This window comes from Methanoculleus receptaculi, assembly GCF_033472595.1.
Taxonomy (GTDB): Archaea; Halobacteriota; Methanomicrobia; order Methanomicrobiales; family Methanoculleaceae; genus Methanoculleus; species Methanoculleus receptaculi.
This window is the reverse complement of the sequence record NZ_CP137642.1, coordinates 390872-502715: the sequence shown is the minus strand read 5'-3', so window position 1 is coordinate 502715 and position 111844 is coordinate 390872. Positions and strand designations below refer to the sequence as shown.

Below are 111844 nucleotides of genomic sequence, written 5' to 3'. Positions count from 1 at the left end.
CGGAGGGCGGCATCGAACACGTCAGCGTTCTGCAGGGAGTCGTAGGCTCCAGCAACAAAGCCAAGATGACCGATGGAGTGGAGTGAACTACCCCGCGCCTCTCGGGCGGGGCTTCCCGGCTATCATGGCCAACACTTGCACCACAGAGATGTGATGTAGAGGTCTTGGCTCCACAGGCTCAAAGGGCTGTTCCATCCCCACGCGGTGGATATTTACCGCAGCATTGTAATCTCTATCGGCAACAAACCCACAGTATGGGCATTCGTGGACTCTCTCGGAGAGCGTCTTTTTCACGATGCTTCCACAGTTCGAACACATCTGTGTCGTGTCGCGGGGATCGACTTTGACGAGTTCCGTACCAGCACTTTCAGCCTTGTACGAGAGGTAAGAATAAAATCGTCCCCACGACGCACTGTGGATACTTCTCCGGATCCCGCGAGATTTGCCGTTCTCTTTCAAATACTTGATATTCAGGTCTTCAACACAGATCGTTGCATAGGTGTCAACGTACTGACGGGAGAGTTTGTGCAGGAAATCGTTCTTCTGGTTGGTGACATGATCATAGACCTTCTCCAGTTTCCCTTTTGCTTTCTTCCAGTTTTTCGAGAACCGTTGTTTCCGGGCAAGACTCCGCTGGATCTTCTTGATCCTGCCCAGAGAATGTTCATAGAACCGGGGGTTCTCTATCACCGCGCCATCGCTATCGACTGCAAACGAATCCAACCCGAGATCGATGCCGACTGAACGCCCTTCACGCTTTGACTTGTAGACCTCCTGCTCTGTCTGAATGATCACATACCATCTATCGCCGGAACGGGTGATCAGGACACCCTTCACCCTCCCGGTGTAGGGTCGGTGCATGTTGAACGGAATCGTTCCGATCTTCGAGAACGTAATCGAACTATGCTCGCGATCGATCTTGAAAACCGACGGATTATAATTGAGCGTCCGGTATCGGGCTGCACTCTTGAATCGGAGTTTGCCGATCTTCCGTCCTCTCTTCTTTGTCTGCGAGAGTGCAGCGATGTTGCTCCAGAGGGTATAGTTGACCATCTGGAGCACTTTAGAGTATACGTCCTTGAGTGCAGGATTCTCCTCTTTCAGCGTGACGATCCGCGCCTGCATTTCTCGCATCGTCGGAGAGATTCCATTCTCTCGTGCCGTGTTGCATTCTTCGAGAAGTTTGTTGTAGAGCCACCTACAGGTATCAAGTGCAGTGTTCAGCCGTGTTTCCACGGTTGCGTCTGGATACACCCGGTACTTGTAGGAAACGATCATTTACTTCTCCATCTGCGGGTCAACATACTCCTTCAGCGCATCGAGGCTTACCTGTCCTGATGTACCTGTACCGAATGTGCAGACCTATCAAGTTTATACCTCATGTTGGGTGAATGATAATAGAATACTCAAGAGGAATATATCTATCGCAGGAAGGAAGGGCGGCTCCGCTTTCATCCCCTCTCCTCTCGACCGGGGACTTCCCGCTCCGCCCCCTTCACCCACGCAAGTTAAAGTGTCCTCAAAATCATCAACAAGAGACATACTAAAGCGTATTCGCTGAAAATACAAATATCTTGGAGTTTTGGAATATTCTGAGAGGTGTAGAGGTTAATGCGGACGATCAGATCACGCCTTAGCCCACCCATTGCCCGGCTATTCCACCAGCTCATCCAAGAGGAGATCATATGAAGGGCTGTCGTGTTTCATACGTGCAAGCACCACACTCTCTGCCCGATGGACAGTACCGGCCACAGACTCAACCGCAGGAACTACCCTACCCAGAGAAAAAAAAGTGGATTTAGACTAGCTTAAAGAATGGATGGGTCTCAGCCTGGGGCTCGATCCCTAGGTCACGCGCTGCTTCCATGATGACAATGTCGGTGTAGGCCTGGGCGGTGATCATCGCCTCGACGTTCTCGATCGGGCCGTACATGATCAGATCCGCACCGAGTGTGCTTGCGATCATGTTGCAGCCTATATCGGGAGCAGACCAGGCCGCCTGGCGCACTCCATCCAGACCACCAAGATAGTGGTGCAGGAGCTGCTTGACCAGCGCATCCTTGCCCTCGAGCCCGGCCAGCTGCTGCGAGGGGACCTTCTTCGTACCCTTCCAACGCTTCAGCCACGTCCAGGAAACGGTCATGTTGTGGTAGGCACCACCGGTCGGAAGACCGTGGATCGCCTTGCAGGCAAGGATCTCACGGTATGCACCACCGGATCCCAGACCGAGTGGGGTTGCTGCGGTATCAAGGATCGGGCGGGTGATCCCGCACTTCTCTGCGATCTCGAGCATCCCGAGTTCCTGGCCGGCGACGCCGCCCTCGACCAGAACCTTCTCACGGCCGGCCACCGATGGATCGGCAGGGTTGAAGGCCAGGACAATGGCTGCGTTTACATCACTCTTTGCAAGCGCCTCCATGTTCTCCGGCAAGATCGAACCGTTGATGGAGTTGTAGATCGCGCGATCCGCAACGCCTGACTGTGTGACATATTCGCACGCGTGTGCAAGCGCCGCCGGGACGGACGAGTCCATCAGGAATGCGGTCTTGTCATCTACGCCACAGAACCAGTCGATATAGCTTTCAAACGCCTCACCGTACTCCGCGATGATCTGGATGAAGTGTGGAATCCCGGTGATGTCCGAGAGTTCCTGGCAGCGGTTCCAGAGAGCCTCTGCCGTCTCTTTATCGATCTTTCCGGTTTTGTCATCCAGAACAATCTCGTGCTTGTTGTAGAAGATGGATGCAGCGAGCACGGTGGGGTACTCTCCAGGCTGCCCGCCGAGCTTGGTACCGTTGAAGTCGTGTACCACCTGTTCTTTTTCGAACTTGAACATATTTGTCAATCCTCCTTACAGATACTCAACCAATTTGGGCAGTAATACCAGCAACATCATGAACACAATCAAACCTGCGACCAGTCCGTAAAGGATACCGATGTCGCGCCCGACCTTTCTTCCGACGCGCTGGGCAACCTCCGAATCCACGAACTCGATCTTCTCCTCGATGGCGTCGAGCCTCTCCTCGATCTCGAGGAACTGCGGGTTTACACCTGCAACAGCCACTTCCGCCGCAGCACCCGCCTCTTTGACCTCGACGATCATGGGCTCTGCGGGGAGGGCACCCGGATCTCTCGCCGTAAGTTCTTCGATCTTGGCCTTGATGGTTGCCAGGTCCTCCGTCTCCATGATGTTGACGATCTCAACCTGTTCCTGGAAACGCTTGATCGCCTCATCAGGAAGGTTCTCGATGAACGGAATGGCACCCTGAGCACCGACGATCTTTCCGCCGGAGACACCATTCGCATGCAGAGCAATGAAACTCTGCCCGGCAAGATGCCCCTTCACCTCCGTACCGCAGCAGAGGACAAACCTGATGTTGGGATTGGAGATGACGTTTGCAATGACCTTCTCAAGACCAAGGTTCTCGGTCTTGCAAGACCCGGCGATTGCCGCTCCGGCATCGCAGATACCCTGCTCGTCGAGATGCGAACCCATGGTGACGACGGCAACGCAACTCTGCGGGTCTCCCGCATGGAAGTCGCCCTTGACGATCGGCCATCCGCTGGCCGGTGATTTCTTCTCAACCATGTTAGATCCCTCCCAGCAGCAGTGCAGGAACCAGGATAAAGATCATGACAAGGGCAAGCCCGATCGCAAACCCGACTATCCCCGAGTCCATTATGCCTGAATCCAGCTTGTTTGTTCTGGCAAGGATCTGCGCCTTGTACCGGATGGATTCCATCATCCTGTTGATTGCAGTCATCCGGATGGGGCCAGTTGCCTTTGTAGTTTCTTCTGCCATTTATATCACCCCAGCAAGATGAACCCCAGGATCACAAACGAGACGATCAGACCTATCATGAGCCCCTCGATCTTACCTGCATAGACACCTGCCGCAAACTTGTTGCGATAGCCTATGTCGGTGACCATCCGCTCGATAACCTTCATCCGTGCGTGTATCAGTGCCAGTTCGCCAGAAAGCGGCTGGCTCTCGCCGGTCACTTCCTCTGCAGCAGCGCCCGCCTCTTTGACCTCGACGATCATGGGCTCTGCGGGGAAGGCACCCGGATCTCTCGCCTTAAGTTCTTCGATCTTGGCCTTGATGGTTGCCAGGTCCTCCGTCTCCATGATGTTGACGATCTCAACCTGTTCCTGGAAACGCTTGATCGCCTCATCAGGAAGGTTCTCGATGAACGGAATGGCACCCTGAGCACCGACGATCTTTCCGCCGGAGACACCATTCGCATGCAGAGCAATGAAACTCTGCCCGGCAAGATGCCCCTTCACCTCCGTACCGCAGCAGAGGACAAACCTGATGTTGGGATTGGAGATGACGTTTGCAATGACCTTCTCAAGACCAAGGTTCTCGGTCTTGCAAGACCCGGCGATTGCCGCTCCGGCATCGCAGATACCCTGCTCGTCGAGATGCGAACCCATGGTGACGACAGCGACACAACTCTGCGGGTCTCCCGCATGGAAGTCGCCCTTGACGATCGGCCATCCGCTGGCCGGTGATTTCTTCTCAACCATGTTCATTCACCTCACAGCAGTCCTAATACAACGACACCGGCAATCAGAAGACCAATTGCCATGCCATACCAGAATGCGGTCACGCCTCCAGCGATCTTGAGGACACCTTCCCGGTTCGGGAACGAAGACAGGAAACTGCCCTCTCCGGAGAGCATCCCAACAAGGTCCTCGGTTATCTTCTCGAGTTCAGCCACCTGCTCGAGCACGGGGGTGTATGAGACACCGACTGTGGTGACAACACCGATCATCGGGTCGACAACCAGTCCATACTCTGGCAGCACATGAACGTAAGCCATTCTCAGGCACCTCCCTTTGGTTCGATGATAGGCTTGGCGTCAAGCCAGGCGTATGCGTCACGTTTCGAGAGGGCGATGTATTGCTTGTAGGTGTAGAGCCACCCGATGACAGAGATCACAAGCGCCAGGAGAGCGGCGTAGGTCGCGATGAACGCAAACGAGATTATCGCGACGGTTATCATGCTCAGGAACCCGCATTCCGCGGCGAGCATGAGCGTCCTGTCCTGCTTCTCCCCTGGTCCGAGGCAGGCGTTGAACGCGTGCTGGATGGCGATGGCGCCAAGCATGAAGATCGCGGCGATGACGCCGCCGCCGATGACAGACATCTCGTAGGTCTGCATCGTGAACCCGAGGAACGTGATCGTGCCGGTGATCATACCGAGGAACTCAAACGTACCACAGGCCATCGTCACAAGACCGAGCACGGTGATCGCGCCGATAACCGCAAGTTCTGTCAGCGAAGATACCATTGCCGGGATATCCATCCTGACAACATGATTGGCCAGCAATCCGGCGATCGCTCCGATGATCGCGGCGACTATAAGCGTAACGATGGGCGTCAGTGGCCCGGTCGTCGCACCGAATAGCGCGGCGATTACACCTGAGCCGAGCGCGATCATACCCGCGGACGGGACACCGGTACCCAGACCATAACTGCAGAGATGCTTGATCGTGTCAGCACCCCAGACGAGCGCAGCGACAGCAGCAAGCCCGCCGAAAAACGCGAGGTACGGCGCTTGCAAGTAGGTGTTGAGGTACGTCAGGTAGAGACAGACGAGCGAACCCACAAGACCGTAGATCATGATCTTGTTGTGCGGGATGCCGCCTGCTCCTGCTTCAACCTTTACGGTCATTTAGAATACCCCCAGTAGTTGGAACAGCCCGAGTGCAACGATGCCTGCAACAGCGGATGCCACGGCGGATGCGATGATCGCCCTCGGGAACCGCTTGAACTTGGGGTCATGCGGCCCTTCAATGGTACCGGTGATGTTGTATGCCGCAAGCACAGCGTTGACCAGGAACATGCCGACAGCGAAGATGCCTGCAAGCGAGATCGCAACAGGCGCGATCTGCTCGACCGTTGCGCCCAGAAGTACCGGCAGCTGAGCCTGGTAAACCCCCAGAAGCTCAAGATAGATGAGGGTCCCACCAAAACCGCCAAGCGCACCGCCGATGACACCGCCAACCCAGGAGACAAACGGCAGGCCGTGCCCCTCCGTGCCCTGGCTCTTGTACTCGGGGAAGGTGTCGCCCGTGATTGGATCCTTTGCGACCTTACCCGAAGCCGCCGGGATACCCATGCCAAAGACGTAGATGATGTTGACCATCGTACAGGTGATCGCCATCAGAAGCCCGCCACCGATCGCACCGCTGGCAACAGCGATAGCAAGTCCAAGCGGGGCAGCCCATGCACCGGCAAAGAGTCCGGCCAGACCGGCACCGGCAGCAAGCATCGCGACACCTGTTGTGATGCCGGGTGATTGCCCCATTGCAGCAGGCGCGCCGCCGACCGGGACGAAGTGGACGCCGAACGCGACCAGGGCGCCGCCGATGACGATGCCGATAAGAGCTACCAGCCCGGCCATCTGCAGCAGGAGGTAGGCAAGTGCAAGCGCAATGACGATGAGAACTATACTGAGAACGATACCCATACCAGTCGGCGGCTGAACACCCGCCGTCTGTTTAGGTGCACCGAGAGCGGTCATGACGATGCCTCCTCAGGCGCCACGTATGGACCGAAGGTCTTTCTTGCCCAGACCTCGATGTAGCGGTCGATTATGGCAAAGATGAGAATCACAACAACGCCGACCAGTATCGCACCCCATCCGGCAGCGACTGGTTCAAATACCACAGTGCGCCAGAGTTCGAAGAAGACGATCAGCCCAAAACAGATGCCCGATGCCGGACCACCGAGTTTGGCGCTGAAGAAACCGTTGTCAATCGAGTTCCGCTGACCGGCCTCGGCGTAGCGGACAATGTTGCCGGACGCGGCAATCGGAACACCAGCACCGAAAGCCTGATTCTGGTACTGCCGCTCCTTTCCATAGAACGGGTTACCCGTCGCAGATCCGGCCGCGCCAAGCGCGATACCCCATACAAGACCCAGCAGCGGGAGCGGGAAGGGGTGACCGAGCGCGCTGTTCATCAGGTGACACACCGTGACTGTAGCAAAGATCGCTACAAACGCGTGCGCCATGGTCACGGTCGTCATCGATTTCAGGATATCGACGTAGACCGGCTGTTCAAACTTGGAGAGACTTGCAGTACGCCCCAGGTATGCGGTTGTCGCATAGACACCCTGCACGAAGACCGCGAGAGCGCTCCCGAGCACGATTGCAAGTATCGGGTTTATCTGCATCGCCATGAATGCCCAGGCAAGGCCTGCACCCAGAGCAACCCAGAGGCCGTACGCGGGAGGTTCACCGGCAATTGCCTTGTTAAATATGCGGTGAACGTATCCCATCTGCGGAGCCAGCTGAACCTGCGAGTTCGGGTCACCCTGTGATCCTATATCAGATTCAGTGTCTTCCGCAGCGCCGGCTATGGTTGCAAGAGCGCCTGCCAATGCGGTAATGCCGATGCCAAATACGATCTCTTCCATTTAGCATCCTCCTCCGGTGCCCATGCACCGAAGCATAAGTTCAAAACCTTTTTGGTTCATTTAACAGTTGTTTATGATTTAATTAAAGGTTTCGAAAAGTTTCGCCAATATCGCGACAAAACGCAAAAACTCGCCCGGATCGTTCTGATTACCCCAGAGCAATTACTCTAAAGAAAAAAAAGTTGATTTAGATTTACCGGGCCGGTATGATGAGCGAACGCTCGCCGGCAGGCATGAACTCGCGGATTGCACCCTTCGCGAACTCGCGGCGTGGTTCGGCAAAGTCGAACTTCAGCGCCGGGTCGGCGAAGCAGATCTTCACCCGCGGGTCGAAGCACCAGGCGTCGCCGCGGCCGTAGTGGGCACCGCCGACGATTGCAGCGTACTCACCCTGGTGGCCGACGTTCATCGCGTAGTTCGGGTAGTTCGGGCCGCGAACCTCGCCGATCGCGCCCTCGTCTCCACGGATGGAGAGTGAGTTCGCGGAACCGCACTGGTCCTGGAGGTCGTAGCCGAAGAACCCGAGACGTGACCAGCCGTCCTTGTGGAGGAGCATGGAGAGGTACCAGCCGTTCAGGCCGGCGTTGGAGTTCCCGGTCGCAATCGAGGTCGAGAGACCGCAGGCAGCGGCGATGACACCGGCACGCTGTGACCCGCCGAAGTGGTCCTCCATCATGGTCGGGTACTGCTCGTACTGCTCCATGGCGTTGAGGGCGACCTCGGTTGTGATGTCGTTGACGACCTCCTGGGTCGGCTTGACTCTGTCGTCCGGGCTCGGGTTCTTCCAGTCGACCTTGTACTTGTCCTTGATGTAGTCCATACCGTAGTATGTGAACTCATCCAGGATGTTGTCGGTGTATGCCGCGGTCGCGTACTGGGTGAACCCGACACCGCCGGACATGTATGATCCAAGCCAGATCTGGTCGTAGAGCATGGTTCCGGCGCCGACAACCTCGAGCGAGGCCTTCGCGGGGTCGTTGGGGTACTTCCGGTTCGCCTGGATGATGTCGCTGAAGAGACCGAATGCCAGACCACCGGGCTCGTTCGGGCCGCGGGCACGCCGGGCGGGCAGGTGGGACGCCATCTGGATGACACCCGCGTGCTTTGCAGCGAAAGCCAGGTCGGCAACAGCCGCTTCACCGGCGCACATCCGGTAAGCCCCGATGAAGGACATACCGAGCTGCATCGCAGACCAGCGAGAGGTCGTTCCGCCATCGCACGTCCGGACAACCGTCGTCGGGATGTGGATCGCCTGCCAGAGAGACTTCCCTACTGCGGCGGAGAGGGCCTCTGCCTGCTTGGCCGGGAAGAGTTTCTCGACGTCGATGACGAACTGGGGCTCCAGGTCGTCTACGAGCTCCTGGTCGCCGGAAAAGACCTTGACGTAACAGTCGTCGACAAGGCCGGGGTGGGTCTCGACCATGTGCTCCTGGACGACGGCCGCACCGGGCATCGCGTGGTTCAGCACGTGGAGATACTCGTTGATGGTCTCCGGGGTGACCTCCTTTCCGAGACGCTTCTGCAGCGTCTGGTGGGCGAGGTCCATGTTGACGATGACGGTTCTCCTGATATCGTCCCAGAACTGCTGCATCGCAGCGTTGTTGACGAAGTGAAGGTCGTCGCCCTCCACGAAGACGCCGGTGCCGGAGACCTCGTAGGTCATCAGCTGGCGCTGGCCGAGCGGGATACCGCCAAGGTGGCAGCGCACGGGGTCGTACATGGAGATACCGCGCTCCATCTCGACGGCACGGCTCGCCTTTACGAACTCCATCTTCCGTGCGGACTGTCTGATCCCGCCGAACTTGTAGTACTCCGTCGTGTTAGACTGGACATCCTGTCCCTGGAACTTCTCCTTGAGGGATTTCAGGAACAGCTTCTGGGTCCTCTCAATCTTTGCCATTGTAATCACGCCTCCTTCGGCATGAAGCCGTATTTCGTCCGCAGCGAGTGGATGCGCTGGACGTACTCGATGTACTCGGTGTCGTTACGGAACGGCGTGCCACCAAGCGAGTGGAAGATCGTCGTGTGCTCCTTGAGCCAGTTCTCGTCCATCGGCTTGCCGAGAACAACCGGCCGGTCGAGCGGCTCGCCGATCTGGTTCTTGACGTAGCGGACGATCCCGTCCTCGCCGAGCACGCTCCTCTGGAGCATATCAAACATCATGCCGTTCTCGGCAAGGCGGAGCGAGTGGCCGTGCACCGTCGCACCACGGATGCCTGTGCGGGCCGGGTCGAGCAGTTCGGTCTCGACAAGTTCTTTTGCGTACTTCTCCAGGTCACGCTCACGACACTCGACGATCTGGCGGCCGGAGAGTGTACCCGGGTCGATACCGCGGAAGCGGTAGCACTCGGTGTATGTCCTCTGGTAGGGGTGGCAGGGCGCGAAGAACATCGAGTCCGTGAACTGGATGTAGCGGACGCGGTCACCGGCCTTTGCACCGTCTGTCGGTGTTACAATCTTCCTGATGGGGCAGTCAGGCTCCTGCTGCTCGGCGAGCGGCGGGTGGGACGTCGGATAGGCGGCTCCCGGCGCCCTGTGGCCAAGAAGCAGCACAATGTCCTCATCAGTTACATCACGCATCTTTTCAAGTTTCTGGGTTGGGTCCATCTGCTTGCGCCGGTTTGCGGCGACCTTGGATGTACCCGGTCCATATTGGGGCTTGTATGCCATTGTTTCATTCACCTCATCTTTGGCTTTTTAGCACTTTCATAACTGCACGGATGACCTCTGCCAGCTTTTCCCTCTCAGGTGTCTGACCCCGTGTCACGCCGCTGACGATATCCATAACGATGCCTTTCGTCCTTACGCGGTCAGGCGGCGGCATAACCACCGCTGTCCTGACCCCCTCTTTTGCAAGATCCTCGAAGTCTATCGGGGCCTGGGAGACCACTATTGCCCGGATGTTCGCGTGCTCAAGGATAAACCGCACCTTCTGCACCACATGGGAGCGGACATTCCCGTGGTGCAGGATGGCGACCTTGTGCTGCTCTATCTGGGCGATCTCTTTCGGAGTAAGCCCGAAGTAAGCTCCGAGAACGTGACCCGCGACTGGCGAGTCCGGCGGAACCCCGCTTCCTGCATTCAGGACGAGCGTGGTCACGGAGAACTCTGCCCCCTCCCTCCGGAGACCGGAGGTTATGTCGCAGACCGGTTTTGTCACGTGTCTGCGGCCCGGGGACATGCCTACCACGATCACGTCAGGGGACCTGGTCTCGGAGATGGTGCCGCGCTGGGCAAGACCGCCTCCTTTTCCCATCCCCATGCTCTCGCGGCAATCGACAACCTGGGTCACTCTTCCGATCGGCATTCTCACTTGTTCCCCTGTATGATAACGGGGCCTTCTTTTTTCCTCGGATCGACCAGTCCAAGGACCGCTGTGTCAGCATCAGGTCCATACTTTGCGTAGTCAGACACCGTCGCCCGGGTCTTCATAAACCGCCCCTGCTGGACTGTGCAGGAGAAGTCCTTATCTTCGAAGACCTCGTCGACTGCTTCCCCGATAGCCGGGATGTACGACTCGTTCTCGAGCTCCAGGATGATTGTTCCAACCTGCACCTCAAGCTGCACATCCTGGTCGCCGACGCGGATAACCTTACGGTCAGGGTGGGGGTTGGGCTGCCCCCGTGCCGGGCCGTAGGGAACGGTGGCGGGAAGGCTGGGTCCATTTATGGACATCCTGCGGATCCCGCCGACCTGAACAAGCCTGTTCAGGAGTTTTTCCGCTGTTTCGGGTCTGAGGAATCGTGCAGACACGATTCGAACCTGAGGGTATATGGCTTCGGTCATCAGCATCCTTGAATTATTTACACACCCTGTGCGATCTGCTGGATCGGCTTGTTGAAGACGTCGACCTTACCGTAGGTGTCAGCGTAGATCTTCGAGGTGCTCTCCGGCGTGAACATCTGGGTTCCGGCATCGAGCGCCATCGCAGCGACCACGCACGGGATAGCCACACCTGCGGCATGGCGGGTCACGACGTGGTTGCCGTTGAAGACACCCGGGCCTCCGCCACCGTAGATCGAGTGGCTGAAGAACGAGAACCCGACGGCGGTACCCATCACACGACCGTAGTCACAGCCGGGAAGACCCGTCTCGTGCTCAACCAGATCGTTGAAGTACAGCAGCGTCGACGAGACCGCCTGTGCGAACCGTCCGGCACCACAGTTGACCATCGTGGCTGCCATGGTTCCTGCAGCGGTGTAGGCGTTCCAGAGCATCGGATCCTTCGTGTCGTAGAACTGGAAGTAGCCGCCCTTCTTGCCGGGGGTGATAACCTTATCCTCGATGGCGCGCTCGACCAGGCTCTGGACGACAGTTCCGATCGTCCCGGTTGCGCCGTTTGCCTTTACGAGGTCGTAGACCAGGTTGTTCGCGTTCAGGCCCTGGTAGGCGTAGGCGAGGAGCTGGGCACGCTCAAACGGACCGACGGCGTTCCCCATCTCAAACATTCCTGCCTGCTCGAAGGTGGACGAGAGGGCTGCACCCTGCATCGCGTTCTTGTTGGTCATCATGACGACATGGTTGACCGGGATGTTGCGGAGTGCGTAGCCAAGACCTTCGTTGTTCTGGGGGATCGACAGAATGGACGTGACGTTGGCACCGGAAAGGTCCATCGTGTGCGGGTAGGAACCCCAGACTGCCGCCTTGACCATAGCTGCGTCGAATGGGCCGACATTGAACTGGTCGACGATCGCAAAGGTCGTCGCGGCAGCGACCGTGGTAATCGCCACATCGTAGGTGGATGCAGCCTCCAGGCGAACTTTGGGCACCTCAACAAGGATGAGTTTGCCGCCGCTGAACTCGCGGATGTTGGTGTCGTCACCCTCCTCGACCTGGACCATCTCCTTGATCTTGGAGACCACAGCGTCCTTGTTGCCGACGATATCGAGGTCCAGCTCACGCCCGAGAACATGCCCTTTTGCTACCTTTCCGGCCTTCAGGCCATCCTGGATACCACCAAGGTTGACCGCAACCGTCCTCTTGGTGAGGTCGATAATCTTCCTGGTCGCCGGGTTGATCACAGGGCTGATCTTCTCCAGCGGCACACCGCTCTTCAACAGTTTGCCTGTATCATCGTACAGGTCAATCGTTTCTTTGTATTTTGCCATAATTTTCCTCCATTACCTTCTTTAAGTGTATACAATCCAGGAATGTACCTTGAACCCTAATTGCATCGCTGACTGTCGCTGCCGGTGACTACTGCACGTCCTCATGGGACAAATGATAATAACCTTCTCCGATGATATAAGTGTTGCTATTTTGTTCGCTATTGACCATATAAAATCAATCTTGATCTTAATGAACTGCTGGAAAAATCCGGATTGCCCGGTATGTCTTGCGGATCCAGCCTGCGCGCGAGTAATAACTATCTAATGATATAGTAACACACTGTAATATTTTTACAAACACATGCTGCAACGGGTTTCCTCCCATCGGCGGCATGGTGTACATACAACAAAAATAGACTCCTTCAGCGGCCAACAATTATGGGACATATCTCTAGCCCAAATTGGCAACAAGGTCTTTTCATAGGGGTTTCGGGGCTGCTCGTCCGGTAAAAAAAATTGAAAATTTTCAGGCCTCGATCCGCTGGTAGATCTTACCATAGATCATCTGACCCTTACGTTTTCGGTGACGCTCCCCGAGGTCACCCTCGTAAAGAGCGAACCGACCTTTGATACCGTCCATATCGATATCGACATCCTGCCGATAGGCAAATCCCGGCATCATGACGTCAATGGTGCCAAAGACGTAGATCTCGCCTTCCACCATCTGACCACCAAGACGGCTCTTTGCATTGCCCTTGATGACGATCCTGCCGCCCTCGGCATGGGTCGCCACGTGGACATCGACATCTCCACCGATGGTGATCTCACCGCCGGTCATGAAGGTGCCGATATCACTTCCAGCATTACCCGCAACAATGATCTTCCCGCCGGACATGCCGCGCCAGTCACCACGGTATGCGGCGCCAAGGTAGTTCCCGGCGTTGCCGTTGATTACGAGTTCTCCACCCTTCATGCCGGTTCCGGCAAAGGCATCAACGTTCCCGTTTACCGTGATCCTGCCGCCCTGCATCCAGGCCCCTACGTACATGTCGGCGTTGCCGTTGACGACGATCTCGCCTCCGGTCATCTTCATGCCGATGTACTTGACCCGTGAAAGATCACCGTTGACGACGATCTTTGTCGTCTCAGGCGTCGACCCCGCCTTGCCGGAGACTTCAAAGAAGTCCCCGAGCCGGTGCTGCTCGCGACCCACGTAGACGTGGAGATCAGCGATCTCCTCTGCCTTCTTCCCTGCAAACGCATCCGGGGTGATGTTGTCCGCCTCGAGGTAGAGATCGGGCTGTTTCTTCATGGTGAGTGTAACGGTTTCCATGCTTCTTCTCACCTCACTGTGTGGCGTCAACCTCGATCACGTAGGGATTCGGAATGTAGTGGTGTCCCGAAACCTCGTAATTGTTCAGCGTGACGGTGTAGTAGCGGAGGAACTTCTCCCTGACGTCCCGCATCACCTGCGGGTTCTCGTTCACCTTCGCGTTCACCCAGAGCGTCCGCTTGTTCCCGTTGCTCACGATCTCACGGTCACGGATGACCTGGACACCGGTCTTGAAGAGGTGCTCCGCACTGGAGAACGCTTTCTCGATATCATCCGGCGCATAGGGCTCGCTGGGGTTGAAGTCGTAGACCGCAACATCCGCATCGAGACCCGGGGCAAGCCCGCCGTAGATCTGCGACAGCCCGAGCGCCTTTGCAGGTCCGGCCCGGGTCATCTGCGCGATCTCATAGAGATCGAGTTCGCGATCGATCCCGGCGAGGTTGGTCGCCTCGATGACCTTGTCCCTGTGCTTGAAGGAGTCAATCTGCTGTCTGCGCGCCTCCTCACTCATGAGCCACTTCATGATCCGCGGGTAGCGGGTGAACGGCCCTGCGTTCGGGTGATCGGTGGAAAGGAAGACCCGCATGGGATCTTTGGCGAGCAGCGCAAGTTCAAGGCCTATACACCACTGGATGGCGCAGACCTTGATGTTCGGGCTGTAGACGTAGGGCACGACCCCCGAACCGGTCTCGAGTTCGACATCGGTGTTCGCCCATTTTAAGTGGTTCAGCTCGGTGAGGTGATGCTCGAACGGCCCATCTGCGGTCATGGTGGTGGTCTCATCGAGAGTCACAGCACCCAGGTCGATGGTGATGTTGTCGTGCGAGTTCACGTAATCGATGACCTCAGGTGCCTTGGACTCAAAGTTCCCCCAGGAGTCGCCGCCATAGGAGTGGAACTGAACGTGGGTGTGGTGCATCACCTGATCGCGACCGAACTTGCTCCTGGGCTTGATGCCCTCCGAGAGCCTGAACGTATCAAGCGTCGTCGTGTAGTTGCCTGGATTCCCAAGGTTGTTTGCGTGAATATGCATCGAGTGCGGGAGACCGAGATACTCGTTTGCTTCTATGAGCCCCTTCACGATCTGCGCCGGGGTGATGTCGAAGTAGGGAACCGGGTCATGAACGTTCTCACAGTTCAGACCCCAGCCCCAGGCCTCGGTGCCGCCCGGGTTGACTACCTTGACCGCGTAGCCCTTTGTGGCCCGCAGAAGCCAGGCAACGTAGGCGGCGGTGTTCTCGATCTCGTGGTTCTTGAGGTACTCGAGCACAAACCAGTTGTTCCCAAAGACCGGGTAGGCACCCTGGTCGAGGATCGGGGTGTCCCTGATCTCCTCATGGGTGTGCCGCGCATATAGAGGCGGCATGGCCGCCTCCATCACGGTCGTGTAACCCATGCGGGCGTAGTTGTAGCCTGTCCGGATGGTTGTCGGGACAGAGAATCCACCCTGCATCCGCTCGACTCCGCTCCTCGGTTTGTAGGTGAAGAGTTTGTCCTCGGGGCGAAAGTTCCGGCCGACATTAACCTTCGGTCCGGCAACGTGGGCATGAATATCAACACCCCCCGCCATGACGGTCTTGCCGGCCGCATCGATGACCTTCGGATCTTTGACCTCCGTTGTCTCGACGATCTTGCCGTCCTTGATGGCGATATCAACCACATCCCCCTTGATCCCGAGGACAGGATCGAAGACAAACCCGTTCTTGATTAAATACTCTGCCATCGCTTAAACCCCCTGTAGTTCCTTGATACGCGCAAGTACACGACCGAGGAACTCCTCATCGGTCATCATACCCTCCGGCGGCTCGACGACCTTCCTGGTCTCGATCGGCACGTTGTCCATCCTGTATGCACACCCGCCGACCTCGATGCCGACAAAGGCGACCGGAACATGAACCCTGCAGACCTCGGTGGTCGGGGTCTCGTGCGGGTCGATCGCGACCGATGGAAGGTCATAGATCTTTTTGACCGAACTGAACGGGAAGTGCGCGCCTGGGTCGCTGGCGATAACCAGGACAGCATCCACCTCGTCCCTCCGGAGCAGGTCGTTTGCCGTCGTATCACCGGGGTTGTAGCGGGCAAATCCACGGGAGAGGTCCACGGCGTAGGGGAAGCCGAACAGCCAGCCCCAGACCTGACCGGAACCGGTGACGTTGTAGTGCCCGCGCATCGGCATGATGGCAGCTTTCGTGTACTCGTTTAAGTCACGGGTGACCGCGATGGCCGCATCGATGTTATGGTTCTTTCCAAGCGACTGGGTCACGCCCATACCGAAGAAGATGATCGCAAACCGGCCGCTCTTGAGCGTCTCGGCGGCCTCGTAGATCTTCTCTTTCGGGATTCCAGCAACCACGTCCGGGAGGTGTTCACCCTTAAAAGCAACGCGGAACGCATCGAAGAGCTCGTAGTCGCGTCCCTGCTCGACCTGCAGGTGGATGTCTGCAATTTTCGCGGTGTCGGTACGCCGCGGGTCGACCACGATCACCTTCCTGCCGGTGTGACCTTTGCCTGTGAAGAATCCACGGGGGAAGATCGAGTAGCGGGACATGTGGCGTGGATGGGCGTGGGCCGGGTTGCATCCCCAGAAGAGGATCCGGTCAGCACGATTCTTGACCTCGCCGAGAGTGCAGCTCGGGATACCGATATCCTGGACCGCAATAAGTGACGTTCCGTGACAGACGGTTGCCGTGTTGTCCACGACCGCCCCGACCAGCTCACCGATCTCTGATCCGATAGCCTGAGCTTCACAGTTTGTGGAACTCCAGCCATACATCAGCGGCTTTTTTGCGTTGACAAGCATCCTGGCGGTGTAGTCGATAGCCTCATCGTATGTGATCTCTTTCCAGGATCCGTCCTCCTGCCGCATTCGCGGCCGGGTGATACGGTCCTTTGCCTGGGAGTGGAGGAACTTCTCGGCGCCGATGGCGCAGGCGTTGTAAACCTCATGGAGTTCCTTCCCATCGTCGCTGACGACGACCTCGATGTCGTCGCAGAGCGTCCCGCAGAACGGGCATATCACATCAGTTACGGTCCTGCTCATGCCAGTTCACCCCTGCACCCCTTGCGAACCAGTTCAAGCGAGTTCAGGACGGGTTCATTCTTGGCAGCCTCCACTGTAACGGGGGTGCCTTTGAATGTCGGCATCCCGGTGGAGTAGGTGTTCGGGTTGACCACCATGTTTGCCCATGGACCCATCGGGATAAATGCTATGCCGGGGTGAGGACCCTGGGTTGCCTCGACCGCCTTCACGACCACACTGCCGTAGTCGCTCGTGACGCGTACGTTTGTGCCACGGAAAGCTCCAAGTTTTCTGAAATCTGTCGGGTCGAGCTCGATGATCCCGCAGGCGGCGGTGTAGGCGGATTTTTCCTTACCCGCCTCCATCGACACCCCCTGCTGGATGGTGCGACCCGTGATCAAATTTACTCTGATTGCCATTGTATTCATCCCCTGTCTGTTATTGGTATATTATTATCTGGCAATTAGGTTATCCGGCAATCTCCTTGTTGAGCGGACTGGGACCAAGGTCTTTGATGGTCTTGACGACATCTTCGATAACCGTGGCCCACTTTGCACCCTCGGATGCAGAGACAAAGGTCATCCTGAGACGTTTGTCGTCAAAACCAATGTTTTTGAGGACTGCCTTGAGGAGGAACATCCTCTTTGCCGCCTTGTAGTTGCCCTCAAGGTAGTGGCAGTCACCAAAGTGACACCCGGAGACCAGCACCCCATCCGCTCCATCCTGGAATGCCTTCAGGATGAAGAGAGGATCGATCCGGCCGGTGCACATAACACGGATGGCGCGGACATCTGGCGGGTACTGAATACGGGAGCCGCCTGCAAGGTCCGCACCGGCGTAGGAGCACCAGTTGCAGATGATGGCGAGGATCTTTGGCTTCCAGTTCTCGTCTGCCATTTACTCTTCACCCCCAAGGAGGAACGCGTCGATCTGTGCAATGATCTGGGGTGTAGCAAAGTGCTGCATCCAGATTGCACCGCCGGGGCAGAACCCGCCGCATGTCCCGCAGCCCTTGCACTTGGCCTCGGTGACCTGCATGACCCTGCGCCCATCCTTCTCGACAAGTGCGAGGGCACTGTAGGGGCAGAGGTTAACGCACAGCCCGCATCCGGCGCACTTCTCCTCGATACACTGGGCAAAGTAGGGCTCAAGCTCCACCTCTCCAAGGTGAATCGGGATGGATGCCGCGGATGCCGCGCCCTCGGCCTGGGCAACCGTGTCCGGTATATCCTTCGGCCCCTGGCAGACACCGGCGAGGTAGACACCGGCGGTTGTGGTGCCGCAGGGGTTGAGCTTCGGGTGAGCCTCAAGGAGCCAGCCGTCCTGCGAACAGGATACGCCGAAGAGCCTCCTGGTCTTCTCGGTCTCTGCGCTGGGCTGGATTGCGGCCGCAAGCACAACCAGATCGACTTCAACGTCCACCGGCCGGCCAAGGAGTGTGTCTTCAGCATTGACGTGGAGGTTCTTTGTGACCGGGTCTTCGAGGATGTTTGCAACCCTGCCGCGGATGAACTTTGCGCCCTCATTCTGGATGCGGTAGTAAAACTCCTCGTACATCTTGCCGAATGAACGGATATCCATGTAGAAGATGTAGGGCACCGCGCCCGGGATCTTCTCGATGATCTGGTGGGCGTGCTTGAGGGAGTACATGCAGCAGAACCGCGAGCAGTAAGGCTTACCAACGCCGGTGTTGTCACGAGATCCTGCACAGAGCACGAACCCGATCCTCTTTGGAGTCTCGCCGTCGCTTGGGCGGACGAGGTGGCCGCCGGTAGGGCCAGAAGCACAGATCAACCGCTCAAACTCAAGGCTTGTGATGACGTTGTCATACCTCTTGTAGCCCCACTCGGTCTTCTCCTCGATCGGGAAGATGTCGTAGCCTGTTGCAAGGATGACGGTACCGACCTTGACGTTCATGAACTCGTCCGTTGCATTAAGGTCAATCGCCTTCTTATCCCCGCAGATATCGACACAGAGACCGCACTTGACACAGGCATCGAAGTCGACGGTGTAAAGCAGCGGGGAGACCTGCGGGTGGTAGATGTAGATCGCTTTACGCGGGGCCATGCCAACCTCGAAGGGATTTGGCTTGATGACAGGGCAGACACCTTCGCAGTCGCCGCAGCCGTTGCAGCCGCCGCCAACGTAACCGCGGGCTTCCGCCTCTTCCGTTGTAAGGACACCGCGCGCCTTCTTCCGGAGGGTCACATCGAAGTTGCCGATGTAACCCTCGACAGACTCAACCTCGGTATAGGTCAGGAGTTCTATGTTCTCGTTACGGTAGACGTCCACCATCTTTGGGGTCAGGATGCACTGCGAACAGTCCAGCGTCGGGAAGGTCTTGTCGAGCTGCGACATCCTGCCACCAATGGTGGGGTTCTTCTCCACAAGATAGGTCTTGATGCCTGCGTTTGCAAGGTCAAGCGCCGCCTGCATGCCGCCGACACCGCCGCCGACGACCATCGCGGCCTTCTCAACCGGGACGCTCTTTGGAACGAGGTCCTCGAGAAGGGCCGCTTTTGCCACGGCGATCCGGACTGCATCCTTTGCCTTCGCGGTGGCCTCTTCGGGTTGGTGCATGTGCACCCACGAATTCTGCTCGCGGATGTTTGCCATCTCAAACCGGAAGGGGTTCAAGCCACCCATCTTGGTTGATCCACGGAACGTGGGCTCGTGCAGACGGGGTGAACATGCCGCCACGACTACCCCGGTAAGATTATGCTCTTTTATGGCATCTACGATCTTGTTCTGGCCGGGAGTCGAGCACATGTACTGGTAATCGTCTGCTACGGCAACGTTCGGGAGTGTCCTGGCGTATTCCACAACCGACTTTATGTCGACGGAACCCGCGATATTGGTACCACAGTGGCACACAAAAACACCAATTCTTGGCTCTTCTTTCGTTTTGACTTCTGCCATGTATTTGCACCTCACAGGATCTTCTTCAGGAACGGCTCAACGTCGACTGCATGCAGGTCGAGTGCCAGATCATCCGGGCTCATACCCTGCGCCAGTCCAAGGAGCTCGTTGTAGTGCAGGACCGGGAGCCCCCAGTCGATGCCAAACTTGTCCTGGATCTCGAGCTGACCCCTGTCAAACTGTAACTGGCAGAACGGACAGACCTCGGTCAACGCATCCGCGCCCACTTCCTGCAGGTTGATCATCTTCTCGTTCGTGATGTCGAGTGCGTGTGTCAGGTCATAGCCACGGACACCGCCACCGGCACCACAGCACTGCATCTTGTTGCGGTACTGGACCGGCTCGGCACCTAGCGCAGCGACCAATTCATCCAGCCACATCGGGTTCTCGGTGTCGCCGAAGTGCCGATCTTTCTGGGGCTTCATCAGGTGGCACCCGTAGTGGACGCCGACTTTTACACCCGTCAGAGGGCGGGTTACGCTCTCGGCGATCTTATCGATGCCCACGATCTCGGGGTCGTAATACAACTCTGCAAGGTGCCAGACGTCGATCGAGCCTTTGAACTCCATATCGATCTCTGCAAGCACCTCGTTGACACCGTCACGGAGTTCGTCGTTGTGCTTCAGTTTGTGGTTGACTTCCCAGATCGACTTGTAGCAGCCGTTGCAGATCAGGGCGATGTCCATGCCCATCTGCTCGGCGAGCACGACGTTTCTGGCTGCCATCGCGTACCAGATGTTTAGATCGATCGAACCGAACGCACCCGGTGCCGGGCAGCAGCTTGCGCCCTTCAGGGGCAGGAGTTCGATGCCGACCTTCTCACTGGTCTTTATGGCCGCCGCCTCGATGCCGGGGTAGCGGTTCGGGGCGACACACCCGAGGAAGAATGCATACTGACGCTTGTTCTCGCTCATGGTTTCACTCACCCTCCGCCAGTATCCGGTCGGCACGTTCCTTCAGCCCGTAGTGGTCCAGGATCTTCCTGACGCCCGGGAGATACTCAGGGTATTTGTGCGTTGTCTCCGGCTCCGCGTCGAGACCGAGCTTCTTTCTGGCAGCGCGGTTTGCGTCGTTGTTCGGGACGCCGTGACCCGTCTTGTAGATGAGCTGTACGGTCTGGAGGAAGTTGCGCGGTATTATGTCACGACGGGCGGCAATGTTCCTCATCGCCATGATAGCATCGGTCGGTGCGAGATCACGCGGACACCGGTCGGTGCAGGTGTAACAGGTGGTGCAGAGCCAGAGGTCCGGGTCGGTCAGAGCCTCCTCCTCGAGACCGAGGACTGCCCTGCGCATGAACAGCCTGATACGGTAGGAACTCCGCGGTGCTGAGGGGCACGATCCTGTGCAGGTGCCGCACTGGAAGCACATGTGGGCGGCCGTCTGCCCGATCTTCTCAACCTCATTGAGAAACTCGGGATTGGTGTCGGAAACGTAGTACTTCCGGTCACGGAGCTTCTCAGCGAGTTTCTGGTCTTTATAGTCTTTCTTTACTGCCATTGACTATCCCTCACGCCTCTTCTGCTTCTTTCAGAACCTTGATCTCAACCGCTCCAGGGGTGGTCTCTTTGACCTTTGATGTCCTGGTGGTGAGCAGTTTCTCCTTGATCTGCTTGAAGAGATCCGTATCCTTCTCCTGCATCCGGATACCCGTCCGCTTAAGGACAATTGCACCCTCGCTCGGGCAGGCATTGACACATGCGCCGCAGAAGATACAGAAATCCTTGTTGATGGCTATATTGGACTCAATCTGCCCCTTCATCAGCTTTGCCGGGAGAGGGGTTGGCAGGTAAAGCGCATTGCAGGGGCAGACCTCAACACAGGTCGAACAGCCACCTGGGCACTTCTCTGGGTAGATCTCGATATCCCCTTCAAAGATCTTCTCGACGGTGATCGCCTCTTCGGGACAGGTGTGTACGCACCAGGTGCAGGTGCAGCAGTTGTCCTGCTCGATCTCGACCTTGCCGGGCAGCGTGTCGCTGACGAACTCACGTTCCAGGGTGATCGCCTCCTTGGGGCAGGCCTCGACACAGATCATGCAGCCGTCGCAGGTGCTCTCTTCCCACTCGACCTCGCCTTCGATCTTGGCGGTCTCGGGGGTCGTGGGTTTACGAACAACGGTGATGCTCGGGCAGAGCGCGCCGCAGATCCCGCAGTAATCGCACTTCTCGGTGTCGACGGTAAACGTCGTCCTGGTCTCAAGTGCCGACTGGCGGGGTTTGCCGGCTTCGTCAGTGCCTTCAAAGGCCGGGACGTCCCGGTTGATGGCATCCCGCGGGCAGACCTCCTCACAGATGGTGCACCGGTTGCACTTCTCTTCGTCAATCTCGGTGACCATGTCGTATGTGGGGAATCCCTCCTTCTCGATGATCGGGAGCCTCTCCTCTCCATCGATCTTGAGCGTCATCGCATTGAAGGGGCACATGATGACGCAGACACCGCAGTAGGAACACTTCTCGGGATCGACGTCTACGGGTTCAGCATAGTCGATCGCACCACGGCGTGTTGCACCAACCGGGCCGAGCGCGATTGCCTCTTCCGGACAGGCGTCAACACAGATGCCGCAGCCCGTACAGGTCTCAGCGTTCAGGATCAGGTTGTTGACCGCTTTCAGGAGCCTCTGCTCCATAATAACGTTCTGTCCTTCCCGCATTTTGGAATACTTTGGAAACAATGCCATACTCTTGTATCACTCCTAGGCTTCCACTTTTCGGGCTCTTGCCCGGCTTTCCCAGGGTCCTGCAAGTCTTATAACTCCGTAGGGGCAGGCCTCGACGCAAACGCCGCAACCGGCGCAGAGCTCCGCGTTGAAATCAAGGATAACGGCCTTGCCGTTTACGACCTTGTAGATCTTATCCTTGGCTACCGGACCTTCGGTATAGAGCTCCAGAGCATCGACGGGACATGCCACCACGCAGTTGTTGCAGCCAGTACATTTCTCCATATTGACGTGCAATGCAAATGCCATGGTTTCACGCACCAGATCTGATCGATTAAAAATCGATATGAAAAGAATTGTCAAAGAATATACATAAACTTTCTGAAATTCGGCAGCCTTATATTCGGGCAGCACAGTTATTCACAGGATTTTATAAATCAAACAGATTGCCATGTTGACCAATTCCACCCGGTCTCACCATTAAACCCATTTCCGGCACAGGAGAAGAGAAATAAAACATAAATATCAGCCCGGTGTTGCTGGTGAAAATTGGTGGGTAAACGTCGAAGTTAACAACGGTGCCAGAGAACACGCCATCCGTGGTGGTGGAGGGACTCTCAATTCACCACCGGGGGATGAGATACGCCGCGCGGTGAGAGCAGCATCCATTTCCCGTACCCGTCGATTCTTCGCCCTCAAGAACAAGGTTGCACAGCAACCCCGCCCTTAAAAAACCGGGCCCCTGCGCCCATACCGCTCTACTGAGTCCGGGTGTCACTGTTTGTGCAGGAGTGTACAACCCGGATCGTTCCATTTTGCCCTTTTCGGTGACGCTGCATCGTCACGTAAAAAAGAAACCTTATTCTGTCCATATCGTAACATTGTAGCAAACGAGGTGTAATTTATGGAACTGAATGGCGTTACCATCGATGATACCTATGCGGAGGGTTTCCCTACCTGGGTGGCACGACCGATCATCACCGCTGTCACGGAAGAGTGGGCTTACAAGGCCGCTCTGGAAGCGGTAGGGTTTGCCACCTCGACCATAGGATGTCCTGCCGAGGCGGGTATCGACTGCTTTGTCTCCCCTGACGAGACGCCCGACGGACGACCCGGCTATGCTATCCTGATCTGTGCAAGCAAGAAGAAACTCAAAGAGCAGGTTGTGGAGCGCCTCTCCGAGTGCGTTCTCACCGCACCGACGACAGCGGTCTTTGACGGCCTTCCGGATCTCATTGACGACGTCCCGGAGAAGATCCCGGTCAAGCTCCACTTCTTCGGCGACGGATACGAAGAGAAGCGTGAGGTCGGCGGCAGAACGGTATGGGCCATACCGATCATGGAGGGGGAGTACATCGGTGAAGAGGAGTTCGGTATCGTCAAGGGTGTTGCAGGCGGCAACTTCTTCGTCATGGGCGAGAACCAGATGGCCGCCCTCATGGCCGCACAGGCGGCGGTCGACGCCATCAGCGGTGTCTGCGGTGTCATCACGCCGTTCCCCGGCGGCATCGTCGCGAGCGGTTCAAAGGTCGGGAGCAAGAAGTACAGATTCATGAACGCGAGCACGAACGAGGCCTACTGCCCGACGCTCCGCGAGAAAGTTGCGGGAAGCAAAGTTCCCGAGGGTGTCGGAGCGATATACGAGATCGTCATCGACGGTGTCGCCGAGGAAGCGGTAAAGACCGCGATGGCAGAGGGTATCCGCGCCGCAACGAAGGTGCCGGGCGTTAAGTACATCAGCGCCGGGAACTTCGGCGGCAGCCTGGGGCCGTTCAAGCTCGAGTTGAAGGACGTTCTGGCCGATTACCTATAAACTTTTTTTTCTCTTGCGCCCGGGGACTATTGCAGGATGGCCGTCAAATCGCCCGGGTGAGGGGGCGCGTGTAAACGCCTTTCTTCCACGCTTATCAACTCCCAGAGCCCGTTTCCCACCTCTCGCCTCCTCACGATCGATCCCCTTAAATATCAATATCAACGACATTCTTGTTAACGATAATTTCGGTGACAATCATGATCACTCTCACACCCGATGAGACCAGGAAACGGTTCGGGCCGATGTTCTCGATGAAGTTCCTCGTAATGGTCGACCAGAAGACCGGTCTTGCGGAGATCCGCGAGCAATGCCGGGCCAGGGGAACTATCGAGTGGGATGCGGCAAACCGGATGCGGGCAAAAGGTGCTGCCATCTCCTGTGATGTTGAAGGGACGATGATGACGATGCTCGCCCGCCTGGGCACCACCCTGGCGAAGTTCGGGGCCGCAGACCGGGAGATCGGCGGCCAGGCACTTGAGGGTGTCGAGGTTCTCGGGGATGAGGTAGTGACCACCTGGGCCGGGATCGCCGGTGCGGGAGTCGGGGTCGCGGCCTGCCTGCCGCAGGCGCCGGGGGTGATCCGGGTGGAGTACCCGGCCGAGGAGGATCTCAAGATCGGCGGCGCGCGGGTCAACCGGGTTCGGATCGTATCGCCTCTCTACGAGAAGGTGACGATAGGGATCGACGACACCGACACCCGTGAGGAGGGGGCCACGTGGGTCCTTGCACTCCGTTGCGCCGAGAACTGCAAAATCCCGGGGGTCGAGTATCTTGACATGCGCCTCGTGCAGCTCAACCCCGCCGTCCCGAAGAAGACCACCAACTGTGTCGGGTCGGCCCTGAACTTCGCTGTCCGGCCAGGGCAGGTGGACACGCTCCTTGACTACGTCCGCGACTTCATCGAATCGGGGAGTGTCAGCAACGATACAGGCATCGCCGTATACCGCGGGATCGCGTTTGAGAAGGAGTCCTCCTATCTCAAGAGGGTCAAGACCGATATCCTGGCACTCGAAGACGCAGAGACCGAGGCTGCACGGATGGGTGTCAGGTTTATCGACTCGAACGGGCGGAAAGGCCGGATTGGCGCACTGGGCGCAGTCCTCTGGGGCAACAAAGGTGCGGAAGCGGCAGGACTGTATGGAGAGACTCTCTGATCCGTACACGATACGGTATCCACAGATAGTGGCGGTGACCGACGAGACCGGTGGAGAGGTTGAACTCATCGAGTTCTTCGACTGCATCGGCGGTGCGATGTGGGTGAAACAGCACTACGCCAGGAGCCCGCTCGTCCGCTCCGTCCGCACCGTTGGAGCGACCACCCGCTACATCCTCTCAACCGGCAGCGCCGATCTCGCCCTCAGAGGTTCGACCTTCCCGGCAGGTATTGCCGCCGTCAGCGTTGATGATGATGAGATCTCCATCACCTACCGCGGCCTCGGCGGTGGGGGCGTGGGGGCATCCATCTGCCGCGCCGGAGCAGGCGGGGTCATCCGCTGCGTGAGCGACCCTGCCGGCGGCGGCCGCCTTGCGGGTTCGACCATCTGGCTCCCCCGGCGTGAACGGCTGATCATAGGTATAGACGACACCGACACCGCTGAAGAGGGGGCCACCTGGACGCTGGCCCACAACATCGCCCGTGCCGTGGAGGACGAGCGTTCCCGCTACCTCTCACACACCATAGTACAGCTCTACCCTGTCCCCTACCGGACCAAGAATTGTGTCGCTATCGCCTGCGAGTTCGCAACCTCCGAGCCCGCCGGACTCATCAGGTGTTACCGCGATTACCTGGAAGACTACACCCTCTCCGATGAGACCGGAATGGCGGTCTGGCGCGGGTTTGACACTTCCCCGCTTGAGGAGTTCGGTTGCCGGGTAAAACGCGGCGAGGTCTCTCCCGATGACCTTGCCGCCATCGATGACAGGCGCCTCTCAATCGTCATGGACGGCCGGGGCGCGATCGGGGCGGCGGCGGCGATCCCGTTTGCCACACGATACGAGGAGGCGCTGGCGCTATGGAATGGAAGCACCTGAAAGCCCGGGTGCTTGAGACGGGCGCCGTCCGCCTCTCCGGCGAACCCGCGGATGAATACATCTCCCGATCCGCTGCCGGCCCTTCGGCAGGGTCGCCAGGGTCGATCTTCTTTACAGCCGGCGGTGGCCGGAGGGTAAGGGCAGGAATGGATGATGCAAGCCCCATCGAGGTTGTTCACCGTGGAGGCGGGGAGGCCGACCTCATCATAGACGGCGAGGTCATCTCCGGCCGGCTCGAACCCCCTGCCCTCCACTGCCCCCGCCAGGCCTACATCACGGTCAGCGGGACGTGCATATTCCATTGCCGCTACTGCACGGTGCCAGGTCTCCCGGGACGGCGAAAGACCATCGATGAGATCGTCCGGATGGTAAAAGATGTCTCGGACCGGATCGACGCCATCGCCATCACAAGCGGCGTCGCCTCCTCTATCGAGGAGGAGGAGGCCTACATCCTGGAGGTCGTCGCGGCGCTCCGCTCGTCTGGCCTCCCCATCGGGGTCTCGATCTACCCGACCCTGAGAACCCCGGCACGCCTCCATGCCCTGGGCGTCGCCGAGGTGAAGTTCAACCTGGAGGCGGCAACCCCCGAACTCTTCGCGAAGATGTGCCCGGGGCTCTCCTGGGAGACGATCCGGGAGGCGCTCAGATCTTCTGTGGCGCTCTTCGGGCACGGCAGGGTCTACTCGAACATCATCGTTGGGCTCGGCGAGACCGACGACGACCTGGAGCGGTTGATGGAGTACCTCGCCGGGAGCGGGGTCATTCCGATCCTCCGGCCGCTCACCCCGGCGGCATCTCTTGCCGACCGGTCCCGCCCATCCGCTGAGCGGCTGCTCTCGCTTGCCCGCGTTCACGAGAGGATCCTCCGGGAGGCCGGGCTCGACCCCCGCCATGCTCTAACCATGTGCGCGGCGTGCACGGGGTGCGACCTTGTGCCGGGGAGGGATGCATGAAGGGTGCAAAAGCGCTTGCCCGCGCTGTCTGCCGGGCCGCCGACCGGTTTTACACCGTCCCGGGCTACCCGGTATCTGAGGTCGCCGCCCTGACGGGAGCGGTCATCACAACCAACGAGAAGGTTGCGCTCGAGTGCGCCCTGGGCGACTCACTCTCCGGGAGGAGGGCTGCTGTGATCGTCAAACACGTCGGGCTCAATGCCTGCGCCGACCCGCTGGTGCACGCAACCGCCCAGGGGCTCCTGGCAGGTGTCGTGATCGTCGTCGGCGACGATATACGTGTCACCGGGTCCGACGTCGCTGGAGACTCCCGGTATTACGGGGAGGTGGCGTGGGCTCCGGTGTTCGAACCTGACGGCAAGACGCTAGGACCTGCCGTGGAGGCGGCGTTTGAGGCATCGGAGACCTTCTCCAGGGTGGCCATACTCAGGGTCACCCCCGATCTTCTGGACGCAGACGTCCCAGAGCCCTCCATCCAGCGGAATGACCTGAAGGGGAGCCTGGCTGACCCTGATCTCACCATGGCCGGCCGGGCAGTGGCCGCTGACCGGCGGACTGCCGCGATGTTTGCCTGGGCCCGGTCGTCGCCGCTGAACAGGTTCCACCCTGTCATCGCCTACCCGCCGCCGGCGGACGCAGGGGTGCTCGCCTCACTCCCCGAAGAGAGGGGTCGCCCCTTCCTCCGGGAGCACCGTTTCCTCGCCCCTCCAGACGCCGCCATGGAGCCGCAGCGGTTCTCCACACGCGGTTTCTCGCGAACTTTCTGCAGAGACTGTCCATTTCATCCGGCCCTCCGGATCCTTCAAGAGCGCGGGATGCAGGCGGTCTGCGACGCTGGATGCAGCATCCTGGCGATGAACCCGCCCTACCGCATCGGTGTTGCCGCGTATGGTCTCGGTTCGTCGGTAGCCGTCGCGGCGACCGGGCCGCGGGTCGCCCTCATCGGGGACTACGCACTCCTGCATTCTGGGCTAAACGCCCTCATCGACGTCTACGAACGTGGACTTCCGCTTCTATGTATCGTCTTTGCGAACAGACGGATGGGGATGACCGGCGGTCACCCCGTCCCCGAGATCCTTCGCTACATCACCTGGGCTGACCCGGTTGTCTGCGCTGCCGACGACGCAACGGCGCTTCGCCATGCGCTTGTCCTCCCGGAGGACGGCCCACGAACGGTGGTGATCGAAGGTGTCTGCCCGGAGGGTGGACGACATGTTGCCATGGAATATCGAGATCTGTGATGTGACGCTGCGAGACGGGGAACAGACCCCTGGTGTCTCGTTTACCTGTGATGAGAAGATGGCGATCGCGCAATCGCTCGACGAGATCGGCGTGGAGGTGATCGAGGCCGGGTTCCCCGTGGTCTCCAGGGCCGAGAAAGAATGTGTCGCGACCATCGCCAGAAGCGGCCTGGATGCCAGGACCTGCTGCCTGGCACGGGCGCTCAAACCCGATATCGAGGCGGCGCTTGACTGTGACGTGGATATAATCAGCATCTTCGTCGCGATCTCCGACCTCCATGTTCGGCACAAGTACCGCAAACCGCGGGAGGAGGTGATCGAGGACGCCCTCGGTATGGTGGAGTTCGCCGCCGACCACGGCGTGGGGATCCGACTTGCCGCCGAGGACGCCTCACGGACAGACCCGGCGGTTCTCATCGATATGTACCGCAGGGGGATCGAGTGCGGCGCCGACCTTGTCAGTTTCGCCGATACCGTCGGCTGTCTCACCCCGCTCGAGATCCATTCCGCTGTCTCCAGGATCCTTGACGCCGGGCCCTTTCCGCTCTGCGTCCACTGCCACAACGACCTCGGGTTTGCAGCGGCAAACACCATCACCGCCGCGGCCGCCGGAGCGTTCCAGCTCCACACCACCGTGAACGGCATAGGCGAACGTGCCGGGAACGCAGCGCTCGAACAGGTGCTCGTTGCCCTGCGCTTTAAAGGTGGGGTCGAACGCTACGACCTCTCCCGGTTGCAGGAGATCTCCAGACTGGTTGCCCGATGCTCTGGCATAACCCCGGAGCGGATGCATCCCATCGTCGGCGAGAACGCCTTCGCCCATGAGAGCGGGATCCACATCGCCGCGATCCTCTGTGACCCGGCGACCTACGAGTATATCCCCCCCGAACTGGTTGGCAGCGAACGCCGGTTTGTGCTCGGGAAGCATACCGGGAGAAAGGCGCTCGAACACGTTGCAAAGGCCTACGGCTTCGAACTCTCCGATGAGGAGGCGAGCTGGGTTCTCGAGCAGGTCAAGCAGAAGAGTGAGGGGAAATGCTGTGTCACACGCGAGGTTCTCTGCGACCTCCTGCGGAAGGCAAGGGAGGGGGGCGCCCGGTGAGCACGCTATCAGAGCGGATACTTGGCGCACCGGCTGGGGCATACGTCGACCGCGATGTCGATATAGCCTTCGCCCACGACGGCACCGGCGTTCTCACGCTGGAAGCGCTCCGCGAGATGGGGGTGGAACGACTCCCTCGCCCCGGGCGTCTCCGCCTGATCTTCGACCACATCGTCCCGGCAAACACCGGGACTACAGCGACGCTCCAGGCCGAACTTCGGGCGTTTGCCCGGGTTTCCGGGATACCACTCTCGGATGCCGGATGTGGGATCTGCCACCAGGTGATGAGCGAAGGTCTCGTCCGGCCGGGGATGATCGTCGTCGGGGCCGACTCCCACACCTGCACCGCTGGCGCATTTGGAGCGTTCGCCACAGGGGTTGGCGCGACCGATATGGCGGCGATCTGGGCGTCGGGCGGCACCTGGTTCCGTGTCCCAGAGACGATCGCGATAAACCTCTCCGGCAATCTCTCCGGCGCCGCAGAGCCAAAAGATGTCGCACTCACCTACGTCGCCCGCCTGGGAATGGAGGGCGCGACCTACCGGGCGCTGGAGTTCGCCGGCGAGGGGGTTAGGGGGATCTCCATGGACGGGCGGTTGACCCTCTGCAACATGGCGGTCGAGACAGGGGCAAAGGCCGGGATCTTCTACGCCGACGATCTCACACTCAGTTACCTTGCGGACTACGGGGTTAAAGCCTCGCCGCAGGTGCCGGAGGAATGCCGCTACGAGCGGACTCTCGATATCGATCTCGATGATATAGTGCCCCTCGTCGCCGTCCCCCACCGGGTGGACACCGTCCGGGAGGCTGAAGAGATCGCGGGGACACGCCTCGACCAGGTCTTCGTCGGTACATGCACAAACGGCCGCTACGAGGATCTGGAACGGTTCGCCCGTATCGTCCGCGGAAAGAAGGTGGCCGTCCGCACCCTGGTCTTCCCCGCATCGCGTGCGGTGCTCTCCCGGGCGATCAAGACCGGCATCCTCGCTGACATAGTGGATGCTGGATGTGTGGTCGGACCCCCGGGGTGCGGGCCGTGCCTCGGGGCACATGCCGGGGTGCTCGGGGAGGGGGAGGTCTGTCTCTCCACGGCCAACAGGAACTTCAAGAACCGGATGGGCGTGGGCGGCGAGATCTACCTCTCTTCGGTCGCCACGGCCGCCGTAAGCGCTCTTGCCGGGGAGATTGCCGTCCCGGAGGTGGCATGATGAAGGGAGCAGGGCCCGCGGTCTGCCTCGGGAACGATATCGACACCGACCTCATCATCGCGGGCCGCTACCTCCGGACGAAAGACCGTTCGGTCTGGGCGGAACATGTCTTTGAGGACCTTGACCCTGCGCTTGCAGCCCGTCTCCCCGGTTCGGTCATCGTCGCCGGGCGGAACATGGGCTGCGGCTCGTCCAGGGAGCAGGCGGTGATCGCCCTCCGCGAGGCCGGGGTGGTCGGGGTCGTAGCGGAATCGTTTGCCCGCATATTCTTTCGTAATGCCATCAACGTCGGTCTGCCGGTGATCGAGGCCACGGTTCCCTGCACCGATGGTGCCCGCATCGCCTTCGACCTGGAAGAGGGGTGGGTGGAGGTGGACGGCAAACGCTACCCCGCCCGCCCCCTCTCGGAGAGGATGCTTGCCATCCTCCGGGCCGGCGGGCTTGCAGCCTGCTGGAGGGCATGCCGATGATATTTCCACCACACTGCAAGTTTGTCGGGGTTGCAAACGGCACCCCCTGCGGGAGGGATAAGGCCTACTTCCTCACACGCTACATAGTCCGGGAGACCCCGGGGGGCACAGAGGTCATCGAGGTTAAAACAGATCCGGAAGAGACCGGACTCCTCCGGACGGTGCTCTCCACCCGTGTGCTTGCCGCCGGAGATGAGGTCTACCACTACCCCGAGCCCGTGAACGTCCAGGACAGAACTTTCCTGGTAACCGAGGCCATGAGGTCAGGCTACCGGTGTACCATATTCTCAGGCTACGGCGAGCAGACCACGTTTGTCATCGACCCCGACCTCTCGGGTTTCCTTCGCATCCACGTCTACGACATAACACCGCCCCGGCCACACCTCTCGGCCACGCTCACCGACCTCGAGAGAACAGGGGTCTTCGGCGACCTCGAAGTGGTCTTTGAGCACCATCTCCGTGACATCAGGGAGATCGGTGCCGACGTCTACCCCTGCCGCGCGGCCGGGTTCCCGCGCACCATTGATGCCGACCGGCTCCGCCCCGGCGACCGCGTCGCAGCGTGTATGACGGGGCGTGAACTGATAAAGGAGTGTTACGGCGACTCTGTTACCGTGGTGAATAACATCTGCCCGCTCGAGGCTGTGAGGGCCGAACCCTTCATCGCTCGGTGTTGCAGGAGCGAGCGGGCGGGTGTCGGCCTCCGGAACGGCCTTCTCGGTGCAGTTGTCCACTGGGGTGCGTCGGCATGGGATATGGTTGAGGCCGTGAGACTGGTTGCAACCACATGGAGGAGAGGATATGACAGGGATAGCGGTTGTTGAGGGCGACGGTATAGGGCACGAGGTCGTCCCGGTCGCCCGCGAGATCCTCGCAGCCGTGCGCCCGGATCTCGAGTTCTTCGAGGTCGAGGTGGGATACGGCCGCTGGGAGCGGACTGGGAGCGCCTGCGACGAGGAGACGATCGCTGACCTGAAGTCGGCGGACGCAATCCTCTTTGGCGCCGTCACAACGCCGCCCGATCCGGGGTACAGAAGCGCTCTTCTGCAGATCCGACGGGCTCTCGACCTCTACGCAAACGTCCGCCCTATACGTGGTGAAGGGGTCGATATCATCATCGTGCGGGAGAATACCGAGGGGCTTTACTCGGGCATCGAGTGGACCGAACCCGATCGTGCCTGCACCGTCCGGGTCGTATCCCGCCGGGGAAGCGAGCGGATTGCCCGCTGCGCCTGCAGCCTTGCTGCGGCCCGCCGCCACCTCACCATCGGGAACAAGGCAAACGTCCTGAAATCGGACTCTCTGTTTGTCGATATCTGCAGAAGGGAGGCCGCCAGGGCAGGGGTTCCCTGCACGACGCGTTTCATCGACGCGCTCTCTCTTGACATCCTGATGCACCCCGCGCGCTACGACGTGATTGTGACGACCAACATCTTCGGCGACATCCTCTCCGATACCGCAGCCTACCTGGTGGGGGGGCTCGGTATGCTCCCGAGCGGCAATATAGGGGAGCGGCATGCGCTCTTTGAACCCGTCCACGGGAGCGCCCCCGATATCGCAGGACAGGGTATAGCAAACCCCATCGCAGCGATCAGGAGCGCAGCGATGCTCCTTACCCATACAGGCGACCCTGAATCCGCGGCGGTCATCGAGGAGGCCATTGACCGGGTGCTCAATGCAGGCATCCGGACGCGCGACCTGGGCGGCAACGCCGGTACCCGGGAGTTCGGGGCGGCGGTGCTCCGGGAAGTTCTGCGGGGGAAGGCCTAAACGCTCGAGGGTCGAGAGACTACGGTATGGTGAGGGTTGGATGCCACATCTCCATCGCCGGGTCGATCGACCGTGCGGTTGACCGTGCCCGCGATGCTGGTTGCGACACGTTTCAGATCTTCTCCCGGAACCCGAGAGGCTGGAGGGCGAGGGACCTGGACGCCGAGGTGATCGAGGCTTTCCGGGCGGCGGTGAGGTCGTCGGGGCTCGGCCCGGTCTTTGATCACATGCCCTACCTCCCGAACCTGGCCTCGCCAGACGATGCCATCTATGAGAGATCGGCCGCTGCGCTTGCAGAGGAGCTCAGGCGATGCGCCCTTCTCGGTATACCCTATCTTGTGACCCACCTCGGACACCACCGCGGCGCCGGGATCGAGGAGGGGCGGAAACGGGTCATCGCCGCGATCAACCGTGCGTTTGATGAAACCGGGGATACGGGGGTGATGCTCCTCCTCGAGAACAGCGCCGGGGAGAAGAACAGCGTTGGGACGAGGATCGAGGATCTCGCGCTGATATATGACGGGCTGGATGATAGGGGGGAGTTCGGGATCTGTTTTGATACCTGCCACGCGTTTGGTGCAGGCTACGACCTCCGGACGGCGGAGGGGATCGATGCTGTCGTTGCGGAGATCGATGAACTGATCGGCGCTGACAGCCTCCATCTCATCCACCTCAACGACAGCAAGGGGGATCTGGGGAGCGGGCTTGACCGGCACGAGCATATCGGCCTTGGATCCATAGGAGAGGAGGGGTTTCGGGAGATCCTCCGCAACCCGCAGATCCGGCGTCTCCCCCTGATCTGCGAGACGCCGGTCGACGCCCGGCGGGACGATGCCGGGAATATCGCGAAGATTCGCGAACTTGCCGGGAATTGAGCAACAGTAGAGAGCCCCCCTATGAAGATAGAGAGCGATTCGGCCGATGCGGATGCGCCATCCTCCCGCTGGAGTGTGCGCGGGAGGCGACAGGCAGACCTCTGCATCGTCTGGTTCTGCATCCTGGGTGCAGTTCTTGTGGGGCTCACGGTTCTTGCGCTCGCAAACATCACAATAACTGAACTTGCAGACCCGCTCCACCTCATCGAGGTTGCGGCTTCGTCAGGGGTGCTCGGAGCGATCCTCCTCACCTTCTCTGCGGGGGCAAACGCTGTCCTCCTCCTCATACTCTTTGGAACACCGCTTGCATACGTCCTCGCCCGGGCCCCCCCATCCAGGGTTAAGGGGGTTGTCGAGAGCATCGTCGACCTGCCGCTCATCCTGCCCCACACCGTTGCCGGGCTGCTCGTCTACCTCCTCTTCATGCGGAGGGGATGGCTCGGCGCGCCGCTCGCCGAGATCGGGCTTGCATTTGAGGATGCCTACCCCGGCACGGTCGTCGCGATGCTCTTCGTCGCCTCGCCGTTCTTTGTAAACACGATGCGGGAAGGGTTTGAGAAGGTCCCCCTCCACCTTGAGAACGTCGCCCGCACCCTCGGCGCCGGGACGTTTACCACCTTCCGTACGGTCACCCTCCCTCTTAGCCTGCGGCATCTGTTTAGCGGGGCAATCCTTGCCTGGGGAAGGGCAATAGGGGAGTTTGCCGCTGTGGTCATGATCGCATACTATCCGTTCATCATATCGACGCTGATCTACTACTCGTTTACCACATCCGGCATCCGCACGAGCAGGAGCATAGCGTTTGTGGTCATAGTGGTCAGTCTCGGGGTGTTCTACCTGCTGCGGAGGTTGACCGGATACCTGGGGAGGTACGATGATCGCGTTTGAACGGGTATCGCTCAGGCTGGGGTCATTCTCCCTGAAGGATGTCAGTCTCTCGATCAACCGGGGCGACTACTACTTCATCATCGGCCCCTCTGGCGCGGGAAAGACGGTGCTTCTCGAGGCGATTGCCGGTCTCCACAGGCCGGATAGCGGCCGTATCCTCCTCCGGGGGAAGGAGATCACCGATCTGCCCCCGGAGCGAAGGGGGATCGGCCTCGTATACCAGGACTACTCGCTCTTTCCGAACATGACCGTCATCGATAACGTCTCTTACGGTCTTCGCGTCCGGGGGGTGCGCAGGCAGGAGGGACGCGAGAGAGTCGCCGGCCTCCTTGAAAGGTTCGGTGTCGAACACCTGGCGGACCGCTACCCCGGAACCCTCTCAGGCGGTGAGCAGCAGCGGGTGGCGCTCGCAAGAGCCATCGCTGTGAAACCGGATATCCTCCTGCTGGACGAGCCGCTCTCAGCGCTTGACCCGGTCACGCAGGAGAGGTTAATCGCCGACCTCCGGCAACTCCACCGGGATGAGGGGTTCACGATAGTGCACGTGAGCCATTCCCGCCGGGAGGCGCACATGCTTGCAACCAGGATGGCGGTTATCATCGACGGTCGCCTCGTCGACGAGGGCGATGCCGATGTTGTGTTGAACGCCCCGGGGAGCCGGGAGGTTGCATCCTTCATCGGGGTTGAGAACATCCTGGATGGGGTGGTGATGGTAAACGACGGTGGACGTGCAACTGTGGATGCAGGTAGGTTGAGGTTTGAGGCGCAGACAGACGCTGCAGTGGGGGAGGCGGTCTGCCTCTGCATCCGTGCCGATGACCTCATCATCGCTGTGGACGACGGCCGGCGGCCAGACGCCCCGAACACAATGACCGGGACGGTCTTTCAGATCATCGAGAACGGCCCTGTGGCTGAGATCCTGGTGGATGTGGGGATGGACATGACGGCGGTAATGACCCGCCGGTCGGTGCGGGACCTCGGGATTGCGCCCGGGGTTCGGGTCAGCCTCCGTGTAATAGAGGACGCGATCCACGTCATCCGTTCTGCGCCTTCAGCGCGAGAGTGAAGGCGACGAGGACGGCGGTGGCACCGTTCGCAACGATTATGGCGAGATCACCCCTCGCCACCCCGTAGACGAACCAGAGCAGGACTCCGGCCAGGAGAAGAAGAAGCATCGCGAACGAGAGGTCGGCGGTCGAGCGGCTGCGCCATGCCTTTATGGCCTGCGGGGCAAACGAGAGCGTCGTAAGCGCTCCGGCAAAAAGACCAAGAATTGTGACTGTATCCATGTGCGGATCGATCATCTTCCCGCATGAGGTGATGAAACTTCAGCCTTCAGGACGTAGGCCATGATCATCCCTATAATGAACGCAAACGTAAGCCCGATCACCAGGGTAAGGACGGCTATGGCCCCGGTGACGGCATACGACTCGGTCTTTATGCTGTGTTTTCCAAGTTCTATCGCCACGAAGACAAGGAGTGCGCCAAAGACCCCGAGAGGGATCAGGGTCAGCACCTCCGGCGGGGCGAATGCGACGGCAAAGATGAGAAAAAAAACGCCGGCGATGATGTTTGCCCCGCCGGTTCGCGCACCGAAGCGGTACATGGCGGCAAGCCCCCCGGCGCCGTGACACATCGGGAACCCTCCAAGCGGCGTCGAGATGAGGTTCATGGCACCGATCGTCCGGGAGAGCCGGTCAGGGTCCACACCCCTCTTCGGGAAGAGGTCGTGCGTGAGGAGGGATGTGGCGAGGATGGCATTTGTCAGGGTGAGCGGGATCTGTGGTATGGCAAGTTCCCAGGTGCCGGCTATGAAGTCTGAGGGAAGCGGGATGATGAAGGAGGGGAGTGGTATCAACCGGAGCGGCGGCATCCCCTGTGTGATGATACCCACACAAAGTCCGATCAGTATAACAATCAGAGCGGAGATGTCCGGGATCCGGGTGCGCTGTGAAGCGACAAAGAATGCCAGGATGATCCCGATGGAGAGAGACGCAAACAGGGCGTCGTTGAGGATGTAGTCAAGCGACGTCCGGAGAAGGAGGAGCGCGAGACCCGCCTGGACGCCCCGGATGACACATCTCGGGATCCGATCCGCAAGCCAGGTCATGCCGCCGAGAAGCCCGAGCAGCAGGAAGAGCGCGCCGACGACGATGCCCGATGCCACGATCTCTCCACCGGAAAGCCCTCCAGCGATGACGATGGCACCGATGGCCTTCATGGGCTCGATCGGGATCGGGAGGCGGTAGTAGAACCCGGCTATGATGTACCAGGCGGCTATGAAGAGGAAGAAATGGCTTACGTTCACGTCAGGGCAGACGATGGCAACACCAAGGAGGATGGGAAAGATCGTCCCGAAATCACCGACTGCGCCGGCAACCTCCTCCAGCGTGAACCTGATACCCCTCTCTTCCGCCCCGGTGCTCTCCGCCATGGTGCTCCTTCTTCTATCTGGTCAGATGGGTCTTTGAAGTTATGGATTATCCCGGCCGCCCATACGAAGTCCGGGTGACCAACGATCTGAACTTACAAACACTCCACCTTTTCCATGAAAAATGGGGCACCTGACACCGGATCCGGGGAAAAACCCACTGAAGACCCATGATCTTCTGCTACCTGACCGGTCAGCATATCCCGGCCCGCTGCCGCAGCACCGCGAAGATATCCCGGCCAAGTACCTCTTCTGCACGCTCGCTGTATCGCTCCGCCATGATAGAGAGGAGACGCTGCGTCCCCGCTGCTGTGGTGGATATACCAACCCGCTCCACCCGGCGTATAAGGCCGTCTCGCTCCATCTCCCCGAACCTTGGAAGGACGTAGTAATGCGGGATCCCCAGGAACTCTGCAAGTTTACGGGTCGTGGGAAAACGTATGGAGATGCCGTCCGGGGAAAACCCGACGGTTATGCAGCGATCCTCCTCAAGAAGGATCCTTATGGCCGCATCGATGATATCGTTCTGTTCGTCTGGTCTCATCCGATCGCAACAGTGTCTATCATGGCCCTGCAAAAAAAGATGACGGCCGGAGAGTTATGCCGCCTCTGCTTTCTTCATCTCCCCGCGTTCTTCTTCGGGCATCGTCTCAAGGTATACAACCTCCGCCCCCACATCTTCTGCAATCTGCTCTATCTCAACCTTCCGGAAGTGTGTCCCCTCAACCTTCAGGTGCTTCTGCTCGCCCTGCTCTTCAAGGATAGCAACGATGCGGAACCTTGGCTGTTTCACACCGGTGCCAACCTTCTGGCGTTCACGTACATAGATCTTCATCACTCTTACCCCATACCAAATGGTATAGCAGTAGATATACGCCAAAGATACTTAACCTTTTCCCATCATACAGATAGGAGGAAAGACCATGGCGGAACGGTTTGAGATTGGATCAAGGCTGCGCGGCGAAAGTCTGGTCAGGCGAGGAATGCTCCGCAGGACAGGCGTTTCCACGATACGGATCGTGCCCGACCTGAACGTGATCAAGATCGGCGGCCACGGAGTCATCGATTACGGCCGGGAGGTTGTATACCCGCTGATCGAGGAGATCGGAGAACTTTCCAGGCGCCAGAAGATCCTTGTAGCCACCGGAGGAGGCGCCCGCGTCCGCCACATCCTCGACGTCGGCATCGACCTCGGTATGCCCACGGGGGTGCTCGCGGAACTTGCGGGCAAGATCAGCGAGCAGAATGCGATCATGATCTCCATCCTCTTCTCGAAATACAACGGCGTTCGGATCCATACCGAAGACCTCCTGAGTCTGCCCTCACTGATCTCGCTCGGGATGCTCCCGGTCGTTCAGGGCACACCGCCATACGGGCTCTACGAACACCCCCCAAAACTTGGAACCATCCCGCCGCACCGGACGGATACCGGCGCCTTCCTTATGGCGGAGGTGGTCGGCGCGAAGAACTGCATCCTTGGAAAGAACGTGGACGGCCTCTACACCGAGAACCCCGTCGAGAATCCTGATGCCGAACTCATCCCGGAGATCACGGCCGAAGAACTCCTGGAGATGGAGATGGAGGATATGGTGCTCGAACCGATGGCGGTCGAACTTCTCCGGGACGCCGTTTACGTCAGAGAGATCAAAGTGGTGAACGCACATACCCCCGGCAACATCACAAAGGCCGTGAACGGGGGACGGGTCGGCACGCTGATCCGGGCGTAGCCTCCCGGGTTAAACCGACCGGTAGGACAGACGAGCGATAACAATGACCATCTATATAGGCATTGACGACACCGACACCCGCGAGTCCCGGGGCACCGGCCGACTCGCACGCGCGATTGCAGCTGAACTCTCCCGGTCTTATCCGGTCTTCGGGGTGACACGGCACCAGCTCTTTCTCCATCCTGCCATCCCCTACACCTCACACAACAGCGCCGCGGTCATACACATACCGGAGAGAGGCAATGGAGTTGCGGCCGATGATCTATTCGCGAGAGCCAAGGAACTGCTGCTCGCCGACTTCATCGAGGGGAGCGACCCCGGCATCTGCCTCGCCGCCGACAGGCAGATGGGACAGGAGGTCACCCGCTTTGGCTTCATCGCAAAGAGAGAAGTCGTGACGCAGGAAGAGGCGCGCACGCTCGCCCGCCAGGCAGGGATACTCCTCGAAGGACTTGGCGGGACCGAAGACGGGGTTATCGGGGCGCTGGCGGGCGTCTGCCTCGCGGTATCGGGGAACGACGGTCGTTTTGTCCAGAAAGGGACTACACGAAGCCTGCACGGAACCTCAACCGTGGCCGCAATCCTCGCCTCAGGCGTCGACCGGGTAATGACCCGGGACGGTGCTGCCGTCAGCGAAGGTCTCGTCAGCCTGAAAAAGTTCCCGAAACCCGCCTTTGTCGGAGGTGAGGCGATCCTCTATGTGGAAGAAGAGAATGGGGTCTACCGCGATATCGTGGTGGGATGACCTCAGGCGACCTTCCGACCCCGGCAATCATACCACATTTCCTTCACCTGATGTAAAACCATATCAACTAAACTAAATGCAAATTAACACAAAACACGGCTATTTAAATGGAGACAGCACAAACCAATCTTTGATAGACATGGTGAAAAAAAGAATCATCTTCGCCGTTGCGGCTGTCATGATCGCCATCCTGCTGATCTGCGGCTGTACCGGGACGGAAACCGAGCAGCAACTCCGTATCGCCACTACGACAAGTCTCTACGACACAGGGCTCCTCGATCACCTCAAACCCATGTTTGAAGAGGAGTACAACACCGAGGTCCTGATCATCTCCGCTGGTACCGGCAAAGCGATCGAGTACGGGCAGCGGGGCGACGTGGACGTCCTGATGGTGCACGACCGTGCACGTGAGGATGCCTTCATTGCCGATGGCTACGGCATCAACCGGCGCGTCTTTGCCTACAATTACTTCATCATCGTGGGCCCGGAGTCCGACCCGGCAGGCATAAAGGGCATGGAACCCGAAGAAGCGTTTACAACCATACGCGAGAAGGGTATGGCCGGTGAATCTGGTGTGGTCTTTGTCTCGCGCGGCGACGCGTCAGGCACACACTCCAAGGAGCAGGCCATCTGGAAGGCCGCCGGATTCAACTACTCGACAGAGATCCAGGGCTCCGGCGACTGGTACCGCGAGGCCGGGACCGGCATGGGTGCAACCCTTGAGATGGCAAACGAACTGCAGGGCTACACCCTCTCAGACATAGGCACATTCCTTGCCTACCAGCGTGACCTCGACCTCGTGACACTCGTGGACGAGGGCGATATACTGCTCAACGTCTATTCCGTCATGCAGATCAACCCCGAGAAATACCCGGAGATCAACAGCACGCCGGCAAAAGCCTGGATCAACTTCATGATCTCCGATGAGGTGCAGGAAGAGATCGCCTCCTTCGGCGTCGCGGAGTACGGCCAGCCACTCTTCTACGCTGCAAAGGACGCCTGGGAGAAGATCGGTGTGACCGAGGCCGAAGTGAAAGACCCGGTTCTCTGATCCGGTCAACTCATCCCCTTTTTGCATGAGATTGAACCCCTATCTTCACCAAGATGTCTCTGACCCAACCGGGGCATCATCTGGTTTTTTGCCGCATAGGTAGCACGATCAGGTGCAGGGCATGTACGAGATCATCGAGGGGTTCATCGAGGCGATCAGGCTCATCGTCACGCTCGATCCCGACGTTATGGCCATCGCCGCACGAAGCATCGTCATATCGCTCACCGCAACCATCATCGCCTCACTGATATCTCTCCCGCTCGGGGCAGCGATCAACTTCGGGAATTTCAGGGGTAGAAAGGGCCTCATCAACCTGATCCAGACACTATACTCCCTCCCGACGGTCATCGTAGGGCTCCTGATCTTCCTGATCATCTCCCGCGCCGGGCCGCTCGGGTTTTTAAGACTGCTCTTCACCCCGACCGCCATGATCATCGCACAGACAGTCCTCATCATACCGATAATGACCGGTCTCACAATATCCGCGCTCTCGGGGGTCGATCCGGTCATCAGGGACACCCTGACCTCGCTAGGGGCGACACGGTTCCAGTTCCTTATAAACATCATGAAAGAAGCCCGTTTCGCGATCCTGGCGGCCGTCGCGGTCGGGTTTGGTCGGGCGATATCCGAGGTTGGAGCGGCCATCCTTGTCGGCGGCAACATAGCGGCGTCATCTTTTATGAGTTCGACCCGCGTCCTGACCACCGCGATATCGCTTGAGACGTCGATGGGTAACATCCCGCAGTCCATCGCTCTCGGGATCGTCCTGCTTATCATCGCTCTCGGGGTCAATCTCGTCATATCAACGCTGCAACAGGGCAGGAATCCATGATTGAACTTGACGGAGTCTCAAAAGAGTTCGACGGCAAGAGGGTGCTCGACGGTGTCACCGGCAGGGTTGAGGACGGGGAGATCTTCGCCGTCATCGGGCCGAGCGGGGCCGGAAAATCAACCCTGCTGCGTCTGGTCGGCCTCCTGGACACTCCGACAGCAGGGACCATCCGGATCAACGGGATCGATATCCACGCCAGCAAAGAGCAGAGCCTCAGGATCCGCCGGACGATCGGGATGGTCTTTCAGAAACCTGCAGTCTTTAACACGACGGTCGCCGAGAACATCGCCATCGGACTCAGGTTTCGGGGGGTGGAGAGAAGAACGATCATGAAGAAGGTCAGAGGGGCTCTCGATATGGTCGGACTTGCTGGATACGAGGAGCGGCGGGCACGGACACTCTCCGGCGGCGAGATGCAGCGGGTGGCACTCGCCAGGGCGATGGTGATTGAACCGGAGATTCTCCTTATGGATGAACCGACCGCAAACCTGGATCCGGTCTCGGTGGAGAAGATAGAGGAACTGGTCATCCGGATCAACCGCGAACTCGGCACAACGATACTCTTCTCGACCCACGACATGTACCAGGGGCAACGGCTCGCTCACCGGATAGCGGTGCTGATGAACGGCAGGTTCGCACAGGTCGGGACGCCAAGAGAGGTCTTCACCATCCCGGCGACCAGGGATCTCGCCAGATTCGTTGGCATAGAGAACATACTGGAAGGGGTGGTCGTGGGCAGGGAAGACGGAGGGATAGCCTCCATCGATGTCGGCAGCACTCGGGTGAGGGCGCGGTCGTCGTTTGGCCCGGGGGAGAGGGTCGCCCTCTGCATCAGGCCGGAGGATATGCAGATCGCACCGGCGGAGAGAGGGGTGGGCAACCCCGGCGGGAACACGCTCCAGGGCACCATCATATCCATCGTGCCGCGCGGTCCGTTCAGCAGGGTTACGGTCGACTGCGGGTTTATGCTCTCATCTATCCTCTCCTGGAAGAAGGTGGACGACCTGGAACTTCAGGAAGGCGGTCTTGTGGTGGTCTCGTTTGTGCCGGAATCGGTTCATGTCGTCAGCGCGGGCGAGTCCTGAACACCCGAATACGGCCTTTCCGCCGGCAAAGCAGGTATCAGCAGTCGTCCATTCTCTCCTGCGCCGCCAGAAGTTCTCGCACGCCGACAAGGTGCCTGTCCAGTCGCCGCCGGAACTCCCGGGGATCGAGCGCCTGCGCCTCATGACCGGAGAGGAGCAGGATCCGATCAGCCTGCGCTATCAGTACATCGAGCGAGGAGGCGGCAAACAGGATCGTTGTATCCCCGATCGCCTGGCGCCTGGTGGCAAGCAGCGTGGAGAGCGGTGTCACCTCACCTCTCTGAAGGCACCCGGGGACCAGCAGGTTGGTCGCGGCGCGGTCCTCGTCGATGATGAGGATGGGCGCTGCAGCACGGATCGCTGCCTGGATCTTTTCTGCCATCACGAGGGATCCGCTCCCGCGGCCGTAGGCCGCGCGGGGATCGCCCGATAGGCCGGGTGGGAGGCTCTGGAAAAAGAGGCTGACATCCGCACCCACCAGTTCCTGCTCGTTTGCCTCCGCCCCCACAACCCCGTTGACACTGACCAGGAGTTCACGCCCGTCGCCGGCGGCGTGGTCGTCCTGGCCGGCAACGATCGCCTTGAGGAGGGTGCTCTTCCCCTCAGCGTTTGAACCGGCAACCGCGAAGACCTCCCCACGCCGGAGTCCAAGCCCCGTCACCACCCTGCCGCTCCCCTCAAGTTCGACCTCGATCGGGTCGAGTTCCCGCGGACAGCGGAAAGGAACGTGAACACCCTCCTTTGGGCCTGCAATCCGATGGTGACCCCGGAGCCTGGTGAACCGGCGGGCCGGGCGCGTGCCATCGGCAATGAATGCAACAAGCCCCATCCCCGGCAGGGCGCGGCGGAGGGCTTTCTGGTCAAGGGAGAGAGCACAGGCCGCGGCAATCTCCACCGCAGGCACCCGGCGCGCTACACGGTCGACGGCCTCAAGGAGCACACCCAGGCGTTCTGCGACCTCCCGCTCCGTGCCCCGCCCAGGCGGCCCCGGATAAGGGAGTGCGCCCCTGACGACCAGGTGAAGACCCCGCGAGTCGATCCGGTTATCATCGCCCGGTCGCCAGAGATCAGTTCCGATGGCGCCCGGTGAGGCGATCAGCGTGACAGGTTCCACATTCTGCTGGCAATGGGCGGGGTGCTCCGTCCCGATACCTGCGATGGGGCCGAGTGCGGGTTCGACCGGGACCGCCGCCTTGACGGCCTCGATCACCGCCCAGACCGCCCCGTCAGCACCGGGATGACTGGCCGTGCCTGGCGGCGGTGTGAGCAAGACGGGAAGACTGAACCGGAGCGCCGTTTTATCGAGCGAGCGGACGAGGTAGGTGTTGACAGGAGGCCTCAGCCTCTCCAGGTCGACACGCGCCCGGCCCCCGTCAAGAGCCGCGGCGATCCGGCCAGCCTCAGCCTGCCAGGAGCCCTCCGTTCCACTCATATACACCCATCTGATAGTTCTGCCCCGGAACCCATCTCTCTTTTCATGCGACTGCATCCCGCGGTGAACGCCTTCCGCTGAACAGGAACACCCCATCTCCTCAGGCTTCCGGGACACCATGCCCTTTCAGTATCCTTGAACGCCACGATCGCACGGCCGCTTCCTCTCCGGAAGGGAGTGTGTGGCGATTGGCCCTGGAAAGCCGTGCCCGGCGCGCAGATGAATCTCCTGCGGTTCTAACCGGGAACCGACTAAAAACCCATTTCCGGACGCTGTAGCAAGGGAGAATCACACCACCCCCGGAATCCGTCCGGAGAGAGGCTTATCAAACCCGGCAGATCAGCCTGAAGGTACTGGTTTGATAGCCTCCTTACCTCTCCAGGGTGATATCGTAAACCGCATGCCACTTTCCCGGAGAGTATGTCCTGACCCGCCGCTCGAGGACCTCGCCCCGGGTAACCCCGCGGATCAGAGGGAGGTGCTCCCCTTCCCGCTCCTGCAGGGCATAGAGATGGATCGTTCCTCCGTCCCGACAGAGCGCTGCGGCCTCCGGGAGGTACCGCGGCGCGGCCATGGGGAGGTTCATGACAACCCGGTCAAACGGGCGAAACCCATACCGGGGCAGGTGACCGGCGTCCGCAAGCACCGGAACGACATTGTTCATCCGGTTGAGGGTGATGTTGCCGACCAGGAGATGGACGGCAGCAGGGTTAATGTCCACCGCAACCACAAGATCCGCTTTACGGGCCAGGGTGATCGCAAAAGGCCCCACACCGGCGAACATATCAAGAACCCGCTCACCCTTCTCCATCGCCGCAAGAATCCGTTGCCGCTCGGTGGAGAGCCTGGCGGAGAAGTAGGCAAGGGATAGGTCTACGTCAAAACGGAGTCCATACTCCGTCACCCTGGTGCGGGTGGCGGGGACACCGGCAAGGACGGCAAACCTGCGGGTCCGGTACTCACCCTCGACGGGGGTCTCGGGGAAGAGCACGGTGTGCAGCGACGGTCTTGAGGTGAGCACCCGCCCGGCGCCAGCGGGATCGTTCTCCTGCATGATGGCGATCCCGCCGACGATCTCGTGGCGTGGAAGGTTGGGGCGTTCCGGCACCGCCTCAAACTCCCGGCGCACCGCACCAGGAAACTCATCGGTAAGGGGGAGAAGGACGGTACCGCCCTCCTGGCGCGGCCTATACCGCCGGTCAAGGAGCCCTGCCTCAAGCAGTCGGCGCCTTCTCTCTTCGGCCTCCTGCCCTGACACCACCAGGCACCACCGTTCTTCACCCACGGACTCCACCACCCGCCATCTTTACGTATAAGATCTCATACTTATTCATGGATGAGTATATCGAGAGGCTGAAAGACGGGTCTCTCAAGCTCTATGCGCTCGAGAGGGAACTCCCCCCGGAAGAGGCCGTAAGGGTGCGGCGGGCGTTCATCGAGGGCGAGACCGGGACTCCTCTTCCCGCGATTGGATCGTTCACGATCGGGATCGATCGGGTCGTGAAACGCAACATCGAGAACATGATAGGGGCTGTCCAGGTTCCGGTCGGTGTTGCAGGACCGCTCATGGTGCACGGCGAGTACGCCAGCGGGCCATACTACATCCCCCTCGCCACGACCGAAGGAGCACTTGTCGCCTCGGTGAACCGCGGTTGTTCGCTGATAACCCGGGCGGGTGGTGCGGATGTCCGGATCATGCGCGACGGGATGACCCGGGCACCGGTCTTTGCCACCCGCGATATCATTCACGCGAAAGAGACGGCAGACTGGGTGGAGACGCACACCGCCGAGATCCGGGAGGCCGCTGAGAGCACCACAAAGCACGGAGAGTTCCTCAAAGCCACGACCTACATCGCCGGCACGAGCGTCTTCGTCAGGCTTGAGTTCGACACGAAGGACGCGATGGGCATGAACATGGTGACGATCGCCAGCCAGAAGGTGGGCGAACTCATCGAGCGCGAGACCGGTGCAAGACTCGTCTCCCTCTCGGGAAACATGTGCACCGACAAGAAACCCGCGGCCATCAACCTCGTCCAGGGCAGGGGTAAGACGGTGGTTGCCGGGGTGCGGCTCAGCGAGACACTGATCGCGGATCTCCTGAAGACCGATGCGGAGACACTGCTCGAGGTCAACTACCGCAAGAACCTTGTGGGCTCAGCGCGGGCGGCCTCGTTCGGGTTCAACGCCCAGGCGGCAAACGTGGTTGCCGGGATATTCATCGCCTGCGGTCAGGACGCGGCCCACGTCGTCGAGGGCAGCACCGCAATCACAACCGTCGACCGGGTTGAGGGTGGTGTTTACGTCTCGGTCAGCATACCCTCGCTCCCCGTCGGGACTGTCGGCGGAGGAACCGGTGTTGAGACCCAGCACGAGTGCCTGGCGATGCTTGGTGTCGCGGGCGGCGGTGACCCGCCGGGAGCCAATGCAAAGGCTTTTGGAGAGATCGTTGCCGCTGCGGTCCTTGCCGGCGAACTCTCACTCCTCGGCGCCCTGGCAGCCCAGCACCTGGCCCGGGCACACCAGAACCTGGGGCGGGGATGATGGTAGAGAGAACGCCCAGGCATCCTGGCGGGAACCTTAAAACCGGAACCATTTCATCATGACAAGGGCGTCTTCCCCGTTTGAGTAGTAGGATGCCACCTGGAATACCTCGCGATAGCCGAGACTGTGGTAAAACTCCTGCGCCACGGTGTTGCTGACCCTGACCTCGAGTTGGATGCCGTTAGCGCCCAGGATGGCATACTCCTGCTCCAGGCGGCGGAGGAGGTGTCGCCCCACCCCCCGGCGGCGGCAACGGGGAGCGACGGCAAAGTTCATTATGTGCCCATAAACCTCTTCCCCGGTGTCCTCGATCCCGCCAACGATGAAACCGACCAGATCGCCATTGGTTTTTGCCACAAAGAACGTCTCCGGGAAGCAATTGAGAGTTTCCCGGAGTGTCATCTCATCCCATGGATCGACGAAGGCCACCATCTCTATGCCAACGATCTGTGGAATGTCTGAGGGCTGCGCCCGAAGAATGGTTAACTGAAGGGGCATCATACCCGTTCACACTCCGTCTGGATACCTATCAACTATTAGTCTTCAGGGAACAAAAGAGTAGGCACAGACGAGTGGCGGTATCCATGGTTCAAATTTATCGTTTCGCGGCGATCCGTCCAGCGCGGCGGTACTCTGAAAAGATCCCATCCGTACCATACGATGTGGTGACAGCAGACGAAGCGCGGGAATGCATCGAGAAGAACCCGCTGAGTTTCCTGCGGGTAAGCCGGCCAGATGCCGAACTCCCCGACATCCCGCCAAACGATGACCGGGTCTACCGACGGGCGCGAGAGGTCTTCGAGAGCATGCTCGCGGATGGGCTGATGGAACGCGACCCGGAGCCTGGGATGTATGTCTACCGGGCAGTACAGGACGGGGAAGAGTTTGTCGGCCTGGTCTGCTGCGTCCCGACAGAAGATTACGAGACAGGGAAGATCCGGCGGCATGAGCTCACCCGTTATGACAAGGAGGAAGACCGAACGCGGCATATAGATGCGGTCGGCGCTAACACCGGCCTTGTGTTCCTGCTCTACCGAGACCGGCAGGGTATCTACTCACACCTTCACTCCCTTATCGAGGGCGTCCGGCCCGACGGAAGCACGACGACTGCATCGGGTGTGCTGCACCAGATTTACCGGATCACAGATGATGCCGCACTCTCTCACCTCGAAGACCTCTTTTCGGCGGTGCCGGAGACTTATATCGCCGACGGGCACCACCGTGCCAAATCCGCGGTGAACGTGGCGGCGTTGCGGAGGCGCGAGGGGAGGTTTACAGAGGAGGCCGGGAGGTTTATGGTGGTTCTCTTTCCTCACGACCGCGTACGTATCCACGGTTACAGCAGACTCGTCACCGACCTTGGCAGATACGCCACTCCCCGCGAGTTCCTCGAGGCGCTCCGTGAATCTGGCTGGACCGTCCGCCCCTGCGGGAGCCTCGATACCGAAGGCTACCAGATCCCGCCGCTTGAGTCTGATGCTGGAGGAAGGCATGTGATGCACATATACCTGGATGAGGCATGGTACGAGATCTCCCGACCGATCGCCGATCCCACCAACCTGCTCGGGTCACTCGACGTCTCTGTCCTCCAGAAAGATATCCTGAAGGGGATGCTTGGAATCTCCGATCCACAGGCTGACACAAGACTCCACTACATGGGCGGGGCGAAACCACTCCGTGAACTCGAGCGACTTGTGGATGACGGCAGATACGCCCTCGCCGTGGCGATGCAGCCGGTGCCGATCGAGACGGTGCTCGCGATAGCCGATGCAGGAGGCGTCATGCCCCCTAAATCCACATGGTTCGAGCCGAAACTCCTTTCCGGGCTTCTGGTTCACACCATAGACTGAGATTTCGAGTGAGATCACCTTTAACTCTTTTCCTGCAGGATGATCTTTTATGATCACGATTGCGCTCCCAAAAGGGAGCCTTGAAGCGCAGACGCTACAGGTCTTCAAGGAGGCGGATCTCGAGGTCAGACGGACAGACCGCGATTACAATCCCAGGATCGATGACCCCAGGATCGGTAAGGTGAAGATCCTCAGGCCGCAGGAGATCCCGCTCTACGTCCAGATGGGCTACTTCGATCTCGGGATATCCGGGGTTGACTGGGTTGAGGAGAGCGGTGCCGACGTTGTTGAGGTTGCAAACCTCTCCTACAGCAAGACCGGCGACGGGAACGTGAAGATTGTTGTCGCGGTTCACCGTGACGAACCGATCGAGGACGTCACCGCTATCCGCGCCGGCAGCCGGGTTACAACTGAGTATCCCCGGATCACGAAACGGTTCTTTGACGACCTCGGGATCCCGGTCAGGCTCTTCCCCTCCTACGGGGCTTCAGAGGCGAAGGTCCCGGACCTGATGGACGTGGTCGTCGACCTCACCGAGACGGGGAGCACCCTCCGGAAGAACGGGCTCAAGATCGTGGGAGAGATCATGGAGTCACACACCGCGCTCCTGGCAAACCGCGACTCGCTCCGCGACCCGGAGAAGCACCGGGAGATCGACGAGATCGCAACACTTCTCATGGGGGTGATCGAGGCGCGCCGCCAGGTTCTCCTGACGATGAACGTGCCGGCGGCGGCGCTTGAGCGTGTCATCGAGGTGCTCCCGGCGATGAAGAGGCCCACCCTCAGCAGGCTTCACGGGATCGACTACTTCAGCATCCAGACGGTGGTTCAGAAAGGGCTTGTCAACGGGCTGATCCCTGCTCTCAAAGCCGCGGGTGCCGAGGATATCCTTGAGATCCCGATAACAAAGATCGTGCGGTGAGGATGGAGGCGCCCCTCACAGGCACCTGGAGTAATTCTCCGAGCAGGCATAGCAGAGAAATTTTCCATCCTCGACCCTGATACGGGACTCGGCGGTCATCTCACCGCATTTCGCACACGGCACCGAGCGGAAGATCCGGGCGGGTTCGGGTATCGTCTGATCGACCTTGCGGATTATGAAGAGGTCGTCGTCAGGTGCCTTCAGTATGGCATCGACAACCCGGTTCACGTGCTCCTGGAAGTCTGCGCGTTCCGCACCGGTTGCCTCGCCCAGCATCACGCGCTTTCTGAGCGCCGCAAGCCCGGGGTCGAGCGACTCAATATCAAACGATGGATTCGCCGCGACCCGGATCGCTGCCCCTGTTTTACGGTTGATGAACGTGAACGCCTGTTTGCCATGGTCCCTGAAGAGCAGGTTCCCTTTCCCGGCGGTGCAGCCCGTCAGAACCTGGATGGCATCGACACCACAGGCGTCGTTCTCGGTGATCGTGACCAGTTCCTCATCTCTCGAGCGGCCGGAAGATAGCCGGGAGAGGGCGATCTCCGCCGCCCGGTAACCTATAGCAAGACCGGGGCAGACGTGACCATGAAACGCGACCGCTTCGGCAAACCGGTCGCGTGCTTCTCCGGGCGTGCCCGGGTCTGAGTTGTTGCACATGTATATCCTGTATGATCTCTTGCTACTATATCTCTGTTATATGTTACGGTGAGGTGCCAGGACCCCCGGCCGGTGCACCGGAGGTATAAAACCCGAACCGGGGGACTATAGAGATCCCAATATAATTTCGTGCCGGCATCCACTCCGCATCCACCGGGTATCCGGTTTTCGCGGTGGATTCTGGAAGATGCGATATGGATTATTATTAATATCCCCTCGTGTAAAAAGAATGTTTAACATGAGACCTGTCGGGAGAGTTCTGGCACTGTTTGCCGCAGTCTGTATCTTCTGCACCGCGTCTGGCTGTCTCGACACTTCCACGACACCATCTGAGGGCGGCGGTATCACGGCAGTCGACCTGCCGGAGCCGGAGAGGCTCACCCTGGCAGAGGCACTCGCTGAACTCGATCTGCTCGGAGCCGAAGGCGGTCTGAACGTCACCGGCGCATCGCTCCATCAGGTGCTCGGGAACCGTGTGGACCTCGAAGGGCGAGCCTATTCCTGGACGCTGGGTCTCCTGGACGCTGACGGGGCGCGCTGGCTGATCCTCGGTGCGACAGGATGGCAGGAGGTCTCGCTTCCTGCGCCCATACCAGAAGAGGAGTTGAATATGACCGAGCTCCTCGCGCCGGAAGAGATCTTCGCGATGCATGAGGATGGGATCCGGGCGGCGATGGAGCGCCTCAACACAAATACAGTGGATATTGTGCTCGCGGAGGGGGTCTATACCGTTACAGCCCGCTCAGAGACCGGGATGGAGACTCTCGCCTTCCGGGCGGATACCGGGGAGGTGGTCATATAGGGCTGAGGAACGACGAGGGGTTGTTCTCTATCGACTTCCTTGTCGGGTTCACGATCTTTATGGTGGCCCTGATCGCGGTGGCGAGCATGGTTCCGGGGCTCCTTGCAGGGCTTCAGAGCAGTGGCATCGATTACGACGCGGTCGCCTACCGTACCGGGGTTATACTCGCCGAGGACCCGGGCTGGCCGGTCGATCCACCGTGGGAGGCATACGATGTGAACCACAAGGACGAGATCGAGCGGATGGGGCTCGCGGTCTCGAAGGATGCACCAAACATCCTCCTCTCAACAAAGATTGAGAAGTTCTTCAACACCTCGTTCTTCGATCCTGAAGACTACCGCAGCAAGGTGATCTTTGGCGAGATACCCTACTCCTACAACATAACGCTCCGGAGCCTGGACGGGAGATACAACCACAAGGTCGGCCAGGAGACTCCAGAGGGCTACGGCTACGGCTACATCCGCCGGGTGGTGAAGATCAAGGAGCCGAGCGTGGCGGTGATCGATGAGGGTTTCAAGAACCAGTATACCATTACCATTTCGCCGGGTGATAACTCAACCACCAGGACTTTCACCGTCCGGCTTGACTTCAGCCGGCTGCTGAACGCATCGATCGATCCCGCCTACCGGATCGACCCGCGAACCGAGCCGGTGAACATAACGATCACGAATTTTGAGGCGTTCCTGAACGGAACAGCATCGAACGCAACACTCAAGAGCGTGACGTTCTGGCTAGGTTCTTCGAGCTTCCCCTTCCCCTACGATGAAGATGATACGGACTATTACACGCTGCGGATCGACAATAACCCTGATCTTTACCCGCCAGAACCAGGTGTTGGGGTCTCGTCAAACATCTCTTTCGTCCTCAAACCGGCTGCAACATCTCTATTCGAGCTCGGACCGACCAGCATCCTGGATATCCGGTTCACCTTCGAGAATGCTGACTACCCGCACACCAACATCACTGGCATCCACTACTATGACTACAATCCAAAAAACGTCACCCGACCGGCTCTCAAGCCCGCCGTCCTGGAGGTCGCCATATGGTGAACGATTCGGGGCAGCTCTACACCATGGAGGGGATCGCGGCAGGGCTCGTCATGCTCCTTACAGCATACCTCATCCTCAGCACAACAAGCATCTATACGCCGGGGGATACACACATCCCCGATATGCAGCTTGAGCAGCTCGGTAGCGACGTGCTCGCGATGATGGATACGCCGGATACTGACGGAACAAAGAGTGACCTGGAGATTTTTGTCAACGATGATAATAGTACCGGTTTTGAGGACATGTTCCTGGACTACTGCAACATGATGGCAAGTGATACTGATACCCTCCACATGAGTGCGAACGTTACATACCGAGACAAGGACGATCAGATCAAAGAGCACCTGCTCGTTGAACCCGACGAGACCTGGACCGGCAGGGAATCTGCCGTGCGTGTGACCCGGTGGGTGCAACTTGACAAACAAACAAACCAAATGCGGCCCTACGGGTCGCGGGCGCAGGCAGTCCTTGTGGAGGTGCTGTTATGGCGTGCATGAACGAGGACGGGCAGTGGATCGTGCTGATGGGGCTCCTGGTCGCCGTGGGGCTCTTCTTCCTGGCGCTGATCATCAACCAGTCGGCGCTCGTCGGGCAGACAACGGCGGAAGGGGTGCTCGAGTTCCCGAAGAACGATATCCGGGACCTGCGGGAGGCTATATTCGACTATGTTGATGGAGGGTGCCAGGAGGCAGTGCAAAAGGACATCATCGCGATATCCCTCGAACGAAAGAATGCCGTGGTCAGTTTCTCTGTTGGGCAGAGGGTGAGTATCTCCGGGCAACAGGCATACCCCGTGGAGATTCACTACAACAACGGGGTGACGGAGTATGATGAGACCGTTTACCATTACTGAACCTATGAATGAAGACGGTGTCAGCCGGCTGACGGAGTACATCATCGTCACCGGCGTGCTGCTCGTGCTGATGATAGTCATGATGTTCACCGTCAACAGCGTCTTCATGCAGGGACCGGCGGATACGCTCCGCTACCACGCTTTCGTGGATATCGGGAACGGGATCAGCACCCGGATCGTCGACCTCTACGTGATCTCACCCGGCAACGGGACAATCGAGACAAAGTTCGACATCCCCGACGACGTTGCCGGGGCGGACTACTTTGTGGAGGCCAGCGGCAAAGGGTCGAGCCAGATGATCCTGGTGCATGGCGGCAACGTCCAGAGCCAGGTTGCCATCGCCGGCATCGGGGCGACCAGGACCGTGACCGGTAACACCACCGGTGCGGGGTGGAACAGGATCCAGTACAACTCAAGCGGGTTTGAATGAGAATGACACAAAACAGGGTTTTTTGGGAGGAAAAGAACCGTGAAGATGAATGAGCGGGCGGTATCTGAAGCGATCGGGTTCATCATCATCCTCGGGATCGTCATGAGCGGCATCGGCCTGGTCACCCTCTACGGCTACCCGGTGCTCGTGAAGGAGCAGAGCAACACCGATGTCAGGAACATGGAGCGGGCGATGATCGTCATCCAGAACGACATGAAGAGTCTCTGCTTCAAGAACGTTCCCTACAAGGAGACCACGCTCCAGGTGAGTGGCGGGACGCTGGAGGTGATCAACGCCACCAGTTACGGCGGCTTCATCAACGTTACTAACGGCACCACCCAGTTTCAGGAGAACTATACCGTAGGTGCACTGACCTACCGCTCCAACCGGGGCACCGAGGTGATCACCCTGGAGAACGGTGCGGTGATGCTGCGCCAGGAGGGATCGGATGGTTCGGCGATGCTCGCCGAGCCGCGGTGGTTCTATGATGAAGCCACGAAGACGTTTGTCGTATACATCATGAACATCACCGCCGACGCGTATATGGCGAAATCGGGGATGACGACGGTGAGGATGAGCCTTGAAAATTCGACTACGCAGTCGATACCGGTTTGGCCCGGAAACAAAGTGACGGTAGAGTATAAGAGCGGTTCGTCGGGCGACTACTCGACGGCGTGGGAGAACTACCTGACCGGCACCTCGGTCGGGATGGAGAGGACCGCCATTGATGGTAAATACGAACGGAACGACGTCGATAAACTCGTCATAAAAGAGTACAGGATCAAGATCCTCGATATCTAACCTTTTTTGACTCTAATACTGCATATCGTCGGGCGCTGCCCCAGTACTTCAGTCGTTTCGGCAACCGGGACTGAACAATGCGGCCTCGTGCAATACGGTAACGAGGAGTTGGCAGCACTCGGTGGCCGGACTTCGCGGCTTCGCGCTCTTCGCGCGAGACCGTATTGGTATCTTCGCCCATCAACTCACGCGAAGGCGCGAAGAACGCAAAGGGAAGTCAATGGATTGACCTCCTGAAAACTACCTCAGCCATTTTAGCGAAGTACTGTGCCCGATCTCCCGGCGGGCGGAGGGTATGGAGTAAAAAAGATATCAGAGATACCCGTTCTTTCGGAGCCACTCTACCTGGGGGTTTGTGTACCGGTATACTATATCGCATTTCTCGTCCTGGAAAGCCCAGGGAACAACGATCAGGACGTCGCCTTCCCGGATCCAGACCTTCTTCTTGATCTTACCCTTGATCCGCCCGATGCGCGTCACACCGTCGAAACAACGGACCTTTATATGGTTCGCACCAAGCATCAGTTCAGCGCTGCCGAAGACCTCCCGGTTCCTCTTGTTCGGCAGGCGCACCCGTATGATCTCCTCCCCGCCATCCCCTTCTCCACTGGACGCCGGTTTGCGTTTCGCAGGATCTGTCAGTTCACCAACCCCAACGTTTTTCCAGAGAGTCTGCTCATCTCCAGTTTATACAACTGCTGGCTTATCAAATATTCTCCCGGCGAAGTGGCGGGGGCGCTCCTAAGGACGCCGGTGCGAACTTGCGCACTGCAACCAGCAGGAACCCGTCGGTGCTGCGGTAACCTGAACCACCCAACGCGGATACCCCGACGCTTCAAGCACGGAGCCGCCAGCCCCCTGACGAACGATGGCAGTTTCATGAAAACCCCCGCCAACCACCGATGGAGGATGGCGATGATCACGGCCAATCCGCCTCTGGAGGAACAAACACCGCAAAAGAGTCAGCCATGGCCATGAGAGGTTGTTCTCCCCGCTGGGGGGATCAAGGTGGACTCGCCACCGGTGCAGCGCCAGCATGAGGGCACCAGACCAATACCTTCCTCGGTTTGATAAACCTCTCTCTCCATGGATGGATTCCGGGCGGGTGGCAACCGCCGCGCACCTACTCCCATCCGGAGCCGGGGTGGCCGTATTTTTCGAGACATATCGCAGAGAAGAGTGGTGGGGGTGGTCAGCCGCAAAAGACGTTCACCGCGGTGGTGATTCGGTGGCATCAAACCATGAGCGAAGAGGTTTGATGGCCTCCAGCATACCCCCGCCGCTCAATTCGGATCTTATATATTTCCAGGAGATCAAAAACATACCGCAGTGAAGTTGAAGGCTCCTGGCGCACGGTATATCGCGTTCCTGATACTCATCCTGATCCCGTCGGTGACAGGCTACATGGCCTGGGAGGCACGGGAGGTCAATGTTACCGTCCTCGAGATCGATGGCGCGCCGGAGGGTATAATATATATCACCGATCCCCACGTCCAGGCCTCAAACATCGATCACGTCCGGGCGGTGATCGCCGAGATCAACCGTCTGGAACCCACCATTGTCCTGATCGGCGGCGACTTCGTCACCGGTGAGGAAGAGGACTTCGCGTTACAGGAGGTATGGAGTCAGCTCGATGCACCGACCTACGCCGTGCTCGGGAACCACGACTACCGGGTTGGGATCGACGGCACGACAGGCCTCGAGCGAACGCTTGCCACCAGAGCATCAGCCACACTCGCCGCCGACGGCTACGACGTCTCGGCCTTGAACGACGGTTCCGCCGATACCGCGTTTGCCGAAGAACTCATCGCAACCCTTGAGGAGAACGGTGTCCATGTCCTCCGTAACGAGTATCTCCGACTGACCGCCGGTGACCGGGAGATCGTCATCGTCGGGATCGACGACGGCTGGGCCGGGATGGCCGATCCCCCCTCGGTGCCGAAGACTGAGGCTTTCACAGTCTACCTGATCCACGAACCCTCCTGCAGGGCCGACTGGGACGCCGACCTCATCCTCGCCGGGCACACCCACGGCGGCCAGTTTCTCTTTCCGATCATCAAGCAGTTGAACGACCAGGGTAGCATCGAACTTGCCGGGCTCTTTGACGCCGATGGCCGAACACCGACCTACATCTCACGCGGGATATGCAGTGCAGACCTTGCAGGAGTCGAACTCCGATTCAACTGCCAGCCAGAGATCGTCCTGATCAACCCGACCGACGAACAACTCCAGGCCCTCGAAGATCCCGTAGATCTCATCCACGTTCCGAGGAAGACGTGAGAGGTATCCCCGCCCTGAAAAATTGTTATCCGCCCGCCTCTCCTACTGCTCGAGTATCGCCCGCGCCCGGCCGGCAACAAGCAGCACGTCCTTCTGTGGAACTCCCGAAACGTGGGCTATGGCTGAGGCATCACCGTAGGCGACCTGTTTCGCCATGACGAACCCGGCGGCAGCCAGTCTGGCGATGCTCGACTGACTCGCCCCTGCAACGATCGTTACGGGGTAGGACTGCGTCTCCTCGATCATCGATCTCAGGTTCTGCTCCTCCGGATGGTCCCAGCCTATATGCCCTATGCCGCGGCAGTTTGAGTAGCGTTTCGCATGATCGGTGAGTTTGGTGTTACAGACCAGCAGGGCGCCGTCGATCGAGACCGGGCACCGCCCCGCCCGGAACCCCTCCTGCAGATCCTCAACTATCGCCCGGGCTATCCGGCCTTCGTCGAGGCCGGTCATCCGATGGGGACTCACGTGGTGTTTCACCTCGACAAAGACGGTGGTGCCATCTTTCTGCGCGATGCCGTCAACCTCGTGCTCACCGCAGAGCCCGGCGAGGACGCATCCGGCCTCCACCTGGTAGCCATGCTCCCGGAGGAGAACCCTCACAAACTCCTCAAACTCCGGTTTAGAGCGAAGAAGCGCGAGCGCTCGCCGCAGATTTGTCCGATATGCGACGGCCGGCCGGACGATGCGCGCGCGGGCACGGACCATCTGGAGGATCGCAGATGTCTTCACGCCGTCAGGCACAGCCTCTTCAATCTCGCGGGCGATCCGTTCGGCATCCCCCATCCCCACACCCATCTTCTGGAGCGTCCGCTGCACCTTCCCCCGATCGAAAGGCTGACGGCTGCCGTTGGCCTTCGTGACGTATTTCATAAGGGAAGTTATCTCATCACGCCGGGTGAAAAAACGTTTGGTAAAGGTTTTTTCCGGCGACCGCCACAACGATGGCGCACCCTTATCAGTTCCCGTGAGATAACTGTAGGCAGATGGAACCGATACAGCAGCCCACCGTTCTGATCCTGGGCGCAGGGGCGGTCGGGCTCTCGCTCGCCGGGAAACTCCACGACGTCGCGACGGTCTGCGTGGCCTGCCGCCAGGCCCATGCCAGCGCGATCGTGGAGCGGGGGCTGGTGATGGAGGGGGTCTGGGGAGACCGCACCGTCCGGGGTATCGGCTGTGTCATGGGGCCGGAGGATCTCCCAACTTCGATTGACTATATCATCATAACCGCGAAGGGCACCGACACCCGGGCGATCTGCGAGGAGTATGCCGCGGTGATCCGTGACAGACCGACGGCAACCCTCCAGAACGGCATCGGAAACGAAGAGATCATTGCGGAGTATACCGACACCGTCATCGGGGGAACGGTAACAACGAACTTCTCGGTGTCTGGCCCGGGGCACGTCCGCGTCCTGAGCGAGAGCGCTCCCATGCACCTCGGGATCTGGTCCGGCGGCGCCGACGCCGCCCGCGCTCTCGACCGCCTGATCGCCCTGATCCGATCCGCCTCCATCCCGGTCGAGGCCGAGCCCGATATCCGTGCAGGCAAGTGGGCAAAAGCCCTCCTCAACATCGCGGTAAACCCGATCTGTGCCCTTCTCCGCGCCCCTGTGGGGGTTGCCGCCGACCCCGAACTCCGGGAGACCGTCTCCGGCCTGATCCGGGAGACCTTTGCCGTCGCTGGGGCTGAAGGGGTGAAACTCCCCTGGGCGACCCCCGATGAATACCTCGGATACCTGTTCGGTGTGCAGGTTCCCAACTTCGCCGCGGTCTACCCCTCCATGTACTACGACCTCCAGCACGGCCGCAGGACAGAGATCGACCTCCTCAACGGGTATATCGCAGCCGCCGGGGAGAGACATGGTATAGAGACGCCCTACAACCGCTGCATCACAGGGCTTGTCCGCTCCGCCGAAAAGCAGCCCGGGAGGTCATGATACAGTCACGCCCTGCCACGTTTTGCCGCGAGTCTGCGGGCCGCTTCTCTTGCCCTCGCCTCCGTCCTCCAGAGACCCATCCTGCCGGCCGGGTTGCCCTCACCGTCGTAGAGTTCCACGTGGTAGCCGCCGCCGTCCTGGCGGGAGAAATGGACCTCACCGATGATGCTGGGCCCGTACTCCTCCATATCCCTGGATCTTATCGCCTGGGTGTTATGATGGTTCCACGCACCCTTTCCATATACCGCCCCGCCTCAGATGGAGAGCGGGAACCCGAGGAGGTGGAGCACCAGCGTAATGATGACGCCAAATACTCCGCCTATAGCACAGACCAGGACGGTGATGATGTTGATCGGGATATCGGGCCGGCCAACCATGCCCATCAGGCCAACAAGATTGATAACCCAGAGCAGGATCACACCAACGACGGCGTTTATGATCAGCCCCGTCACGCTCTTTACCAGCCTGTAGAGGACAAACGCAATAACGATCACCAGTATAAGGGCGAGAAGCCCGGTGAGTAAGCTCATGCTGCTTCTACGACGCGCTGGGTATTGAAACCTTCCTGCGGGGGTGAAGAGGACATTGAGGCCATCAATCCAATGCCCTCACTGGTTTGATGGCAACTTTCAGCGACCACGCAGATCCCTCCCTCATCCCCCACCCTCTGTATAATTAGAATCCTCCACCTCATCTCCCACCCTCTCATAGAGACGATACCTCGAGCCTTGAGAGCAAATTGTGGCAGAACCTGGAAAACTGAAGACAGCTCCCGCTCTTCATGTCCCCCCATATTTCGGGGGGGAAAGTTCCCTCAACTCCGACTGAGTATCAGATTCCCTCAGACCAGTGCACTCAGGTGCGTTGGATTCTTCAGTCCCGCGCGCAACCCGAACAGAAGGAGAATTTGATATGCAACGAAGTTGAGAGTCATATAGAGTTTCCGGCTCTCATGTCGGATCCCTTTGAGGTGAAAGGTTACAGATGCCTTAATCCGGCCATGTATCCGTTCACACTCACCGCGGCTTTGTATGAGAGTTGGGAATTCCGGGTCGAGAAGATTCTTGTTTCGCAAATGCATCCCGACCTGTTCAACTCTTCCATGCTGGTATAGGAATCGCAACTGTTGAGTCAGGGGAGCATGGATATCTCCCCCTGCTCTCCAGAGTTTGTTGACCCAATGCCGGATGCGTGGTTCCGTCCCTTCTTCCTGGATCACTGCCCCATCCCGGGTATCAATACAGGGTCGAGCATTCAGATGATACCAGAGGTGTGCATGTGCCTCGTATGAGTCGTATCCGGTATCAAGCAGCACAAGACTGAGTTTGGGTTTCAGCGCCTCCACTCTCTCGATAAGTGGAAAAAGGTGGGTTAAATCCGCATCAGTCCCATTCGAGTAGACCATGGTGAGTGGGTATGGTCCGAGATGGAAGATATGCGCTTTATCCATCTTAACCTGGTAATGCGGGTGAAAAAGAGCATATCTGTCATACCGGGATGCTTCGATTGGAGTTGAATCGATGATCCCAACCCTCTCCTCCTGTGCCCAGAGAACAATTGCCTCACCTACAAGATGCATGAGCCGTTCCACACCTTCGACGCCGAGACGATATTTCACAAAACTGTGGAGTGTTGCAGGATTGGGCAATAGATACCCTGCTTTCAGTCTTCTCTGCACCAAGGTTGAAACAATCATCCTCTGTCAGGAGACGAATTGTCCGGACATAGGACTGTTTCCTGAAACACTTGATGACAAGTAGTTTGATCATAAGAATAACCGGATAATGGAACCGAGAGACCTGTCTGGAGTAGTATTCTCGTTCAATAGTCTGTGCAATGGTGTCCAGATAGGGCGAACTGAGGAACTCCGTGAGAGAGAACCCTGGTTCAATCTCTTCAAATCCGTCTTCTTTTGCCAAAAACTCGGTGTTAAAGGCCATGAGCCATTTTGGGGCCAGGTATATATACCTGCCGGAACAGCCCTTATCGAGGCGCAAAAAAATTAGCAGACCTGGTAAATCTCCGGTAAAAACCAGATAAACTGGCAAGGTGCGCCAGAGGCGCGCATACTACCGGAAAAGAGAGAAGAGTTTATAAGCCAGATCGTTGATTTGATGGGCTCACATTCGGGCGGATGTTGGATCCGCCGGCAACGGAGATTAAGTGGACAGCACGGCACCCAATCGGTTAAGCAGCGGCACCAACGGCCGCAACGCATCATCACCACACTCCGTGTAGATGAGGCCTAGGACGGCCATGGCGAGGGCCGCCTTCTCCTGCTCGAGAGTCTCCCCGGCCGGGCGACGGTGATTCCCGCCGCCGATCAGGTTCTCGTAGAGAGACCAGCGGTCGCAGAGCGCCGCGAGTTCCTCCGATCCCACCCTCCTCCCCGGCAAGATCTTCAGCCGGAGGGTGACGTCCCCGATGAGAGCGAGGGCCTGGATGCCGGTCGAGGTGTTTGCAAGCCTGGCAAGGTCGTTTGCCCTTACCGGCAGAGCACCTTCCTCGAACCCGGCGAGGATACCCGAAAATAGGCGGGAGGCAGAGGGATCGACCAGGATCCAGGGCAGCGTCTCCGGAGACCTGAATGCATACCCGGTCTCGTGTTCGATGCGGGGAATGGTCTGTTGCCTCACCCGGTAAACCTCATCTATCATGCGGGCGGTCGCCCTTCTCCACCCCCGTATACGCCGGAGCCTCCTGGACTGTCGGGCTGAACGACGGTGCGCAGGGACGTACTCCAGGCGGTAACGGCGTGTGAGCCAATCCTCAAGCGCGAGAAGAACCTCTTCCAGAGAGGAGGAAGTAGGTCCAGACTCATAGACCATGGGGGTAGTGTGGTGGAGAGATTGATTTTAACTTTGCTGTTATGGTGAACTACCCCGCCCTCTCGGGCGGGGCTTCCCGGCTATCATGGCCAACACTTGCACCACAGAGATGTGATGTAGAGGTCTTGGCTCCACAGGCTCAAAGGGCTGTTCCATCCCCACGCGGTGGATATTTACCGCAGCATTGTAATCTCTATCGGCAACAAACCCACAGTATGGGCATTCGTGGACTCTCTCGGAGAGCGTCTTTTTCACGATGCTTCCGCAGTTCGAACACATCTGTGTCGTGTCGCGGGGATCGACTTTGACGAGTTCCGTACCAGCACTTTCAGCCTTGTACGAGAGGTAAGAATAAAATCGTCCCCACGACGCACTGTGGATACTTCTCCGGAGCCCGCGAGATTTGCCGTTCTCTTTCAAATACTTGATATTCAGGTCTTCAACACAGATCGTCGCATAGGTGTCAACGTACTGACGGGAGAGTTTGTGCAGGAAATCGTTCTTCTGGTTGGTGACATGATCATAGACCTTCTCCAGTTTCCTTTTTGCCTTCTTCCAGTTTTTCGAGAACCGTTGTTTCCGGGCAAGACTCCGCTGGATCTTCTTGATCCTGCCCAGAGAATGTTCATAGAACCGGGGGTTCTCTATCACCGCGCCATCGCTATCGACTGCAAACGAGTTCAGACCGAGATCGATACCGACAGACTGCCCTTCACGCTTTGACTTGTAGACCTCCTGCTCTGTCTGAATGATCACATACCATCTATCGCCGGAACGGGTGATCAGGACACCCTTCACCTTCCCGGTGTAGGGTCGGTGCATGTTGAACGGAATCGTTCCGATCTTCGAGAACGTAATCGAACTATGCTCGCGATCGATCTTGAAACCCGACTGATTATAATTGAGCGTCCGGTACCGGGCTGCACTCTTGAATCGGAGTTTGCCGATCTTCCGTCCTCTCTTCTTTGTCTGCGAGAGTGCAGCGATGTTGCTCCAGAGGGTGTAGTTGACCATCTGGAGCACTTTAGAGTACACGTCCTTGAGTGCAGGATTCTCCTCTTTCAGCGTGACGATCCGCGCCTGCGTTCCCCGCATCGTCGGAGAGATTCCATTCTCTCGTGCCGTGTTGCATTCTTCGAGAAGTTTGTTGTAGAGCCACCTACAGGTATCGAGCGCGGCATTCAGCCGTGTTTCCACGGTTGCGTCTGGATACGCCCGGTACTTGTAGGAAACGATCATTTACTTCTCCATCTGCGATTCAACATACTCCTTCAGCGCATCGAGGCTTACCTGTCCTGACGTACCTGTACCGAATGTGCAGACCTATCAAGTTTATAATGTTGGGTGGATGATAATAGAATACTCAAGAGGAATATATCTATCGCAGGAAGGAAGGGCGGCTCCGCTTTCATCCCCATCGTGAACGGTGGGGACTTCCCGCTCCGCCACCTTCACCCCCGCAAGTTAAACGCATTCTGACGCTGGAGGGGTGTATCAGCAGAGACCCGCAAGGAGCACGACGGCCAGCAGAAGGTGCAGACATAGAAAGAGGGGGACGAGCCGGAAGACTCGCTTCTGCGTCTTGTGCCGGAACATCCTCATCGCAGCGAAGGCGCCAAACGGCCCAAAAAACGCAAGAGTGAGCAGCCGTTTCTCAGGGATCCTCCATGCCGAGCGTTCAGCCAGGCGCTTGTCGCGGTAGTATGTGATGAATGAAACCAGGTTTACAAGGAGGTAGACCGCCACCGCTGCTGCAACGATGGTCATTGGGATTGTTGCTCCCCCTGGGATCTGCCGGTGTTTTGTATTCGTTCGCAGATCTCCGGATCCGACCTGAGTGCCTCTACGAGCAACCGTATCTGCCGGATCGTCGTTGGGTGGAGTTCATGCTCCATGTAGCAGGCATCGGTGTTGGCTATCTTCTCCGGGACATGGATGATTTTAAGAAACTCCTTTAAAGTATCGTGCCGGAACTTGACTGCTTCGGCAACCTCACGCCCAGCAGGCAAGAGAACCACACCCTCGTAACGGCGGTAATCGACAAAACCCATACTGCCAAGCTTTCGAAACATCTCCACAACTGTTGATGGACTGACGTCCAACTCGCGCGCCACGTCCTTCGTGCGGGCGTAACCCTTCTCCAGCGTGACGTTGAGTATGGCCTCAAGGTAATCCTCGACTCTCCTGCTCAGGTTTATCCTACATCCACGGTGTCTCATATTGGTGTCTCATACGGCAAATTTAGAGCCTGACTTAAACGACCAACGATCGAGAAGTCGGGTCGGCATGGGGTCTTTCAATCTCTGGCACCAGTTCTAGATAGGTTCACCTTCGATACCGGATAGTTTCTCGTGTGGTGATATGATTGTTATTCTCACTTGTTTCCGCTTCAAGCAACTTCCAGGTAGTGGAAGGGTGAAAGGAACGCCTCGGGGCGTGCGAACTCAAGAGAGACGCTGGAGTGGTTACCTGCCCGATTGTCACGCGTCATGTCACCATTTTTTCGCTCCGACGTCCCCATCAACAGAGTGACCGGTTCAATCAGTTCTTCAAATAAAAGGTAGGTGGTTTGGGCGTAATCAACCACATCCAAACATTCTTAGGTTGAATGGTCTTTTCCGAAACCGGCATGGGATAACATCGAACAAAACACGAGATGAGCGCACCTGGAGAAGCCAGTGGTCAGCCTGCTCGGGCGGACACGCCTGGAGGAAACATGCTCCTGCCCGCCAGGCAATGGATGGTGTGCAAGCGGCCTGACCGCTCAGAGCCCGAGCCGCCCGAGTGGCGACAAGAATACTCTGAACTTACTCTTCTCTGCAAGGCAGATCGGACAGCGCCAATCATCGGGTAGGTCTTCAAACGCGGTTCCAGGCGGCGCATTCACATCCCCGGTCTTCGGATCGTAGATATGGCCGCATATCGAGCAACGATATGTCTGCAGGGTTGTCATCAACTTGGAAGTTGGCCGGCTGCAGACTTAAAACCAACTACACGAGCCTCCACAGGCCAGATATCGAGCCGCGAATGGGAATGCCAGTATAACAGAGACTCTCAGCGTAGCCCCCTCCTCTTGATCATCTTCAGCAGACGGATATCCCTGATCACCGCTTAACGTGGTTCTGTCCACGGGTTCTCATAACGCGATTGAGACAGTGCGGGGTAAACCGGGACAGGAACACGGCGATTTCCGGGAGGAGGTACCCTCACGCCACAACTGCCCTCTCAAACGCCCTTCGGGCAAGGAGGTACATCACTGCTGCAAAGACCGCCAGGTACGCAAAAGATGTGAGGACGTCACCTGTTGTGATGGTGTAGCGAGCACCAACGGCAAAGAAATCGTTTCCCAGAGCAAAGTAGCGGATCCCGGTAACGAGATGGGTCAGCGGGTTGTAGGCCGAGAGAACCTGCAAAAACGGCGGGAACGCCTGGATGGGGTAGAGGGCGTTTGAGACGAAGAAGAGTGGCAGTGATAGGAGCGTCATGATCCCCTGCAGGCCCTCAGGACTCTCGAGCCGCATCGAGATGTTGGAGGAGAAGAGAAGAAACCCAAGCGAGAATGTTCCAAGAAATGCAAACACGCCAATTACCGAGAAGGCAATCCTGGCAACCGAAAACCCGTGGAAGAACCGGACACCCAAAACGAGCCCGAAAACCATGATGATACCCGCCTGGATAAACGACTTTGTCATCCCCGATAGGCTGACACCAAGCATGATGTGCGTCCGTGGCATGGGGCTTGCAAGCATCTCCCGCATCAGCCCCCAGTTCTTATCGAACAGGAGGCTCATCCCCCCATAGAGGCTCGTAAATAGTGTGGTCATCGCGATCACCCCCGCGGCCATGAAGGTGAGGTAATCAACCTGGACAACCCCTGCGGGTACGGGTATGGAGGATGTAAACCGGTCGAGGTTTGAAGACATCGCGATCCCGAAGAAACCCATCCAGAGCGCCGGCTGGAGGAGCGACGAGAATAGTTGCGTCCTGAACCGGACAAACCTGATCATCTCCCGCCAGTAGACGGTAAGAAACTCCCATGCCATAGCCGCTCACCCTCCCCCGTCGCGCAGTTCCCTGCCGGTATAGTGAACAAAAACGTCGTCCATGGTCGGTTTTTTCAGGTTCACGCTCACGATCTCGATCCCGGCCTCGCGCAGCCGATCGATGATCCGGGGGAGGGCGTGACTCCCGTCGGCCGAGATCGCAACCGAGAGACCACGGGGCGACCCGGTGATCGACCTGACCTCCTCCATCCCCAGGAGAAACTCACGGGCCCCTGAATCATCCCGGGTCTCAAGGTAGACGACATCCTCTCCCAGGGTATTCTTCAGTTCATCCGGCGTGCCGGAGATGACGATCCTGCCATGATCCATGATGCTGATCCTGTCTGAGAGCATATCAGCCTCCTCCATGTAGTGCGTTGTCATGAATATCGTCGTCCCGGCTTCATTCACCTGCCGTATGTAGTCCCAGATCCGCATCCTTGTCTGGGGATCGAGCCCCAGCGTCGGTTCGTCCAGGAACAGCACCTCCGGCCGGGTCAGGAGACCACGGGCGATCTGGAGACGGCGTTTCATGCCGCCGGAGAGGTTTTTTGTCAGTTCATTCCGTCTGGCATCGAGTTCCACGACCGCAAGAAGGTCTTCAATCCGCCTACGCCGTTCATCGCGGGGGATGCCGTAGATCCGGCCGTGAAACTCCATCGTCTCCCAGACCGTGAGATCGCGGTCGAGCACCTCTTCCTGGAAGACGACCCCGATAACCTCCCTGACCTTCCTGGGTTCCAGGGTGACGTCGTGACCGGCGACCCGCACCCTGCCCTTCTGGAGGGGGAGAAGCGTTATCAGTATGTTGATGGTAGTACTCTTCCCCGCGCCATTTGGACCGAGAAAAGAGAATATCTCACCTTTTTTGACGGCGAAACTGATCCCCCGCACAGCCTCAACCTCGCCAAACGTATGTTCAAGGTCCACCACCTCGATGATGTCGGTCGCTTCCATCGGTCACCATCCAGTCGCGCGTAACAGTAAATCTCCTCCTGTAGCATGATATCCCTTTTCCCCTGTCGGGGGGATGAGCGCGCTGCAAAGAATCGATGGAGAGCAGAAACCATCAAAAAAGTGTACAGCCGGTTGACTTCAGAGCCCTGCAAGACGCATGCAGACACCCAACGTCAACCCCGACATGGCCGATGTAGCCGAGAGGGCAGCAAGCACGGCGGCGTTCACCATCGGACCCGTCATGAGCGGGGTGTAGGTCGGGTTGGACTGCAAACGCCGCACAACCCTGAACGGCTTTGCGGTCGCCGAGATCGGGGGTTTATAACGTTTGATCCTCGTTTGAGACACCTCCCTGTACCGGGTGAACAACCCACAACACCCGATCGACTCTCCTGTAGATAACGGTTGTGGTTTACCAGCATCTCCGAAAGGGTTTGTGACTTTCATAGGAAGTAACACCATTTCCAGTCAGGGACCCGGGTGTGGTTAGAGTGGTGAACTACCCCGCCCTGAATGGCGGGGTAGTTCACTGAAGACACAACTATCCACAGGGGGAAGAACGCCAGGACAATGACCGGCACCGACAGAGCGCGTAAGAGTTGATTGGATTTTCTTTCTTCCATAAAGACTCCTCCGAAGACATGAACGGTAACGTCTCAGATCTTCTGTAATTTGTCTGAGCCCTGTCTCCTTGCCTGATCACTCCTTCTCCATGGTCAAATACCTTCTGCCGGTGACCCACTCCTCGTTGATGTCCATCAGGATGGATCCGACCAACCGGAGAAGGGATTCCTCGTTCGGGAACACGCCTACAACCTTGGCTCTCCGTTTCAGTTCCTTGTTGACCCGTTCCATCATCTTCGTGGTTCGGAGCCGTTTCCCGTGCTGTTTTGGGAATGCCGTGTAACTCATACGTCCCGGGATGAATCTCTCGATCGTATTGGCCGCTTTCCGATATCCTCGTTCGTTCAGATCATCTGCAAGCTGCTGAAGTCTCTGCTCATTCCCATATGCCTCCTTCAGCCCCTCTACAACCTCCTTCTGATGTTTCCGGGGAATATTCCTCAAGACGGCCCGGGTACAATGCACCTGACACATCTGCCAGGATGCGCCGAGGAAGGCGGCTTCCGCCGCCTTCTGGATCCCGGTATGCCCATCAGAGATGACCAGTTGAACCCCGATGAATCCACGTTCTTTGAGGTCTTCGAACAATCCCGATCAGAATCCTTCATTCTCACAGTCGGTGATTCTGGCTCCCAGGACCTCCCGGTAGCCGTCGTCCCGGACACCGGCTACTACCAGGATCGCTTTGGCGACGTATCGTGCTCCGTCCCGGACTTTGTAGGAGGACGCATCCACAAAGAGGTACGGGATAGCCTGTTCGATCGGCCGCAGGAGGAATGCCTGCACCTGGCCGTCGAGGTCCCTGGCTATTCGGGAAACCGAGACTGAAGAAACCTGGTCGATCCCTGGAGGACTGACGACCTCCTGGATCTTTCTCGTTGAAAACCCCTGGTGGCAGGATTTGACGATTGCGTTCACCTGAGCCTTCTCCACCCGGGCATAGCGCCCGAAGACCTGCATCTCAAACGGGAACACCCGGAACTTCGGGTCTTGAGAGACCGATCCTTGTAGCCGTTCCGATGCGCCTTCCGTGCATCGGTGCATTCGTACTGGGTGGCTCCTGCCTGCTGGAGGGCCTCTGCGAGCATCGCCTGGTTGAGGAACCAGGTGATGCGGTCTTCATGCCGTTCTCTGAATCGGAAAGATAACCTTCGATTAACACTAATGGGTCCATGACCCTGTTTCTCCTTTGTCCAAATCCAGGTTGGATCCAGGGCCAATTCAATTTTACAGAGCTTTCGTTACGTTACCTATCCCCCATTGAACTGGCGGGGATTCGACCTGACTTGATCCTAAAGATGTATATACTACTCTCTCGAACACTCAGCGGTGAGTAAAAGTAGATGGCAGATAACTTCTGGACAGGAGTCATCGTCGGATGGCTTGTAGGGGTTCTTGTCGGGTTCCTGTTGCCTGTCGTCGGGCCGCTGGCCGGCGGATTTGTCGCCGGCTGGATGGTGCGTGGCGGAATCTGGAATGGTGCAAAAGCCGGGCTGCTTGCAGGGCTCCTTGGCGCCATCGTCATATCGCTGCTTACACTTATCGGTGGCACGGTCCTCCTCGGGGCGTTCGGGTTCATCGCGGGTCTCGGAGCGTCGATCCTCATAGTCCTGGCGGCGTTCATGTACCAGGGCATCCTCTCCCTGATCGGTGGCGCCATCGGCGGGGCACTCCACCACTAAGGCCGCAAGGCTTACAGGGTGACCTCCGGGGGCCCGACCGCGACCCTAGAGCGGTACAGCCAGAGGTAGGCCACCAGCGCTGCGGCCTCGACCACGACAACATAGGCGAGGATGTGCCCGATCGATACGTCGTAGAGGACACCCATCACGGCGCTCCCCACAAACCAAGCCGTCCCGTAGACCGCACTCAGTGTGCCGTAGACCTTCCCCCTCCGCTCAAGGCTCGTGGACGATGCGATCGAAGCCCGGAGAACGGGTTCAAAGATCCCGATCCCCGCCCCCCATACAAGCGATCCGGCAACCGCCATACGCGGATCGGGCGAGAAGGCGAGAAAAACCGTTGCAAGGCTGATGATGGGGATTGCAAGAAGAATACGGCTGCCGAGGCGATCGAAGACACGACCTAGCAGCAGCGCCACAAAGACAGAGACCACCATAGCACCCGCATAGAAGAGTGGGATTGCGGCGTCGGAGACGATCGCCCCGGCTTTAAGGTGGAACGATATGAGGGGGAAGGTGGCAAACCCGGCCATTCCCAGGAATATGAAGAGGGCATAGGGCAGGATCGAAGGGATGCTGTCTCCCTGCATCTCCTCCACCTCCAGGAACCGTGGTGACGGCACCTCCGACCGGGCCAGGAAGAGAGCAACCGCGACGCCGATGAGAGGGATGGCCAGAACCAGGAATCCATCCGTATAACCCCCGGTGACGGCCAGGGCGACGACCATGACCAGCGGGCCCGCGACCGCACCAACCTGATCGAGCGCTTTGTGAAACCCGAACCCCCACCCTCTCCCAACGGCCACCGTCGCATGGGAGAGGATCGTGTCCCGCGCCGGTGTCCTGATGGCTTTCCCGATCCGTTCGGCGATGATAAGGGCTGCCGCCGTCGCCCACTGACCGGCGAACGCAAGGAAGGGGATGGCTGCCAGCATACAGTAACCGCCAATCGCCACCTTCCAGTAGCGGTGGTTACGGCCAAGATAGGCGCCGGTGGCCGCCCGCAGGGCGTAGCCGATAAACTCGCCGGCCCCGGCAACCAGCCCGACAACTGCCGCGCTTCCACCGAGAAGGAGGAGGTAGGGGCCGGTAACGCTCCTGGCGCCGTTAGAGACCAGGCTACCGAACAGGCTTGCCACGCCCAGCAGCATGATGAGCCGGAGGGAGGTCGCCCGTAGATCCCGCTGGATCTCCGGGGATTGGGCACGCATGCTCATCTACTTGGTCATGATCCTAAAAGTAATCCACTGTAGATGGGCAGTGGACTTATCTGCACTCAACGTGAACTCTGTTACCGCACAGAACCCGGAGGCGTAGAGAATAGGCGTGAGAGGGGTAGAAGAACGAACTTATTCGCGGGGGGCCATCCTCGCACTGGTCACAGTCGCCTCGTTCATAAATCCCTTCACGGCCTCCGCGATCAACCTCGCCCTGCCCATCATCGGCACCGAGTTTTCCGCCGATGCGGCCACGCTGGCCTGGGTATCCAGCGCCTATCTCCTTGCATCGGTCATATTCCTCCTCCCGGCGGGAAGGCTCGGCGACTCGCGGGGGAGGGTCAGGATATTCCTGATCGGGATCGTCGTCTACGCCGCCGGATCCATCCTCTCCATATTCACATCCTCGATGAACCTGCTCCTCCTCTTCCGGTTCGTGCAGGGGGTGGGCGGGGCGATGATCAACGCAACCAGCGTGGCCCTGATAGCCAGCCTCTTCCCGCCTGGCAGGCGGGGTTACGCCATCGGGATCAACACCACCGCTGTCTACGCCGGGCTATCGTTCGGGCCGTTCCTTGGGGGAGTCCTGACCCAGTTCTTTGGGTGGCGAAGCATCTTCGTAGTGACCGCGCTCCTTGCGGTGCCTGTCCTATTCTATGCGAGGAAGTTCCCGGCTTTCTTAAACGAGCGAGATATGGAGCACTTCGATCTCCCGGGGCTGGCCCTCTCATCAGCCCTGATCCTCTGCCTCTTCCTGGGCCTGGCATGGATCACCACCGCTGTCGGTCTGCTGCTCCTTGCGGCATCGCTGGCGCTTGGCGTGGTCTTTTTCCGGGTGGAGCAGCACCGGTCAGATCCTCTTCTGCCGGTCACGCTCCTCCAGAAGAACCGGATCTTTGCAGCCTCCAACGCTGCAGCCCTGATCAACTACAGCGCAACGTATGCGGTCGCGTTCCTCCTCTCCCTCTACCTTCAGTACATCCGGGGCTACGAACCCGCCGCCGCAGGCACACTCCTCCTGATCCAACCGCTCGTCCAGGTCTTCGTCGCCCCCGCGGCAGGACGACTGGCTGACCGGGTGGAGCCAGGGCTCCTGGCTTCGCTTGGGATGGGGGTTGCCGCCGTGGGACTCTTCGGACTCTCGCTGCTCAACGAGACGACGCCGATCACACTCGTCCTCGCCCTCCTGTTCCTGGTGGGGACGGGGGTCGGGTTATTCTCTTCCCCGAACACCACCGCTATCATGGGGAGCGTTGAGAAACGGTTCTACGGGAGCGCATCGGCGATGGTAGCGACGATGCGCTCGCTCGGGATGATGCTGAGCATGGGGGCCGTCCTTGTGGTCTTTGCGGTTCTCATGGGGTCGACAACCGTCACCCCGGAAGTATTCCCGGAGTTCATGAAGAGCCTGCGGCTGATCTTCCTGGCTTTCACGGCCCTATCAGTCTTCGGGGTCTTTCTCTCGCTCTCCAGGAACAAAAACTGAGGAAAAGACCTCGAATCTGCTTAAACCGGGCCCCCTGATCCGAAGAGGAAGCGTTAAAAGACCGGGCACCCTGTTATCTCTTTGAGCGGATGGAGCTGGTGATCGGAAAGGACGGTGACCATGACGTTGCCGTCGACGCCCAGGAACTCGTCACGGGAAGAACGTGCATCATAGCACAGTCGGGCGCCGGGAAGAGCTGGGGTATCGCGGTGATCTGCGAACAGCTCCTGCAGGCGCGGGTCGGGTTCTGCCTCGTAGATACGGAGGGGGAGTACTCCTCGCTTGCGGAACGGTTCTCCATCATCAGGATCGGTTCCGGCGATGATTGTGACGTGGGGATCGGGCGGGCAAACCTGCGGGAGATCATACGAGAGGCGATCTGCTCCCGAAAGGCGGTGATCTTCGATGTCTCGGAGACCGAGATGCGGGAGAACGTGGCCCAACTCGCAGAGGTTCTCTACGACCTGGAGAGCAGACTGAAGAAACCGTTTCTTCTGATCCTGGAGGAGGCGGACAAATTCATCCCGCAGTCGGGGGAGGCCATACGTAAGATAGAGGAGATCTCCCGCCGGGGGCGCAAAAGGGGGCTCGGCTTGCTGGTCGCGACACAGAGACCCTCGCTCGTAACAAAAAACGTCCTCTCTCAGTGCAACAACCAGATCATAGGAAAACTCTCTATCGAAAACGACCTGAAAGCGGTCAGCCTCTTCTTCTCGTCCCACAGGGAGGTCGCCGAACTTGTAGAACTCGAGCCAGGAGAGTTCTTTGTTATGGGCGGGCTCTCTCGCGGGAAGGTGAAGATGCGATTCCGGGACAGGATCTGCAGGCACGGGGGGCAGACGCCAAGGCTCGTGCCGGCGCAGCCTGTCCGGCCGGGAGATCGGCCACGAGACGAACCCTGCGGCGGCAAACCGCAGCAGGAGGAAGCGGAACCGCCCATGGTGGAACCCCCCATTAGCGGGAACGCGGTTGTCCCGGTGCTGATCCGTGAGGAAGCGCTCGACATCGCCAGGGGCAAGAGGAAACGCAGGTTCAGGGTCCTGGAACCCGAGGAACGGATAGTCTCAGGGGAGCAGGTCTACCGGCCGCTACATCGGGTGAAGATCCGCTACATCGGAGGGGTTCTGCGGAAGACCACAAAGACGGCGTCGTTCATCATCGATGGCTGCACCGGCTGCATCGTCGATATAGACCGGGGGCTGAAGGTCAGGCCGGGGTTCTCTGAACTCCTGGGGCTCGATGAGGCCGCGGTCAGGGTCGTTGCCGGGCTTGCAAACGGAGGATCGACGCCCGTCGAGATCGAGGCCGAGACCCATCTCCCGGCGGCCGCGGTGAAGAAAGCGATAAAGAGTCTTTCGGATGCGAAACTCATAACAGAGGTAAAGACAATCGGCGAAACCACGGTCTACGTACCTCTCCTGACAGAGGATGTCCCGCCGCTCTCTTCTCTCCGGGCTGGAGCCTGCGGCCTCCCCATGGAGCCTCTTCGGGGTGAGAGCCTGGAGGCGAAGGTCACGGAATCGTCGCTCCGGACGATCCTGAAAGGGCTTGAGCCAACGGCCGAGATTATCGAGTTTGAGACGATCTATTACCCGGTCTACGTGATCCGGTTTGCATCGGAACGCGGTGAGCGCTCGATCGTCCTCGACGGTTGCACGGGAAAGGAACTTCCTTTCCCGGTATCGTGACCGGAGCACTTATCCTGAAGCGGAAGTAAACGAGATATTACCCTTTGCCGTCCCGGCGGCCGGCAGGGAATGAGGTGATGATACGATGGATTTGTATCGGTGCACACAGTGCGGCTACGTCTACAACCCCGCTCTCGGCGACCCTGAACACGGTGTTAAACCCGGCACAGCCTTCGAAGACCTGCCAGATACCTGGAAATGTCCCCGGTGCGGCGCGCCGAAGAGCCGGTTTAAGAAGATATAAGTGCGGCGGGCACATCCCGGCCCCTATTCTGCTTTTTCTGGAGCATGTCAGGACACGGCGGGGGGCGTTTCCGCCCCTCCTATCGGCCGGGTGGCGGGGGTGGTCAGCTGCAGAAGACGTTCGTTTTGTTATCTCGTTGGATTCTTCCCCCATCCGGCCGCTCCTTCTGGCCGGGAGGAATGGCCTGCTCCTACCGCAGAAAGACGTGGACGGCCGAGGCCTTGAATGTGACTTGGACCGCTACACCCCCGGCCAGTCGCAGGCGCTCGACGCTCTGTGGTGTCAGGACGGCAACGAATGTAACCCCGGCATCGACGAAGACCCTTGAAAACGTGCCGTTCCTCTGGATCTCGGTCACCATGCCGGGGAAGGTGTTTGCAGCGCTTGACTCAAAAGGTTCGCGGGACAAAATCACCTCTTCCGGCCGGATACCGACACAGACCTCACCCTCGATCTCGCTGACCGTCCGGACGGTGATCCCGCCGAGGTCGATCGTCGCCTCGCCGTTCAGAACCCTTGAAACCCCGCAGTATACGTTCTCCATACCGGTGAAAGCAGCGACAAACCCGGTGGCAGGTTTCCGGAAGACCTCATCAGGCGTGCCGGTCTGGACAACTCTCCCCTCCTGCATCACCGCTACACGATCGGCGAGAGCGAATATATCCTCGAAGTGATGGGTGATGTGGATGACCGTTGTTTTCGTCGCCCGGCAGATCGACCTCAACTCCCTGCGGAGCCGGTCCCGGGTGGAGGTATCGAGCGCCGAGAGCGGTTCGTCCAGGAGGAGGACGTGAGGCCTGAGAACGAGCGCCCTGGCGATCGCCGCCCGCTGCTGTTCACCGCCTGAGAGCGTCCCGGGGGTGCGGGAGAGGAGATGCTCAATCCCGAGAAGGGCGGCGGTCTCCTGCACCTCCTCCCTTATGCGGGCGGGATCGGCCTTCCTCTGCCGGAGACCAAACCCGATATTCTCCCCGACGGTGAGGTGGGGAAAGAGCATGTAATCCTGGTAAACCATGCCGATCCCCCGATCTTTCGGGTCGGTGCGGGTGATGTCACGGCCATCCAGGGTGATCGTTCCGTCGTCAGGTGTGTATATCCCCGCCAGGGTCTCGAGAAGTATGGTCTTTCCTGCGCCGGTAGGCCCGAGGATGATGAAGTACTCACCGTCTGCGACTGTCAGGTCCACACCGTCGAGAACAAAGTCCCCGAGACGTTTGGTGAGCCCCGTGATCTTGAGCACCTAGAACACCCCCCGCTCGCCGCTACAGCGTTCGAAGACCGCAAACGAGATCACCGATATGACTATCAGGATGACAGACGCGGCTATGGCAAGATCAAGGTCGCCCGTTGACATGTTCAGGAAGAGCGCGATGGGCAGGGTCTCGGTCTTCATCCGGGTAGCTCCCCCAAGCATCATGACACCTCCAAACTCACCGATAGCCTTCGACCAGGTGATGACAAGTCCGGCTATCAGACCGTTTCTGGCGAGAGGGAGGGTGACCTGACGGAACGCGCTCCACTCGGTGCACCCGAGCGTCCGGGCAACGTGCTCGAAGCGGGGGTTGATCGTCTCGAAGGCCGAACGGGCGACCCTGACCATATATGGCAGGTTTACAAAGAACTGGGCAACAACGATCCCAACCGGGGTGTAGACTATATCGAGACCGAACGCCGAGAGCATCTTGCCGAACGTCGATGGGCCGTAGAAGATGAGCAACGCCACACCCGCGACGAGCGGCGGCAGTGCAAGCGGGATGTTAAAGAGGGTGTTTACCAGCCCTCTACCGGGGAAAGAGAACCGAGCTAACGAGTAGGCAACAGGCACGGCGGCGACAACGCAGAGGGCGGTGGAGACCACCGAGGTGACGAGCGAGAGTTCAACAGCAAACAGGATCTCCCGGGATCGCAGGCTCTCAACGAGAGCCGGAAACGGCGGGTAGACTACCAGACCAACAATTACCACGAGAAAGTACGCAATCAGGCAGAACAATACGGCAAGAAAGATTACCTTGAAGGGTGTGGGGCGAGGGAGAGTGGCCCGATCCTGGAACACGTTCACCCTGACCTGAATAATGCACTCTGTCTCTGGATCCGCTCGACGTGCTGAGGCGTCACCCACCCGGAGTTCGCGCTCTCGATGCAGTCAAATGCCGGGATATACGGTTTGATGTCGAGGATCGGAGTACCGTCCAGGAGGTCGACGCCCTCAATGGTGATGCTCCCTCCCTCGATCCCGGTGAGTCTGACAACCGATATACCAAGCCGGTTCGGACGGTTGAAGTGCCGGGTGGCAAAGATGCCGTGCGGCTCAGCGCCATCGATAAGCGGTCGTTCGGCAAGTTCTTCGGCGGCAGCCCGGTGGAACCGGTAGATGAGGAGGATATGGGAGAACCCCACGAGCATCGATAGCCCATCCCTGTACTCAGGGAAGACCTCCACCGCCCCGCGGGCGGTGGAGAAAGCCGCCTGGATCGGGGTGGCGGCCGGATCGGTGAAGGGTGTCCGGGCGACGCCGATCACCCTGCAGGAGTACTCCATGATGATCACGGTTCTATACCGGTGTAGGCCGGATCAGGATACGCCGGGAACCCGTGCTTTACAAATATAGCCTTTCCCTCACCGGAAGTGACAAACTCAACGAAGAGACGGGCGGCATCCTGGTGCTCTGTGAACGTGGTCACCCCTATCGGCACTATAAGGACAACACCGTTTTCCGGCGGCAGTTCGATGACCTCCATGGTCTCGGGGTTGACCATATCAAGTGTGATTAGGGCGGCGTCAGCGGTGCCCATGTTCATCGCCACGGCCACCTCGTTGACCGTCGGCGCCCGGAGGACGACGTTTGCCTCAACGGCGTCAAGGATGCCACGCTGCTGGAAGAGTTTATCGCTGGCCCTGCCGATTGCGGTGGTGCTCGCGTCGCCGAGGGCGATCTTCAGCCCTGGCCGGGCGAAGTCCTCAACCGAGGTGATGTTCTTCGGGTTTCCGGGGGCAACCACGATCACCGGGACGTGGTAGGCAACGTATCCGGGTTCACCGACCAGCCCCTTACCCTGGGCGATCCGGTAGTCAGGCGTTCCGCCGGGGATGAAGAGATCGCCTTTCCGGGATAACTCCATCTGTGTGATGAGCGTGCCGGAACCGCCAAAGTTGTAATCGATGCCGATACCGTATTTCTCGGTGAAGACCTCCCCGATCTCGGTCATCGCCGTCTTGAGTCCTGCGCCTGAGTAGACCAGCAGCGTCGTGTTGTCGGCGGTGGAAGTCCCATTCCCGCTGACTGTGTTGCTGCACCCTGCCGTGCAGAGTAGAACGGCAATGAGGACAGCCGTAATCAATGCAATGGGTTCTTTTGACATGATACCATTCAGTACCGGCGCCCCGGCTATTAAAGACTGCACATTTACTTTCAGGTTATGTCAAGCTGGTTTACTTTACGCCAGTTGTGTTATATCTTCTGATCCCTGCACTCAACAGAACCTATCATCCGAACGCACGCTGCCGGGATCTTTTTCAGTCTCTGCCAGCCACCCGGAACGTTCGTCAGGGTAGGCGTCAAACGCCGGGACGTAAGGCTTTATGTCAAGGACTGGAGTGCCGTCCAGGATATCGACGTCCTCGACTATGAGCGTCGCGCCATCGACGGCAACAAGCCGCAGAATCGAGAGACCGATCGCGTTCGGGCGGCGGGGTGCCCTGGTCGCAAAGACACCATGAGGTCTTGCATCCAGGAACGGCACCACCTCAAGCGAATAGCCCTCCGATCGGTGGAAGTGGTAGAGGAGGATGATCCGTGAAAAACCCTCAATGTCCTTTAGGCCCGGGGCGCAGCCGGGGTGGAGTTCAACCGTTCCCCGGACACCCCTCGCTCCGACTGGCTGGATGGGCATATCACGCGGGTCGTGGAATGGGGAGTGGACGATCCCGGTTGGGGTGAACTCGATCCGGGTCATGGGTATCACGCAGGAAAGGTTCTACAGCCAGGACAAAGAGGGTTTGTGTGCCGGCACATTTTGGAAGACGGATACCGTGTGGAGAGGACCTTCAGGCGGTCATGCAAGGATCTCGATAACGACACGGTGTGAGCCGGTGGTGAAGACACTCAGCAACCCCGTTTCGTGGCGGCGATCCGGGCGCGGAGGTCACGGGCAGCTGCCGTGACATCGTCCACCCCGACGACCGCCGAGATCACCGCAACACCATCAGCCCCTGCAGCGATGACATCGGCAACGTTTCCCGCATTGATTCCGCCGATCGCGATTAGCGGGACGGAGACCGCTGCCCTGATCGCCGAGAGCACGGCGAGCCCATGCCCCTCCCCTGCGTCATCCTTGGACGTGGTCGAGAATGTTGGGCTGAGCGCCACGTAGTCGGCGCCCTCTAACCCGGCCCGGACCGCCGCGGCCACGGACCCGACTGAGGCCCCGATGATGAACCCCGGTGGAGCGATCCTCCGGGCGTGCCTGATAGGGAGGTCGCTCTCGCCGAGGTGGACGCCGTCGGCACCGGCCGCGAGGGCCACGTCCAGGCGGTCGTTCACGATGAAGAGCGCTCCCGCATCATAGGTGACCTCCCGGATGGCGGAGGCCGCATCAAGGAGGTCCCGGCCGGGGAGCCTCTTATCGCGGAGCTGGATCACGTCCGCACCCCCGGCGACGGCCCGGCGGGCGAGTTCGGCGTGTGAGCGCCCGCCACCAACCGTCTCGTCCGTGATCACGTAGAGGTCGTATCCCATCTACAACACCTCTACCCGTGCATGGCGGGCGAGGTCGTCGGGGGTGAGCCCGGCAAGTTCATCGAAGAGCGCCGCCCGAAACGAGTAAGGGCCGCGTGCCGCAACCTCCGCCCGCTCACCGGCCAGGCCGAACGCCGCGAGCGCTGCCGCCGACGAGACAGGGAGATCGCCTGCGACCGCGGCGAACGCCCCGGTGATCGACGCGGCCATGCACCCCGTCCCGGATAACCTTTCCATCAGGGGACTGCCGTTTCTGACGGCATACACCCCCCTCCCATCGGTGACGAGATCCGTCTCCCCCGTCATCGCCACCACCGTCCCGGTTGAACTGGCGCACTCCCGCACCGTCGCCACGGGGTCGGCCGTGATACCGGCCGAATCGACCCCTCTTACGCTCCCGCCGGTTCCGGCGAGGACACCGATCTCCCCGGCGTTGCCTTTCAGTACAGCGATATCGAGAGCCTCCAGGAGCCGTCTTGTGGATGCAGTCCGAAACGCCGTTGCCCCGGCACCGACCGGGTCTAGGACGACCGGGATACCGAGATCGTTTGCATGGCGGCCGGCAATCAGCATCGCCTCGACCTGTGCGGCAGAGAGTGTCCCGATGTTCAGGACGAGCGCACCGGCGGCGGCGACCATCTCGGCGACCTCCTCAGGCGCAGATGCCATCACGGGGGCGGCCCCAACGCAGATGGTTATGTTCGCGCAGTCGTTGATTGTGACGCTGTTTGTGATATGGTGGATGAGAGGCCGCTCTTCCCGCACGGCGGCGAGCATCCCGGCGGGGATCCCGCCATCCACGAAGCGTGCCGATGAGCCTTCTCTCGTGTTGTCCGGCATAGGTAATTACCTATTTCTCGGGCAGTTGCATAAAGCCGGTCGTTGCCGGGTGCGCGTCGGACCGGGTTGCATGCCCGGAAGGGAACTGCTAAAGCGTTCTGCACCCTATCCCTCCGCTGAGATAGGTGAGGACGATGCTCAGCGTAAACCGCACGGCAATGCCTGTCGTCAGAGAACTGATCGACCGCCGGGACGAACTCGGGGTGGCGGTTGCAGAACTGGAGAACGGCGCAACGTGCATCGACTGCGGCGTGCACGTCGCCGGGAGTTACCGGGCGGGCGCCCTCTTCGTGGAGACCTGCCTTGCGGGGCTTGCGACGGCGGCGATAACCATGGGCCGGGTGGCCGACGTGCCCGTCCCGTTCCTGCACCTCACCGTGAGCCGCCCCGCTCTCGCGTGCCTCGGTTCGCAGAAGGCGGGATGGGTGCTCAAGGCCGGGGGCTACTCCGCGATGGCTTCCGGTCCGGCGCGGGCGCTCTCCTTAAAGCCGAAAAATACCTACAAAATGCTCGGCTACCGCGACGCCTCTGAGATCGGCATCCTCGCGCTGGAGGCGGACACCCTCCCGGACGAGGAAGTCACGGGCTTCATCGCGGAGAAGTGCGGCATCGAACCCGAAAACCTCTACGTCCTCGTCGCCCCGACCCGGAGCCTGATCGGCTCGGTGCAGATCTCCGGGCGGGTCGTCACGGCGACCCTCCACAAACTCGAGGAGAGAGGATACGACGTCCTCCGCATCAGCCATGCGGCGGGCCGATCGCCGATCGGGCCCATAAAGCGGACCGGCATCGAGGCGATGGGGATGACCAACGACTGCAACATCTACTACGGCTCGGTCTCCCTCGTCGCGGAGGGCTACGACCCGGTCTTTGCGACCCTCCCCTCACAGACCTCCCCAGACTACGGGAGGCCGTTTGCCCGGGTGCTCAAGGATGCCGGCTACGACTTCCTCAAGGTGGACTCGCTGCTTGCCTTCTCGCCGGCGGAGGTTGCGGTGAACGATTCGAAGAGCGGCGAAGTCCATCACTTCGGTAGCCTGAATGCCGACGTGCTGCTTGAGTCGTTTGGGGTTCTGTAGAGTCAGGTATGAGTCTGGGTTCAAGGGCTCTGTTGAACTCCTCTACTTTCTTCGGGAGGTATTTCTGGGCAACCCCGTTCTACTCACATACCCCATCAACCGATATTCCCGGGTATCGCCACGCACTGCCCCCGCCCCCTGGGGCGGGGTGCGAGGGACAACGTCCGGAGCTTGAGAAGACCAAAGGTCTTCGAGTGGGGGCTACAGGCGTATAGTTATCTGTATAAAATGATTCTGGAAACTGGAGATACGAGGCAGAGACAGGGGTGGGGGCGAGCCCCCTCCCCGTCAGCCCCATCCCCAGGGGGGATATTCCCATGATCCACAGTATTGAGAGATCCCGAAAAAGAACAGAATCACAACTCGCTCCCGGGACACGGTTTCCCACCGGCTATCGTCACGCACTGCCCGCCCCTCTCGGGGGCGGGAGGAGCGCGAAGCGCGGGCGGTGGGGGTTGCAGGTAGAGCCTTATGGAGTAGAGACAGGGGAGAGGGGGTGCTCCCCCCTCGAAACTCTTCGAGTTTCTCAAGCTCCGCTCCTCCGGAACATCGCACCTCACACCATCAGATGCGCAGCCACCACGGTCCAGTGTACTGATCGGTGCTGTGCCCATCACACTCTCATAGGTGTGTGTTTCAGGGAACGTAAAAAAGGAGCCTGATCCCTGAATTACTCCGGGCTCGTCTTCTCGCGGTAGCGCTTGAGTGCCTTCTCGACGTAGGACGTCATCTGCACGGCGCCGACGACGCAGGCATCGGCGCACTTCCCGCAGCCGATGCAGGTCTCCGGGTTCGTGATCCAGGCCTTGTCGATCTTCTTTCCGAGATCCACAAGCTCGATCGAGCCGGTCGGACAGGCCTCGACACAGTCGCCGCACCCCTCGCACGAGAAGGGGATGATCCAGGGAAACTGTTTAGGAATCTTTTTTTCGTCGTTGCTCATCGGAACTCAGTCCCTCTTCCTCGGCACGTCCTTCCAGCGCTGTCGCTCCCACGCATCGAGTTCCTCCGGCGACATGCCGTCGAGCCTCTGCCCGGCCTCGTAGCCGGGCTTCGTGCAGTAGAGTTCGGTCAGGCGGACGAGAAGCACCGATTCCGCGTCAATCCCTTTCTCCTCTTTTGCCTGTGCCGCGACCGTGTCGAAGACCGATCCGGAACGGAGGAGTTCTCCGGTTCCCTTGAACTGGTATGGGGCACGGATACCGCCCTGGCGCGAGACGCCGAACGCCACCCGCGGGTTCTTCGACAGCACGGGCGCGATCACATTCGCCTCATCTGCCGCAAGCGCGAACGCCACCTCATCGTTGCCCGTCACCTTCGCATAGCGGCCCAGCACCACGAACGGCACGCCCTCCGGCGTCGCGACGCAGAGATGGCTGCCCATCGCCTCGATCCATGCCTTCATCCGATCTGTCAGATTTACCGTCATCCCGATCACCCCGTTAGAACCTTCTCTCCTACATGTCCCGGCTCGATGGAGTAGACCTCCTCGACATGCACGACCACAACCCCGCGCTGGACGGCTTTCGGGAAGACGATGTCCGGCGGCACCTCATCCGGCGGTTCGGCCTTGTTCCAGTTCCCCCATTCGTTCAGGATATCCGTTGCGTTCGCGCCGTACCAGTCGAAATCGCGCGGGAACCCGTACTCCATGTCCACGGCTTTGCCCCGGAAGACCCACCAGCGGCCCTCGTCGAGCGGGTGGCAGATCGTGACCGCGACGTTGGGATTCTCCTTGATGTTCGCCTTCGTCTTCAAGAGGAACATATCGGCGATCAGGATCTTGTCGTCCATGTGGGTGGCGACGAACCGCATCGCGGCGATGTTCGGGTTGCCGTCCCTGCTCGACGTGCAGAGGTAGATCAGGCTCCCCCCCTTGCCAGGAACCCGCAGGGCTTCTTTCATCTCCTTCGTAAACTTCACCATTCTTCTCACCTCGTCTGGCTACTTCACCGGATACCCGAACGCGGCGGTTCCGGCGGGTCCGAGTTCCTCGCCCAGCGCCTGCTTCACGAGCTGGGTGATGTAGATCGGCTCGAGTTCCATCTTCCGGCAGGTCGCCCGCATCACGGAGATGCAGGCCGGGCAGATGAAGACGAGTTCTTCGGCACCGGCTTTGGCGGCATCGCCGATGTTTTTACGCTGGATCTCGATTGCACGCTCGTGCTGGGTGTGGAAGATCCCGCACCCGCAGCAGAGCCGGTCATCTCCCGTATACGTCCGCTTCTCCTCGACGGACTCTACACCGATCATTTCGAAGATATCGGCGAGCCAGTCCGACCAGATCTCACGGTCCCCGCCTTTCGGGGCGTAGCGGGTCGTGCAGCCGCCCTGCACCGCGACGCTGATGCCGAGCGGATTCGTGATCCGGTCAGGGTGGTCGCGCAGCCAGTTCCTGATGTACTCGAGGATGTGGACCGATCGGAACGGCACCTCGATCCCCTGCTGCATCGCGAGGGTCGTCGCCACGTTGTAGCAGGCGTCGTGGGTGAAGACGATCTCGTCGACCCCGAACTCTTCGGCCGCTTTCGCGAGATTCTCTATGAAGTGCGGGAGGTTCTTCAGCGGCCGGGACGCCCGGCCGAGGTGGGTCTCGGTAAACCCGCACGCGTACGGCCCTCCCCCGATGATGGTTGCGTCCTCAAACACCTGTCCCGTGAGGAACTCCGCCTGGGGCACCACCTCGTAGATCCCGCCGGCCGAGATCAGCGCCCCTCCCGGCTTGCCCCTCCGGATGACTACAGCCGGTTTCGTCAGCCAGTCGCTCGACGGCTTTGCGTCCGCCGGGATGCCAAGAGCATCCGTCTCTTCCTGCCGCCGTGCGATGAGGTCCCAGGGATCGGCGCCCAGCGGGCAGAAATCGTTGCACGCTGCGCAGGTGATGCACTCTTTCAGGATCTGGTGGCGTTCTCCCTCTATCAGGGACTTCATTGCTCTCTTTGCGTCGTCCTCATCATATGATACGTACGGGCAGCGGGCGAGACATTCTCCCCTGCAGCGGGAGAAGTCGCATTTCGATAGATCAAATGCCATCACATATCCCTCGTTCTACCCTGTGTCAATACCCTCTCTTTAACGTGGGGTTCCCGGCAAGACAGGTTTCGAACCGATCTCCGGCCCTTTCCCGGCGGAGAACCGTTCAGGGAGTAGATCCGGTGGGTGCCGTGGATCGCCGTGTATCCCTGAGAGGGGCCGAACATGTAAGTATCAATACTACTTTCTGTTAACGTTGTTAACATTATTGTGCGAGCCGTGTTGCATGATCCTGTTCGGGAAGAACACTCGTGTGGGCTCACAATCACTTCGTGACCGGTGGACGGACGATTCCGCCCACCAAGATGAGGTGCTGAGGGTACGTTATGGCAGAAACAGACAATACAACGAAGGATGCCGGACAGCAGCAGAAAAACCCGTTTGAAAAGGTTTCCGTGAGCGTCAAGCGCGTCATCCTGGTGCTGAGCGGAAAGGGGGGCGTCGGGAAGAGCACGGTGGCCGCGAACCTTGCAATGGCGCTTGCGAACCACGGCTACCAGACGGGCCTTCTCGATCTCGATATCCACGGCCCCAACATCCCCAAGATGCTGGGCATCGAGGAGACCAAACTCACGTCGACGAACGGCACGAGGATCGAACCGGTATACGTGGTGCCAGCACTTGGTGTCGTCTCGATGGCGTTTCTCCTGCCGGATAAGAGCACTCCTGTCATCTGGCGCGGCCCCATGAAGATGCAGATCATCAAACAGTTCCTCGCAGATGTCTACTGGGGAGATCTGGACTACCTCGTGGTGGATCTGCCCCCGGGCACGGGAGACGAGGCGTTATCGATCATCCAGCTCGCCCCGAACGTTGCCGGTGCCGTTATTGTTACTACGCCGCAGGAGGTTGCCATACTCGACTCGACCAAAGCCGTAAAGTTCGTCGAGAAAATGGATATTAGGGTTCTCGGGATAGTCGAGAACATGAGTGGCATGGTTTGCCCGCACTGCGGCAAGGAGATCGACCTCTTCGGACAGGGCGGGGGGAAGAAGGCCGCAGAGGACCTTGGCGTGCCGTATCTCGGCAATATCCCTCTGGACCCCGACATGCGCAAAGCCGGTGACGAAGGACGCCCCTTCATCGTCCGGCGTCCGGGTATGAGCGCGGATAACCCCACGTGGGAGCATGTGGATAGGGTCATGCAGGCAGTTCTCCGCAGTATCGGAGAGACACAGTAGGATGCAAGCGGATGCTGCAGTGAGACGGAGGCAAGCAGAGGCATGAAAAAGTTCCGTATAGAACTAACCGGGTTCATCGAGATGGACACCGACCAGGAGCGCGACGCGCGGATACTGGGTGAGCGGATTCTTGAGGAGATCCGTTTGGTCTTTTCCGGGCACGGCGCGATACAGGACTGCGACGTCGGGATAGACTCTGTCACGGAGAAACCGCTTACCCGGCGCTACAGGTAGGCCGGACGTCACTCCCGATCGTGCCGCCGGAGGAACGCGCGAACTTCCCGCGACTCCACCCATCCCAGGTCCAGCTGCCTGATATACTCGTTGATCCGCTCGACCTGATCGTGGATAACCGCCGACGTCTTCGGATCGTCGGCCAGGTCGGCCATGCCGAGGATCACCTGCAGGGGCTGGCGTATGTGATCGCCGAGGGCGGCGAACTGCTCGATGTTCCGTTCGATCTGCTCGAACGCCTGCCGGTTAAGCTGCTCGGTCTGTTTCCGTTCGGTGATGTCTCTTCCCACCGCCTGGACGCCGGCCACCTTTCCGTTCTCCACGATCGGGGATTCGTTCAGCTCGACAAAGGCCGTCGTCCCGTCCTTTCGGCGGAACTCGACTTCGAGCCCTTCGATCGATTCGCCTCTCGCCATTTTCTTTTGCCCCTCCTCCCATGCGGCGAACGATAAGGGGGGTGACGTAGTCACAGCACTTGCAGCCGATGAGTTCGGCGGGGGTAAAGCCAAGGATGCGGATCACGGCCGGGGACATGTAGGTGATCCCCCGGTCGTGGTAGCAGGTGTAGATCATGTCGAAACTCCGCTGCGCTATCTCGCGGAACTTCTCCTCGCTCTTGCTGAGCGCCTTTTCGGCCGCCTTTCGCTTGATCCGCTGTGCCAGAACGTTCGTGGTCGGCTGGACGAAGTTGATGTCGTCACAGGTGAACCTGCGCAGGGACCTGGTGCGGGCGCCGAGCACCCCGTACGGTGCCTCGTCACCCTGGATAATGACGCTGATGCCGCTCAGGATCCCCTCGTTTCGCAGGAGGGCCGGGCCCCGGAACCGGGTCTCGGCGTCGAAGTCTTCGACGATCACCGGCTCATGAGAGAGAAGGGTGTACCCCGCCTGGGAATCGGTTCCTCCATCCTCTTTCTCGGTACCGACCCTGGCTCCGCCGAATCCCACCGCCGCCTCGAGGATGAAAAGATATTCATTGGGCAGGTACCGGAGCACTTTGGCGTACTCGACTCCCAGGCACTCCGCCACCATCCGGACCACGGTGTTCATCAGTTCGGGAAGCTCCGCCCCTCCAGGAGCGAACTGGCCGAGGTCCGCAATGGCTGCCTGCTGCGCCGCCCGGACGGCGGTGAGCCGCTCGGCCTGTTTTCTCGCGGTGATGTCGAGATTAATTCCGGCCCAGAGATTCCGGCCCAGAGGACGATCTACCCGTCCCTGTCACGGATCGGCGCTCCCCCGGAGAGGATGGTACGGCACTCCCCGTTGGGATCCGGAACCCTTAACTCGCGATCACAACGGCACCCCATATCGAGGCACCGTCTCCAGTCGGAACGCACTGCTGCCGCGTCCTCGAGCGGGATGCACTCCAGCCAGCCGGCGTGCCGGCACTCCTCGATCGTCCTTCCCACCAGTTCGAGGAACGAGGCGGAAAGGTAGAGCACGTTGCCGTCCGGCCCGCATACCCAGAGGCCGTAGGGCACCGGTTCTCCGACGGCGGTAAAGACCGACTCGGCCCTGATCCGTGCCATCTCCTCCTGACGTCCGGGAGTGATCTCCCGGAACCGTGCAAGCCTCTCCCAGGCGCCGGGCTCGCCGGAGATCACCCGGCACGAGAAGGAGAAGTGACGCACCTCACCGGTGGAGGTTCGCATCCGGCAGGTCTCGTGCGTCACCTCCTCGCGGTTCCGGAGTGCTTCGATTATCCGATCGGCAGAGTCCCTCTACTCGAAGAGCGGTGCGAGGTGGCGGGCGATGGGGTCGCCTATCTCCATGCCGCGGGCAGCATCATCGCCGATCCCGAACGTTTCGCAAAACGATCGGTTCAGCCGCACAACGGTGTTATCCCGGTCAAGGATGACGACGGCATCGTCAAGTTCGTCAAAGCAGTGGTCCACGGGAGATCTCCATCGGCCGGCGCGGGATGATCCCGGACAGCAGGCGCTACGTACCAACCGTGGTTTACCGTGACCATAAATATCTCTCCCGGAACCGCACGCATCCGCGCCGATACCGGGATCGCAGAAAAGGTTCCGGTAAACGGTCCCGAAAACCTGGTTCAGCCCCGTCCAGGGGGCGTGCCGGATCCTATATGAGGAACCTGAAAACGCCGAGGGGGAGATTTGAACTCCCGAGGTGCCAGGCACCAGTGGCTTTCGAGGCCACCGCCTTCCCGGACTAGACTACCTCGGCACAAAATTGACCAATAGCATTTAGATTCTCTCACTATAACATTATCGAGATATGCTCTGCCGGTTCACCATCATCCCTGACGGCGTTGCGCTGATTTACAGCGGCAGGCCCGAAGATACTTACGAGACCGCCCTCCTATCTTTCGGGATCAACCCCGATACCGCACTCGTGTTTCACAGCAAAAGAAGCCTTCCGCAGGACAAAAAGATCGAGGAAGAGGAGGTTTTGCTGTTCCCGACCTCCTCGAGGGGTTGAGTTACTCGGCGCCCGCTTCACCAGGTTTCTCTGACCGGGTGATCATCATGTCGTCTACGCGTATGAGTAGCACCGCCGTCTCGGTCGCGCTCTTGATCGCCTGGGCCTTCACGCGGAGAGGCTCGACTACCCCGGCATCCAGCATGTCGACGACCTCGCCGGTGTAGACATCCAGTCCGGCGTGCCTGGCGCCTTCGGCATGCGCCTTCCGCATGGCGACAACCTTATCGATAGTGTCAAACCCGGAATTCTCCGCCAGCGTTCTCGGGATGACCTCGAACGCGTTTGCAAACGCCTCGATGGCAAGCTGGGCACGCCCCCCGATGGTTGCGGCGTAGTCACGGATACGCAACTGGAGTTCGGTCTCAACCGACCCCCCGCCAGTGACAAACTTGCCGTCCTCGATGGCGTCCTGGATAACCCTGGTTCCATCATAGACCCCACGCTCAAGTTCGTCCAGGAGCAGCTGGGAGGTGCCGCGGAGGAGGATCGTGACCGCTTTCGGGTTCTCACAGCCAGAGATGATCGTGAGTTCGGCATCGGGAACCTCTTCGGCCATCTCAGCGTGGCCGAGCGCATCTTCGGTGAGTTCCTCGGGTTTGTTAACGATGTTCCCGCCGAGCGCTCTCGCGGCGAACTTCATGTCTTCCTCTTTCACGTCCTCTAAAGCGTAGACACCGTGCTTGGCCAGGTAGTACTGAACTGCGTCGGCGATCCCCTTCTGGCAGAGGACAACGTTTGCACCGGCAGCAACGATCTGGTCAGCAAGTTTCCTGAGCGACTCGCGCTCCTGCTCTGAAAACGCCCTGACCTGGTCGGAAGTGGTGATCTTGATCTTGGACTTCACCTGGGTCTTTGTGATCTCAAGCGGCTGGGCAAGAAGGGCCACCTTCGCGTTAGTGACCTTCTCGGGCATCTGCTCAAAGACACGCTTCTTGTCGATGACGACACCCCTGATCAGGCTGACATCATCCATCGAGTCCCCTACCTGTTTCTTGATCTTGATGTCGTCCTCGTCCACGACGTAGGTGCCTTCTTCTGTCTTTGTGCCAACCTGGCGCACCGCGTCCACCACGATCGCCGAGACCTTGTCCTTTATCCCCTCAATAGACTTGCCGGTCATGGCGGTCCCGGCGAGTTTGAGGAGATTCTCCCGGTCGTCGGCGCCGACGGGGATTGCCAGCTCATCCACGACCTCGAGCGCCTTCTCCATACCCATCCTGTAACCCTGCGCTATGGTGGTAGGGTGAACATCCTGAGCCAGCAGGTCCTCCGCCTCCTCCATAAGTGATCCAAGGAGCACTGTTGCGGTCGTGGTGCCGTCGCCGACCTCGTCGTCCTGGGCCTCTGCAACCTCCACGGCCAGTTTGGCAGCAGGGTGCTGCACCGACATCTCGTGCAGGATGGTTACACCATCGTTTGTGATCACGACATCGCCGGTCGAACTGACCAGCATCTTATCCATCCCCCGGGGACCGAGCGTTGTCCGAACTGCGGCAGCAATTGCTTTTGCGGCCATAATGTTCGATCTTTGCGCCTCGAATCCCTGGGTGCGCTCAACATTCTCCCGCAAAATAATGATGGGCTGTCCAGAAAGCATTGTATAATCCTCCTTTGTCCGTTAGGTTTGTTCAGAGGTTCTATATAAATTAGTCGATGGGGACAGCCACATGTGACATGGATCCAGCCTGGGTGGACAGCGGTGTCTGACGTAAATTCAACCGATTTTTAGGCCCCCTCAACCGAGCCAGGATATCACGAACAGTGAGTGTATCGGAACGCCTTCAACCTCCCTGATGCCCCGTTTGTCAAATAGCGACCATACCGCCACGGGGGTGGCTCCATGTCTCCGGAGGAAGTTGATGGTCTCGGAGAGTGTTGCTCCCGTCGTGACAACGTCGTCGACAATGATACAGCGCTGTCCGGTGATCGCGGAGAAGGTGCCCCAGATGGATCCTGTGGGCGTCTCGCTCCGACTGTGTTTTGCCGGGAGGTATATTGCAAGCCTCAGCCCCTCCTCCGCGGCGATGAGGGTTGCGAGCGGGACGCCTGACTGCGCGATACCTACGACCGTCCCGGCCCCCTCCTCCTCGCGGTCCAGGCTTCCATCGTCCGTCAGGTAGAGGAAGCGTTTGAGCATCATCATCGCCATCTCAGCAAGGAGCGTGCCGTGGCTTGCCACAGCCGTCCAGTCAATGTGAACATCCTTTGGAGGTTCAACACCCTTCTGCTGTGTGAGCAGCCAGGTAACAGTCTCCGTCGAGAGACCGAGCTCATCGGAGATCTGGTCGGGTGTGTGCCCTTCTGCCTGGAGCGCTTTTGCCTTCGTGATCAGGTCTTCGAGCGCGGACATGGTGAATAGATCTCCAGGCGATTTATTTAAGTTTTCTTTTGACTGGCGCGCCACAGACGGGGCAGTCTCCCGGTTCCCGCCAGTAACGCCCGCATCCGCTACAGCGGTAGCGCCACCGGATCGGCCGGGCCTGGCGCTGCAGGATGCTCCGCGTCTCGATGCCAAGGTGATGGGCGACGTTCTGGACGGCAAAATCGTCTGTCACAAGGACTGCGCCGAGTTCCAGTGCAAGTGCCAGGATCTCGCGATCGGTTACGGAGAGAGCCCCCGCATCCCCCGTCCAGCGCGCAGCCTCATCCACCCGCAGCAGGTCTTCCTTGCGCGGCTCCCTGACTCTGAGACCGGCGGCAGAGAGAGCCGTGAAACGACACTTTGCATGAAAATCGACAAGTTCATCCACCACCGATGACGTGGTCCAGGCAGGGCCATCTACAGGCACCTCTGCAAAGAAGGCCGATGCATCAAGTACCAGCGTCATGCCGAGAACTCCACTGCCTCGTTCTCCCGGCACCGGACAGGATAGCCAAACGATTCAAGCAGCCAGCAAGCGGTCTTCGCATGCATCGATAGGGTATGCGTCGTATACTCCCCACCGTAGCAGGCAAGGTAGATCAGGAGCTGGTCGGCCAGGTGGACATCAACGAGACCCGGCCTGCGGCACTCCTCCAGGAGGGCGCGGGCAGCCGCCTGACCAACCTCCTCCGCCGGGAGACCCCGCCTCCCAAGGGCGACGGCGCCTTTAGCACCCTTCCATACGGTGATGGAACTCCCGACGCTCAATCCGCGCCCGCGGGAATCGATCTCCACCGTGCAGCGTAGACCCGCCTGCGCCTCCAGGAGTTCCCTGGCGGCTGCAGCCTGGCGCTCTGCAACGTGTACAGGAAGACCGGCCGAGGCGGAGACCAGCCCGCAGGAGTCCTCCTCTGCCGGGATCGCGATCTGGAGGAGGCGGGATACCCCCACACGGACACGCGCCATTCCACCACCCTCCGGATAGTAGCCCCGCTCCATCACCTCAACCTCCAGAGAGACACCTGCACGGCGGAGCACCGGCGCAAATACACGATCGAGATAATCGATACTCGGGCTCCAGGCCACCTCCGTCCCGCCCGATACGGTGATGCTTCCGCCGGTGGTAAGGGCAGCCGGGAGCCAGGCCTGGATGACCAGCGGGATGCTCCCGGCGGTCCCGGTCTCGATCCGCATATCTGTCCTCCTGACCCGCCCTGGAGTAAAGGTGATCTCACCACTCCCCTGAGAAAGACCCGTGCACTCTGCATCGCAGATCCCGGCGACCGCCAGCACCGCAGCGATATGTTGCGGTGCAAGCCCCGGATTCGGCCGGTTCTGGCGTATCCCGATCACTCTGATCGGCGTGGCGGAGAGGGCCGAGAGGGCCACGGCCATGCGGATGATCCCTCCCCCTCCTTCAAGGTGAGAGCCGTCAATGGTGAGCATCTTCCCTGATCGCGGTGGCGATGGCATTGGCGGCCGATATTAGGCTTGAAGCGCTCTCGCAGGTATCGCTGGAGACCACCGATGAGACCCCCGCCGCCAGCAGACGGGTGTAGGCCCCGCTAGTGAGCACCCCGTGGACGCAGGCGGCGTGGATGGAGACGGCCCCCTGATCCCTGAGCATCCGGGCAGCGGTTGCCAGAGTCCCGCCGGTCGATATGATGTCATCCACGATCACGACGTCCCGACCGGCCACATCGACGGTCTTTGGAGCAATCCGGACATCCTCGCCGGAGAGCCGGGTCTTCACAAGGTGATCGCAGTCCCACCCCCCGACCACCGCGACCTCAGACGCGAGATCGACCGCACCCTCGTCCGGCGCCAGGATCAGTGGGTTATCAAGGCGGAGATCACCCACATAACTTCCAATGGCCGGGGCTATGCTGATCTCACCTGCAGGAACGCTGAACTGCTCCAGTACGCTTCGGTCGTGGATGTTGATGACATAAACCCGCTCAACGCCGGTAGAGAGGGCTCGCGCGACCGCCCGGGCACTGATCGGCTCGCCCGGAGAGAACCGCTTATCCTGTCGGGAATACCCAAGGTAGGGTATCACCAGCGTCTTCGCCGACCTGTCGGCAGCATCTATCGCAAGAAGGGTCTGCACAAACATATCGTTGTCGACGATGCTGCTGATGATCAGGGTCTCATCGTCCAGTTCTCCAAATTTCAGATACAGTTCCCCGTCGGGAAACCGGCGAAATATTGCTTCTACCAGCGGTACCCCCAGTTTTTCGGCAACGCGGGCTGCGAGAACCTGGGACCGCTCTGTGCTGATGATTCTCATGGGTCACCTTTGCTAGAAAGTATTTGAACGAGGATGAATAAATTATATAACTACCACTGCATCAAAGAGGTAAACTCGGCAATGGATTCAAAAGGACCAACAGAAATTCCAGACATAGATCTCACCGATGAGGAGATGGAAGAGACGGATCTCCTCGCCGATCTTGAGGTGAGCACATCTTCAGATATCGATGTACCCCCAAAACTGATAGATCAGGTCATCGGCCAGGAACATGCCGTTGAGGTTATCCGGAAGGCTGCGGTCCAGCGCCGACATGTGATGATGATCGGCACCCCGGGAACCGGCAAATCGATGCTGGCGAAGGCAATGGCCGAACTACTCCCTAAAGAGGAACTCCAGGATATACTGGTCTACCCGAACCCGGAAGACAGCAACAACCCGATCATACGAACCGTGCCTGCTGGCCGCGGCAAGCAGATAGTCAACGCCCACAAGGCCGAGGCAAGGAAGAAGATCCAGATGCGGAGCACCCTCATCATGCTTCTGATCATCGGGATCATAGGCTACGCGATAATCACCTACCAGTGGCTTATGGGCATAATAGCCGCCGCCTTCATCTTCATGGCGTTGAGATACTCGATGCCCCGCGAAGATGCAATGGTCCCAAAACTCCTGGTATCGCGCGACTCGAATAACACGGCGCCCTTCGTCGATGCCACCGGGTCACACGCAGGGGCGCTGCTCGGCGACGTCAGGCACGACCCCTTCCAGAGCGGGGGGCTCGAGACACCGGCACACGACCGTGTAGAGGCCGGCGCAATCCACCGGGCGCACGGCGGCGTGCTCTTCATAGACGAGATCAATACCCTCACACCCCACTCACAGCAGAACCTGCTGAGCGCGCTCCAGGAGGGATCCTTCCCGATCACCGGCCAGAGCGAACGCTCAAGCGGTGCGATGGTCAGGACCGAGCCGGTCCCATGCCGGTTCGTGATGGTTGCTGCAGGAAACGTCGATGCCATCCAGGGGATGCACCCCGCACTCCGGTCGCGTATCCGGGGATACGGCTACGAGGTATATATGCGCGAGACGATGGAAGACACCCCCGAAAACCGGAAGAAGTTCCTCCGGTTCATCGCCCAGGAGGTAAAGAACGACGGCAAGATCCCTCACTTTGACCGGAGCGCCATGCTCGAGGTTCTCCGCGAGGCTCGCCGGCGCTCGAACCGGAAGGGGCACCTGACCCTGAAGCTCCGTGACATGGGCGGTCTCATCCGCGTGGCAGGTGACCTCGCCCGGCAGGAGGGCGCGGAGTTAACCACGGCCAGGCACGTCCTCGCGGCGAAATCCACCTCGCGTTCGATCGAGGACCAGATCTCCGACGAATACATCCGGAGAAGCCGCGACTACGATATCACGGTTGTTGAGGGCACACGGGTTGGCCGGGTAAATGGGCTTGCAGTGATGGGGAGCGACTCCGGCACCGTGCTCCCTGTGATGGCCGAGGTGACGCCGAACCAGGGGGCAAACGGGACGGTTATCGCAACCGGGATGCTCAAGGAGATTGCCCAGGAGTCGATCAAGAACGTCAGTGCCCTGATCAAGAAGTTCACCGGCAGGGATATCCGCAACATGGATATCCACATCCAGTTCATCGGCACCTACGGGGGTATTGAGGGGGATTCAGCCTCCGTGACCGTGGCGACGGCGGTGATCAGCGCGATAGAGAACATCCCGGTGCGCCAGGACGTCGCGATGACAGGTTCACTATCGGTCAGGGGCGACGTCCTCCCCATAGGGGGGGTCACCTACAAGATCGAGGCGGCCGCGAAAGCCGGGATCAAGAAGGTGATCATACCGCGGTCAAACCTGGACGATGTCCTTATTGAGGATCGCTACCGTTCGATGATCGAGATTGTGCCGGTTGACCACATAGAGGAGGTTCTCCAGAACGCGCTCGTGCCCGAGAACCGTGAAGGCTTCCTCTCGAAACTCCGGAAACTGGCGGCCAACTCGGCCGGCGGCATCTTTGACCCGAACCTCGGACACCCGGCGGCCTGATCCTGATGTCTGACGTTCGCTACTACGATATCCGGTGCGTACGCGGTGAGGTCACCCGGATCGATATCGACAACGGGGTGGTCGAATCCGCAGCCACCTCATTCTTTGATAGAACGGTTGTCCGGGCGCTTGCATCGAACGGCTGGGGTATTCTCACCCGGGATCACGTCGACCTCGACTCAAAACACGAGATCGACACCCTCGTCAGGGAGGCAGCCCGTCTTGCCGCCGTCACGAAAGACAGCCTGGACCTTGCAGACGCCCCACGTGGCGTACTCCCCGTCCCTCCTCTCGGAGAGGACCCGCGGGAGATCGACCTCGAGGAGAAGACCAGGCTGCTTGCTGAGATCGAGGGGGCGGCGCGGCTACCCGGGGTGACGAACACACGGGCGAACTACACCGAGGGGATCGACTCGGTCAGGTTTCTTGACTCTGAAGGGAACGAATACTCTTATCAGTCCGTCCGCTCCGGGTTCTCCGTTGTCGCGATAGCATCCAGAAACGGGGTTATGCAGATGGGCAGCGAACGCGAACATACCATCAGAGGGTTCAACCTCCGGGGCAGACACGACCTCGGCAGGAGGGCTGGCGAGGTTGCGGTCTCGCTGCTCGATGCGAAGATCCCGAAGGGCGGGATACAGCGTGCCGTTCTCGACCCGGAACTTGCCGGTGTCTTCACCCATGAGGCTGTCGGCCACGCGAGCGAGGGCGACCTCGTTCGCGAGGGGGCATCGGTTCTCGGCGGGAGGATCGGCGAGCATATCGGTTGCGACGGGCTTGTGATAGTCGATGATCCGGCGCTGCACGAGTTCGGGTTCATGCCGGTTGACGCCGAGGGTGTGGCGGTGCAGCGGACGGAGATCATCCGTGACGGTATACTCACATCATATCTCCACAACCGCGAGACCCTGGCGGCGGTGGGGGACGGCATGCCCGGCCACGCGCGCGCCGAACACGGGGCGCCGCCAATAGTCAGGATGAGCAACACCTTCATCGAGAACGGCGACGCCACGCGCGAGGAGATCCTGGCAGAGTGCCGGGAGGGCATCCTGCTGATCGGTTCGAGGGGCGGCCAGGTCGACCCAGGCCGCGGTGTCTTCCAGTTCAACGCGGAGTACGGATACCTCATTGAGGGTGGCGAGACGACCGGTATGCTCCGTGACGTCTCGCTCTCGGGCGAGATCCTCACAACGCTCCACAATATCACCCTGATCGGGGATGACCGGAGGATGAATCCGGGCTACTGCGGCAAAGGCGGGCAGGTCGTGCCGGTCAGTGACGGTGCGCCCCATCTCCTCCTTGAGGACGCGATCATCGGGGGGCGCGGCGAATGAACGGCGAAGACCTGATAGAGATGGTTCTCCGGGAAGGTGAGCGCCTGGCAGACGAGGTTGAGGTCTTCTCCGCCCGCGGGCAGAGCGTCAGCACCGAGATCAAGAAAGGGATCATCGGGGTCGCCGAGGAGTCGGAGGCCTGGAGCATGGCTATCCGGACTGTCAGGAACGGGCGGATCGGGTTCTCGTCCACCGGCGACCCTGACCGCTGGAGGGACTGCCTGGATGCGGCGCTCGCAAGCGGCCGACTCGCCACACCACAGCGGTGGGAGGGATTCCCTGGACCGGCTGCTTTCTCAGGCGTCCCCTCCTCCGCAGACAGAGGCCTCGAAGTCGCGGTCGAGGACGCAGCCAGGATGGTCGATGACCTCCTCGCCGGCGCCGCGGAGCACCCCGTGGATGTCATCGGAGGGTCTGCGGATCTAGGCCGGTCACACCTCTCGATCGCTAACTCAAACGGCATCTCTTACGATATGGAACGGACGGTGGTGGGAGTCTCCCTGGAGACGATCCGGGAACAGTCCACCGGCTACGAGTTCGACGTCTCACCGTTCCGTAACGATATCAACCCCCGCGCCGTCGGAGAACTGGCTGCGATGCTTGCCGCACGCTCTCTTGGCGGGCGCGATATAGAGACCGGGCGATACGATATAGTCCTCTCCCCCGTTGCGGCCGCAAGCCTCATCGGCCAGGTTCTCGTCCCGGCACTTTCCGGGCGGAACGTGAAGGCCGGGCGATCGCCCCTGGCAGAGAGGGTGGGCGAGCAGGTCTTTGACGGGTCACTGTCAGTCTATGACGACCCATTTGCCCCGGGGCCGGGAAGCACCGCCTGGGATGCCGAAGGTGTTCCCACCCGACGGCTGGTCTTCATCGAGCAGGGTGTGGTCAGGGGGTTTGCCTACGACCTCAAAACCGGCTACCGCTACGGTGAGGAGAGCACTGGAAGCGCCGTCCGCACCGGGAACGAACCCCCGGCGATCGGGGTGCACAACCTCTTCATCAACGGGGCCCGGGAGAGAGAGCCAGGTTATGGGCGTGCAGTCTGGATCCACGACGTTGTCGGGGCCCACACCGCAAACCCCTTCTCCGGCGACTTCTCGGTTGAGGTCTCAAACCCCTTCTGGATGGAGGATGGGGAACTGATCGAACCTATCCGGGCGGCGATGCTATCAGGGAACGTCTTTGAGATGCTCGGAGAGATCGGGGGGTTCGGGAACGATGCAAGGCGCGTCGGACGGCTCACCATTCCATCAATACGGTTAAATAACCAGCAGATCATTGGTAAATAGATGATGGAAGAGATCCTTGCCATCCTTCTTGCAGTTGCGATAGCCGCAGCGCTTTACTACCTGATGAAGAAGGCGCTGACGCTTGTCATCAACGCCATCGCCGGCCTCATCACGCTCTGGGCCCTGAACTACTTCAGCGTCCTCGCCTGGTTTGGTGCGCCCGATATCCAGATCTCACTTGTGACAATACTCATATGCGCTCTTGGAGGGCTGCCCGGCGCCCTCATCCTGGTGCTCCTCCACCTCATCGGGATCACGATCTGAGAGCGGCTTTTCTACAGCCTCCAGCCGGCACACCGCAGGTCAAAAGAGGCTTGCCTCCGAGTGGACGAGGATACCGTCCTGGAGGATCTCAAACGGTTTGATCTCACGCGAATGAGCCGAGCGGCGCATCTTCACGACCTCAATGACGAGGTGGACCTCGGTGAGCCCCGGAGAGCGGATGTAGCGCAGAAGTATCACCGTATCGGCCAGGTACTCGATGATGCCGTACCTGCTCTCCTCCGGGTTTCCAGGACGGGTCTCACTCGTCAGCACCAGGGTGCAGGCCTCATCCCGCATCACCTCCACAAACCTGAACATCTCCCGCCGCCGCTCGGACTCATCCTCAAAAAGCCCCTCAAACAGGGATATCGGGTCGATGACCACTCTTGAAGCCCCCGTGCTCTCGATGAGAGCGGGAAGTTCGTTCTTGATGCTGTTGATCGCAAGGTTGAAATCAGTCGGATCAAGTTTGAGGAGGTAAAATCGATCGCCAAACGCCCCGGGATCCCATCCTTTCTGCGCCATCGTGGCGCGGAGGTGTTCCTCCCGCTCTTCAAGGCTGATGTAGATCACCTTCTCACCGCGGGAGAGACCCTCATAGGCAAACTGGAGTGCAAGCATCGTCTTCCCGGTGCCGTACGTCCCGACAAGCGCGCATATGCTATTCTCAATAAGCCCTCCCGAGAGCATCGTGTCGAGCCCCACAACCCCAAACCTCGCCCTTAGCGCCGTTGTTATACCACCATCCTGATGTTCCTGACCTCAAAACCACCCTTCGCCGATATAGAGACCGCAAACTTTACCAGGTTCTTATCCTCAAGCCGGGTCATCACGCCCCGGAACTTCCCGAAGTACATGACCCGCTGCCGGCGCTGTGCGCCGCTCTCCTCCCACTGGAAAATGAACGTGGCATCGACACAGTCAGCAATCTCGAGTTCCCGCGACCTATCAAGTATACCGGAGGCGAGCAAAAGGAAGATGGTGCAGTTCCAGTTTTTCGCCGCACGCTGCAGTCCGCGCAGGAAAGCGATAAAGGTGTGCCAATCCTCACACTCTGCAAGCGACGGCGTGATATCGGTCAGGGAGTCCAGGACTATCAACCCATCCTCGGGGAGCACCTTGAGCACACCCGCAAGTTCTGCAAGGATGCCGCCACCCTCCCTGCGCTGTTTCTTCTGCAGACGTTCCATGGCGGTGCCTGCCCCATACCAGCTTGGCGGAACGATGCTGGCATCGAAGTAGAACTCCGAGAGGTCATGAAAGAGGATCCCCTCCCCGAGCTGGTCGTAGAGATCCGGGCTAAAAGAGAGCGCAACCTCCCTCAGTATATCTTCCCGCATCCTGGTGATCGTCACATAGGAGATGCTCGGCGGGACCAGCAGCCGCTCGCCACCGGTCTGCCCCGCTCGCTTCAGCCGGGTCAGGTGCATAAGAGAGGTCTGCACGAACTCCACGTTGCCGGCACCGTGCTCCCCGAGGAGGAGCACAACCGAACCCGGCGGAACACCGCCATCCAGGACAGGATCGAGTGAAGGTATACCCGTCGGCATCCTCATCAGGAGGCGATCGTGCATGATACATTCCTCACATGTAGAGCACTAAAACGTTCTGGTTCAGGGGTGGCTCGGGGATATTGCTGCCATATGGGGACACCAGATCAACACTTCACCGGTTCGATAAACCTTCATGGACGGATTCTGGGGGGGGCGTGGGGGGGCGTCGCCGCACACAGCCCGGCCCGAGGGAAGGCGCGCGGGAGGAGGCCGGATGGTGAGACGGTCAGCCGCAAAAGACGTTCACCGCGATGATGATTTGGGGGCATCAAACCATGAGCAAACTGGTTTGATGACCTCCAGTAACCCTCTGCTAAAAACCGCAAATTTATATCTGTGCTGCTCAACATCCACTACTGATGCCGGATGAGGCGGTCAGGGAGATGCAGGGATCTGGTGCAACCGGGCGTGTAGAGGGGCACGGTTCTATCGTGGACGCAGCAGCCGGGGGAGCGAACCACCACCCTCAACGCCGCATCCTCAACCGCATTCTCCGGCCAGGGGAAGAAAAACGGAGAACGGACGAGTATAATCCAGCAAAATTCGGCCCCCTTACAGAAGGGGTGATCCCGCCCGGCTACAGAGAGATAGACCGCTACTGGGTCACAGAAGGTATAGCACTCGTCGTGATAGCCCGCAACCTCGAGACGAAACAGACTGAGTACCTCTTATTCGAACCGGTGCTCTCGGAATTCGAGTACGAACTCCTGGAACGCCTCTACGCAGACCTGAGAGATGTCCTGATCCTGGAAGACCGCGACCTCGTCACCGACCGTCGGGTCGTTCTGGCAAAGAGGGTGGAGAACCTGCTCGCTGAGTACGGCATCACCCTCCCGGACGACTCATTCTACCGGCTCCGCTACTACCTTGAACGAAACTTCATTGGCTGGTCGCGCATCGACGCGCTGATGAAGGATCCAAGAATCGAGGATATATCCTGCAACGGCGCAAACATACCCATATTCCTCTATCACCGCAAACACCAGAACATCAAGACCCATATCAGTTTCAACGAACCCGCCCTGAACTCCCTTGCGATCAAACTTGCACAGCGTTCTGGAAAGCACGTCTCCATAGGTAGCCCCCTCGTTGACGCAACCCTGCCGGACGGCTCACGGCTGCAGGTTGCACTCGGCCGTGAGGTCACCAGTCGCGGGACATCGTTTACCATACGCAAGTTCCGCGAGTCGCCGTTCACACCCGTGGAACTCATGGAGACAAACACCTTCGACATAGACCAGCTCGTCTACTTCTGGCTGGCGATCGAGAACAACAAAAGCCTCCTCTTTGTCGGCGGGACGGCGTCGGGTAAGACCACCTCGTTAAACGCAGTCGCCCTCTTCATCCCCCCGCTCTCAAAGATCGTCTCCATCGAGGACACCAGGGAGATCACACTATATCACGAGAACTGGGTCGCGACCGTCACGCGCGAGATGCCCGCGGGGGCGCCTGGCGCCACTCCTATCGGAATGTTTGAACTCCTGAAAGCCGCGATGCGCCAGCGTCCCGAGTACATCCTGGTCGGGGAGGTCCGAGGAAGCGAGGCCCAGACACTCTTTCAGGCGATGAACACGGGGCACACGACGTTTTCCACGATGCACGCAAGCGACGTCGATGCAGCAATCCACCGCCTGGAGAGCGCGCCGCTCAATGTACCGAGAAACATGCTCCAGGCTCTGGACATCATATCAGTTCAGGCTCTCACCCACCGTGGAGGAGATCGCGTGAGAAGGTGCCGCGAGATCGTCGAGATCGCCGGGGTTGACCCGAACACGGGGAACGTTCAGGTAAACACCGTCTTTGATTACAATCCCGTGACCGACACCTTCTCCTACACAGGAAGATCCCGGATATTTGCCGCGATCATGGAGTACCGCGGGTGGGGGCTGAAACGGCTCGAGGAAGAACTGGAGACCCGACGGACGATCCTCCGCGCTATGCTCGATCAGGGCATCCGCGATTACAGGTCGGTCGCACGGATCATCCAGACCTGGACGATCAGCCCTGAAACGGTGCTCTCCTCCATCGACGACCTTGGTGAGTTGATCCGCTGATGCCATCTCTGCGTGTGCACCTCCGTCGCTTCATCCGTCGGAGGGTGGAGCGCAACCCCATGCGATACCGTGACCTCCGTAAAGACCTGGTTGCGGCAAACATCGGGGTGACGATTGAGCACTACCTTCTGCTGGCATTCCTTGTCTCCCTGCTCATCGGTGCCACCTGTGCCGCAGCAGCATTCCTTGCGATGCAACTCCTCCCGCTTCCTCAGTTCAGCCTCGGGATCTACAACGTATTTTGCATCGGCCTGCCGGATTACGTCCTGACCGATCGGGTGTTTACGGCACTGCACCTTCTAGTCAGCGTGGTCATCTTCATTCTCGCAGCCTATGCATCCCGCGCACTTGCCCTGCGCTACCCTGCCATTCACAAGACAACCCGGGCAACCCGGATCAACCTGCTGCTCCATAACGCTGTCTCTTACATGTATGCTATGCGGCGGGGGGGCGCGGAGATGGTGGATATATTCCGCTCCCTCAGCGAGAACGCAGGGATCTATGGTGAAGTTGCAGACGAGTTCCGCCGGGTGGTCAGGGACACGGATTACTTCGGCTGCGACCTCATAACCGCGCTCCAGAACCTGCAGGAGACAACACCGTCAGAGAAACTACAGGATTTCATCCAGGACCTGATCTCGGTGATCGAGAGCGGTGGAGACGTCCTTGAATACCTGGAGACGCGGGTTCGGCTCTACCAGGAGGATGCAAAGTTCGAGCAGCAGAACTTCCTCTCCACCCTTCAGATGGCTGCCGAATCCTATGTGGCGCTCTTTGTCGCCGGGCCGCTCTTTCTTATCATCGTCATGATCGTGATGGGGTTTCTGAGCAGCACACCAATTACGCAACTCTCGGTCGTTATCTACCTCCTCATCCCGGTCGGTTCGCTCTTCTTCATCCTGTTCATAGACATCATCTCGATCAAGACCGAGACCGTCGAACGGTATACCTTGGCAAAATGGCTCCACGAGTTCGATGACGTCCGCGTCGAGAAGCGCGCCGGCGAAGAGTCACTCTTCCGGAAACTGCGCAACTACGACAGGATCCGTGATCTGCGATCATTCCTCCGGCACCCGCTGCAGGTGTTTCTCATCGATCCAAACAGGACGTTTTACGTGACCGTCCCGATTGCTGTAGTCTATGTAATTCTCCTACTCACGGTGACGCCCGCTTACCCTGATATCGAGGTCCTGATCGATGTCCTGGACGACCACCTGGTCGTGGCACTGCTGATCATGCTCGTTCCTTTCGGCATCTGCTACCAGGTCTGGCGAACGAAGGTGATGAGGATCGAGGCGAGCATCCCGGAGTTCTTGAGCCGCCTCTCAGGCATCAACCAGGTGGGGCTGACGCTGGCGCAGGCGATCTCGATCCTGGCATCCGCCGATCTCGGCGTGCTGACATACGAGATCAGAAAGATCCAGCGTGACATCGAGTGGGGAGCGAGCGTTCAGGAGGCGCTTATCCGGTTTGAGGTGCGGATACGCACCCCGGCCATCGCCAGGGCGGTCACCCTGATCACCACCGCAAGCCGGATGACCGGCAGTATAGGTGAGGTGCTCAACATTGCAGCCAGAGACGCAGCGATCTCGGAGAACCTCAAGCGGGAGAGAAGCGCCGAGATGTCAATCTACACGGTCATAGTCTACCTGGTCTTCATCGTCTTCCTTTTTGTCGTGGCCGTCATCGACTCCCAGTTCCTCACCGTCCTGGCCGGTGTCGAGACCGTCTCCGGGGCTGGAGCGGGCATGGGCGCGATCCCTCTCGGCACCACACCCATTGCAACGTTTGAACGTCTGCTCTTCCATGGGGTGCTCATCCAGGCCATCTTCTCGGGGCTGATCGCCGGACAGATGGGTGAGGCTTCAGTAAGGGCCGGCGTCAAACACGCAGCCGTGATGCTCATCATCGCACTTCTGGTCTTCGCGGTCATCTTGTAGGATCGATGCAATCCCGCACGATAGAGTTTTATGCTTTGACTTCCCTTCCCTTCCTGGTGATGCCAGATGTGTACGGTCGGTGGACCTGTCGATATCGAGTTCAATGAGCGGGTGAAGGGCAAAAACTACCGCTGCAAGGATTGTGGCGAGCGGTTCAAGGGTCTTGGAAAGCGGCCCATGTGCCCGAGCTGCCAGTCTGAAAATGTCGAAGAAATCTGAAAACGAGAGATCAGGGGGTTTGCTCGCCAGGTGGGACGAGATGATAGTGCCCCTCGACGGCGAGACCCTCCTTCTGCGAGGTGAGCGCTCTCTTCTTCTGGCCGCGAAGGCCTCTTCCAGGTTTGTGCTCTTTATCGAGACCGTGGAGGACGAGTACTGCCAGGCGGTCGACCCGGATGACCTTGTCGCTGTCTCAATGCCGGAAGGAGGCCCTGCCGAGCAGGCAGAGATGATGCTCGAACTCGTCAGGCGCTACCATACCCCGCTTGTTGTCCTCCCTAAAGACCATCCTGGATCACGGCGCCTCTCCATGGTCGTCTCGGTTGGCCCACAGATTCATCTCTCATGCACCATCCAGCGCGGGACGCACCCGGAGCAGCACCTTCTCTGCTCATCGGAAGAGTTTTCAGGTGTTTCGCTTTCCGGGATTCCTGGTGGAGTTGTAATAAAAAACCTTCCTTCCAGAATTGAGGTGGTGGTTCTGGATGGAGAAAAATCCGCAGAAGACAAACAACAATAAATATATGCTCATTTTCATCAAATATTCATACGCCGTGAGAAGGAGGGTTTGATGAAGACCGATGTCCTGAAAAGCATCAAGGAAACAGAAGAAGAGTATCAGGCGATGATCCGCGATGCGCAGGCCGAGAGGAGGAAGAGCCTCTCAGATGCTGAGGTGGAGGCTGAAAACCTGATCGCCAAGGCGCAGAAGGATGCCGAGGATTACAGGAATCAGCGCCTTGCTGAGGCAAGGGCCGAAGCGCAGAGGAGGTATGCGGAGATTGTCAGGGAAGGTGAAGCGCGCGCAGAAGCGCTGAAAGCGTCTGGAAGAAAGAACCTTACTAAAGCTGTAGATTTTGTGGTTACGCGGTTTAAGGAGCAGGTGCATGCTGAGACCTGAAGGTATGCGCCGGCTGCTCATCGCGGCCCCAAAGAGCGAGATCGAGACCATCATCCGGGAGCTCTACCGCCACAACGTCTATCACATCGAGGACTTTGTGCCGGAGAGTGAATCTGAGGGGCTCTCGATCGGCCACCCGCTCCCGGAGGCAAGTGATGCAGCTTCGGCGCTAATCAAGGTCAGGGCAATCGAGAGTGCATGCGGGATAGACCCCGGCAGCATGGAGGTCAAAAGAAAGATCCCCGCGTCGAGAGTCAGGGAGATGATCCGGACGGATCTGCCCGCCATCCAGAAAGAGGTGGAGGATCTCGTCAACTCACGCTCAAAACTTGAGGCACAAAAGAAGGAGCACGAGCAGCGCGCGAGAGAACTTGAACCGTTCACTGCGATCCCGCTGGACCTTGAGTTCTACCGGGGCTACAGGAGTTTTACCGTTTTTGCGGGGCACATCTCGCGTGACATCGAGATCGGCGTTCCTCATGAGAAGTGCTTCTCCGACAAAGTTACCGGCAACATGATCGTTGTCGTGGTTCATAATGAACACCGGGAAGAGGTCGAACGGATCCTCCTCAACACCGGGTTCCAGGCGCTTGCCGTGCCGGGGGAGAGTGGGGCACCGGCTGACCGCCTCCAGACTCACCTGAATGAGATCAGGCGGATCGATGACGAGATTGCTGCGATCAACCGAAGACTTGTGGAGATCCGGGAGCAGTACGCCGAACTCCTAGTAGCATGCGATGAACTACTCACGGCTGACGTAGAGCGGGCGGAAGCCCCGTTGCGATTTGCTACCACGGAGGAAACCTTCATAAGTGAAGGATGGGTGCCCGACAGCCAGGCCGGGAAGATCCGGGAGGCCCTGGAGAGGGTGACAGCCGGTAGGATCTACATCGAGGAACTGGAGATCGAGGACGACGCAAGGGTGCCGGTTGAGTATGACAACCCCCCGTTCGCCACCCCAATGCAGTTGCTCGTAGACCTCTACGGGCGGCCGCGCTACTCTGAACTCGACCCCACACTGCTGGTAGCCATCGTTTTTCCCATCTTCTTCGGGCTGATCGTGGGTGACGCGGGTTATGGGGCGATCCTGCTCGCGATGAGCCTTGGCCTGCGGAGGTTCCTGAAAGGAGAAGGGATGAGGAGTCTGCTCAAGGTGGGCACCTACGCAGGCGTCTCAAGCATCGTCTTTGGCATACTCTACAGCGAGTTTCTGGGATACTCGCTCCCGTGGGAACCGCTGATCTTCTCCAGACACCTCAACATCGGGGGGCACGCAACCGGTCACGGCCCCCAGGTGATCGAACTCCTGATCCTTGCGATCTGGATAGGCATCCTGCACGTCACGCTCGGGCGTGTTCTCGGCATTGCCAATGCGCGGAGACTTCACCACGGCAAACACGCAACAAAGGCAATCGTCGCAAACGCCGGCTGGCTTGGGGTGATGTGGGGTATCCTGCTCCTGATCTGGTCGATCTTTCCCATACCGCTGATGCCCAACCTTACGGGGCTCCCGGTTGTACTCATGGGACTGAACGCCAGCGCAGTTGCGGGTGCCGTCCTGCTTGTGGCAGGCATCATCGGGATTGCACAGGAGAACCCACTTGAGGTTGTGGAACTTCCAACGATCTTAAGTCATGTAATCTCCTACGCCCGTCTTGTGGCTGTGGGCTTATCGTCAGTCGCAATCGCGATGATGGTCAACTACATCGCGATTGGAATGCTTATAGAACCGTATCTTGAAGTGATCACCCCTGTAGGTGTGATTGCTATCATCTTTGGCATACTCGTCTTCCTGCTGGGTCACCTGCTGAACACAGCACTTGGCATCCTGGGAGGCGGTCTGCATTCACTTCGTCTCCACTATGTTGAGTTCTTCACCAAGTTCTACAAGGGTGGAGGCATAAAGTACAATCCTTTCGGTATGAGATCAAAGTTTATGGAGGAATAAGGAAATGGTAGATTTTGGCACAGCTGAAGTAACTCTTGAAATGGTCCAGGCATCGCAGATAGGAATGAAGGCACTCGGCGCAGCTCTTGCAGTCGGTATGACCGGCATAGCATCCGCCATTGCAGAACAGTCGATCGGCTCTGCAGCCGTCGGTGCAACGGCGGAGAATCGTGACGTATTCGGTCTTGCGCTGCTGCTGACGGTTATCCCCGAAACAATTGTTATCTTCGGTCTTGTGGTTGCACTGCTGATTCTGTTCTGATGGAGTGGACCATGGGACTCGAAGCAGTCGTGAACGAGATCCGGGAGAAAGGGCAAAGGGAGGCCGAGGCGATCCGGGCGGAGACCCGGGCTGAAGTAGAGAAGATCCTGAAAGAGGCACAGGAGCGCGCTGCTGCGATCAAGACCGCGGCGCAGGAAGAAGCGGAACGGACGGCCAGCCACATCATCAACCAGGAGACCTCCGCGGCGAACCTGGCAGTAAAGCGGCTGATCTTAAACGCTCAGAAGGATGTCCTCGATCAGGTCTACTCGGCCTCTCTTGCCGCTGTCGGTGATCTGCTGGCCGAGTTCCAGGAGAAGGCGCTCACATCTCTGCTGAAGAGAGCGGCAAAGGAGATCAGAGAAGGCGTTGTCCACGCAAACGAACGGGATACCCCGATTGTAAGGGAGATCCTCTCCAGAGACAAGAACTTGTCGGGCTACACTCTTGGTAGCCCGGTCGAGATCCCAGGCGGTATCATTGTCGAGAGCAAAGACGGCGATCTGCAGATCGACTACAGTTACCGTACGTTCCTGGATGAGATCTGGGAATCCTGTCTGAAGGACGTGTCAGATATACTGTTCACATGAGGAGAGTCCGTATATGGCAGGGGTAAGTAGCGGATCTGCAACCAACTATGTCTACGCCTGCACCCGCATGCGGGTGCGTAGATCGCGGCTGATTCCACGCGATGACTATCTCCGGATGCTGAACATGAGCCTGCCTGAGATCATCCGGTTCATCGGCGAGACCAACTACAGGTCTGAGATCGATGAACTCGGAACCTCCTTCTCAGGTATCAACCTGGTCGAGGAGGCCTTGAGCTGGAACCTCGCCAAGGAGTTCCAGAAGATCCTGGAACTTGTGCCCGGGGAACTAAACTACTTCACCGTGAGTTATCTCCGTCGCTGGGACATCCAGAACATTATCACCATCCTGCGCGGCAAGATGCAGGGGATGTACCCCGGCAAGATCAAAGAGGTTCTGGTCCCGGCCGGCAAACTGGACAAAGTTGCTCTCGATCGTCTTCTCACTGAGGAGTCTCCAGAACGGGTTGTTGAGGCACTAAAGGGGGAACTGTTCTACCCAACCCTGGAGAAAGAGATCAGCAGTGCAATGGAGACCAGATCGTTTGCTCACCTGGAGAACGAGCTCTACAAAGGCTACTACGCCCGACTCATCGAGGATGCAAAGGGAGGCGTGAAGGGTGGGAACGTGTTCCTCAAGTACATCCTCCTCGAGATCGATATCCGGAACATCCAGACCCTTTTCCGTCTCAGGGCAGGGCATGTCCGGGAGGATGTACGGGATATGATGATCCCTGGCGGCACGTTCAGTGTGGACGAACTGCAGCAGATCCTGGAGGTTGAGGACAGGGACGAGTTTATCGACGCCTTAAAAAAGCGGGTAAAGATGGTTCCGCTCCTGAACACGCTTGAAGATATCCGGAGAATGAGCGCTCTCCATGAGATCGAGGTTGCACTTACCCGTGTCCAGCTCGACCAGATGGAGCGGATATCAAAACGGTATCCGTTCTCCGTCCTGCCCGTCATCGTCTATCTTGAGGAGAAGAAGTACGAGGTCGCAAACCTTCGTGCCCTCGCCCGGGGCAAAGAGGCCGGCATTCCCGGTGAGCGGTTGAAGGGCTACCTGGTGATGTAGTATGGAGATCGCAGTTATCGGTAGTGAGGGATTCATCCTCGGTTTTCGGCTTGCGGGCGTCAGGAAGACCTATGTGGCCGAGACCGACGCGCGGCTGGTCGAACAGATCAACCAGGTGCTGGATGACAGGGGCGTCGGCATCCTCGTGCTGAAAGGCAGCGACATGGAGCGAATTCCCCTGCGGCTTCGAACCACCCTCGAGAACTCCGTCTGGCCGACGGTGATCGCGATCGGAGAGGAAGAGGGTGGCCTTTCGATGAGAGAGAGAATCAAGAGATCGGTGGGTGTTGATCTGTGGAAGTAATGGAGAAAAGAAAAGAGAACAGGACTCGTGGAGTCCTGAAGCGGATTTCCGGGCCGGTTGTAACCGCTGTCGGTCTCGATGCGCACATGTACGACGTGGTTAAGGTTGGCAAAGAGGAACTGATGGGGGAGGTCATCAAGATCCAGGGTGAGAACGTCATCATCCAGGTCTACGAGGATACCGCCGGCATCAGGCCCGGTGAGCCGGTAGAGAATACGGGTCTCTCACTCTCGGTTGAACTCGGACCGGGGCTGCTGACCAGTATCTACGACGGGATCCAGCGGCCGCTTGAGGTGCTCGTGAACACGATGGGCAACTTTATCGAGCGCGGTGTCTCGGCCCCGGGCCTCTCCCACGAGAAGAGATGGGAGTTCGTGCCCACGGTGAAGAAAGGCGATGAGGTCAGAGGCGGTGACATCATTGGCACCGTTCAGGAGACGAACATCGTCCACAAGGTCATGGTCCCGCCCACCATGAAAGGCGGCAGGATCAGGGAGATCAGGGCCGGAAAATTCACGGTCGATGAGACGGTCTGTATCCTGGAGGACGGTAGCGAGATCAGGATGCTCCAGCGGTGGCCGGTTCGCGTGCCCCGTCCGGTGAAAGAGAAACTGAACCCTGACGTCCCGCTGATCACCGGTCAGCGGATCCTGGATGGTCTCTTCCCGATCGCGAAGGGCGGAACCGCGGCCATCCCGGGTCCATTCGGGAGCGGCAAGACGGTCACGCAGCAGCAGCTGGCGAAGTGGTCGGATGCCGAGATCGTCGTCTACATCGGTTGCGGCGAACGCGGCAACGAGATGACCGAGGTTCTGACCGAGTTCCCGGAACTTGAGGACCCAAAGACCGGTAAACCCCTGATGGAGCGGACGGTGCTCATCGCGAACACCTCGAACATGCCGGTTGCTGCTCGCGAAGCGTCCGTGTATACAGGTGTCACGATCGCCGAGTACTTCCGTGACATGGGCTACGATGTCTCGCTGATGGCCGACTCCACCTCGCGGTGGGCAGAAGCCATGCGTGAGATCTCAAGCCGTCTGGAGGAGATGCCAGGCGAAGAGGGGTATCCTGCCTACCTTGCAGCACGCCTCTCTGAGTTCTACGAGCGTGCAGGCCGCGTCATCAACTTGAACGGGACGGACGGTTCGATCTCTGTCATCGGAGCTGTCTCCCCGCCGGGTGGGGATTTCTCCGAACCGGTCACCCAGAACACCCTGCGTATAGTCAAGGTGTTCTGGGCGCTGGATGCGAAACTCTCCCAGCGCCGGCACTTCCCGGCGATCAACTGGCTGAACTCCTACTCGCTCTACCTGGACAGGCTCAATGAGTGGTATGACCAGGAGGTCTCGCCTGAATGGAATCCACTCAGAACATGGGCTTTGGGTATCCTCCAGAAAGAGGCCGAACTCCAGGAGATTGTACAGCTGGTTGGTTCAGATGCGCTGCCGGACGAGGAACAGGTCACGATCGAGGTGGCCAGGATGATCCGCGAGGTCTTCCTGCAACAGAACGCCTACGACCCGGTGGATACGTTCTGCCCGATGATCAAGCAGTACGACATGATGAAGGCAATCAAGCGCTACGCCGACCTTGCTCGCAGCGCACAGGCAGCTGGCGCGACCCCCCAGCAGATCATCAGCATAAAGAGCAAGAACGAACTGCCCCAGATCAAGTTCATCAAGGACTACAAGCCTGAACTTGAGAAGATCTTGAAGGATATGGATGCTGAATTCGAAGGCTTGAGGGCGGTGTGAGAATGAAGGAGTATAGAACAATTACGCAGATTGCAGGGCCGCTGGTCTTTGTCGAGAAGACGGAACCTGTGGGCTACGGCGAACTCGTCAACATCATAACCGCTGATGGCACGGTCAAGCGCGGCCAGGTGCTGGATACAAGCGACGAGATCGTTGTTGTCCAGGTCTTCGAGGCTACGGCCGGGATTGGCAGGGATTCGGGCATCCGCTTCACGGGCGAGACAATCAAGATGCCGGTCGGCAGGGATATGCTCGGGCGTATCCTCTCGGGCGGGGGCAAACCCATCGACGGCGGCCCCGAGATCGTGCCCGAAAAGAGGCTCGATATCACCGGCGCGGCCATCAACCCCTACGCCCGCTCGTCACCCGAGGATTTCATCCAGACGGGTATCTCGACCATCGACGGCATGAACACACTGGTCCGTGGCCAGAAACTCCCGATCTTCTCTGCATCCGGTCTGCCCCACAACGATGTGGCGCTCCAGATCGCCCGGCAGGCGAAGGTGCCTGGATCGAAGGAAGAGTTTGCCGTGGTCTTTGCGGCCATGGGCATAACCCGTGAAGAGGCCAACTACTTCATGGCCGATTTCGAGAAGACCGGCGCTCTCGAGCGTTCGGTTGTCTTCCTGAACCTCGCCGACGACCCGGCTGTAGAGCGAACGATCACGCCGCGTCTTGCGCTCACAACCGCCGAATACCTTGCGTTCGATCTCGGTTACCACGTGCTTGTCATCCTGACGGATATGACCAACTACTGCGAGGCGCTCCGCCAGATAGGCGCAGCCCGTGAGGAGGTCCCCGGCCGTCGCGGTTACCCCGGCTACATGTACACCGACCTTGCGAGCATCTACGAGCGTGCCGGTATCATTAAGGGTGTCAAGGGCTCAGTGACCCAGATCCCGATCCTGACGATGCCCGGAGACGATATCACCCACCCGATCCCGGATCTGACCGGCTACATCACCGAAGGACAGATCGTGGTCAGCCGTGACCTGCACCGGAAGGGTATCTACCCTCCGATCAACGTCCTGCCTTCGCTATCCCGTCTGATGAACCTGGGTATCGGCGAGGGGCACACGCGCGAGGACCACAAGAAGGTCTCTGACCAGCTGTATGCCGCGTATGCTGAAGGTAACGACCTGCGCGGGCTTGTTGCCATCGTCGGAAAAGACGCACTCTCGGAGCGCGACCGGATGTTCCTTGAGTTCGCAGATCTATTTGAGGACCGGTTTGTCAGACAGGGTCTCTACGAGGACCGCTCGATCGAGGAGACACTTGATCTCGGCTGGGAACTGCTTGCGACACTGCCCGAAGAGCATCTCGTGCGTATCGACCGCGCAATGATCCAGAAGTACCACCCGAAATACCGGAAGAAGGCAGAGGGGTAAGCATCCATGGCGCTGCGAGACATCAAGCCGACCCGTTCTGAACTGATCAGCATCAAGCGGCGGATCACACTCTCGGAGCGCGGCTATAACATCCTCAAGATGAAGCGCGATGGGCTGATCCTGGAGTTCTTCAAGGTGCTGCAGCAGGCAAAAGACAGCCGAGGAGTCGTGGCCGAGAGGTTTACACGTGCTATGGAGATGATCGCCCTCGCAGAGACTGTCGAGGGTGCAATCGGGGTGAAGGCCGCTGCCTTCTCGGTGGCGGACGTTCCGCAGATCTCGCTCAAGAGCAAGAACATCATGGGCGTGGTTGTCCCCGAGATCGAGGCGTCATCCGTTCGGAGGAGCGTGCTTGACCGCGGCTACGGGGTTCTCGGGACTTCCGCCGCCATCGACGAGACGGCAGAGGCGTTTGAGGATCTTCTCGAAGCGATCATCGAGGCAGCGGAGATCGAGACGACGATGAAACGACTGCTCGACGAGATCGAGAGCACCAAACGTCGGGTGAACGCGCTCGAGTTCAAGGTGATCCCGGAACTTTCAGAAGCCAGAGATTTCATCAAGATGCGGCTCGACGAGATGGAGCGCGAGGAGCTCTTCCGCCTGAAAAAGATTAAGGCACGGAGCGCCTGATCTGGGAGACCGGTGATACCAGGTGGAGATCGCTACCCTTGCAGATGCTGGAAATCTGACGGGAACGGTGATGCTGAGGGTTGACTTCAACTCACCCATCGATCCCTCTACAAACCAGATCCTGGACGATAAACGGTTTCGGGAACACCTGCCAACGGTGCAGGCTCTCGAGGATACAAGACTGGTTGTCCTGACGCACCAGAGCAGACCTGGTAAAAAGGATTTCACGACACTTGAGGCACACGCGGCAAAACTGGAGCGATTGCTCGGCCGCCCCGTGACCTATGTCGATGACATCTTTGGGCGATGCGCACGTGAAACCATCAGGGGTGCGAAACGTGGGGATGTCCTGATGCTTGAGAACCTGCGGTTCGCCGCCGAGGAGAACCTGACCCTGAAGCCGGAGGAGGCGAAGAAGACACTCCTTGTAAGGAGACTGGCGTCGATGGCCGAGTTCTACGTCAACGACGCTTTCGGGACGGCTCACCGCTCACAGGCGTCGATCGTGGGGCTGCCGCTTGCGCTCCCATCGGTGGCCGGGCTCCTGATGGAGAGAGAGATCACAAACCTCTCACGTGTCTTTTCAGACGCTCCAAGGCCGGTGACGTTTGTGCTTGGCGGGACGAAGGTGGATGACTCAATCGCGGTCGCACAGAACGTCCTTGCACACGGGACGGCCGACCGGGTGATCGTGGTCGGGGTGGTCGGAAACGTCTTCCTGCTTGCGGCAGGTCACCATATCGGGCGATCCTCCGAGCGGCTGATCGAAGACCTGGGCTACCGGGCCGAGATCGAGAGGGCTAAAAAACTCCTTGAGATCCACGGTGACCGGATCGTTCTGCCCGATTCAATCGCCGTGCGCGAAGAAGGGGAGCGGGTCGACTACCCGGTGAACGCCGTCCCCGAAGACGCCCAGGTCCTCGATATCGGAACAGAGGCGATCCGGAGACTTGCTGAGGTGATAACGACGTCAGGGACGGTTGTTGTTAACGGCCCGGCCGGGTTGTTTGAGGAGGAGCCGTTCGCCCTCGGCACTTACGAGATCCTGAGGGCTGCATCCAGCGTGGAGTTCTCGGTTGTTGGTGGCGGGCACTCCGGCGCGGCCGTCGAGCGACTCGGGATCGAGGACCGGTTCACACATATCTCCACCGGTGGCGGGGCGG

At 59.2% G+C, this 111844-nt stretch carries 121 protein-coding genes, 1 tRNA gene and 4 pseudogenes (2 of these 126 cut by a window edge); 55 read left to right on the top strand and 71 right to left on the bottom strand.

What is annotated here, in order from left to right; translation table 11 throughout:
* The 25 genes and pseudogenes from R6Y96_RS10445 to R6Y96_RS02580 form a co-directional block, all read right to left on the bottom strand.
* Positions 1-74 (bottom strand): annotated as a pseudogene (locus R6Y96_RS10445) (DUF4277 domain-containing protein); its annotated part reaches 180 nt to the left of the window's first position; the annotation flags it as partial.
* A gap of 13 nt (positions 75-87) precedes the next feature.
* Positions 88-1278, bottom strand: coding sequence for an RNA-guided endonuclease InsQ/TnpB family protein (locus R6Y96_RS02695; protein WP_318621983.1), 1191 nt, complete (start codon positions 1276-1278; stop codon positions 88-90).
* Positions 1279-1798: 520 nt separating this feature from the next.
* Positions 1799-2836 (bottom strand): tetrahydromethanopterin S-methyltransferase subunit H, encoded by a 1038-nt coding sequence (gene mtrH / locus R6Y96_RS02690; protein WP_318621982.1) that lies wholly within the window; start codon positions 2834-2836, stop codon positions 1799-1801.
* Positions 2837-2851: 15 nt separating this feature from the next.
* Positions 2852-3589 carry a tetrahydromethanopterin S-methyltransferase subunit A gene (mtrA, locus tag R6Y96_RS02685; protein WP_318621981.1) on the bottom strand — a complete coding sequence of 246 codons (738 nt, stop codon included), beginning with the start codon at positions 3587-3589 and terminating at the stop codon, positions 2852-2854.
* 1 nt (position 3590) lies between these two features.
* Positions 3591-3803, bottom strand: a complete 213-nt coding sequence (locus tag R6Y96_RS02680; RefSeq protein WP_318621979.1) for a tetrahydromethanopterin S-methyltransferase subunit F — start codon at positions 3801-3803, stop codon at positions 3591-3593.
* Positions 3804-3808: 5 nt separating this feature from the next.
* Positions 3809-4531 (bottom strand): tetrahydromethanopterin S-methyltransferase subunit A, encoded by a 723-nt coding sequence (mtrA, locus tag R6Y96_RS02675; RefSeq protein ID WP_318621977.1) that lies wholly within the window; start codon positions 4529-4531, stop codon positions 3809-3811.
* An 11-nt stretch (positions 4532-4542) separates the two neighbouring features.
* Positions 4543-4827 (bottom strand): tetrahydromethanopterin S-methyltransferase subunit MtrB, encoded by a 285-nt coding sequence (mtrB, locus tag R6Y96_RS02670; protein ID WP_318621975.1) that lies wholly within the window; start codon positions 4825-4827, stop codon positions 4543-4545.
* 2 nt (positions 4828-4829) lie between these two features.
* A complete protein-coding gene (gene mtrC, locus R6Y96_RS02665) occupies positions 4830-5681 on the bottom strand; it encodes a tetrahydromethanopterin S-methyltransferase subunit MtrC (protein ID WP_214021873.1) in 852 nt (283 codons plus the stop codon).
* Entirely contained in the window at positions 5682-6533 is an 852-nt protein-coding gene (mtrD, locus tag R6Y96_RS02660) for a tetrahydromethanopterin S-methyltransferase subunit D (protein WP_318621974.1), read from the bottom strand.
* Positions 6530-7429, bottom strand: coding sequence for a tetrahydromethanopterin S-methyltransferase subunit E (gene mtrE / locus R6Y96_RS02655; RefSeq protein ID WP_318621972.1), 900 nt, complete (start codon positions 7427-7429; stop codon positions 6530-6532). The genes mtrD and mtrE overlap by 4 nt, the downstream gene beginning before the upstream one ends.
* Positions 7430-7622: 193 nt before the next feature.
* Positions 7623-9329 carry a coenzyme-B sulfoethylthiotransferase subunit alpha gene (gene mcrA / locus R6Y96_RS02650; RefSeq protein ID WP_318621971.1) on the bottom strand — a complete coding sequence of 569 codons (1707 nt, stop codon included), beginning with the start codon at positions 9327-9329 and terminating at the stop codon, positions 7623-7625.
* A 5-nt stretch (positions 9330-9334) separates the two neighbouring features.
* On the bottom strand, positions 9335-10099 hold the full coding sequence (gene mcrG, locus R6Y96_RS02645) for a coenzyme-B sulfoethylthiotransferase subunit gamma (protein WP_318621970.1): 765 nt from the start codon (positions 10097-10099) through the stop codon (positions 9335-9337).
* Between the two features lie 13 nt (positions 10100-10112).
* Positions 10113-10736 (bottom strand): methyl-coenzyme M reductase I operon protein C, encoded by a 624-nt coding sequence (gene mcrC / locus R6Y96_RS02640; RefSeq protein ID WP_318621968.1) that lies wholly within the window; start codon positions 10734-10736, stop codon positions 10113-10115.
* A gap of 2 nt (positions 10737-10738) precedes the next feature.
* A complete protein-coding gene (gene mcrD / locus R6Y96_RS02635; protein WP_318621966.1) occupies positions 10739-11215 on the bottom strand; it encodes a methyl-coenzyme M reductase operon protein D in 477 nt (158 codons plus the stop codon).
* A 17-nt stretch (positions 11216-11232) separates the two neighbouring features.
* Positions 11233-12537, bottom strand: a complete 1305-nt coding sequence (gene mcrB / locus R6Y96_RS02630) for a coenzyme-B sulfoethylthiotransferase subunit beta (protein WP_318621965.1) — start codon at positions 12535-12537, stop codon at positions 11233-11235.
* Positions 12538-13003: 466 nt separating this feature from the next.
* Complete coding sequence (locus tag R6Y96_RS02625) at positions 13004-13810, bottom strand: formylmethanofuran dehydrogenase subunit C (RefSeq protein WP_318621964.1); 807 nt, start codon at positions 13808-13810, stop codon at positions 13004-13006.
* Between the two features lie 13 nt (positions 13811-13823).
* Complete coding sequence (locus tag R6Y96_RS02620) at positions 13824-15533, bottom strand: formylmethanofuran dehydrogenase subunit A (protein ID WP_318621963.1); 1710 nt, start codon at positions 15531-15533, stop codon at positions 13824-13826.
* 3 nt (positions 15534-15536) lie between these two features.
* Positions 15537-16850: a formylmethanofuran dehydrogenase subunit B gene (locus tag R6Y96_RS02615; RefSeq protein WP_318621961.1), complete on the bottom strand. Its 1314-nt coding sequence runs from the start codon at positions 16848-16850 to the stop codon at positions 15537-15539.
* Positions 16847-17248: a molybdopterin dinucleotide binding domain-containing protein gene (locus tag R6Y96_RS02610; protein ID WP_318621960.1), complete on the bottom strand. Its 402-nt coding sequence runs from the start codon at positions 17246-17248 to the stop codon at positions 16847-16849. The genes R6Y96_RS02615 and R6Y96_RS02610 overlap by 4 nt, the downstream gene beginning before the upstream one ends.
* A gap of 49 nt (positions 17249-17297) precedes the next feature.
* Entirely contained in the window at positions 17298-17726 is a 429-nt protein-coding gene (locus R6Y96_RS02605; RefSeq protein WP_318621959.1) for a hydrogenase iron-sulfur subunit, read from the bottom strand.
* A complete protein-coding gene (locus tag R6Y96_RS02600; RefSeq protein ID WP_318621958.1) occupies positions 17727-19748 on the bottom strand; it encodes a CoB--CoM heterodisulfide reductase iron-sulfur subunit A family protein in 2022 nt (673 codons plus the stop codon).
* Positions 19749-19759: 11 nt separating this feature from the next.
* Entirely contained in the window at positions 19760-20662 is a 903-nt protein-coding gene (gene hdrB / locus R6Y96_RS02595) for a CoB--CoM heterodisulfide reductase subunit B (protein ID WP_318621957.1), read from the bottom strand.
* Positions 20663-20666: 4 nt separating this feature from the next.
* Entirely contained in the window at positions 20667-21248 is a 582-nt protein-coding gene (gene hdrC, locus R6Y96_RS02590) for a CoB--CoM heterodisulfide reductase subunit C (protein WP_318621956.1), read from the bottom strand.
* Between the two features lie 10 nt (positions 21249-21258).
* On the bottom strand, positions 21259-22428 hold the full coding sequence (locus R6Y96_RS02585) for a 4Fe-4S binding protein (protein ID WP_318621955.1): 1170 nt from the start codon (positions 22426-22428) through the stop codon (positions 21259-21261).
* 15 nt (positions 22429-22443) lie between these two features.
* Positions 22444-22716 (bottom strand): 4Fe-4S binding protein, encoded by a 273-nt coding sequence (locus R6Y96_RS02580; protein WP_318622466.1) that lies wholly within the window; start codon positions 22714-22716, stop codon positions 22444-22446.
* Between the two features lie 595 nt (positions 22717-23311).
* On the opposite strand from R6Y96_RS02580, the gene fhcD reads away from it, so the two are divergent.
* From fhcD to R6Y96_RS02515, 13 genes are all read left to right on the top strand, one after another.
* The gene (fhcD, locus tag R6Y96_RS02575; RefSeq protein WP_318621954.1) at positions 23312-24220 is read left to right on the top strand and encodes a formylmethanofuran--tetrahydromethanopterin N-formyltransferase; all 909 of its coding nucleotides are present in this window, start codon (positions 23312-23314) and stop codon (positions 24218-24220) included.
* A gap of 197 nt (positions 24221-24417) precedes the next feature.
* Positions 24418-25374 (top strand): tRNA(Ile2) 2-agmatinylcytidine synthetase, encoded by a 957-nt coding sequence (locus R6Y96_RS02570; protein ID WP_318622465.1) that lies wholly within the window; start codon positions 24418-24420, stop codon positions 25372-25374.
* Positions 25358-26251 (top strand): methanogenesis marker protein 11, encoded by an 894-nt coding sequence (gene mmp11, locus R6Y96_RS02565; protein WP_318621953.1) that lies wholly within the window; start codon positions 25358-25360, stop codon positions 26249-26251. The genes R6Y96_RS02570 and mmp11 overlap by 17 nt, the downstream gene beginning before the upstream one ends.
* A complete protein-coding gene (locus tag R6Y96_RS02560) occupies positions 26233-27204 on the top strand; it encodes a radical SAM protein (RefSeq protein ID WP_318621952.1) in 972 nt (323 codons plus the stop codon). Before mmp11 ends, R6Y96_RS02560 begins: the two co-directional genes overlap by 19 nt.
* The gene (locus R6Y96_RS02555; protein WP_318621951.1) at positions 27201-28445 is read left to right on the top strand and encodes a thiamine pyrophosphate-dependent enzyme; all 1245 of its coding nucleotides are present in this window, start codon (positions 27201-27203) and stop codon (positions 28443-28445) included. Before R6Y96_RS02560 ends, R6Y96_RS02555 begins: the two co-directional genes overlap by 4 nt.
* The gene (locus tag R6Y96_RS02550; RefSeq protein WP_214023103.1) at positions 28417-29547 is read left to right on the top strand and encodes a homocitrate synthase family protein; all 1131 of its coding nucleotides are present in this window, start codon (positions 28417-28419) and stop codon (positions 29545-29547) included. Before R6Y96_RS02555 ends, R6Y96_RS02550 begins: the two co-directional genes overlap by 29 nt.
* The gene (locus R6Y96_RS02545) at positions 29544-30755 is read left to right on the top strand and encodes an aconitase/3-isopropylmalate dehydratase large subunit family protein (protein WP_318621950.1); all 1212 of its coding nucleotides are present in this window, start codon (positions 29544-29546) and stop codon (positions 30753-30755) included. Before R6Y96_RS02550 ends, R6Y96_RS02545 begins: the two co-directional genes overlap by 4 nt.
* The gene (locus R6Y96_RS02540; protein ID WP_318622464.1) at positions 30755-31225 is read left to right on the top strand and encodes a LeuD/DmdB family oxidoreductase small subunit; all 471 of its coding nucleotides are present in this window, start codon (positions 30755-30757) and stop codon (positions 31223-31225) included. Before R6Y96_RS02545 ends, R6Y96_RS02540 begins: the two co-directional genes overlap by 1 nt.
* Positions 31222-32049, top strand: coding sequence for a DUF7714 family protein (locus R6Y96_RS02535; protein WP_318621949.1), 828 nt, complete (start codon positions 31222-31224; stop codon positions 32047-32049). Before R6Y96_RS02540 ends, R6Y96_RS02535 begins: the two co-directional genes overlap by 4 nt.
* Positions 32027-32995: an isocitrate/isopropylmalate dehydrogenase family protein gene (locus R6Y96_RS02530; RefSeq protein WP_318621948.1), complete on the top strand. Its 969-nt coding sequence runs from the start codon at positions 32027-32029 to the stop codon at positions 32993-32995. The genes R6Y96_RS02535 and R6Y96_RS02530 overlap by 23 nt, the downstream gene beginning before the upstream one ends.
* Before the next feature lie 26 nt (positions 32996-33021).
* Positions 33022-33870: a deoxyribonuclease IV gene (locus R6Y96_RS02525; RefSeq protein ID WP_318621947.1), complete on the top strand. Its 849-nt coding sequence runs from the start codon at positions 33022-33024 to the stop codon at positions 33868-33870.
* A 21-nt stretch (positions 33871-33891) separates the two neighbouring features.
* On the top strand, positions 33892-34758 hold the full coding sequence (locus R6Y96_RS02520) for an ABC transporter permease (protein ID WP_318621946.1): 867 nt from the start codon (positions 33892-33894) through the stop codon (positions 34756-34758).
* Entirely contained in the window at positions 34745-35824 is a 1080-nt protein-coding gene (locus R6Y96_RS02515; protein WP_318621945.1) for an ABC transporter ATP-binding protein, read from the top strand. Before R6Y96_RS02520 ends, R6Y96_RS02515 begins: the two co-directional genes overlap by 14 nt.
* Here the strand turns inward: R6Y96_RS02515 and R6Y96_RS02510 are convergent.
* The 4 genes from R6Y96_RS02510 to R6Y96_RS02495 all read right to left on the bottom strand — a co-directional run bounded on the left by R6Y96_RS02510 (position 35793) and on the right by R6Y96_RS02495 (position 38024).
* On the bottom strand, positions 35793-36062 hold the full coding sequence (locus R6Y96_RS02510; RefSeq protein ID WP_318621944.1) for a SemiSWEET family sugar transporter: 270 nt from the start codon (positions 36060-36062) through the stop codon (positions 35793-35795). The two genes, R6Y96_RS02515 and R6Y96_RS02510, sit on opposite strands and share 32 nt — an antisense overlap.
* Positions 36059-37192 (bottom strand): putative sulfate/molybdate transporter, encoded by a 1134-nt coding sequence (locus tag R6Y96_RS02505; RefSeq protein WP_318621943.1) that lies wholly within the window; start codon positions 37190-37192, stop codon positions 36059-36061. Before R6Y96_RS02505 ends, R6Y96_RS02510 begins: the two co-directional genes overlap by 4 nt.
* A 190-nt stretch (positions 37193-37382) precedes the next feature.
* Entirely contained in the window at positions 37383-37733 is a 351-nt protein-coding gene (locus R6Y96_RS02500; RefSeq protein ID WP_214021958.1) for a hypothetical protein, read from the bottom strand.
* 54 nt (positions 37734-37787) lie between these two features.
* Positions 37788-38024 carry a hypothetical protein gene (locus tag R6Y96_RS02495; RefSeq protein ID WP_214021957.1) on the bottom strand — a complete coding sequence of 79 codons (237 nt, stop codon included), beginning with the start codon at positions 38022-38024 and terminating at the stop codon, positions 37788-37790.
* An 88-nt stretch (positions 38025-38112) separates the two neighbouring features.
* Between R6Y96_RS02495 and R6Y96_RS02490 the strand changes: the two genes are divergently transcribed.
* The 5 genes from R6Y96_RS02490 to R6Y96_RS02470 all read left to right on the top strand — a co-directional run bounded on the left by R6Y96_RS02490 (position 38113) and on the right by R6Y96_RS02470 (position 42629).
* The gene (locus R6Y96_RS02490; RefSeq protein WP_318621942.1) at positions 38113-38916 is read left to right on the top strand and encodes an amino acid kinase family protein; all 804 of its coding nucleotides are present in this window, start codon (positions 38113-38115) and stop codon (positions 38914-38916) included.
* Between the two features lie 43 nt (positions 38917-38959).
* Complete coding sequence (locus R6Y96_RS02485) at positions 38960-39661, top strand: ABC transporter substrate-binding protein (RefSeq protein ID WP_318621941.1); 702 nt, start codon at positions 38960-38962, stop codon at positions 39659-39661.
* A 139-nt stretch (positions 39662-39800) separates the two neighbouring features.
* Positions 39801-40712 carry a substrate-binding domain-containing protein gene (locus R6Y96_RS02480; protein ID WP_318621940.1) on the top strand — a complete coding sequence of 304 codons (912 nt, stop codon included), beginning with the start codon at positions 39801-39803 and terminating at the stop codon, positions 40710-40712.
* Between the two features lie 121 nt (positions 40713-40833).
* Entirely contained in the window at positions 40834-41544 is a 711-nt protein-coding gene (locus R6Y96_RS02475) for an ABC transporter permease (protein WP_318621939.1), read from the top strand.
* Positions 41541-42629 (top strand): ABC transporter ATP-binding protein, encoded by a 1089-nt coding sequence (locus R6Y96_RS02470; RefSeq protein WP_318621938.1) that lies wholly within the window; start codon positions 41541-41543, stop codon positions 42627-42629. Before R6Y96_RS02475 ends, R6Y96_RS02470 begins: the two co-directional genes overlap by 4 nt.
* Before the next feature lie 37 nt (positions 42630-42666).
* Here R6Y96_RS02470 and R6Y96_RS02465 read toward each other — a convergent pair whose 3' ends face one another.
* A complete protein-coding gene (locus R6Y96_RS02465; RefSeq protein WP_318621937.1) occupies positions 42667-44061 on the bottom strand; it encodes a P-loop domain-containing protein in 1395 nt (464 codons plus the stop codon).
* A 370-nt stretch (positions 44062-44431) separates the two neighbouring features.
* The gene (locus tag R6Y96_RS02460) at positions 44432-45346 is read right to left on the bottom strand and encodes a class I SAM-dependent methyltransferase (RefSeq protein ID WP_318621936.1); all 915 of its coding nucleotides are present in this window, start codon (positions 45344-45346) and stop codon (positions 44432-44434) included.
* Positions 45347-45393: 47 nt separating this feature from the next.
* On the opposite strand from R6Y96_RS02460, the gene hmgA reads away from it, so the two are divergent.
* Positions 45394-46602: a hydroxymethylglutaryl-CoA reductase (NADPH) gene (hmgA, locus tag R6Y96_RS02455; protein ID WP_318621935.1), complete on the top strand. Its 1209-nt coding sequence runs from the start codon at positions 45394-45396 to the stop codon at positions 46600-46602.
* A gap of 36 nt (positions 46603-46638) precedes the next feature.
* Here hmgA and rimI read toward each other — a convergent pair whose 3' ends face one another.
* Complete coding sequence (rimI, locus tag R6Y96_RS02450; protein ID WP_318621934.1) at positions 46639-47103, bottom strand: ribosomal protein S18-alanine N-acetyltransferase; 465 nt, start codon at positions 47101-47103, stop codon at positions 46639-46641.
* An 83-nt stretch (positions 47104-47186) separates the two neighbouring features.
* Here rimI and R6Y96_RS02445 point away from each other — a divergent pair, with 83 nt between their 5' ends.
* Both R6Y96_RS02445 and hisG read left to right on the top strand, forming a co-directional pair.
* Positions 47187-48452 (top strand): DUF1015 domain-containing protein, encoded by a 1266-nt coding sequence (locus R6Y96_RS02445; protein ID WP_318622463.1) that lies wholly within the window; start codon positions 47187-47189, stop codon positions 48450-48452.
* Positions 48453-48501: 49 nt separating this feature from the next.
* Entirely contained in the window at positions 48502-49374 is an 873-nt protein-coding gene (hisG, locus tag R6Y96_RS02440) for an ATP phosphoribosyltransferase (protein ID WP_318621933.1), read from the top strand.
* A gap of 15 nt (positions 49375-49389) precedes the next feature.
* On the opposite strand, the gene R6Y96_RS02435 is transcribed toward hisG, so the two are convergent.
* Entirely contained in the window at positions 49390-50031 is a 642-nt protein-coding gene (locus tag R6Y96_RS02435; protein WP_318621932.1) for an FmdE family protein, read from the bottom strand.
* 238 nt (positions 50032-50269) lie between these two features.
* Here R6Y96_RS02435 and R6Y96_RS02430 point away from each other — a divergent pair, with 238 nt between their 5' ends.
* Genes R6Y96_RS02430 through R6Y96_RS02405 form a run of 6 tightly spaced genes read left to right on the top strand, consistent with a single transcriptional unit; the run spans position 50270 to position 53966 of the window.
* A complete protein-coding gene (locus R6Y96_RS02430; protein WP_318621931.1) occupies positions 50270-50833 on the top strand; it encodes a hypothetical protein in 564 nt (187 codons plus the stop codon).
* A 20-nt stretch (positions 50834-50853) separates the two neighbouring features.
* A complete protein-coding gene (locus R6Y96_RS02425) occupies positions 50854-51882 on the top strand; it encodes a hypothetical protein (RefSeq protein ID WP_318621930.1) in 1029 nt (342 codons plus the stop codon).
* Positions 51876-52379 (top strand): DUF7288 family protein, encoded by a 504-nt coding sequence (locus R6Y96_RS02420; protein ID WP_318621929.1) that lies wholly within the window; start codon positions 51876-51878, stop codon positions 52377-52379. The genes R6Y96_RS02425 and R6Y96_RS02420 overlap by 7 nt, the downstream gene beginning before the upstream one ends.
* On the top strand, positions 52367-52735 hold the full coding sequence (locus R6Y96_RS02415) for a hypothetical protein (protein WP_318621928.1): 369 nt from the start codon (positions 52367-52369) through the stop codon (positions 52733-52735). Before R6Y96_RS02420 ends, R6Y96_RS02415 begins: the two co-directional genes overlap by 13 nt.
* A gap of 4 nt (positions 52736-52739) precedes the next feature.
* Complete coding sequence (locus R6Y96_RS02410) at positions 52740-53165, top strand: hypothetical protein (RefSeq protein ID WP_318621927.1); 426 nt, start codon at positions 52740-52742, stop codon at positions 53163-53165.
* Between the two features lie 45 nt (positions 53166-53210).
* Positions 53211-53966 carry a DUF7289 family protein gene (locus R6Y96_RS02405; protein WP_318622462.1) on the top strand — a complete coding sequence of 252 codons (756 nt, stop codon included), beginning with the start codon at positions 53211-53213 and terminating at the stop codon, positions 53964-53966.
* Between the two features lie 312 nt (positions 53967-54278).
* Here the strand turns inward: R6Y96_RS02405 and eif1A are convergent, their stop codons facing one another.
* On the bottom strand, positions 54279-54608 hold the full coding sequence (gene eif1A / locus R6Y96_RS02400; protein ID WP_318622461.1) for a translation initiation factor eIF-1A: 330 nt from the start codon (positions 54606-54608) through the stop codon (positions 54279-54281).
* A 687-nt stretch (positions 54609-55295) separates the two neighbouring features.
* Between eif1A and R6Y96_RS02395 the strand changes: the two genes are divergently transcribed.
* Positions 55296-56246: a metallophosphoesterase gene (locus tag R6Y96_RS02395; RefSeq protein WP_318621926.1), complete on the top strand. Its 951-nt coding sequence runs from the start codon at positions 55296-55298 to the stop codon at positions 56244-56246.
* A gap of 42 nt (positions 56247-56288) precedes the next feature.
* Here the strand turns inward: R6Y96_RS02395 and R6Y96_RS02390 are convergent, their stop codons facing one another.
* Positions 56289-57119: a restriction endonuclease gene (locus tag R6Y96_RS02390; protein WP_318621925.1), complete on the bottom strand. Its 831-nt coding sequence runs from the start codon at positions 57117-57119 to the stop codon at positions 56289-56291.
* 113 nt (positions 57120-57232) lie between these two features.
* Here R6Y96_RS02390 and R6Y96_RS02385 point away from each other — a divergent pair, with 113 nt between their 5' ends.
* Positions 57233-58183 (top strand): ketopantoate reductase family protein, encoded by a 951-nt coding sequence (locus R6Y96_RS02385; RefSeq protein WP_318621924.1) that lies wholly within the window; start codon positions 57233-57235, stop codon positions 58181-58183.
* 5 nt (positions 58184-58188) lie between these two features.
* Here R6Y96_RS02385 and R6Y96_RS02380 read toward each other — a convergent pair whose 3' ends face one another.
* The 11 genes and pseudogenes from R6Y96_RS02380 to R6Y96_RS02330 all read right to left on the bottom strand — a co-directional run bounded on the left by R6Y96_RS02380 (position 58189) and on the right by R6Y96_RS02330 (position 67809).
* A complete protein-coding gene (locus R6Y96_RS02380) occupies positions 58189-58371 on the bottom strand; it encodes a hypothetical protein (RefSeq protein WP_318621923.1) in 183 nt (60 codons plus the stop codon).
* A 66-nt stretch (positions 58372-58437) separates the two neighbouring features.
* Positions 58438-58713: a pro-sigmaK processing inhibitor BofA family protein gene (locus R6Y96_RS02375; protein WP_318621922.1), complete on the bottom strand. Its 276-nt coding sequence runs from the start codon at positions 58711-58713 to the stop codon at positions 58438-58440.
* Between the two features lie 311 nt (positions 58714-59024).
* On the bottom strand, positions 59025-59861 hold the full coding sequence (locus R6Y96_RS02370) for a transposase (RefSeq protein ID WP_318622460.1): 837 nt from the start codon (positions 59859-59861) through the stop codon (positions 59025-59027).
* A 481-nt stretch (positions 59862-60342) separates the two neighbouring features.
* Positions 60343-61011 (bottom strand): hypothetical protein, encoded by a 669-nt coding sequence (locus R6Y96_RS02365; RefSeq protein WP_318621921.1) that lies wholly within the window; start codon positions 61009-61011, stop codon positions 60343-60345.
* 39 nt (positions 61012-61050) lie between these two features.
* Complete coding sequence (locus tag R6Y96_RS02360; protein WP_318621919.1) at positions 61051-62250, bottom strand: RNA-guided endonuclease InsQ/TnpB family protein; 1200 nt, start codon at positions 62248-62250, stop codon at positions 61051-61053.
* A 255-nt stretch (positions 62251-62505) separates the two neighbouring features.
* Positions 62506-62778, bottom strand: a complete 273-nt coding sequence (locus R6Y96_RS02355; protein ID WP_318621918.1) for a DUF1294 domain-containing protein — start codon at positions 62776-62778, stop codon at positions 62506-62508.
* The gene (locus tag R6Y96_RS02350; RefSeq protein ID WP_318621916.1) at positions 62775-63230 is read right to left on the bottom strand and encodes a metal-dependent transcriptional regulator; all 456 of its coding nucleotides are present in this window, start codon (positions 63228-63230) and stop codon (positions 62775-62777) included. The genes R6Y96_RS02355 and R6Y96_RS02350 overlap by 4 nt, the downstream gene beginning before the upstream one ends.
* Positions 63231-63775: 545 nt before the next feature.
* Positions 63776-63964: a rubredoxin gene (locus R6Y96_RS02345; RefSeq protein WP_318621914.1), complete on the bottom strand. Its 189-nt coding sequence runs from the start codon at positions 63962-63964 to the stop codon at positions 63776-63778.
* Between the two features lie 253 nt (positions 63965-64217).
* A complete protein-coding gene (locus tag R6Y96_RS02340; protein WP_318621913.1) occupies positions 64218-65054 on the bottom strand; it encodes an ABC transporter permease in 837 nt (278 codons plus the stop codon).
* A gap of 6 nt (positions 65055-65060) precedes the next feature.
* Positions 65061-66011: an ATP-binding cassette domain-containing protein gene (locus R6Y96_RS02335; protein WP_318621912.1), complete on the bottom strand. Its 951-nt coding sequence runs from the start codon at positions 66009-66011 to the stop codon at positions 65061-65063.
* A gap of 699 nt (positions 66012-66710) precedes the next feature.
* Positions 66711-67809, bottom strand: a pseudogene (locus tag R6Y96_RS02330) (IS256 family transposase).
* A 169-nt stretch (positions 67810-67978) separates the two neighbouring features.
* Here R6Y96_RS02330 and R6Y96_RS02325 point away from each other — a divergent pair.
* Complete coding sequence (locus tag R6Y96_RS02325) at positions 67979-68317, top strand: DUF5518 domain-containing protein (RefSeq protein ID WP_318621910.1); 339 nt, start codon at positions 67979-67981, stop codon at positions 68315-68317.
* A gap of 11 nt (positions 68318-68328) precedes the next feature.
* Here the strand turns inward: R6Y96_RS02325 and R6Y96_RS02320 are convergent, their stop codons facing one another.
* Complete coding sequence (locus tag R6Y96_RS02320) at positions 68329-69534, bottom strand: MFS transporter (protein ID WP_318621909.1); 1206 nt, start codon at positions 69532-69534, stop codon at positions 68329-68331.
* Positions 69535-69643: 109 nt separating this feature from the next.
* Here R6Y96_RS02320 and R6Y96_RS02315 point away from each other — a divergent pair, with 109 nt between their 5' ends.
* The 3 genes from R6Y96_RS02315 (at position 69644) to R6Y96_RS02305 (ending at position 72952) form a co-directional block, all read left to right on the top strand.
* A complete protein-coding gene (locus tag R6Y96_RS02315; RefSeq protein WP_318621908.1) occupies positions 69644-71020 on the top strand; it encodes an MFS transporter in 1377 nt (458 codons plus the stop codon).
* 89 nt (positions 71021-71109) lie between these two features.
* On the top strand, positions 71110-72708 hold the full coding sequence (locus tag R6Y96_RS02310) for an ATP-binding protein (protein ID WP_318621906.1): 1599 nt from the start codon (positions 71110-71112) through the stop codon (positions 72706-72708).
* Positions 72709-72793: 85 nt separating this feature from the next.
* The gene (locus R6Y96_RS02305) at positions 72794-72952 is read left to right on the top strand and encodes a rubredoxin (protein ID WP_318621905.1); all 159 of its coding nucleotides are present in this window, start codon (positions 72794-72796) and stop codon (positions 72950-72952) included.
* A 190-nt stretch (positions 72953-73142) separates the two neighbouring features.
* On the opposite strand, the gene R6Y96_RS02300 is transcribed toward R6Y96_RS02305, so the two are convergent.
* The 7 genes from R6Y96_RS02300 to thiM all read right to left on the bottom strand — a co-directional run bounded on the left by R6Y96_RS02300 (position 73143) and on the right by thiM (position 78527).
* A complete protein-coding gene (locus R6Y96_RS02300) occupies positions 73143-74192 on the bottom strand; it encodes an ATP-binding cassette domain-containing protein (RefSeq protein WP_318621903.1) in 1050 nt (349 codons plus the stop codon).
* Positions 74193-75005 (bottom strand): ABC transporter permease, encoded by an 813-nt coding sequence (locus tag R6Y96_RS02295; protein ID WP_318621901.1) that lies wholly within the window; start codon positions 75003-75005, stop codon positions 74193-74195. It lies immediately after the preceding gene.
* Positions 75006-75007: 2 nt separating this feature from the next.
* The gene (tsaA, locus tag R6Y96_RS02290; RefSeq protein WP_318621899.1) at positions 75008-75490 is read right to left on the bottom strand and encodes a tRNA (N6-threonylcarbamoyladenosine(37)-N6)-methyltransferase TrmO; all 483 of its coding nucleotides are present in this window, start codon (positions 75488-75490) and stop codon (positions 75008-75010) included.
* A 5-nt stretch (positions 75491-75495) separates the two neighbouring features.
* Positions 75496-76311 (bottom strand): molybdate ABC transporter substrate-binding protein, encoded by an 816-nt coding sequence (gene modA / locus R6Y96_RS02285; protein ID WP_318621897.1) that lies wholly within the window; start codon positions 76309-76311, stop codon positions 75496-75498.
* Between the two features lie 111 nt (positions 76312-76422).
* Positions 76423-76905, bottom strand: a complete 483-nt coding sequence (gene tsaA / locus R6Y96_RS02280) for a tRNA (N6-threonylcarbamoyladenosine(37)-N6)-methyltransferase TrmO (RefSeq protein ID WP_318621896.1) — start codon at positions 76903-76905, stop codon at positions 76423-76425.
* Positions 76906-77054: 149 nt separating this feature from the next.
* Entirely contained in the window at positions 77055-77687 is a 633-nt protein-coding gene (gene thiE, locus R6Y96_RS02275; RefSeq protein ID WP_318621895.1) for a thiamine phosphate synthase, read from the bottom strand.
* Entirely contained in the window at positions 77688-78527 is an 840-nt protein-coding gene (gene thiM, locus R6Y96_RS02270) for a hydroxyethylthiazole kinase (RefSeq protein ID WP_318621893.1), read from the bottom strand.
* Positions 78528-78661: 134 nt separating this feature from the next.
* Between thiM and mch the strand changes: the two genes are divergently transcribed.
* Positions 78662-79606 carry a methenyltetrahydromethanopterin cyclohydrolase gene (gene mch, locus R6Y96_RS02265; protein WP_318621892.1) on the top strand — a complete coding sequence of 315 codons (945 nt, stop codon included), beginning with the start codon at positions 78662-78664 and terminating at the stop codon, positions 79604-79606.
* 670 nt (positions 79607-80276) lie between these two features.
* On the opposite strand, the gene R6Y96_RS02260 is transcribed toward mch, so the two are convergent.
* The 4 genes from R6Y96_RS02260 to R6Y96_RS02245 are packed head-to-tail and all read right to left on the bottom strand — an operon-like array spanning position 80277 to position 82639.
* Positions 80277-80549 (bottom strand): 4Fe-4S dicluster domain-containing protein, encoded by a 273-nt coding sequence (locus tag R6Y96_RS02260; protein WP_318621891.1) that lies wholly within the window; start codon positions 80547-80549, stop codon positions 80277-80279.
* A 6-nt stretch (positions 80550-80555) separates the two neighbouring features.
* Entirely contained in the window at positions 80556-81035 is a 480-nt protein-coding gene (locus R6Y96_RS02255) for a hypothetical protein (RefSeq protein WP_318621890.1), read from the bottom strand.
* Between the two features lie 5 nt (positions 81036-81040).
* Positions 81041-81532, bottom strand: coding sequence for a pyridoxamine 5'-phosphate oxidase family protein (locus R6Y96_RS02250; protein ID WP_318621889.1), 492 nt, complete (start codon positions 81530-81532; stop codon positions 81041-81043).
* Positions 81533-81550: 18 nt separating this feature from the next.
* The gene (locus tag R6Y96_RS02245; protein ID WP_318621888.1) at positions 81551-82639 is read right to left on the bottom strand and encodes a (Fe-S)-binding protein; all 1089 of its coding nucleotides are present in this window, start codon (positions 82637-82639) and stop codon (positions 81551-81553) included.
* Between the two features lie 326 nt (positions 82640-82965).
* On the opposite strand from R6Y96_RS02245, the gene R6Y96_RS02240 reads away from it, so the two are divergent.
* Entirely contained in the window at positions 82966-83820 is an 855-nt protein-coding gene (locus R6Y96_RS02240; RefSeq protein ID WP_318621886.1) for an Mrp/NBP35 family ATP-binding protein, read from the top strand.
* Positions 83821-83862: 42 nt separating this feature from the next.
* Positions 83863-84054: a hypothetical protein gene (locus tag R6Y96_RS02235; RefSeq protein WP_318621885.1), complete on the top strand. Its 192-nt coding sequence runs from the start codon at positions 83863-83865 to the stop codon at positions 84052-84054.
* An 8-nt stretch (positions 84055-84062) separates the two neighbouring features.
* Here the strand turns inward: R6Y96_RS02235 and R6Y96_RS02230 are convergent, their stop codons facing one another.
* The 6 genes and pseudogenes from R6Y96_RS02230 to R6Y96_RS02205 all read right to left on the bottom strand — a co-directional run bounded on the left by R6Y96_RS02230 (position 84063) and on the right by R6Y96_RS02205 (position 86244).
* Positions 84063-84362, bottom strand: a complete 300-nt coding sequence (locus tag R6Y96_RS02230) for a histidine kinase dimerization/phospho-acceptor domain-containing protein (protein WP_318622540.1) — start codon at positions 84360-84362, stop codon at positions 84063-84065.
* A gap of 3 nt (positions 84363-84365) precedes the next feature.
* Positions 84366-84470 (bottom strand): annotated as a pseudogene (locus R6Y96_RS02225) (hypothetical protein); the annotation flags it as partial.
* Positions 84471-84567: 97 nt separating this feature from the next.
* Positions 84568-85086, bottom strand: a pseudogene (locus R6Y96_RS02220) (GAF domain-containing protein); the annotation flags it as partial.
* A 173-nt stretch (positions 85087-85259) separates the two neighbouring features.
* A complete protein-coding gene (locus R6Y96_RS02215) occupies positions 85260-85727 on the bottom strand; it encodes a PAS domain-containing protein (RefSeq protein ID WP_318621883.1) in 468 nt (155 codons plus the stop codon).
* 48 nt (positions 85728-85775) lie between these two features.
* A complete protein-coding gene (locus tag R6Y96_RS02210) occupies positions 85776-85949 on the bottom strand; it encodes a PAS domain-containing protein (protein WP_318621882.1) in 174 nt (57 codons plus the stop codon).
* A 210-nt stretch (positions 85950-86159) separates the two neighbouring features.
* Positions 86160-86244 (bottom strand) — tRNA-Ser (locus R6Y96_RS02205).
* Between the two features lie 51 nt (positions 86245-86295).
* Between R6Y96_RS02205 and R6Y96_RS02200 the strand changes: the two genes are divergently transcribed.
* Entirely contained in the window at positions 86296-86499 is a 204-nt protein-coding gene (locus R6Y96_RS02200) for a thiamine S protein (RefSeq protein ID WP_318621880.1), read from the top strand.
* Between the two features lies 1 nt (position 86500).
* Here R6Y96_RS02200 and thsA read toward each other — a convergent pair whose 3' ends face one another.
* The 5 genes from thsA to R6Y96_RS02175 form a co-directional block, all read right to left on the bottom strand.
* Positions 86501-88099, bottom strand: coding sequence for a thermosome subunit alpha (thsA, locus tag R6Y96_RS02195; protein ID WP_318621879.1), 1599 nt, complete (start codon positions 88097-88099; stop codon positions 86501-86503).
* Between the two features lie 138 nt (positions 88100-88237).
* Positions 88238-88852 carry an orotate phosphoribosyltransferase-like protein gene (locus tag R6Y96_RS02190; RefSeq protein ID WP_318621877.1) on the bottom strand — a complete coding sequence of 205 codons (615 nt, stop codon included), beginning with the start codon at positions 88850-88852 and terminating at the stop codon, positions 88238-88240.
* 22 nt (positions 88853-88874) lie between these two features.
* Positions 88875-89330: an NOB1 family endonuclease gene (locus tag R6Y96_RS02185; RefSeq protein WP_318621876.1), complete on the bottom strand. Its 456-nt coding sequence runs from the start codon at positions 89328-89330 to the stop codon at positions 88875-88877.
* Positions 89327-90310 carry an RNA 3'-terminal phosphate cyclase gene (gene rtcA / locus R6Y96_RS02180; protein ID WP_318621874.1) on the bottom strand — a complete coding sequence of 328 codons (984 nt, stop codon included), beginning with the start codon at positions 90308-90310 and terminating at the stop codon, positions 89327-89329. The genes R6Y96_RS02185 and rtcA overlap by 4 nt, the downstream gene beginning before the upstream one ends.
* Positions 90297-91154, bottom strand: a complete 858-nt coding sequence (locus R6Y96_RS02175) for a ribose-phosphate diphosphokinase (protein ID WP_318621872.1) — start codon at positions 91152-91154, stop codon at positions 90297-90299. Before R6Y96_RS02175 ends, rtcA begins: the two co-directional genes overlap by 14 nt.
* A 135-nt stretch (positions 91155-91289) precedes the next feature.
* Here R6Y96_RS02175 and lonB point away from each other — a divergent pair, with 135 nt between their 5' ends.
* The 4 genes from lonB to R6Y96_RS02155 are packed head-to-tail and all read left to right on the top strand — an operon-like array spanning position 91290 to position 96063.
* Positions 91290-93176 carry an ATP-dependent protease LonB gene (gene lonB / locus R6Y96_RS02170; RefSeq protein ID WP_318622459.1) on the top strand — a complete coding sequence of 629 codons (1887 nt, stop codon included), beginning with the start codon at positions 91290-91292 and terminating at the stop codon, positions 93174-93176.
* A 5-nt stretch (positions 93177-93181) separates the two neighbouring features.
* Positions 93182-94510, top strand: coding sequence for a TldD/PmbA family protein (locus R6Y96_RS02165; RefSeq protein WP_318621871.1), 1329 nt, complete (start codon positions 93182-93184; stop codon positions 94508-94510).
* A complete protein-coding gene (locus R6Y96_RS02160; RefSeq protein ID WP_318621869.1) occupies positions 94507-95799 on the top strand; it encodes a TldD/PmbA family protein in 1293 nt (430 codons plus the stop codon). Before R6Y96_RS02165 ends, R6Y96_RS02160 begins: the two co-directional genes overlap by 4 nt.
* Positions 95800-96063, top strand: coding sequence for a pro-sigmaK processing inhibitor BofA family protein (locus R6Y96_RS02155; RefSeq protein ID WP_214023270.1), 264 nt, complete (start codon positions 95800-95802; stop codon positions 96061-96063).
* A gap of 39 nt (positions 96064-96102) precedes the next feature.
* Here the strand turns inward: R6Y96_RS02155 and R6Y96_RS02150 are convergent, their stop codons facing one another.
* Both R6Y96_RS02150 and R6Y96_RS02145 read right to left on the bottom strand, forming a co-directional pair.
* Positions 96103-96753, bottom strand: a complete 651-nt coding sequence (locus R6Y96_RS02150; RefSeq protein WP_404810330.1) for a KaiC domain-containing protein — start codon at positions 96751-96753, stop codon at positions 96103-96105.
* 44 nt (positions 96754-96797) lie between these two features.
* Positions 96798-97637 (bottom strand): RAD55 family ATPase, encoded by an 840-nt coding sequence (locus R6Y96_RS02145; protein WP_318621865.1) that lies wholly within the window; start codon positions 97635-97637, stop codon positions 96798-96800.
* A gap of 338 nt (positions 97638-97975) precedes the next feature.
* Between R6Y96_RS02145 and R6Y96_RS02140 the strand changes: the two genes are divergently transcribed.
* The 14 genes from R6Y96_RS02140 to R6Y96_RS02075 form a co-directional block, all read left to right on the top strand.
* Positions 97976-99670, top strand: a complete 1695-nt coding sequence (locus R6Y96_RS02140; protein ID WP_318621864.1) for a type II/IV secretion system ATPase subunit — start codon at positions 97976-97978, stop codon at positions 99668-99670.
* A complete protein-coding gene (locus tag R6Y96_RS02135) occupies positions 99670-101610 on the top strand; it encodes a type II secretion system F family protein (RefSeq protein ID WP_318621862.1) in 1941 nt (646 codons plus the stop codon). Before R6Y96_RS02140 ends, R6Y96_RS02135 begins: the two co-directional genes overlap by 1 nt.
* A gap of 66 nt (positions 101611-101676) precedes the next feature.
* Positions 101677-101829, top strand: a complete 153-nt coding sequence (locus tag R6Y96_RS02130; RefSeq protein WP_318621860.1) for a hypothetical protein — start codon at positions 101677-101679, stop codon at positions 101827-101829.
* 19 nt (positions 101830-101848) lie between these two features.
* A complete protein-coding gene (locus R6Y96_RS02125) occupies positions 101849-102349 on the top strand; it encodes an alpha/beta hydrolase (protein WP_318621858.1) in 501 nt (166 codons plus the stop codon).
* A gap of 51 nt (positions 102350-102400) precedes the next feature.
* Complete coding sequence (locus R6Y96_RS02120; RefSeq protein WP_318621856.1) at positions 102401-102730, top strand: V-type ATPase subunit subunit G family protein; 330 nt, start codon at positions 102401-102403, stop codon at positions 102728-102730.
* Positions 102717-104678: a V-type ATP synthase subunit I gene (locus tag R6Y96_RS02115; RefSeq protein WP_318621854.1), complete on the top strand. Its 1962-nt coding sequence runs from the start codon at positions 102717-102719 to the stop codon at positions 104676-104678. Before R6Y96_RS02120 ends, R6Y96_RS02115 begins: the two co-directional genes overlap by 14 nt.
* 4 nt (positions 104679-104682) lie before the next feature.
* Positions 104683-104940, top strand: coding sequence for an ATPase (locus R6Y96_RS02110; RefSeq protein ID WP_318621852.1), 258 nt, complete (start codon positions 104683-104685; stop codon positions 104938-104940).
* Between the two features lie 11 nt (positions 104941-104951).
* A complete protein-coding gene (locus R6Y96_RS02105; protein WP_318621850.1) occupies positions 104952-105530 on the top strand; it encodes a V-type ATP synthase subunit E family protein in 579 nt (192 codons plus the stop codon).
* A 13-nt stretch (positions 105531-105543) separates the two neighbouring features.
* Positions 105544-106602 carry a V-type ATP synthase subunit C gene (locus tag R6Y96_RS02100; protein WP_318621849.1) on the top strand — a complete coding sequence of 353 codons (1059 nt, stop codon included), beginning with the start codon at positions 105544-105546 and terminating at the stop codon, positions 106600-106602.
* 1 nt (position 106603) lies between these two features.
* A complete protein-coding gene (locus R6Y96_RS02095; protein ID WP_318621847.1) occupies positions 106604-106906 on the top strand; it encodes a V-type ATP synthase subunit F in 303 nt (100 codons plus the stop codon).
* On the top strand, positions 106906-108660 hold the full coding sequence (locus tag R6Y96_RS02090) for an ATP synthase subunit A (RefSeq protein WP_318621846.1): 1755 nt from the start codon (positions 106906-106908) through the stop codon (positions 108658-108660). Before R6Y96_RS02095 ends, R6Y96_RS02090 begins: the two co-directional genes overlap by 1 nt.
* Before the next feature lie 2 nt (positions 108661-108662).
* Positions 108663-110048, top strand: a complete 1386-nt coding sequence (locus tag R6Y96_RS02085; RefSeq protein WP_318621844.1) for an ATP synthase subunit B — start codon at positions 108663-108665, stop codon at positions 110046-110048.
* Positions 110049-110054: 6 nt separating this feature from the next.
* Positions 110055-110681: a V-type ATP synthase subunit D gene (locus tag R6Y96_RS02080; RefSeq protein WP_318621843.1), complete on the top strand. Its 627-nt coding sequence runs from the start codon at positions 110055-110057 to the stop codon at positions 110679-110681.
* Between the two features lie 22 nt (positions 110682-110703).
* Positions 110704-111844, top strand: the 5' portion of a protein-coding gene (locus tag R6Y96_RS02075) for a phosphoglycerate kinase (protein WP_404810322.1). 74 nt of this gene lie beyond the right edge of the window; 1141 of the gene's 1215 nt are visible here — the first part of the coding sequence; its start codon is at positions 110704-110706; its stop codon lies beyond the right edge, outside the window.

Coding starts and splice junctions, on each gene's coding strand:
- R6Y96_RS02695 (WP_318621983.1), bottom strand. CDS start 1,278: ATGATCGTTTCCTACAAGTACCGGGTGTATCCAGACGCAACCGTGGAA.
- mtrH (WP_318621982.1), bottom strand. CDS start 2,836: ATGTTCAAGTTCGAAAAAGAACAGGTGGTACACGACTTCAACGGTACC.
- mtrA (WP_318621981.1), bottom strand. CDS start 3,589: ATGGTTGAGAAGAAATCACCGGCCAGCGGATGGCCGATCGTCAAGGGC.
- R6Y96_RS02680 (WP_318621979.1), bottom strand. CDS start 3,803: ATGGCAGAAGAAACTACAAAGGCAACTGGCCCCATCCGGATGACTGCA.
- mtrA (WP_318621977.1), bottom strand. CDS start 4,531: ATGGTTGAGAAGAAATCACCGGCCAGCGGATGGCCGATCGTCAAGGGC.
- mtrB (WP_318621975.1), bottom strand. CDS start 4,827: ATGGCTTACGTTCATGTGCTGCCAGAGTATGGACTGGTTGTCGACCCG.
- mtrC (WP_214021873.1), bottom strand. CDS start 5,681: ATGACCGTAAAGGTTGAAGCAGGAGCAGGCGGCATCCCGCACAACAAG.
- mtrD (WP_318621974.1), bottom strand. CDS start 6,533: ATGACCGCTCTCGGTGCACCTAAACAGACGGCGGGTGTTCAGCCGCCG.
- mtrE (WP_318621972.1), bottom strand. CDS start 7,429: ATGGAAGAGATCGTATTTGGCATCGGCATTACCGCATTGGCAGGCGCT.
- mcrA (WP_318621971.1), bottom strand. CDS start 9,329: ATGGCAAAGATTGAGAGGACCCAGAAGCTGTTCCTGAAATCCCTCAAG.
- mcrG (WP_318621970.1), bottom strand. CDS start 10,099: ATGGCATACAAGCCCCAATATGGACCGGGTACATCCAAGGTCGCCGCA.
- mcrC (WP_318621968.1), bottom strand. CDS start 10,736: ATGCCGATCGGAAGAGTGACCCAGGTTGTCGATTGCCGCGAGAGCATG.
- mcrD (WP_318621966.1), bottom strand. CDS start 11,215: ATGACCGAAGCCATATACCCTCAGGTTCGAATCGTGTCTGCACGATTC.
- mcrB (WP_318621965.1), bottom strand. CDS start 12,537: ATGGCAAAATACAAAGAAACGATTGACCTGTACGATGATACAGGCAAA.
- R6Y96_RS02625 (WP_318621964.1), bottom strand. CDS start 13,810: ATGGAAACCGTTACACTCACCATGAAGAAACAGCCCGATCTCTACCTC.
- R6Y96_RS02620 (WP_318621963.1), bottom strand. CDS start 15,533: ATGGCAGAGTATTTAATCAAGAACGGGTTTGTCTTCGATCCTGTCCTC.
- R6Y96_RS02615 (WP_318621961.1), bottom strand. CDS start 16,850: ATGAGCAGGACCGTAACTGATGTGATATGCCCGTTCTGCGGGACGCTC.
- R6Y96_RS02610 (WP_318621960.1), bottom strand. CDS start 17,248: ATGGCAATCAGAGTAAATTTGATCACGGGTCGCACCATCCAGCAGGGG.
- R6Y96_RS02605 (WP_318621959.1), bottom strand. CDS start 17,726: ATGGCAGACGAGAACTGGAAGCCAAAGATCCTCGCCATCATCTGCAAC.
- R6Y96_RS02600 (WP_318621958.1), bottom strand. CDS start 19,748: ATGGCAGAAGTCAAAACGAAAGAAGAGCCAAGAATTGGTGTTTTTGTG.
- hdrB (WP_318621957.1), bottom strand. CDS start 20,662: ATGAGCGAGAACAAGCGTCAGTATGCATTCTTCCTCGGGTGTGTCGCC.
- hdrC (WP_318621956.1), bottom strand. CDS start 21,248: ATGGCAGTAAAGAAAGACTATAAAGACCAGAAACTCGCTGAGAAGCTC.
- R6Y96_RS02585 (WP_318621955.1), bottom strand. CDS start 22,428: ATGGCATTGTTTCCAAAGTATTCCAAAATGCGGGAAGGACAGAACGTT.
- R6Y96_RS02580 (WP_318622466.1), bottom strand. CDS start 22,716: ATGGCATTTGCATTGCACGTCAATATGGAGAAATGTACTGGCTGCAAC.
- fhcD (WP_318621954.1), top strand. CDS start 23,312: ATGGAACTGAATGGCGTTACCATCGATGATACCTATGCGGAGGGTTTC.
- R6Y96_RS02570 (WP_318622465.1), top strand. CDS start 24,418: ATGATCACTCTCACACCCGATGAGACCAGGAAACGGTTCGGGCCGATG.
- mmp11 (WP_318621953.1), top strand. CDS start 25,358: ATGGAGAGACTCTCTGATCCGTACACGATACGGTATCCACAGATAGTG.
- R6Y96_RS02560 (WP_318621952.1), top strand. CDS start 26,233: ATGGAATGGAAGCACCTGAAAGCCCGGGTGCTTGAGACGGGCGCCGTC.
- R6Y96_RS02555 (WP_318621951.1), top strand. CDS start 27,201: ATGAAGGGTGCAAAAGCGCTTGCCCGCGCTGTCTGCCGGGCCGCCGAC.
- R6Y96_RS02550 (WP_214023103.1), top strand. CDS start 28,417: ATGTTGCCATGGAATATCGAGATCTGTGATGTGACGCTGCGAGACGGG.
- R6Y96_RS02540 (WP_318622464.1), top strand. CDS start 30,755: ATGAAGGGAGCAGGGCCCGCGGTCTGCCTCGGGAACGATATCGACACC.
- R6Y96_RS02535 (WP_318621949.1), top strand. CDS start 31,222: ATGATATTTCCACCACACTGCAAGTTTGTCGGGGTTGCAAACGGCACC.
- R6Y96_RS02530 (WP_318621948.1), top strand. CDS start 32,027: ATGACAGGGATAGCGGTTGTTGAGGGCGACGGTATAGGGCACGAGGTC.
- R6Y96_RS02525 (WP_318621947.1), top strand. CDS start 33,022: ATGGTGAGGGTTGGATGCCACATCTCCATCGCCGGGTCGATCGACCGT.
- R6Y96_RS02520 (WP_318621946.1), top strand. CDS start 33,892: ATGAAGATAGAGAGCGATTCGGCCGATGCGGATGCGCCATCCTCCCGC.
- R6Y96_RS02515 (WP_318621945.1), top strand. CDS start 34,745: ATGATCGCGTTTGAACGGGTATCGCTCAGGCTGGGGTCATTCTCCCTG.
- R6Y96_RS02510 (WP_318621944.1), bottom strand. CDS start 36,062: ATGATCGATCCGCACATGGATACAGTCACAATTCTTGGTCTTTTTGCC.
- R6Y96_RS02505 (WP_318621943.1), bottom strand. CDS start 37,192: ATGGCGGAGAGCACCGGGGCGGAAGAGAGGGGTATCAGGTTCACGCTG.
- R6Y96_RS02500 (WP_214021958.1), bottom strand. CDS start 37,733: ATGAGACCAGACGAACAGAACGATATCATCGATGCGGCCATAAGGATC.
- R6Y96_RS02495 (WP_214021957.1), bottom strand. CDS start 38,024: ATGAAGATCTATGTACGTGAACGCCAGAAGGTTGGCACCGGTGTGAAA.
- R6Y96_RS02490 (WP_318621942.1), top strand. CDS start 38,113: ATGGCGGAACGGTTTGAGATTGGATCAAGGCTGCGCGGCGAAAGTCTG.
- R6Y96_RS02485 (WP_318621941.1), top strand. CDS start 38,960: ATGACCATCTATATAGGCATTGACGACACCGACACCCGCGAGTCCCGG.
- R6Y96_RS02480 (WP_318621940.1), top strand. CDS start 39,801: ATGGTGAAAAAAAGAATCATCTTCGCCGTTGCGGCTGTCATGATCGCC.
- R6Y96_RS02475 (WP_318621939.1), top strand. CDS start 40,834: ATGTACGAGATCATCGAGGGGTTCATCGAGGCGATCAGGCTCATCGTC.
- R6Y96_RS02470 (WP_318621938.1), top strand. CDS start 41,541: ATGATTGAACTTGACGGAGTCTCAAAAGAGTTCGACGGCAAGAGGGTG.
- R6Y96_RS02465 (WP_318621937.1), bottom strand. CDS start 44,061: ATGAGTGGAACGGAGGGCTCCTGGCAGGCTGAGGCTGGCCGGATCGCC.
- hmgA (WP_318621935.1), top strand. CDS start 45,394: ATGGATGAGTATATCGAGAGGCTGAAAGACGGGTCTCTCAAGCTCTAT.
- rimI (WP_318621934.1), bottom strand. CDS start 47,103: ATGATGCCCCTTCAGTTAACCATTCTTCGGGCGCAGCCCTCAGACATT.
- R6Y96_RS02445 (WP_318622463.1), top strand. CDS start 47,187: ATGGTTCAAATTTATCGTTTCGCGGCGATCCGTCCAGCGCGGCGGTAC.
- hisG (WP_318621933.1), top strand. CDS start 48,502: ATGATCACGATTGCGCTCCCAAAAGGGAGCCTTGAAGCGCAGACGCTA.
- R6Y96_RS02435 (WP_318621932.1), bottom strand. CDS start 50,031: ATGTGCAACAACTCAGACCCGGGCACGCCCGGAGAAGCACGCGACCGG.
- R6Y96_RS02430 (WP_318621931.1), top strand. CDS start 50,270: ATGAGACCTGTCGGGAGAGTTCTGGCACTGTTTGCCGCAGTCTGTATC.
- R6Y96_RS02420 (WP_318621929.1), top strand. CDS start 51,876: ATGGTGAACGATTCGGGGCAGCTCTACACCATGGAGGGGATCGCGGCA.
- R6Y96_RS02415 (WP_318621928.1), top strand. CDS start 52,367: ATGGCGTGCATGAACGAGGACGGGCAGTGGATCGTGCTGATGGGGCTC.
- R6Y96_RS02410 (WP_318621927.1), top strand. CDS start 52,740: ATGAATGAAGACGGTGTCAGCCGGCTGACGGAGTACATCATCGTCACC.
- R6Y96_RS02405 (WP_318622462.1), top strand. CDS start 53,211: ATGAATGAGCGGGCGGTATCTGAAGCGATCGGGTTCATCATCATCCTC.
- R6Y96_RS02390 (WP_318621925.1), bottom strand. CDS start 57,119: ATGAAATACGTCACGAAGGCCAACGGCAGCCGTCAGCCTTTCGATCGG.
- R6Y96_RS02385 (WP_318621924.1), top strand. CDS start 57,233: ATGGAACCGATACAGCAGCCCACCGTTCTGATCCTGGGCGCAGGGGCG.
- R6Y96_RS02380 (WP_318621923.1), bottom strand. CDS start 58,371: ATGGAGGAGTACGGGCCCAGCATCATCGGTGAGGTCCATTTCTCCCGC.
- R6Y96_RS02375 (WP_318621922.1), bottom strand. CDS start 58,713: ATGAGCTTACTCACCGGGCTTCTCGCCCTTATACTGGTGATCGTTATT.
- R6Y96_RS02365 (WP_318621921.1), bottom strand. CDS start 61,011: ATGGTCTATGAGTCTGGACCTACTTCCTCCTCTCTGGAAGAGGTTCTT.
- R6Y96_RS02360 (WP_318621919.1), bottom strand. CDS start 62,250: ATGATCGTTTCCTACAAGTACCGGGCGTATCCAGACGCAACCGTGGAA.
- R6Y96_RS02355 (WP_318621918.1), bottom strand. CDS start 62,778: ATGACCATCGTTGCAGCAGCGGTGGCGGTCTACCTCCTTGTAAACCTG.
- R6Y96_RS02350 (WP_318621916.1), bottom strand. CDS start 63,230: ATGAGACACCGTGGATGTAGGATAAACCTGAGCAGGAGAGTCGAGGAT.
- R6Y96_RS02345 (WP_318621914.1), bottom strand. CDS start 63,964: ATGACAACCCTGCAGACATATCGTTGCTCGATATGCGGCCATATCTAC.
- R6Y96_RS02340 (WP_318621913.1), bottom strand. CDS start 65,054: ATGGCATGGGAGTTTCTTACCGTCTACTGGCGGGAGATGATCAGGTTT.
- R6Y96_RS02335 (WP_318621912.1), bottom strand. CDS start 66,011: ATGGAAGCGACCGACATCATCGAGGTGGTGGACCTTGAACATACGTTT.
- R6Y96_RS02325 (WP_318621910.1), top strand. CDS start 67,979: ATGGCAGATAACTTCTGGACAGGAGTCATCGTCGGATGGCTTGTAGGG.
- R6Y96_RS02320 (WP_318621909.1), bottom strand. CDS start 69,534: ATGAGCATGCGTGCCCAATCCCCGGAGATCCAGCGGGATCTACGGGCG.
- R6Y96_RS02310 (WP_318621906.1), top strand. CDS start 71,110: ATGGAGCTGGTGATCGGAAAGGACGGTGACCATGACGTTGCCGTCGAC.
- R6Y96_RS02305 (WP_318621905.1), top strand. CDS start 72,794: ATGGATTTGTATCGGTGCACACAGTGCGGCTACGTCTACAACCCCGCT.
- tsaA (WP_318621899.1), bottom strand. CDS start 75,490: ATGGAGTACTCCTGCAGGGTGATCGGCGTCGCCCGGACACCCTTCACC.
- modA (WP_318621897.1), bottom strand. CDS start 76,311: ATGTCAAAAGAACCCATTGCATTGATTACGGCTGTCCTCATTGCCGTT.
- tsaA (WP_318621896.1), bottom strand. CDS start 76,905: ATGACCCGGATCGAGTTCACCCCAACCGGGATCGTCCACTCCCCATTC.
- thiE (WP_318621895.1), bottom strand. CDS start 77,687: ATGGGATACGACCTCTACGTGATCACGGACGAGACGGTTGGTGGCGGG.
- thiM (WP_318621893.1), bottom strand. CDS start 78,527: ATGCCGGACAACACGAGAGAAGGCTCATCGGCACGCTTCGTGGATGGC.
- mch (WP_318621892.1), top strand. CDS start 78,662: ATGCTCAGCGTAAACCGCACGGCAATGCCTGTCGTCAGAGAACTGATC.
- R6Y96_RS02260 (WP_318621891.1), bottom strand. CDS start 80,549: ATGAGCAACGACGAAAAAAAGATTCCTAAACAGTTTCCCTGGATCATC.
- R6Y96_RS02255 (WP_318621890.1), bottom strand. CDS start 81,035: ATGACGGTAAATCTGACAGATCGGATGAAGGCATGGATCGAGGCGATG.
- R6Y96_RS02250 (WP_318621889.1), bottom strand. CDS start 81,532: ATGGTGAAGTTTACGAAGGAGATGAAAGAAGCCCTGCGGGTTCCTGGC.
- R6Y96_RS02245 (WP_318621888.1), bottom strand. CDS start 82,639: ATGGCATTTGATCTATCGAAATGCGACTTCTCCCGCTGCAGGGGAGAA.
- R6Y96_RS02240 (WP_318621886.1), top strand. CDS start 82,966: ATGGCAGAAACAGACAATACAACGAAGGATGCCGGACAGCAGCAGAAA.
- R6Y96_RS02235 (WP_318621885.1), top strand. CDS start 83,863: ATGAAAAAGTTCCGTATAGAACTAACCGGGTTCATCGAGATGGACACC.
- R6Y96_RS02200 (WP_318621880.1), top strand. CDS start 86,296: ATGCTCTGCCGGTTCACCATCATCCCTGACGGCGTTGCGCTGATTTAC.
- thsA (WP_318621879.1), bottom strand. CDS start 88,099: ATGCTTTCTGGACAGCCCATCATTATTTTGCGGGAGAATGTTGAGCGC.
- R6Y96_RS02190 (WP_318621877.1), bottom strand. CDS start 88,852: ATGTCCGCGCTCGAAGACCTGATCACGAAGGCAAAAGCGCTCCAGGCA.
- R6Y96_RS02185 (WP_318621876.1), bottom strand. CDS start 89,330: ATGACGCTGGTACTTGATGCATCGGCCTTCTTTGCAGAGGTGCCTGTA.
- rtcA (WP_318621874.1), bottom strand. CDS start 90,310: ATGCTCACCATTGACGGCTCTCACCTTGAAGGAGGGGGAGGGATCATC.
- R6Y96_RS02175 (WP_318621872.1), bottom strand. CDS start 91,154: ATGAGAATCATCAGCACAGAGCGGTCCCAGGTTCTCGCAGCCCGCGTT.
- lonB (WP_318622459.1), top strand. CDS start 91,290: ATGGAAGAGACGGATCTCCTCGCCGATCTTGAGGTGAGCACATCTTCA.
- R6Y96_RS02165 (WP_318621871.1), top strand. CDS start 93,182: ATGTCTGACGTTCGCTACTACGATATCCGGTGCGTACGCGGTGAGGTC.
- R6Y96_RS02160 (WP_318621869.1), top strand. CDS start 94,507: ATGAACGGCGAAGACCTGATAGAGATGGTTCTCCGGGAAGGTGAGCGC.
- R6Y96_RS02155 (WP_214023270.1), top strand. CDS start 95,800: ATGATGGAAGAGATCCTTGCCATCCTTCTTGCAGTTGCGATAGCCGCA.
- R6Y96_RS02150 (WP_404810330.1), bottom strand. CDS start 96,753: ATGCTCTCGGGAGGGCTTATTGAGAATAGCATATGCGCGCTTGTCGGG.
- R6Y96_RS02145 (WP_318621865.1), bottom strand. CDS start 97,637: ATGCACGATCGCCTCCTGATGAGGATGCCGACGGGTATACCTTCACTC.
- R6Y96_RS02140 (WP_318621864.1), top strand. CDS start 97,976: ATGCCGGATGAGGCGGTCAGGGAGATGCAGGGATCTGGTGCAACCGGG.
- R6Y96_RS02135 (WP_318621862.1), top strand. CDS start 99,670: ATGCCATCTCTGCGTGTGCACCTCCGTCGCTTCATCCGTCGGAGGGTG.
- R6Y96_RS02130 (WP_318621860.1), top strand. CDS start 101,677: ATGTGTACGGTCGGTGGACCTGTCGATATCGAGTTCAATGAGCGGGTG.
- R6Y96_RS02120 (WP_318621856.1), top strand. CDS start 102,401: ATGAAGACCGATGTCCTGAAAAGCATCAAGGAAACAGAAGAAGAGTAT.
- R6Y96_RS02115 (WP_318621854.1), top strand. CDS start 102,717: ATGCTGAGACCTGAAGGTATGCGCCGGCTGCTCATCGCGGCCCCAAAG.
- R6Y96_RS02110 (WP_318621852.1), top strand. CDS start 104,683: ATGGTAGATTTTGGCACAGCTGAAGTAACTCTTGAAATGGTCCAGGCA.
- R6Y96_RS02105 (WP_318621850.1), top strand. CDS start 104,952: ATGGGACTCGAAGCAGTCGTGAACGAGATCCGGGAGAAAGGGCAAAGG.
- R6Y96_RS02100 (WP_318621849.1), top strand. CDS start 105,544: ATGGCAGGGGTAAGTAGCGGATCTGCAACCAACTATGTCTACGCCTGC.
- R6Y96_RS02095 (WP_318621847.1), top strand. CDS start 106,604: ATGGAGATCGCAGTTATCGGTAGTGAGGGATTCATCCTCGGTTTTCGG.
- R6Y96_RS02090 (WP_318621846.1), top strand. CDS start 106,906: ATGGAGAAAAGAAAAGAGAACAGGACTCGTGGAGTCCTGAAGCGGATT.
- R6Y96_RS02085 (WP_318621844.1), top strand. CDS start 108,663: ATGAAGGAGTATAGAACAATTACGCAGATTGCAGGGCCGCTGGTCTTT.
- R6Y96_RS02080 (WP_318621843.1), top strand. CDS start 110,055: ATGGCGCTGCGAGACATCAAGCCGACCCGTTCTGAACTGATCAGCATC.